The 82,398-nt window shown below is 63.5% G+C and carries 71 protein-coding genes, 1 tRNA gene and 1 pseudogene; 21 read left to right on the top strand and 52 right to left on the bottom strand.

The features are described from left to right. The 10 genes and pseudogenes from Q0319_RS01515 to rpoC all read left to right on the top strand — a co-directional run. Window positions 1-76 (top strand): annotated as a pseudogene (locus Q0319_RS01515) (elongation factor Tu); the annotation flags it as partial. Window positions 77-285: 209 nt separating this feature from the next. Next, window positions 286-361: transfer RNA gene (locus tag Q0319_RS01510), tRNA-Trp, on the top strand. Between the two features lie 124 nt (window positions 362-485). After that, entirely contained in the window at window positions 486-866 is a 381-nt protein-coding gene (secE, locus tag Q0319_RS01505; RefSeq protein ID WP_299450428.1) for a preprotein translocase subunit SecE, read from the top strand. Window positions 867-884: 18 nt separating this feature from the next. Further along, window positions 885-1,418 (top strand): transcription termination/antitermination protein NusG, encoded by a 534-nt coding sequence (gene nusG / locus Q0319_RS01500; protein WP_296464786.1) that lies wholly within the window; start codon window positions 885-887, stop codon window positions 1,416-1,418. A gap of 134 nt (window positions 1,419-1,552) precedes the next feature. After that, window positions 1,553-1,984, top strand: coding sequence for a 50S ribosomal protein L11 (rplK, locus tag Q0319_RS01495; protein ID WP_296464788.1), 432 nt, complete (start codon window positions 1,553-1,555; stop codon window positions 1,982-1,984). A 2-nt stretch (window positions 1,985-1,986) separates the two neighbouring features. After that, window positions 1,987-2,691: a 50S ribosomal protein L1 gene (rplA, locus tag Q0319_RS01490; RefSeq protein WP_296464790.1), complete on the top strand. Its 705-nt coding sequence runs from the start codon at window positions 1,987-1,989 to the stop codon at window positions 2,689-2,691. A gap of 287 nt (window positions 2,692-2,978) precedes the next feature. Then, window positions 2,979-3,500: a 50S ribosomal protein L10 gene (gene rplJ, locus Q0319_RS01485; RefSeq protein ID WP_296464793.1), complete on the top strand. Its 522-nt coding sequence runs from the start codon at window positions 2,979-2,981 to the stop codon at window positions 3,498-3,500. Between the two features lie 177 nt (window positions 3,501-3,677). Beyond that, a complete protein-coding gene (gene rplL / locus Q0319_RS01480; protein ID WP_296464796.1) occupies window positions 3,678-4,061 on the top strand; it encodes a 50S ribosomal protein L7/L12 in 384 nt (127 codons plus the stop codon). Between the two features lie 305 nt (window positions 4,062-4,366). Further along, window positions 4,367-8,479: a DNA-directed RNA polymerase subunit beta gene (gene rpoB, locus Q0319_RS01475; RefSeq protein WP_299450421.1), complete on the top strand. Its 4,113-nt coding sequence runs from the start codon at window positions 4,367-4,369 to the stop codon at window positions 8,477-8,479. Window positions 8,480-8,490: 11 nt separating this feature from the next. Beyond that, the gene (gene rpoC, locus Q0319_RS01470; RefSeq protein WP_299450418.1) at window positions 8,491-12,744 is read left to right on the top strand and encodes a DNA-directed RNA polymerase subunit beta'; all 4,254 of its coding nucleotides are present in this window, start codon (window positions 8,491-8,493) and stop codon (window positions 12,742-12,744) included. 115 nt (window positions 12,745-12,859) lie between these two features. Here rpoC and Q0319_RS01465 read toward each other — a convergent pair whose 3' ends face one another. Both Q0319_RS01465 and Q0319_RS01460 read right to left on the bottom strand, forming a co-directional pair. Next, window positions 12,860-13,369 carry a nucleoside deaminase gene (locus Q0319_RS01465; protein ID WP_299450415.1) on the bottom strand — a complete coding sequence of 170 codons (510 nt, stop codon included), beginning with the start codon at window positions 13,367-13,369 and terminating at the stop codon, window positions 12,860-12,862. Next, complete coding sequence (locus tag Q0319_RS01460; protein WP_296464808.1) at window positions 13,366-14,391, bottom strand: ABC transporter substrate-binding protein; 1,026 nt, start codon at window positions 14,389-14,391, stop codon at window positions 13,366-13,368. The genes Q0319_RS01465 and Q0319_RS01460 overlap by 4 nt, the downstream gene beginning before the upstream one ends. A 554-nt stretch (window positions 14,392-14,945) precedes the next feature. Here Q0319_RS01460 and Q0319_RS01455 point away from each other — a divergent pair. Beyond that, window positions 14,946-15,962, top strand: coding sequence for a 2OG-Fe(II) oxygenase family protein (locus Q0319_RS01455; RefSeq protein WP_296464810.1), 1,017 nt, complete (start codon window positions 14,946-14,948; stop codon window positions 15,960-15,962). A gap of 31 nt (window positions 15,963-15,993) precedes the next feature. Here Q0319_RS01455 and Q0319_RS01450 read toward each other — a convergent pair whose 3' ends face one another. Further along, window positions 15,994-16,968, bottom strand: a complete 975-nt coding sequence (locus Q0319_RS01450; protein ID WP_299450412.1) for a tripartite tricarboxylate transporter substrate binding protein — start codon at window positions 16,966-16,968, stop codon at window positions 15,994-15,996. Window positions 16,969-17,213: 245 nt separating this feature from the next. On the opposite strand from Q0319_RS01450, the gene Q0319_RS01445 reads away from it, so the two are divergent. From Q0319_RS01445 to Q0319_RS01435, 3 genes are all read left to right on the top strand, one after another. Further along, window positions 17,214-17,747 carry a 3-hydroxybutyryl-CoA dehydratase gene (locus Q0319_RS01445; protein WP_296464816.1) on the top strand — a complete coding sequence of 178 codons (534 nt, stop codon included), beginning with the start codon at window positions 17,214-17,216 and terminating at the stop codon, window positions 17,745-17,747. Between the two features lie 15 nt (window positions 17,748-17,762). Then, on the top strand, window positions 17,763-18,407 hold the full coding sequence (locus Q0319_RS01440) for a cysteine hydrolase (protein WP_296464819.1): 645 nt from the start codon (window positions 17,763-17,765) through the stop codon (window positions 18,405-18,407). Window positions 18,408-18,571: 164 nt separating this feature from the next. Continuing rightward, window positions 18,572-19,795 (top strand): LysR family transcriptional regulator, encoded by a 1,224-nt coding sequence (locus Q0319_RS01435; RefSeq protein WP_296464821.1) that lies wholly within the window; start codon window positions 18,572-18,574, stop codon window positions 19,793-19,795. A 106-nt stretch (window positions 19,796-19,901) separates the two neighbouring features. Here the strand turns inward: Q0319_RS01435 and Q0319_RS01430 are convergent, their stop codons facing one another. The 16 genes from Q0319_RS01430 to Q0319_RS01355 all read right to left on the bottom strand — a co-directional run bounded on the left by Q0319_RS01430 (window position 19,902) and on the right by Q0319_RS01355 (window position 38,449). Next, the gene (locus Q0319_RS01430) at window positions 19,902-20,882 is read right to left on the bottom strand and encodes a tripartite tricarboxylate transporter substrate binding protein (protein WP_299450407.1); all 981 of its coding nucleotides are present in this window, start codon (window positions 20,880-20,882) and stop codon (window positions 19,902-19,904) included. Between the two features lie 22 nt (window positions 20,883-20,904). Beyond that, the gene (locus tag Q0319_RS01425) at window positions 20,905-21,894 is read right to left on the bottom strand and encodes a tripartite tricarboxylate transporter substrate binding protein (protein WP_299450404.1); all 990 of its coding nucleotides are present in this window, start codon (window positions 21,892-21,894) and stop codon (window positions 20,905-20,907) included. Next, the gene (locus Q0319_RS01420; protein WP_299450401.1) at window positions 21,891-24,251 is read right to left on the bottom strand and encodes a xanthine dehydrogenase family protein molybdopterin-binding subunit; all 2,361 of its coding nucleotides are present in this window, start codon (window positions 24,249-24,251) and stop codon (window positions 21,891-21,893) included. The genes Q0319_RS01425 and Q0319_RS01420 overlap by 4 nt, the downstream gene beginning before the upstream one ends. Then, window positions 24,251-24,730 (bottom strand): (2Fe-2S)-binding protein, encoded by a 480-nt coding sequence (locus tag Q0319_RS01415; RefSeq protein ID WP_299450398.1) that lies wholly within the window; start codon window positions 24,728-24,730, stop codon window positions 24,251-24,253. The genes Q0319_RS01420 and Q0319_RS01415 overlap by 1 nt, the downstream gene beginning before the upstream one ends. Window positions 24,731-24,746: 16 nt before the next feature. Continuing rightward, on the bottom strand, window positions 24,747-25,610 hold the full coding sequence (locus Q0319_RS01410) for a xanthine dehydrogenase family protein subunit M (protein ID WP_299450395.1): 864 nt from the start codon (window positions 25,608-25,610) through the stop codon (window positions 24,747-24,749). A 19-nt stretch (window positions 25,611-25,629) separates the two neighbouring features. Further along, window positions 25,630-27,093, bottom strand: a complete 1,464-nt coding sequence (locus Q0319_RS01405) for a UbiD family decarboxylase (protein ID WP_299450393.1) — start codon at window positions 27,091-27,093, stop codon at window positions 25,630-25,632. 67 nt (window positions 27,094-27,160) lie between these two features. Continuing rightward, on the bottom strand, window positions 27,161-28,147 hold the full coding sequence (locus Q0319_RS01400; RefSeq protein ID WP_299450390.1) for a tripartite tricarboxylate transporter substrate binding protein: 987 nt from the start codon (window positions 28,145-28,147) through the stop codon (window positions 27,161-27,163). Between the two features lie 368 nt (window positions 28,148-28,515). After that, a complete protein-coding gene (locus Q0319_RS01395; RefSeq protein ID WP_299450388.1) occupies window positions 28,516-29,985 on the bottom strand; it encodes an aldehyde dehydrogenase family protein in 1,470 nt (489 codons plus the stop codon). Between the two features lie 64 nt (window positions 29,986-30,049). Continuing rightward, complete coding sequence (locus Q0319_RS01390) at window positions 30,050-32,416, bottom strand: xanthine dehydrogenase family protein molybdopterin-binding subunit (protein WP_299450385.1); 2,367 nt, start codon at window positions 32,414-32,416, stop codon at window positions 30,050-30,052. Further along, window positions 32,413-32,943: a (2Fe-2S)-binding protein gene (locus Q0319_RS01385; protein WP_299450382.1), complete on the bottom strand. Its 531-nt coding sequence runs from the start codon at window positions 32,941-32,943 to the stop codon at window positions 32,413-32,415. Before Q0319_RS01385 ends, Q0319_RS01390 begins: the two co-directional genes overlap by 4 nt. A gap of 9 nt (window positions 32,944-32,952) precedes the next feature. Then, on the bottom strand, window positions 32,953-33,831 hold the full coding sequence (locus Q0319_RS01380) for a xanthine dehydrogenase family protein subunit M (protein ID WP_299450379.1): 879 nt from the start codon (window positions 33,829-33,831) through the stop codon (window positions 32,953-32,955). Between the two features lie 87 nt (window positions 33,832-33,918). Next, entirely contained in the window at window positions 33,919-34,848 is a 930-nt protein-coding gene (locus tag Q0319_RS01375) for a helix-turn-helix transcriptional regulator (protein WP_299450376.1), read from the bottom strand. 161 nt (window positions 34,849-35,009) lie between these two features. Continuing rightward, window positions 35,010-35,663 (bottom strand): SRPBCC family protein, encoded by a 654-nt coding sequence (locus Q0319_RS01370; RefSeq protein WP_299450373.1) that lies wholly within the window; start codon window positions 35,661-35,663, stop codon window positions 35,010-35,012. A gap of 179 nt (window positions 35,664-35,842) precedes the next feature. Beyond that, window positions 35,843-36,571, bottom strand: a complete 729-nt coding sequence (locus Q0319_RS01365) for a class II aldolase/adducin family protein (RefSeq protein WP_299450370.1) — start codon at window positions 36,569-36,571, stop codon at window positions 35,843-35,845. 10 nt (window positions 36,572-36,581) lie between these two features. Continuing rightward, entirely contained in the window at window positions 36,582-37,082 is a 501-nt protein-coding gene (locus tag Q0319_RS01360; protein ID WP_299450367.1) for an aromatic-ring-hydroxylating dioxygenase subunit beta, read from the bottom strand. Further along, on the bottom strand, window positions 37,079-38,449 hold the full coding sequence (locus Q0319_RS01355) for an SRPBCC family protein (RefSeq protein ID WP_299450364.1): 1,371 nt from the start codon (window positions 38,447-38,449) through the stop codon (window positions 37,079-37,081). Before Q0319_RS01355 ends, Q0319_RS01360 begins: the two co-directional genes overlap by 4 nt. A gap of 256 nt (window positions 38,450-38,705) precedes the next feature. Here Q0319_RS01355 and Q0319_RS01350 point away from each other — a divergent pair, with 256 nt between their 5' ends. Then, window positions 38,706-39,608 (top strand): tripartite tricarboxylate transporter substrate binding protein, encoded by a 903-nt coding sequence (locus Q0319_RS01350; RefSeq protein WP_299450361.1) that lies wholly within the window; start codon window positions 38,706-38,708, stop codon window positions 39,606-39,608. Here Q0319_RS01350 and gcvA read toward each other — a convergent pair. The 9 genes from gcvA to Q0319_RS01305 form a co-directional block, all read right to left on the bottom strand. Then, the gene (gcvA, locus tag Q0319_RS01345; RefSeq protein ID WP_299450359.1) at window positions 39,605-40,609 is read right to left on the bottom strand and encodes a transcriptional regulator GcvA; all 1,005 of its coding nucleotides are present in this window, start codon (window positions 40,607-40,609) and stop codon (window positions 39,605-39,607) included. The genes Q0319_RS01350 and gcvA overlap by 4 nt on opposite strands. Beyond that, on the bottom strand, window positions 40,606-41,586 hold the full coding sequence (locus tag Q0319_RS01340) for a tripartite tricarboxylate transporter substrate binding protein (RefSeq protein ID WP_299450357.1): 981 nt from the start codon (window positions 41,584-41,586) through the stop codon (window positions 40,606-40,608). Before Q0319_RS01340 ends, gcvA begins: the two co-directional genes overlap by 4 nt. Before the next feature lie 169 nt (window positions 41,587-41,755). Then, complete coding sequence (locus Q0319_RS01335) at window positions 41,756-42,463, bottom strand: class II aldolase/adducin family protein (RefSeq protein ID WP_299450355.1); 708 nt, start codon at window positions 42,461-42,463, stop codon at window positions 41,756-41,758. Further along, entirely contained in the window at window positions 42,460-43,458 is a 999-nt protein-coding gene (locus Q0319_RS01330) for an NADPH:quinone oxidoreductase family protein (RefSeq protein ID WP_299450353.1), read from the bottom strand. The genes Q0319_RS01335 and Q0319_RS01330 overlap by 4 nt, the downstream gene beginning before the upstream one ends. Before the next feature lie 3 nt (window positions 43,459-43,461). Continuing rightward, a complete protein-coding gene (locus Q0319_RS01325; RefSeq protein ID WP_299450351.1) occupies window positions 43,462-43,899 on the bottom strand; it encodes a PaaI family thioesterase in 438 nt (145 codons plus the stop codon). Beyond that, entirely contained in the window at window positions 43,896-45,590 is a 1,695-nt protein-coding gene (locus tag Q0319_RS01320) for a class I adenylate-forming enzyme family protein (RefSeq protein WP_299450349.1), read from the bottom strand. Before Q0319_RS01320 ends, Q0319_RS01325 begins: the two co-directional genes overlap by 4 nt. Beyond that, complete coding sequence (locus Q0319_RS01315; RefSeq protein WP_299450347.1) at window positions 45,587-47,938, bottom strand: xanthine dehydrogenase family protein molybdopterin-binding subunit; 2,352 nt, start codon at window positions 47,936-47,938, stop codon at window positions 45,587-45,589. Before Q0319_RS01315 ends, Q0319_RS01320 begins: the two co-directional genes overlap by 4 nt. 12 nt (window positions 47,939-47,950) lie before the next feature. Next, complete coding sequence (locus Q0319_RS01310; protein ID WP_299450344.1) at window positions 47,951-48,421, bottom strand: (2Fe-2S)-binding protein; 471 nt, start codon at window positions 48,419-48,421, stop codon at window positions 47,951-47,953. 17 nt (window positions 48,422-48,438) lie between these two features. After that, window positions 48,439-49,308, bottom strand: coding sequence for an FAD binding domain-containing protein (locus Q0319_RS01305; RefSeq protein ID WP_299450341.1), 870 nt, complete (start codon window positions 49,306-49,308; stop codon window positions 48,439-48,441). A gap of 79 nt (window positions 49,309-49,387) precedes the next feature. Between Q0319_RS01305 and Q0319_RS01300 the strand changes: the two genes are divergently transcribed. Then, window positions 49,388-50,293 carry a polysaccharide deacetylase family protein gene (locus Q0319_RS01300; RefSeq protein WP_296464824.1) on the top strand — a complete coding sequence of 302 codons (906 nt, stop codon included), beginning with the start codon at window positions 49,388-49,390 and terminating at the stop codon, window positions 50,291-50,293. A gap of 40 nt (window positions 50,294-50,333) precedes the next feature. On the opposite strand, the gene Q0319_RS01295 is transcribed toward Q0319_RS01300, so the two are convergent. Together Q0319_RS01295 and Q0319_RS01290 are read right to left on the bottom strand one after the other, a co-directional pair. Next, window positions 50,334-51,602, bottom strand: a complete 1,269-nt coding sequence (locus Q0319_RS01295) for an amidase (protein ID WP_296464827.1) — start codon at window positions 51,600-51,602, stop codon at window positions 50,334-50,336. 224 nt (window positions 51,603-51,826) lie between these two features. Continuing rightward, the gene (locus Q0319_RS01290) at window positions 51,827-52,360 is read right to left on the bottom strand and encodes an Rrf2 family transcriptional regulator (protein ID WP_296464830.1); all 534 of its coding nucleotides are present in this window, start codon (window positions 52,358-52,360) and stop codon (window positions 51,827-51,829) included. 178 nt (window positions 52,361-52,538) lie between these two features. Here Q0319_RS01290 and Q0319_RS01285 point away from each other — a divergent pair, with 178 nt between their 5' ends. Next, the gene (locus Q0319_RS01285) at window positions 52,539-53,615 is read left to right on the top strand and encodes an FAD-dependent oxidoreductase (RefSeq protein WP_299450338.1); all 1,077 of its coding nucleotides are present in this window, start codon (window positions 52,539-52,541) and stop codon (window positions 53,613-53,615) included. Between the two features lie 14 nt (window positions 53,616-53,629). On the opposite strand, the gene Q0319_RS01280 is transcribed toward Q0319_RS01285, so the two are convergent. The 22 genes from Q0319_RS01280 to Q0319_RS01175 form a co-directional block, all read right to left on the bottom strand. Beyond that, the gene (locus Q0319_RS01280) at window positions 53,630-55,090 is read right to left on the bottom strand and encodes a catalase (protein WP_296471236.1); all 1,461 of its coding nucleotides are present in this window, start codon (window positions 55,088-55,090) and stop codon (window positions 53,630-53,632) included. 149 nt (window positions 55,091-55,239) lie between these two features. Further along, entirely contained in the window at window positions 55,240-56,415 is a 1,176-nt protein-coding gene (locus Q0319_RS01275) for an MFS transporter (RefSeq protein ID WP_299450335.1), read from the bottom strand. 57 nt (window positions 56,416-56,472) lie between these two features. Continuing rightward, window positions 56,473-56,988, bottom strand: coding sequence for a MarR family transcriptional regulator (locus Q0319_RS01270; RefSeq protein ID WP_296464225.1), 516 nt, complete (start codon window positions 56,986-56,988; stop codon window positions 56,473-56,475). A gap of 94 nt (window positions 56,989-57,082) precedes the next feature. Continuing rightward, entirely contained in the window at window positions 57,083-57,715 is a 633-nt protein-coding gene (locus tag Q0319_RS01265) for an isochorismatase family protein (protein WP_296464229.1), read from the bottom strand. Beyond that, window positions 57,712-58,755, bottom strand: coding sequence for a 2,5-dihydroxypyridine 5,6-dioxygenase (locus Q0319_RS01260; protein ID WP_296464230.1), 1,044 nt, complete (start codon window positions 58,753-58,755; stop codon window positions 57,712-57,714). The genes Q0319_RS01265 and Q0319_RS01260 overlap by 4 nt, the downstream gene beginning before the upstream one ends. A gap of 43 nt (window positions 58,756-58,798) precedes the next feature. Beyond that, window positions 58,799-59,626, bottom strand: coding sequence for an alpha/beta hydrolase (locus tag Q0319_RS01255; protein WP_296464234.1), 828 nt, complete (start codon window positions 59,624-59,626; stop codon window positions 58,799-58,801). A 25-nt stretch (window positions 59,627-59,651) separates the two neighbouring features. Further along, entirely contained in the window at window positions 59,652-60,404 is a 753-nt protein-coding gene (locus tag Q0319_RS01250) for an Asp/Glu racemase (RefSeq protein ID WP_296464236.1), read from the bottom strand. 82 nt (window positions 60,405-60,486) lie between these two features. After that, window positions 60,487-61,665 carry a 2Fe-2S iron-sulfur cluster-binding protein gene (locus Q0319_RS01245; RefSeq protein WP_296464238.1) on the bottom strand — a complete coding sequence of 393 codons (1,179 nt, stop codon included), beginning with the start codon at window positions 61,663-61,665 and terminating at the stop codon, window positions 60,487-60,489. Next, a complete protein-coding gene (locus tag Q0319_RS01240; RefSeq protein ID WP_296464241.1) occupies window positions 61,662-62,498 on the bottom strand; it encodes an FAD binding domain-containing protein in 837 nt (278 codons plus the stop codon). The genes Q0319_RS01245 and Q0319_RS01240 overlap by 4 nt, the downstream gene beginning before the upstream one ends. Then, window positions 62,495-64,924, bottom strand: a complete 2,430-nt coding sequence (locus tag Q0319_RS01235; protein WP_296464244.1) for a xanthine dehydrogenase family protein molybdopterin-binding subunit — start codon at window positions 64,922-64,924, stop codon at window positions 62,495-62,497. The genes Q0319_RS01240 and Q0319_RS01235 overlap by 4 nt, the downstream gene beginning before the upstream one ends. A gap of 25 nt (window positions 64,925-64,949) precedes the next feature. Next, the gene (locus Q0319_RS01230) at window positions 64,950-66,041 is read right to left on the bottom strand and encodes a TRAP transporter substrate-binding protein (protein WP_299450331.1); all 1,092 of its coding nucleotides are present in this window, start codon (window positions 66,039-66,041) and stop codon (window positions 64,950-64,952) included. A 176-nt stretch (window positions 66,042-66,217) separates the two neighbouring features. Beyond that, the gene (locus Q0319_RS01225; protein WP_296464288.1) at window positions 66,218-67,141 is read right to left on the bottom strand and encodes an amidohydrolase family protein; all 924 of its coding nucleotides are present in this window, start codon (window positions 67,139-67,141) and stop codon (window positions 66,218-66,220) included. A 48-nt stretch (window positions 67,142-67,189) separates the two neighbouring features. Beyond that, entirely contained in the window at window positions 67,190-67,711 is a 522-nt protein-coding gene (locus Q0319_RS01220; RefSeq protein ID WP_296464252.1) for an aromatic-ring-hydroxylating dioxygenase subunit beta, read from the bottom strand. 26 nt (window positions 67,712-67,737) lie between these two features. Next, entirely contained in the window at window positions 67,738-69,027 is a 1,290-nt protein-coding gene (locus tag Q0319_RS01215) for an aromatic ring-hydroxylating dioxygenase subunit alpha (RefSeq protein WP_296464256.1), read from the bottom strand. A 28-nt stretch (window positions 69,028-69,055) separates the two neighbouring features. Continuing rightward, complete coding sequence (locus Q0319_RS01210) at window positions 69,056-70,342, bottom strand: FAD-dependent oxidoreductase (protein WP_299450328.1); 1,287 nt, start codon at window positions 70,340-70,342, stop codon at window positions 69,056-69,058. Further along, the gene (locus Q0319_RS01205; RefSeq protein ID WP_296464261.1) at window positions 70,317-70,625 is read right to left on the bottom strand and encodes a non-heme iron oxygenase ferredoxin subunit; all 309 of its coding nucleotides are present in this window, start codon (window positions 70,623-70,625) and stop codon (window positions 70,317-70,319) included. Before Q0319_RS01205 ends, Q0319_RS01210 begins: the two co-directional genes overlap by 26 nt. A gap of 68 nt (window positions 70,626-70,693) precedes the next feature. Further along, window positions 70,694-71,482: an SRPBCC family protein gene (locus tag Q0319_RS01200; RefSeq protein WP_296464264.1), complete on the bottom strand. Its 789-nt coding sequence runs from the start codon at window positions 71,480-71,482 to the stop codon at window positions 70,694-70,696. 14 nt (window positions 71,483-71,496) lie between these two features. Continuing rightward, window positions 71,497-73,857, bottom strand: coding sequence for a xanthine dehydrogenase family protein molybdopterin-binding subunit (locus tag Q0319_RS01195; protein ID WP_299450326.1), 2,361 nt, complete (start codon window positions 73,855-73,857; stop codon window positions 71,497-71,499). Then, on the bottom strand, window positions 73,847-74,353 hold the full coding sequence (locus Q0319_RS01190) for a (2Fe-2S)-binding protein (RefSeq protein ID WP_296464270.1): 507 nt from the start codon (window positions 74,351-74,353) through the stop codon (window positions 73,847-73,849). The genes Q0319_RS01195 and Q0319_RS01190 overlap by 11 nt, the downstream gene beginning before the upstream one ends. A 12-nt stretch (window positions 74,354-74,365) precedes the next feature. Then, complete coding sequence (locus tag Q0319_RS01185) at window positions 74,366-75,229, bottom strand: xanthine dehydrogenase family protein subunit M (protein ID WP_299450324.1); 864 nt, start codon at window positions 75,227-75,229, stop codon at window positions 74,366-74,368. Window positions 75,230-75,236: 7 nt separating this feature from the next. Further along, the gene (locus tag Q0319_RS01180; protein ID WP_299450322.1) at window positions 75,237-76,229 is read right to left on the bottom strand and encodes an ABC transporter substrate-binding protein; all 993 of its coding nucleotides are present in this window, start codon (window positions 76,227-76,229) and stop codon (window positions 75,237-75,239) included. Between the two features lie 28 nt (window positions 76,230-76,257). Further along, on the bottom strand, window positions 76,258-77,232 hold the full coding sequence (locus Q0319_RS01175; RefSeq protein ID WP_296464275.1) for a tripartite tricarboxylate transporter substrate binding protein: 975 nt from the start codon (window positions 77,230-77,232) through the stop codon (window positions 76,258-76,260). 726 nt (window positions 77,233-77,958) lie between these two features. Here Q0319_RS01175 and rpsL point away from each other — a divergent pair. The 4 genes from rpsL to tuf all read left to right on the top strand — a co-directional run bounded on the left by rpsL (window position 77,959) and on the right by tuf (window position 82,397). Then, on the top strand, window positions 77,959-78,336 hold the full coding sequence (gene rpsL / locus Q0319_RS01170) for a 30S ribosomal protein S12 (RefSeq protein WP_296464278.1): 378 nt from the start codon (window positions 77,959-77,961) through the stop codon (window positions 78,334-78,336). Between the two features lie 160 nt (window positions 78,337-78,496). After that, window positions 78,497-78,967, top strand: coding sequence for a 30S ribosomal protein S7 (gene rpsG / locus Q0319_RS01165; protein ID WP_296464282.1), 471 nt, complete (start codon window positions 78,497-78,499; stop codon window positions 78,965-78,967). A 78-nt stretch (window positions 78,968-79,045) separates the two neighbouring features. Further along, on the top strand, window positions 79,046-81,148 hold the full coding sequence (gene fusA / locus Q0319_RS01160) for an elongation factor G (RefSeq protein WP_296464285.1): 2,103 nt from the start codon (window positions 79,046-79,048) through the stop codon (window positions 81,146-81,148). 58 nt (window positions 81,149-81,206) lie between these two features. Beyond that, complete coding sequence (tuf, locus tag Q0319_RS01155) at window positions 81,207-82,397, top strand: elongation factor Tu (RefSeq protein ID WP_299450321.1); 1,191 nt, start codon at window positions 81,207-81,209, stop codon at window positions 82,395-82,397. The last annotated feature ends 1 nt before the right edge of the window (window position 82,398 follow it).

Genomic DNA, 82,398 nt, shown 5'->3' with positions numbered 1-82,398 from the left:
AGAGGGCCTGCGCTTTGCCATCCGCGAAGGTGGCCGTACCGTCGGCGCTGGCGTGGTCGCCAAGATCATCGCCTAATCGGGTTCCGTCCTGGGTGTCGTCGGTCGGCGCAGCCGGCGCGGCGGCTCCCTGGATGGGTGGCCGTGCCGAGCAGCAGTATAGTGAGGTATTAGAAGTTTCGAGGCCTTCCCTAATGAACCAGGGGTGATCCCGAAAACTGCGTGCTGGTTTTCCGGTTTGCAGGCTTCGCCTCCTGGCGTGCGCAAGCACAGGGGGGCTTCATCCATAGGGGAATAGCTCAATTGGCAGAGCGTCGGTCTCCAAAACCGAAGGTTGTGGGTTCGATTCCCTCTTCCCCTGCCACTTCTCCCGGAGCTCGCGGGTTCTAGTCCGGGCTTCCGTTCGAAGCCTGGTAGTAGCGCCAAGCCGGCCTGGGTGTTTGTTAGCACCGCTGGCGTCATGATTTGGCGCTTGCCCGGACGAAAAGATGTCGAATCCAAACGTCGAAACCGTAACAAGCACTGCCGACCGCATCAAGCTGGGCCTGGCTATCGCGGCGTTCGTCGCGGGGCTGGCGGGTTTCTACGCCTTGTCGAACAGCCCCATGATTGCCCGCGTGGGCGTGATCATCGCTGGCGTAGTCGTGGCGTTGGTGATCGCATGGTTCAGTGAGCCTGGCCGCCGCCTGATCGCATTCGGCCAGGACTCCGTGCAGGAAACGCGCAAGGTAGTCTGGCCTTCCCGCAAGGAAACCGTTCAGACCACGATGGTGGTGTTCGCCTTCGTGCTGGTCATGGCGGTGTTCTTGTGGGTTACCGACAAAACCATCGAGTGGGTCTTGTATGACCTCGTGCTCGGGTGGAAATAACAGGGCGGAAGAAAGGCTATGAGCAAGCGTTGGTACGTTGTCCATGTCTATTCCGGCATGGAGAAAAGCGTTCAGAAGGCGCTTACGGAGCGGATAAACCGCGCCGGTCTGCAGGATTCCTTCGGCCGCATCCTGGTGCCCACCGAAGAGGTCATCGAGGTCAAGGGCGGGCAGAAGTCGATCACCGAGCGTCGTTTCTTCCCGGGCTACGTCTTGGTCGAGATGGAATTGACCGACGAGACTTGGCACTTGGTGAAGAACACCAACAAGGTGACGGGCTTCGTCGGCGGTTCGGGCAACCGCCCCACCCCCATCCCCCAGCGCGAAGTCGACGAGATCCTGTCCCAGATGGAAGAGGGCGTGGAGAAGCCGCGTCCCAAGATCCTCTTCGAAGTGGGCGAGATGGTCCGCATCAAGGAAGGTCCGTTCACCGACTTCAACGGCAACGTCGAGGACGTGAACTACGAAAAGAGCAAGCTGCGCGTGTCGGTCACCATTTTTGGCCGGTCGACCCCGGTGGAGCTCGATTTCAGTCAGGTCGAGAAGTCCTGACGAGGCATACGGCCGGATGGCGCGCTGCGGTCGGCGCCATCCGGCTTGCGGCGTTTTCGCCGCGAGTTGGTTCGACCGTCAACCTCGGGGAGCAAACCGAAAAAGTTTGCGCTTGAACCCGAAAGGAGCAAAGCATGGCGAAGAAAATCGTCGGCTTTATCAAGCTGCAAGTGCCGGCTGGTAAGGCCAATCCCTCTCCCCCCATCGGTCCGGCGCTGGGTCAGCGCGGCCTGAACATCATGGAATTCTGCAAGGCGTTCAACGCCAAGACGCAGGGCATGGAGCCCGGCCTGCCGATTCCCGTGGTGATCACCGCCTATGCCGACAAGAGCTTCACCTTCGTGATGAAGTCGCCCCCGGCGACGATTCTGCTGAAGAAGGCGGCTGGCATCCAGAAAGGTTCGTCCAAGCCCCATACCGACAAGGTGGGCACCCTGACTCGCGCCCAGGTCGAGGAAATCGTCAAGACCAAGCAAGCTGATCTGACGGCCGCCGACATGGACGCTGCAGTTCGCACGATCGCGGGCAGCGCCCGCAGCATGGGCATCACGGTGGAGGGTCTGTAATCATGGCACGCTTGTCGAAACGTGTAGCCGCTCTGCGCGCCAAGATCGATCGCAGCAAGCTGTATCCCGTGACTGAAGCGCTGGCGCTGGTCAAGGAAACCGCCACCGCCAAGTTCGATGAATCCATCGACCTGGCCGTGCAGCTGGGCATCGATGCGAAGAAATCCGACCAGCTGGTCCGCGGCTCGGTCGTGTTGCCCGCCGGTACCGGCAAGAGCGTGCGCGTGGCCGTGTTCGCCCAAGGCGAGAAGGCCGAGGCTGCCAAGGCCGCCGGCGCCGACATCGTCGGCATGGAAGACCTGGCCGAGCGCATCAAGGGCGGCCAGATCGACTTCGACGTGGTCATCGCCTCGCCCGACACCATGCGTGTCGTCGGCGCGCTGGGCCAGATCCTCGGCCCCCGCGGCCTGATGCCGAACCCCAAGGTCGGCACCGTGACGCCCGACGTCGTGACCGCTGTGAAGAACGCCAAGGCCGGCCAGGTCCAATACCGCACCGACAAGGCCGGGATCGTCCACGCCACGATCGGCCGTGCTTCGTTCGAGGTGGAGCAGCTGCAGGCCAACCTGCTGGCGCTGATCGACGCGTTGAACAAGGCCCGCCCGGCATCGGCCAAGGGCATTTACCTGCGTAAGCTGGCGGTTTCCTCCACCATGGGTGGCGGCATCCGCGTCGACCAGGCCTCTTTGACGGCCGGCCAGCAGTAATCGCAGGACAACAGACTTTGGGCTGCACCGAGCGCAAGGCTCTGCCGAGCGCAAGGTGTTGCTGTCAAAGACCGCTGGAGTGAAACCGAATGCCCTGGTACCAGGGAACGAGGTGGATCTTAAAACCGATGCCCGCGGACAGGCACGATGCCTGTCCGCCAAGGCGCGGATCCAGCGCAGACGGCGCTCCCAGGAAGAATTCTTTATCCAAAGAAGTCGACCAGGTTCGCCGCATTCGGTTGGCGCAAGGGTGGTACCCGAGCGCCTTATGATGGAGTGTTCAAACCGTGAGTCTCAATCGTCAAGAGAAAACGGTGGTCGTCGAGGAAGTTGCGGCGCAGGTTGCCAAAGCCCAATCGATCGTTATCGCCGAGTATCGTGGTCTGGACGTCGCTTCCGTCACCGTACTGCGCAAGCAAGCGCGTGAATCGGGCGTTTACCTGCGTGTTCTGAAGAACACGCTGGCTCGCCGCGCTGTGACCGGCACGCCTTTCGAGGCTCTGTCGGCGCAGCTGACCGGTCCGCTGATCTATGCGATCAGCTCCGATCCGGTCGCGGCCGCCAAGGTGCTGTCCGACTTCGCCAAAACCAACGACAAGCTCGTTCTGAAGGGCGGCGCCATGCCGAACAGCCTGATGAACGTCGAAGGCGTCAAGGCTCTTGCCTCGCTGCCCTCGCGCGAAGAGTTGCTGGCGAAGTTGCTGGGCACCATGCAGGCACCCGTTGCACAGTTTGTGCGTACGCTCAACGAAGTTCCGACGAAGTTCGTGCGCGGCCTTGCCGCCGTGCGGGACAAGCAGGCGGCCTAATCGCCTGTGCGCGGCGAAGGCAGGTCCGGCGCCCGCGTCGGGCCGAGGCCCCGAGGGCCGGGCCGGAACCGCGAGGGATGGATGGATCGAGAAATCGACCAAGTTTCCTTTCCCCGGAATTCGTGACACGAAGCGACACCCAATACCTGGTATCACATTCATTGGAGTTTTAGAAAAATGGCACTTAGCAAAGCTGAAATCATCGACGCCATCGCCGGCCTGACCGTGCTGGAACTGTCGGAACTGATCAAGGACCTGGAAGAGAAGTTCGGCGTGTCCGCCGCTGCTGCCGCCGTGGCCGTGGCTGCTCCCGCTGCTGGCGGTGGCGCTGCCGCTGCTGCTGAAGAGCAGACCGAGTTCAACGTGATCCTGGCCGACGTCGGCGCCAACAAGGTCAACGTCATCAAGGCCGTTCGCGAGCTGACCGGCCTGGGCCTGAAGGAAGCCAAGGACCTGGTCGACGGCGCTCCGAAGCCTGTCAAGGAAGGCGTGTCCAAGGCCGATGCCGAAGCTGCCAAGAAGAAGCTCGAAGAAGCCGGTGCCAAGGTCGAAGTCAAGTAATTCGACCCCTGCCGGTACCCGGTGGCCGCTCCAAAACGGCCTCCGGGTTTTTGCGTTTTTGGAAAACGGCTTTTAAGGGACGTTTTTCGATGCAGTACCGCCGCCTTGTGTGCCCGATGCGCGAGGCGGCGCCTACGGATTTCCGGTGCGCAGGTGGGGATGATGCCGCCTGCGGACCCGAAACCCGTGCCGGGGGATCCCGGCAGAGGGGCACCGGCCTTTGCCGGCGGGTGGCCTCGCTGAGATTTCGAAGTCGTATTTTAGGACCATTACCCGTGGTTCACGCAACCTGAGTCGGAGTGCTCATGCCCTACTCGTTCACCGAAAAGAAGCGCATCCGCAAGAGCTTCGCCAAGCGCGAGGACGTGCAAACCGTTCCCTTCCTGTTGGCGACCCAGCTCGAGTCCTATCGTACTTTCCTGCAAGCGGACACGCCTCCCCTGCAGCGCAAAAACGAGGGCCTGCAAGCCGCATTTACCTCGATTTTCCCCATCGTCAGCCATAACCAGATGGCGCGGCTGGAGTTCGTCAGCTATACGCTCGGCGATCCTCCCTTCGACGTGCGCGAGTGCCAGCAACGTGGCCTGACTTTCGCGTCGCCCCTGCGCGCCAAGGTGCGCCTGGTGTTGCTCGACCGCGAAGCAAGCAAGCCGACCGTGAAGGAGATGAAGGAGCAGGAAGTCTACATGGGAGAAATCCCGCTGATGACTCCCACCGGCTCGTTCGTCATCAACGGCACCGAGCGCGTCATCGTCTCGCAGCTGCATCGGTCGCCGGGCGTTTTCTTCGAGCACGACCGTGGCAAGACGCACAGCTCGGGCAAGCTTTTGTTCTCTGCCCGCGTGATTCCCTACCGCGGTTCGTGGCTGGACTTCGAGTTCGATCCCAAAGACATCCTGTTCTTCCGCGTCGACCGCCGCCGCAAGATGCCGGTCACGATCCTGCTCAAGGCCATCGGCATGACGCCGGAAGACATCTTGGCGCACTTCTTCTCGTTCGACACCTTCGAACTGCAGAGCGAAGGCGCCCTGATGGAGTTCGTGCCCGACCGCTGGAAGGGCGAAGTCGCGCGTTTCGACATCAACGATAAGTCTGGCAACGTCATCGTCCAGAAAGACAAGCGGATCAACGCCAAGCACATCCGCGACCTGGTCGCGGCCGATACCAAGCGGATCTCCGTTCCCGAGGACTTCCTGCTCGGCCGCGCGCTGGCCCGCAACGTGGTTGATCCCGAGACGGGCGAAATCGTCGCGTTCGCCAACGACGAGCTGACCGAAGCGCTGCTGACCAAGCTGCGCGAGCACAACGTGCGCGAGATCCAGACGCTCTACACCAACGATCTGGACCAGGGTCCGTACATCTCGCAGACCCTGCGCATGGACGAGACGACCGACCAGACCGCCGCCCGCGTGGCCATCTATCGCATGATGCGCCCGGGCGAGCCCCCCACCGAGGAGGCCGTCGAGGCGCTGTTCCATCGCCTGTTCTTCAGCGAAGAAACCTACGACCTCTCGCGCGTGGGCCGCATGAAGGTCAACAGCCGACTGGGACGTGGTACCGATGCCAGCGGCAGCATGACGCTCACCAACGAGGACATCCTCGACACCATCAAGGTCCTGGTCGAGCTGCGCAACGGCCGTGGCGAGATCGACGACATCGACCACCTGGGCAACCGCCGCGTGCGCTGCGTGGGCGAGTTGGCCGAGAACCAGTTCCGCGCTGGCCTCGTGCGCGTCGAGCGTGCGGTCAAGGAACGCCTGGGCCAAGCCGAGGCGGAAAACCTGATGCCGCACGACCTGATCAACTCCAAGCCGATCTCGGCCGCCATCAAGGAGTTTTTCGGTTCGAGCCAGCTGTCGCAGTTCATGGACCAGACCAACCCGTTGTCCGAGATCACGCACAAGCGCCGCGTCTCGGCCCTCGGCCCTGGTGGCCTGACGCGCGAGCGCGCCGGCTTCGAGGTGCGCGACGTGCACCCGACGCACTACGGCCGCGTGTGCCCGATCGAGACGCCGGAAGGTCCGAACATCGGCCTGATCAACTCCATGGCCCTGTACGCTCGCCTGAACGAGTACGGCTTCCTCGAGACGCCGTACCGCAAGGTCGTGGACGGCAAGGTGAGTGACCAGATCGAGTATTTGTCGGCCATCGAAGAGAGCCGCTACGTGATCGCGCAGGCGAACGCCACGCTCGACAAGGAAGGCCGCTTCGTGGACGACCTCGTGGCCTGCCGCCAGGCTGGCGAAACCATGTTGACGGCCCCCGAGAACGTCCACTACATGGACGTTGCGCCCTCGCAGATCGTGTCGGTGGCTGCCTCGCTCATTCCGTTCCTCGAGCACGACGACGCGAACCGCGCGCTGATGGGTTCGAACATGCAGCGCCAGGCCGTGCCTTGCCTGCGTCCCGAGAAGCCGGTGGTCGGCACGGGCATCGAGCGCACCGTTGCCGTGGACTCGGGCACGACCGTGCAGGCGCTGCGTGGCGGCGTGGTCGATTACGTCGACGCCGAGCGCATCGTGATCCGCGTCAATGACGACGAGAACGTGGCCGGCGAGGTTGGCGTCGACATCTACAACCTGATCAAGTACACCCGTTCCAACCAGAACACGAACATCAACCAGCGCCCCATCGTGCGCCGTGGCGACGTCATCGCCAAGGGCGACGTGCTGGCCGACGGTGCCTCCAGCGACCTCGGCGAGCTCGCCCTCGGCCAGAACATGCTGGTCGCGTTCATGCCCTGGAACGGCTACAACTTCGAGGACTCGATCCTGATGTCGGAGCGGGTGGTGGCCAATGACCGCTACACCTCCATCCACATCGAAGAGCTGACGGTGGTGGCCCGCGACACCAAGCTCGGACCCGAGGAAATCACGCGCGACATTTCGAACCTGGCGGAAAGCCAGCTGAACCGCTTGGACGAATCCGGCATCGTGTACATCGGCGCCGAAGTCCAGGCTGGCGACGTGCTGGTCGGTAAAGTCACGCCCAAGGGCGAGACCCAGCTCACGCCGGAAGAGAAACTGCTGCGCGCGATCTTCGGCGAGAAGGCGTCCGACGTGAAGGACACCTCGCTGCGCGTACCGTCGGGCATGGTCGGCACCGTCATCGACGTGCAGGTGTTCACGCGCGAAGGCATCGTGCGCGACAAGCGCGCCCAGTCGATCATCGACGAGGAGCTCAAGCGCTATCGCCAAGACCTGAACGACCAGCTGCGCATCGTCGAGAACGACACCTTCGATCGTATCGAGAAGATGCTGATCGGCAAGGTCGTCAACGGCGGCCCGCGCAAGCTGGCCAAGGGTGCGGCCATCTCCAAGTCGTACTTGGCCGAGCTCGACCGTTGGCAATGGTTCGACATCCGCCTGGCCGACGAGGCCGCGGCGACCGCGCTCGAGCAGGCCAAGGAGTCGATCGAGCAGAAGCGGCACCAGTTCGACCTTGCCTTCGAAGAGAAGCGCAAGAAGCTGACGCAGGGCGACGAGCTGCCTCCGGGTGTCCTGAAGATGGTCAAGGTCTACCTGGCCGTCAAGCGCCGCCTGCAGCCTGGCGACAAGATGGCAGGCCGCCACGGCAACAAGGGCGTGGTGTCCAAGATCACGCCGGTGGAAGACATGCCCTACATGGCCGACGGCACGCCGGTCGACATCGTGCTGAACCCGCTGGGCGTGCCCTCGCGGATGAACGTCGGGCAGGTGCTGGAGGTGCATTTGGGCTGGGCCGCCAAGGGCCTGGGCCAGCGCATCAACGAAATGCTGGCCGACGCCCGCAAGGTCGAAGTGGCCAAGATCCGCGACTTCCTCGGGAAGATCTACAACCAAACGGGCACGCCTGCCCGCCTGGATGAGCTGACCGACGATGAAATCATCGAGCTGGCACAAAACCTGCGCGAAGGTGTCCCGTTCGCGACGCCGGTGTTCGATGGTGCCTCGGAGGAGGACATCCGGACCATGCTCGACCTGGCCTACCCGGACGAGTTGGCGGAGAAGCTGAAGCTGACTCCCTCCAAGACCCAGGCCTACCTGTTCGACGGCCGTACCGGGGAAATGTTCGAGCGTCCCGTGACCGTGGGTTACATGCACATGCTCAAGCTGCACCATCTGGTCGACGACAAGATGCACGCCCGTTCGACCGGCCCTTACTCGCTCGTCACGCAGCAACCGCTGGGCGGCAAGGCGCAGTTCGGTGGCCAGCGCTTCGGGGAAATGGAAGTGTGGGCACTCGAGGCGTATGGCGCATCGTATGTGCTGCAAGAAATGCTGACCGTGAAGTCCGACGACGTGAACGGCCGTACCAAGGTCTACGAGAACATCGTCAAGGGCGATCACGTGATCGACGCCGGCATGCCCGAGTCGTTCAACGTGCTGGTCAAGGAAATCCGGTCGCTCGGGATCGACATGGATCTCGAGCGTAACTGATAGGAGTCGCCATGAAAGCGCTGCTGGATCTGTTCAAGCAAGTCACGCAAGAAGAACAGTTCGACGCCATTCGCATTGGCATTGCATCCCCGGAGAAGATCCGGTCGTGGTCGTTCGGGGAGGTCAAGAAGCCCGAGACGATCAACTATCGTACGTTCAAGCCCGAACGCGACGGGCTGTTCTGCGCCAAGATCTTCGGCCCCATCAAGGACTACGAGTGCTTGTGCGGCAAATACAAGCGCCTCAAGCACCGCGGCGTGATCTGCGAGAAGTGCGGCGTCGAGGTCACCCTGGCCAAGGTGCGCCGCGAGCGCATGGGCCACATCGAGCTGGCCAGCCCGGTCGCCCACATCTGGTTCTTGAAGTCGCTGCCGTCGCGCCTGGGCATGGTGCTCGACATGACGCTGCGCGACATTGAGCGCGTGCTCTACTTCGAAGCCTATTGCGTCATCGATCCGGGCATGACGCCGCTCAAGCGCGGCCAGATCATGTCGGAAGATGACTTCCTGGCCAAGACGGAAGAGTACGGCGATGATTTCCGCGCCGTGATGGGTGCCGAGGCCGTGCGCGAACTGCTGCGCACGATCGACATCAATCGCGAAATCGAAACGCTGCGCGCCGATCTGCAGGCCACGAGCTCCGATGCCAAGATCAAGAAGATCTCCAAGCGCCTGAAGGTGCTGGAGGGCTTCCAGAAGTCCGGCATCAAGCCCGAGTGGATGATTCTCGAAGTGCTGCCCGTGCTGCCGCCCGAGCTGCGTCCGCTCGTGCCGCTGGACGGCGGCCGCTTCGCAACCTCGGACCTGAACGACCTCTACCGTCGCGTCATCAACCGCAACAACCGCCTGAAGCGCCTGCTCGAGCTGAAGGCTCCCGAAATCATCGTGCGCAACGAGAAGCGCATGCTGCAGGAAGCCGTCGACTCGCTGCTCGACAACGGCCGCCGCGGCAAGGCCATGACCGGCGCCAACAAGCGTCCGCTCAAGTCTCTGGCCGACATGATCAAGGGCAAGAGCGGCCGCTTCCGCCAGAACCTGCTGGGTAAGCGCGTCGACTACTCCGGCCGGTCGGTGATCGTGGTGGGCCCGCAGCTCAAGCTGCATCAGTGCGGCTTGCCCAAGCTGATGGCGCTCGAGCTGTTCAAGCCTTTCATCTTCAACCGCTTGGAGATGATGGGGCTGGCGACTACCATCAAGGCGGCCAAGAAGCTGGTGGAAACGCAAGAGCCGGTGGTGTGGGACATCCTCGAAGAGGTGATCCGCGAGCACCCGGTCCTGCTCAACCGTGCCCCGACGCTGCACCGCCTGGGCATCCAGGCGTTCGAGCCGGTGCTGATCGAAGGCAAGGCGATCCAGCTGCATCCGCTGGTGTGCGCGGCGTTCAACGCCGACTTCGACGGCGACCAGATGGCCGTCCACGTTCCGCTGTCGCTCGAAGCGCAGCTGGAAGCCCGTACGCTCATGCTGGCTTCTAACAACGTGCTGTTCCCGGCCAACGGCGAACCGTCCATCGTGCCGTCGCAGGACATCGTGCTGGGGCTGTACTACGCCACGCGCGAGCGCATCAACGGCAAGGGCGAGGGCCTGCATTTCATGGACGTGGCCGAAGTGGTGCGCGCCTATGAGAACAAGGTGGTGGAACTGCAATCGCGCATCACCGTACGCCTGACCGAGTACGAGCGCGACGAGAACGGTGAATTCCGCGCCGTGCAGCGTCGTTACGAAACGACGGCCGGCCGCGCCATTCTGTCGGAGATCCTGCCCAAGGGGCTGCCCTTCTCGGTGTTGAACAAGCCGCTGAAGAAGAAAGAGATCTCGCGCCTGATCAACCAGTCGTTCCGTCGCTGCGGACTGCGCGCGACGGTCATCTTCGCCGACCAGCTGATGCAGGCCGGCTTCCGCCTGGCCACGCGCGGCGGCATCTCGATCTGCATGGACGACATGCTGATCCCCGCGGCCAAGGAGGCCATCCTGGCCGAGGCCAGCAAAGAGGTCAAGGAGATCGACAAGCAGTACTCGTCGGGTCTGGTGACCGCCCAGGAACGCTACAACAACGTCGTGGACATCTGGGGCAAGGCCGGCGACCGCGTCGGCAAGGCGATGATGGAACAGCTCTCGACCGAGCCCGTCGTCGACCGCCACGGCAAGGAAACCCGGCAGGAGTCGTTCAACTCGATCTACATGATGGCGGACTCCGGCGCCCGCGGTTCTGCGGCCCAGATTCGTCAGCTCGCCGGCATGCGGGGCCTGATGGCCAAGCCGGACGGCTCCATCATCGAGACGCCCATTACCGCGAACTTCCGCGAAGGGTTGAACGTACTGCAGTACTTCATTTCCACCCACGGTGCCCGCAAGGGCCTGGCCGACACGGCGCTCAAGACCGCGAACTCGGGTTACCTGACCCGTCGCCTAGTCGACGTGACGCAAGACCTGGTCATCACCGAGGAAGACTGCGGCACGACCGCCGGCTTCGCGATGAAGGCGCTGGTCGAGGGCGGCGAGGTCATCGAGCCGCTGCGCGACCGTATCCTGGGCCGTACCGCGGCCGCTGACATCGTCGATCCGGATACGCAGGAAACCGTGTTCGAAGCCGGTACGCTGCTGGACGAAGATGCGGTGGAAGTCATCGAGCGCCTGGGCATCGACGAAGTCAAGGTCCGCTCGGCGCTGACCTGCGAAACCCGCTATGGCCTGTGCGCGGCGTGCTACGGCCGCGATCTCGGCCGCGGTACCCTGGTCAACGTGGGCGAGGCGGTCGGCGTGATCGCTGCCCAGTCGATCGGCGAACCGGGTACGCAGCTGACCATGCGGACGTTCCACATCGGTGGCGCGGCCTCGCGCGCGGCGCTTGCCTCGGGCGTGGAAACCAAGTCCAACGGTACTGTTCGCTTCACGAGCGCGATGCGCTACGTGACCAATGCGAAGGGTGAGCAGGTCGCGATCTCGCGGTCGGGCGAAATCCTGATCGTGGACGACAACGGCCGGGAGCGCGAGCGCCACAAGGTGCCGTACGGCGCGATCCTGCTGCATGGCGACGGCACGGTGGTCAAGGCCGGCACGCAGCTGGCGACCTGGGACCCGCTGACCCGCCCGATCATCACCGAGTACGCAGGTACGGTGAAGTTCGAGAACGTGGAAGAAGGCGTCACGGTGGCTCGCCAGCTGGACGAAGTCACTGGCCTGTCCACGCTGGTCGCCATCACGCCCAAGACGCGCAGCAGCAAGCAGACCGTGCGTCCGCAGGTCAAGCTGCTCGACGCCAACGGCGAGGAAGTCAAGATTGCCGGCACCGATCACTCGGTGAGCATCTCCTTCCCGGTGGGCGCGCTGATCACGGTGCGCGACGGCCAGCAGGTCGGCGTGGGCGAGGTGCTGGCGCGTATCCCGCAGGAATCGCAAAAGACCCGCGACATTACCGGCGGTCTGCCCCGAGTGGCCGAGCTTTTCGAAGCCCGCTCTCCCAAGGACGCCGGCATGTTGGCCGAGGTCACCGGTACGGTTTCGTTCGGTAAGGACACCAAGGGCAAACAACGCCTGGTCATCACTGACCTGGACGGCGTCAGCCATGAGTTCCTGATTCCGAAGGAAAAGCAGGTGCTGGTGCACGACGGCCAAGTGGTGAACAAGGGCGAAATGATCGTGGACGGCCCGGCCGATCCCCACGATATCCTGCGCCTGCAAGGCATCGAGAAGCTGGCGACCTATATCGTCGACGAAGTACAGGACGTCTATCGCCTGCAAGGCGTGAAGATCAACGACAAGCACATTGAAGTGATCGTGCGCCAGATGCTGCGTCGCGTGAACGTCGTCGATCCGGGCGACACCTCGTTCATCCCGGGCGAGCAGGTCGAGCGAGCCGAGCTGCTCAACGAGAACGATCGCGTGATCGCCAACGGCGGTCGTCCGGCTACGTACGAAAACGTGCTGCTGGGCATCACCAAGGCTTCGCTGTCGACCGACTCGTTCATCTCGGCCGCTTCGTTCCAGGAAACCACGCGCGTCCTGACCGAAGCTGCGATCATGGGCAAGCGGGACGAGCTGCGCGGCCTCAAGGAAAACGTCATCGTGGGACGCCTGATCCCCGCCGGCACCGGCATGGCCTACCATGCCGCCCGCAAGGAGAAGGAAGCCCAAGAGGCTGCGGAACGCGAAGTGGTCTTCGCCGACGTGAACAACACGTTCGACGAAAGCACCATCTTCAAGTCCCCCGCCGAGGTGACCTCGACGCCTGCTGCGGACGAACCCGAAGGCGGCAGCCAAGAGTAAGCAGCGAGACCGCGGCGCCTTCGGGCTGTCGCGCCAAGACAAAAAGCCTGGGCCGGCGCATGCCGGTCCAGGCTTTTCTTTTGGCGTCAGTGAGGTTCGCCGGGAGGCGGGACGCTCAGGTTTTCCACGCGCCTTCGTGCGGGGCCGTCGCTTCGTCCAGCAGCGCAGGCCCGACGCATTCGATGTGCGTCGGCGAGGCCGCAAACACGTCCCGGCACGAGAGCTCGGCGTCCCGCTGGTCCAGGCGCTCCCCCCGGAAGCCGCGCAGCCGGACGGCGTCGATGCCGAATACGACGCGGTGGATATTGGCCCAGAAGATCGCGCCTGCGCACATCACGCAAGGTTCGCCGGATGCATAAATCGTCGCGCCGGCGAGCTCGTCGCGCGAGTATTTGGGACTGGCGAGGCGGATGGCTTCGGTTTCCGCGTGCGCGGTGCAGTCCCCGCTTTCGCCATTTCGGTTCCAGGCTTCGGCCAACACCTTCCCGTCGGCGCCGACGATCACCGAGCCGAAGGGACGATTGCCGCGCGTCTTGGCGACGTTGGCGAGCTCGATGGCGCGGCGCAGGTACAGGCCGTCGCGCTCATTGAGCGGCTGCTCGGCGGGCAGTTCGATCTGCGTCATGCCGGCACCTTGCGTTGATCGGCGGCAGGCAGCAGCCGGTCGTCGAAGATCTGCTCGAGTGACGGCTTGGCGGGCAGGTCGAAGACCTCGACCACTTCGTCGATCTGGCGCTGCAGGACGCCGGTGCGCACGCCGCCGAGTCCGTTGGCGCGGCTTTCGTCGGTCAGGAGGTAGCGCCGCGTGATGTCCCAACGTTGACGCTCCACGTCAAGGTCGATGATCGGTTCGCGTGCCTTGATGGCGGCCAGGGCGGGGGCTGGGTCGATCAGCGTTTCGACCAGCGCGCGGTTGCTGGCTGCGAGGAAAGCCCGGATGACTTCCGGTTTTTCGGCGATGAGCTTGCGGCTTGCCAGGACGGCATTGCCGTAGAGGCTGAGGCCGGTCTTGGCATACTCCAGCACCGAGAGCCGCTCCAGGGGCATGCGCGCAAACAGTGATACCGCCGAGTCGTGGAAGTAGGTGGCAGCATCGACGTCGCCCCGGACCATGACGTTGTCGCGGGCGCTGAAGTCCGTGGTGGCCCACTGGAACAGGTCCGGGGAAATGCCGAGTTGGCGTGCGACCATCGGCCAGCAGCGGCGGGTCGACTCGACGGCTGCGGCGGCGACGCGTTTGCCTTTCAGGCTGGCGAAGTCGGTCGTGATGCCACGGTCCTTGCGGCCGATGATGACGAAAGGCGCGCGATTGTAATACTGGTAGATGGCTTGCACGGGGGCGCCGACGTTCTGGGCGTGGAACTCGACTAGCGAACTGATGTCGCCCAGGCCCAAATCGTAAGCGCCGCTTGCCACGCGGGTGATCGACGCAACCGACCCTGATCCCACGTCGATGCTCACGTCCAATCCCGCTTCCTTGTAATAGCCCTTGGCGAGCGCCAGGAAGAAGGGCGACGTCTGGCTGGTGACTCGGAAGTCGAGCGTGAACTTGACCGGAGTCAGGCGCGGCTGGGCGAGGAGCGGACGGGAGTATGCGGCAGAGAGGGCGGAACCAGAAAGCGTGGCGAGGAACTGGCGGCGGTTCATAGTGGAGATCCCGTGTCGTGACATGAAGGACTCCGGACGGCCTGCAGCAGGTTGTCCGGCGCGACTCGAGCAATTTCCGGGCGACGGCAGGCGATGGGACGGCCGTCGCTGAACGCTTCTACTCTGCAGGGAAACAAGCAAAGGGTGTGCCATCGACCTCCCTGCCGGGATGCCGGGACGCCGGCCGACTACCGTCCCGCCTGCGAGGGGCCGCCTGGGATGATTCGGGCCAGCGTCTTCTTGTCGTGGCATGGTGCAGCGCGGCTGCTTCCGGTGCGTGGCGCACAAGCTTGGTGAACGGTGGCGCGACCGACGTCGCGGGCTGCCAGGAGAAGGCACTTGGTTCGATTCTTGCATCGGTCGGCTTCGAGAGTAGAAGCGTTCAGCGCAATCGTCCGGCAGCTGCCGGTGCGGTTGGCGGGTCATTGCTCTTGAAGAGGTCGCGCGGCGGGGGTTTTGCCCGCAGCGAGGCCGCCACATCCTTCAAGTCCGACACGACCGCCCCGCGCTGATTGCCGGCAAGTGGTCGGTGTCCCTGTTCGACGAGGACTCTTATGCAAACCACGAATGCCACGCCCGCTTCGAAAACGCCTTCCACCTACGCTTTGGGGGAACTCGAAAAAGAGTCCCGCATGGGAGGCATGGGGCTCGAGGCCCCGCGGGAGATCCGCATCATCGACATCTCGGATTTCGATCGGCGCAAGGCGGAGATCGCCGATGAAATCTGGCAGGCTGCCACGGAGATCGGATTCTTCCAGGTCAAGAACCACGGCATCCCCTTGTCCGACATCGAGGCCGCCTTCGTGCGCGCCGAGCATTTCTTCGCCTTGCCGCGCGAAGTGAAAGCGCAATGGCCGTTGAGCCGCAACGCAGGATGGGAGCACAAGGCCCAGATCAGGCCCTCTACGCAGACGCCGGACCAGAAAGAGTCCTACCAAGTGACGCGGCCGCGCATGGACGGCCTGTGGCCGACCGAGGCCGAACTGCCCGGCTTCAAGGAGGCCACCCTGCGCTTCGAGCGCCAGTGCTGGGAAGTCGGGATGCGCCTGCTGTCTTGCTTTGCGCTAAAGCTCGGCTTCGACCCGGACTTCTTTACGCGCGCGCATGACCCGTCCAGCCCGACGTACCAGAGCACGCTGCGCATGCTGCATTATTTCGCCGTCGACCCCGCGCTGCAGAGTGAACTGGGGCTGTGGCGGGCCGGTGCGCACACTGATTACGATTGCCTGACGCTGCTATTCCAGCGAGCCGGGCAGGGCGGCCTGCAGGTGTTGCCGGGCAAGGAAATGGAGAGCCGGGCATGGACGCCCGTGGAGCCCGTCGAAGGCGTGATCACGTGCAATATCGGGGATATGCTGACGCGGTGGAGCGACGACCTGCTCCCCTCGAACTTTCACCGGGTGCGCAATCCGCGTCCTGACGAGTACCAGGGGCCGCGCTATAGCCTGGCATTTTTCTGCCAGGCAAACGAAGAGGTTGTCGTCCAAGGGCCGGCGGGCAAATATCCGCCGATTACCGCCGCGGAGTACCTCAAGCAGCGGATATCGGCGAACTTTTCGAACCGGTATTGAGGGAAAAGGGGCGCTCAGCGCCCCTTTTCGTTTAATCCAGCGTGATGTTCAGTTTCTTGAGCACTTGCCCGAAGCGATGGGTTTCTTCGGTCAAGGCGTTCACGTACTGAGGCCGGCTCAGCGCGTAAGGTTCATAGAACATGCCCTCGTAACGCTGCAGTACATCGGGATCGCGCAGTACCTCAGCGACGTCTGTCGAAACCTTGTCGGCGATGGCAGCGGGAATGCCCTTGGGCGCGAGCAGTCCGACGGACGCGACGAGCTCGAAGTCGGGTGGGCCGCCGGACTCGCGGACGGTCGGAACGTCGGGAAATCCGGCCAATCGCGAGGGCGCTGAAACCGACATGAAGCGGACCTTGCCTGCCCGCTGGAGCGGCCCGGCGCTGCCGCCGCTGCCGAATGCCCATGCCAGTTCCTTGTTGGCGACCGCCGCGTAGAGCTGCCCCATGTCCTTGTAGGGCACGTGCATCATTTTCACACCTGCGCCATCTTCCAGCATGGCGCCCCCGATGTGTCCCGGGCTGCCTACGAACCAAGAGCCGTAAGTGATCGCACCGGGCTGGGCGCGGGCCGCCGCAAGCAGGTCTCCCGTCGTCTTGTAGGGGCTGTCGCCCGGCACCACCATGAAGAAGTAGTTGCGCAGCATTGGCGTGAGCGGCTCAAAGTCGCGCATCAAGTCGTAGGGGAGATGCTTGAACAGAGAGGGATGGGCGCTGGTTTGCGAGTTGTCCATCTGGATCAGGGTGTAGCCATCCGCAGGACTGCGCTTGACCGCATCCACGGCGATGAAGCCGTTACCGCCAGGCTTGTTTTCTACCATGACAGGCTGCCCCCATTTTTGGGCCAGCTTGTCCGCCACGAGTCGCAGCGCGACGTCCGGTCCTGCGCCTACCGGGAAGGTAGTGACGATTCTGACCGGCCTGGTCGGATAGGTTTGAGCGTGGCCGATCGAGGCGATCGCCATCAATGTTGCCCCGAGCAGCGCGACAAGAATCTGTTTTCTCATGGTCGTGCGTCCCATAGTCCAGTCGATCGAGCCGGCGTGCGGCATCGTGGGCAACTGTGCCACCGACAGGCCAAACTGTGGCCCGGGCATAAGTGCTTTCGGGGTGAGTAAAAGCATTTTGTTGCTTCCGGCCAAGCGGGGGAGCTCACCATAAGCTTTTTCGCCCCACGCAGAAGCCATCGACGCTAGTTCTTCCCAGGTCGCGGAGCCGAGAATAGGAACCGACTTTCTTGAGGGATAGCCAAATGAAGATTTTCCCGAGCTTGCAGTGGCCGATGCCCCAGGTCGACCTGCAGGAAATCATGGATTACCTGAGCAGCACGGATGAGCGCAGGACGTATCCGCTGTGGCAGGACGACGACTGCCTCTGCTTCGTTGCGCGCGGCCGCGAGTATCGCAGTGAGTTCCACCTGAATCCCAGCCACGAAATGCAGTATTCGCTGAAGGGCGACTTGCACCTGCATTACCGTACGCCCGAAGGCGTGGAGAAAGTAGCGGTGGTACCGGAGGGCCACTGCCTTTACCAGCCGCCCATGGTGCCGCATTCGCCGCGTTTCGCACCGGACGCATTTCAACTCGTCATCGAGCGTAAGCGCCGACCGGGAGAAGTCGATCGGTTTCATTGGTTCTGCCCCTCCTGCGATCACCTGCTCCATGAGGAAACCTTCGTCGTTAGCGATTACGGCGCGGACCCGGTGTCCCGGGCGTACGAGAATTTTTGGGGGTCGCTGGCGTTTCGCACCTGTAAGAAGTGCGGGACGGTGATGCCAGAACGTTGACCCGGCGGAGCACTCATGGACCACATTCCTCGCACGTGGCAGGAGAAAGTGCAGCCCGCCCAGACGGCGCTGCTCATCGTCGACATGCAGAACGATTTTTGCGCGCGCGGCGGTTACCTGCAGCGGAAACGTGCGGAGAGCGGCAAACACCCGATCCAGGTCGAGGAGAACGAACGGATCGCGGATCGCATTGACGTCCTGGCGCAGGCCGCGCGCCGGGCTGGCGCGACGGTGGCGTGGCTGCGGTCGCTATACGACTTCAAGTACCTGGCCGAGGCCCACATCGCAATGCGAGAAGACGAGGGTTGCTGCCTGGAGGGAACGTGGGGGGCGGATTTTTTTCGCATTCGCCCCCAGGAAGGGGACCTCGTGGTCGACAAGCATACGTTCAGCGGCTTTCACCAGACCTCCCTGCATGGCCAGCTGCAGGCCCGCGGTATCCGGACGCTCATCATGACCGGCGTAGCAACCAATGTCTGCGTGGATTCCACCCTGCGCCACGGCTTCATTCTTGGCTACCACATCGTCTTGGCCGAAGACTGCGTAGGCAGCGGTAACCGTGCCGGGCACGAAGGCACGCTGTCCAGCGTCCGCGTCAACTTCGGGGCCGTGGTGTCGTCCGCCGAGTTGGTGCAGGAGTGGGAACGTTCGGCTATGTGAGGCGCCCGTCCAGAATCCGATTGTCTCGCGGGGTGAGGCATTCATCGCGGCAGATGACTGATCGCCTGTAATAATTACCTAGTACCGCGTGAGCCGGTGGTTGCCCCAGTCTGGACTGCCGGATAGCTGGATTCTGAGGTATTGAGCTGAGTGAGCCGTCGTCCATGCTGCACGTCAAACATCTCAAGCCGTTCATGGCGGTCGTACGCCACGGCAACCTGTCCCGGGCCAGCGAGGAGCTGCGGCGTGCCCAATCGGCGGTTTCACGGTCCATCCAAGAACTGGAGTCTTGGTTCGGCGTGTCGCTGTTCGAGAGAGGCCCGCGCCAGTGGCTGCTCACGAAATACGGCCAGGTGCTGGCCCGGCGTACCGAGGAGGCCTTTGCCGAGTTGCAACGTGCTTGCGTGGTCTTGACCGAGCGGCATCCGGCATGTGCGGCGCGCCTCAGGGCAGCCCCGTTTTTCTCGCTGTCTGTGCATGAAAGGCGTTTGGAGCTCCTCTTTGCTTTTGCCGAGCGCAAGCACATTAGCACGGCGGCTGCCACGGTCGGCATTTCCCAGCCGGCGGCAAGCATGGCGCTCTACGACATCGAGTCCAGCGTAGGTATCCCGTTGTTCGATCGTGCTCATACGGGCGTTGCGTTGAACGAGTGCGGCGAACTGCTGATGGAGCACGTCAAGCGGGCGCTGGCGCTTTTGCGCCTGGCGGACGGTGAAATTTCCGCCTTGGAAGGCGTGGTCGATGGACTCGTGGTGGTAGGCGCGCTCCCATTCTCGCGGCCCTATGTGCTTCCCGCGGCGATCGGGGAGGTCTTGCGCCAGCATCCCCATCTACAGGTGCGTACCCTGGAAGCCCCCATGGAGGTGATGATCACCGGCCTCAGGCTAGGAGACGTGGATTTCCTGACGGGCGCGCTGCCGCTCGATCCGGTGGAAAACGGCCTCGTCGTCGAGGAGTTGGTGAGCGAGCCCATGGCTGTCATCGCCCGGTCCGACCACCCACTGGCGGCGGCGCCATCCCTGGACTTGTCGGACCTGCTCGATACGCCCTGGATTTTGTCGCGCCCCGGGACGCCGAGCCGGGAGGCGCTGAACTCGTGCCTGGCGCAGCAAGGTGTGGCAGAGCCGCGCGTGGCGGTGGAGTCTTCGGATATTTCCGTCATCCGCGGCCTACTGCTCGAGACCGACATGATCACGGCGGCCTCCCGCCAGCTGTTCTCGTACGAGCTGAAAGCAGGGAGCCTGATCACGCTGCCCGTAAGCTTGCCAGGCACAGAACGGCCGATAGGCATTCTGCGTCGATCCCCCGAGCATTCGTCACCGGGCGCAAAGCTGTTGATGGACGCCGTGCGCCGGATTTGCCAGAACGAAGCCCTTGCCGACGCGTAGCGCGCCTGTGCTGCCGCGCTGGGGGGCTGCGAGCCTGGCGGGGCGATCCCTCGCGTGCACTGGAAGCGGCGTCTCCAATGGGCGACGCCGTAGGTAGGCAATGCGATCAATCCAGCCGGATGTCCGCCCTCTTGACGACGTTCGTGAAGAATGCGAAGTCCGCGTCGGTCTGTTGACGGAACTCCCGGGGCCCGGAGTAGGCGGGTTGCAGCCCTTGTTCTTCGAGCCGCTTGCGCAACCCCGCGTCGGCGAGGGCGTCTTTCATGGCCTGCGCCAAGGTTTCGATGACGTTGGAAGGCGTATTCTTGGGGGCGAAGAAGCCGAATAGGTTGCGCGCGTCAAAACCCGACACGCCGCTTTCTGCAATGGTGGGTACGTCCGGGAACATGGCAAGGCGCTTGTCGGACGCCACGGCGAGGAGCTTGATCTTGTTCGCCTTGAATTGGGGCATCGCGTTGGGGCCGCTCAGGAACATCAGTGAGGAGTTGCCGGCGATCAGCTCCATCAACGCCTGTGCGCCGCCCTTGTACGGTACGTGCACGACTTGCACGCCCGTCGTGAGGGAGAGCAGTTCGGGTTCGAGTTGGGATAGCGTACCGACCCCGATCGATGCATAGTTGTACTTTCCCGGGGCGGCCTTGAGATAGTCGATGAGTTCACGCAAGTTGTTTACCGGCAGCGTGCTGGGGACGACGAGAAGATGCGGCGCGGTGGCTACGCCCGCAATGGCTGCAAAGTCTTTTTGCAAGTCTGCTGCCGGAGGCGTGGTCGAGGCCGCCTGATAGATGGCGGCGTCGGCCACCGCGCCAAAAAGAATGGTGTAGCCGTCAGCAGGGGATCGTGCGACCTGGGATATGCCAATGAAGCCGCTATTGCCGGCGCGGTTTTCCACCACGATGGGCTGCTTGAGCGACTCTCCCATCTTCTGGCCGATTGCACGCGCCAGCGTATCGGTGGCTCCGCCGACTGGATAGGGCACAACGATGGTGACGGGACGGGTGGGGAAGGCGGCAGCGGCCGGGCTCGCAGCAGAAAACGCGAAGAGGGCGGCTAGGGCCGAAAGCAGCTTGGTCGTAAAGCGGGACATCGAGATCCTCGGCAAGATAGGGTCAGTCGGTGGCTTTGGCGCCGGACGCCTTGACGATGGCGCCCCACTTGTGGCTTTCTTCCGCGACAAAGGCCTTGAACGCGTCGGGAGACTTGGGCGAGAAAATAATGCTCGCCGCCTCCAGTCGTTGCTGGTTTTCGGGCCGGGTCATCGCGCGCGTGGCTGCGGCGTTCATTTTGTCGATGATTTCTCTTGGCACGCCCGTTCGTGTTCCCAGGCCCCACCATGGAATGACCTCGTAACCGGGTACCCCGGCTTCGTCGATGGTCGGTACGTCGGGCAGGCTGGCGAGGCGTTTTTTTTCAGATACCGCCAAGGCGCGCAAGGTACCCTTTTGGATGTGGGGCAGCGCGCTGGGGGCGTTGAGCAGTGTCATCTGCACGTTGCCCGCCAGCAGATCGTTGAGCGCGGCGGCAGAGCCCTTGTAGGGAACGTGTAGGATGTCCAGGCCTGCCATTTGCTTGAGCAATTCCATCGCCAGGTGGCCCGTGTTGCCGACGCCTTGCGAGGAATAGGCGAACTTTCCGGGATGCGCCCGTACCCAGGAGAGGAATTCGGCGAACGTCTTGGGCGGCGCAGCGCTGGGTACGACGAGGACCAAGGGAGCACTGCCGAGATATGCGACGGGTTCGATATCCTTCGCCGTATCGAACGGAAGGTTAGAGTACAGATACTGATTGATCGCGAAGACGCCCGGAATGGTGACAAAGAAGTCGTATCCCTCGGGCGCCGCCTTGACCACCCGGTTTGCTCCGACGGTGCCGTTCGCGCCGTTGTGATTTTCCACCACGAAGGGCTGGCCGAAGGTCTTGGAGCACTCTTCGGCCACGAGGCGGGCAAGCATGTCGATGGAGCCGCCCGGAGGGCTGGTCGCGATGATCCGCACGGTTCTCGTCGGCCAGGCGTCAGCGGCTCCCCACGCTGTCAAGCTGGTCGGAGCGGCTAGCATTGCCAGGATGGTGGAAGCGGCGGCACGTCGTGACATCTTCATGATCGGCTCCTTATCAGTTGCCACAGGCGGGGGGGCGATAGTGGAAGATCGCGAGGCTCCACGTTCAGCGACGACAGAGCATTGGCGATGGCGTTGGTGATGACGCCGCCTACCGGGATGATTCCGCCTTCACCGGCGCCCTTTGCCCCGAGCGGGTTGTTCGGCGACGGGAACATTTCGAGTGAAATGCCGCGTACGTTCGGAAAGTCGGTGGCCAGCGGGATCATGTAGTCGGCGAGCGACCCCACCAGAAGCTGGCCGTTCTCGTCGTAAGCCAAGTGTTCGGTGAATACACTGCCCATGCCTTGCACGGCGGCTCCGGTCACCTGTCCATGTAGCGTCAGGGGGTTGATCACGCGTCCCACGTCGTCGACCACGAGGTAGTCGAGCACCTCGACCCGGCCGGTTTGCGGATCTACCTTGACGTGGGCCGCGGCCGTGCCGAAGGTGTAAGTGGCCTTGGAGTTGCTGAACGACGCCTCGCTGTCGAAGCGCTCGGAGCCGGCAAACTCGAACAAGGACACACTCTGCCCGTCGGGGGCGATGGCTTTTCCTGCGGTGACCGTCAGCTCCAGCGGATTGCATCCGAGACGGGCGGCGGCGGCTTCGCGAAAAGCAGCCAGCAGGTGGCGCGCTGCGATCATGACGGCCGAGCCGCCCATGACGGTGGCCCGTGAGCCGTAAGAGCCGAAACCGTCTTTCAAGTATGTCGTCGAGCCGTGATAGACGCGCACGCGTTGGAGCGGGATCTCGAGCGTGTCTGCCGCGATCTGTGCCATGACGGTTTCCACGCCTTGGCCGATAGATGACGACCCGACGTAGACCGCCACCGTGCCGTCCTCCTCAAGGGCGGCGCGGGCATGCTCGCGGGGGCCCGATGCACCGCCTTCGATAAAACAGCCTACGGCCAGGCCGTGGTAATGCCCGTCTACCAGCTGTCCGGCCAACGACGCCTTGTCGTCCCAGCCGAATTCCTGCAGGCAGCGGTCAAAGGCTGTGCGATAGTCGCCGCTGTCGCAGGCGGTTTCGGCGAAGCCGTCGTTGGGCAGCACCGTAGGCAGGGGATGGGGCATGTGCTCCGATGTAAGGAGATTGCGACGGCGCATGGCCACCCGATCCACCCCGAGATCCTTGGCGGCAAGCTCCATCAGCCGCTCGCAGAAGAAGCAGCCTTCATAGCGCCCAGGGCCGCGATAGGTGCCCGCGGGCGTCTTGTTGGTCGTAATGGCTCGGGCCTCGAAATGAATATTCGGAACCAAATATGGACCGGCAAGGAATTGCGATACGTTGCGCACGGGGGTCATGCCATTGGGCCGCACGTAAGCGCCGATATTGACGTCAATCGTGCCCCGTATGCCGATGACGGTGCCGTCCAGTTCACAGGCGATTTCCAGCTCGGCCTCCATCTCGCGTGCGTGGGCGATGGCAAGGAAGTGTTCGCGCCGATCCTCGATCCACTTGACGGGCCTGCCGAATTTCCGGGCGGCGAATGCGACCAAGAAGTCCTCGGGGTAGAACTCGCCTCGGGCCCCGAAGCCGCCACCGACGTCGAGCTCGATATAGTCCACCGCGTGTTCAGGCAGGTTCATCATTTGCGCCATGGCGCGGCGGTTGAAGAAGGGCAGTTTGGCGGCGCCCCAGATAGAAAGGTGTTGGCGCGTGTCATCCCATTCGGCGAGCAGGCCGCGTGTCTCCATGGGCATGGCGGTCTGCCGCTGGGTACTGAAGCGCTCCCGGCGCACGTAGGGCGCCCGAGCGAATGCCGAGTCTGCATCGCCGCATGCTGCCGTGAAGACGGACGCGATGTTGCTACCTGTGTCGGGGAATAAGAGCGTCCCACCGGCGGCGGAGGTTTTCGTGTCTACTACGGGCGGAAGCGGTTCAATGTCCACCAGCACTTCAGCCAGCGCATCCTCAGCGAGCTCGGCCGTGTCGGCGAGCACCATGGCGACCGGCTCGCCGACGTAACGGACGCGCTCGCTGGCGATGACGGGTTGGGCATAGGGCGCGATGGTCGGGTTCGGTCGGCGGAACGGGATGGTAGGAATCTCGGCGGCGAGGTCAGTGGCCGTGATAACGGCCCGTACGCCAGGAATTGCCAACGCGGCCGAGGCATCAATGCCTCGAAGCATGCCGTGCGGATAGGTCGACCGAACGATGGCGGCATGCCATTGGCCTTTCCGGTTGAGGTCGCCGATGTAGCAGCCCTGTCCACGCACGAAACGTTCGTCTTCGACGCGCTCGACCGGGCGGCCGACATAGCCGGCGGCGCTGTTCCCAACAGCGCCGTCTGCAGTGACGGGCGAGCTGACCTCGTCCCGGATCTCCCTGGCGAGAAAATCGTCCGCACGTTCCATCAGCGTTCCCCTGCGGCCTGCTGGTAATAAGTACGAGCGTCCAAGGCTGCCTCGATGATGGGCAGATAGCCTGTACAGCGGCACAGGTTGCCCGATAGGACGTCTCGTATGCGATCTTCGTCCACCCACGGATCCTCCGTGAGCAGTGCGTGCAGCGTCGTTAGCATCCCGGGCGTGCAGAAACCGCATTGCAAGGCATGATGTTTGCGGAAGGCGTGCTGAAGCGGGGAAAGCTCTTCGTCCTTGGCGAGCCCTTCCACCGTAGTGACCGAGCTGCCTTCGGCCTGGACGGCGAGCATCAGGCACGAGCGAACGGCGGTGCCGTCCACGATGACAGTGCACGCGCCGCAAACGCCGTGTTCGCAGCCTGCATGGGTGCCTGTCAGCCCCAATTCATTGCGCAAGCAGTCGCACAGCGTCGTGCGCGGGGTGACGTCGACGTCGACTTTGCAGCCGTTTACTTCGAAAAGCACGTTCATGCGTGATCCTCTAGGGTCAGGACCGGTTAGCGGCAGCGGTGAGTGCCCGCGAGACGAGGGTGGCGACCAGGGCGCGACGGTAGTCGGCGCTGGCGTGGATGTCGTCGGGCGGTGAGACTGAAGCGGCGGCGATTTGAGCAGCCTCTTCGATGAGGCTGCCGTCCACGCGATGGCCGGCGATTGCGGCCTCGACACTGGGCAGCCGGCGCGGTATGTCAGTCGCGCCGATCACCGCGACCCGGACATTGCTCGCGAGGCCGGCGTCGGCTTCGTCATACGAAAGCGCGATGCCGGCATAGGCGAAGTCGCCGCGTCGGAGCGCGAATTCCTCGAACGCCCACCGCCGCCTCCCTGGCCACGACGGAAAGTGCACGGCCCGCAGGATTTCGTCGTAAGCCAAGCAGGTGCTCAGTGTTCCGGTGAAGAAGTCCTGCGCCTCCACGTAGCGGGTTCCCGATGGGCCGACGACCTCGAGCCTGGCGTCGCAGGCTACCGCGACGCCAGGCATTTCGGAAGCTGGGTCGGCATGGGAAAGATTGCCACCTATCGTCCCCCGGTTGCGAATCTGGTAATGCGCGATGTGCCCTACCGCCGCGGTGACCAAGGGGCAGGCCCCGGCTAGGCGTGAGTCGTTCTCAATATCGCGCCAGCGTGTCATGGCGCCGATATGAACCCCGGTGTCATCGATCTCGATGCCGCGCAGGCCTGGGATCCGGCCCAAGTCCACGAGCACCGTGGGGTTGGCAAGTCGAAACGCCATGATAGGAATCAGGCTTTGGCCTCCGGCGAGCAGTTTGGCGCCGCCCCCCTGTTCAGACAGGATGGCTACCGCTTCCTCCAACGAAGTGGGACGTCGATACTCGAATGAAGGTAACTTCATCGTTTCCTCGGCCAGCGCTTTAGTTGGGGAGGTATCGTCCGAATTTGGCGCGTACTTCCTTCTCCAGCTCCTCGCTTGCGCGCACGACGATCGGGAATGTGTCGCGCCGCAGGAAGGGCTTGCATGCATCGATGACTACCCGGGCGTTGCGAGGATCCTTTTCCGAATAAGCCATGGGGTCCAGCGCTGAACTCCAGCAGCCACGAAGGACTTCCATGTCCTCTCTCGGATCGAAGCGCGTGCACATGGCCCAAATCACCTTGTCCATGTCGGCGGGGTTGATGTCGTCATCGACGACGACAACGAAGCGGTTGACGTAGGCGCCCGCGTGACACTGCGATGCGATCAATCCGGCTTGTTTTGCGTGGCCTGCATATTGCTGTTTGATCGCGACCGTCAGCCAGAGCCGGCTGCCGCCAGCCGCATGCGCCCAAACGCCCTTGACCTCGGGCACCCCGGCGGCTTCGAGTTGATTCCACACCGCACCTGACCGGTATGAGCCGCGATAGAAGGAGTCATCGTCGGGAGGAATCCCGGGAATGGCTCCCAATAGAATGGGATCGTCGCGCGTCATGAGCGTTTCGACGTGAATCACAGGCTCCTTCTTGAGGCCCCCGGCGTAATACCCCGTCCACTCGCCCAAAGGCCCTTCGTCAATCTTCTCGTTCGGGTAAATGAAGCCTTCGAACGCAATTTCGGCGTAGGCGGGAATAGGCAAGCCGGTCTTCGGCCCCTTGATGACTTGGACCGGCTCCTCGATCAAGCCTCCGGCCGCGTCGAATTCGTTCTTGCCGTGAGGGATCTCCAGCCCGGCGATCATGAACAGCGCCGGGTGCATGCCAGCGACCACCACGACGGGGCAGGGGAGTCCGCGCTCGTGGTACTTGCGCTGAATCATGTCGCCGTGTTTCCCCTTAGAGCACATGACCGTCGCGATTTTCTTGTCGTGCGCCTGTACGCGGTAGGCGCCGTAGTTGATCCATCCGGTATCGGGATCGCGCATGATGACCATGTCGCCGGTGCCGATGTAGTAGCCCCCGTCGTGCTCATGCCACTTCGGCACGGGGATCTTGAACAAGTCGATCTCGTCGCCGGTGTAGACGTTCTCGAGAATGGGGCCAGCCTGGACCTCGACTGGAGGAATGGTCTTGGACTCCTTCATGTACTTGCGCCAGTACTGCACCAGCTCGATCTCGGAGCCATCGACGGGTAGGCCCAGCGTACGGTTGATCCTGCGTACCGAGGTCAATATGTTGGCCAGCACGCGGTGTCCCTTGGGGTATCCGGGTATTTCGTCGAATAGCACCGCGCGATTGCCGATCTTGCGTTGATAGATGTCGACGATGCCTCCGATTTCCCGCTCACGGTCGGCACCCACAATGTGCTGGATTTCTCCCAGCTCATCCATCTCGCGAAGCCAGGCCCGCAGGTCTTGCCTGGGCGCGGAGGAGGTGGCCGTCTTGCCTTCTTGGTGGTTTGTCATAGCTGATTCTGTGTCAGGAAATGAATGAATGGGGCTTGGACAACGAGGAGCGTCCGATTGATGCAGGTCAGTTGGTCGCGACCGAGCGCAGGTTGGCACGCTCGATGACCGTGCGCCATTTGGCGATTTCTTCCCGCATGCGATCGGCAGACTGTTGGGGGCTGGTGGCGAGCGGAGTAAAGCCGAGCTCTTCGAATTTGGCCTGCACGTCGGGCGTACGCAGTATGTTGGTGAGCAAACGGTTGAGCTTGGTGATGACGTCCGTGGGCGTGCCTGCCGGCGCCAGCACGAAAAGCAGCGTATCGGCCTCCTGGCCCGGGTAACCCTCTTCCGAGAGGGTGGGAACGTCGGGCAAGGCGCTGACGCGCGTCGCGCTGGTCACGGCCAGTGCGCGGAGCTCCTTGTTCTTGATTAGAGGAACGGCCGGAGGCAGGCCGGAGAACGTGACCGGGGTATGGCCGCCTATGGTTGCCTGCAAAGCGGGACCGGCACTGGTGTACGGCACGTGGATGATGTCCACATTGGTGCTTTGCTTGAATAATTCGCCCGAAAGATGGGGAGTGGTACCAATTCCTGCCGATCCGAAGCTGAACTTGCCTGGCGTCTTGCGTATTTCCTCGACGAGTTCTTTCACGCTCTTGGCTGGGTGGTTCGCCTTGACCACCAGCACGTTGGGCGAGGCGGACGCGATGGTGATCGGACTGAAATCCTTGACCGGGTCGTAGGGGACCTTGGCTTGGAGGCTGGGGTTCACCACAAAGCTGGAGCTGGTGACCATGATGGTGTAGCCATCCTTGGGGGCGCCTGCGGCCGTTCGGGCGCCGATGTTGCCGCCTGCGCCGCCAATGTTGTCGACATAAAACGATTGGCCGGTGGCCTCGGTCAGCTTGAGGGCCAGGATGCGGCCCATTACGTCCACGACTCCTCCCGGGGCGAAGGGGACGATGATGCGCACCGAACGGGATGGGTAATTGTCCTCGGCCTGTGCGGTATGCGGCGCCGCGAAAGAGAGAAAGGTGGTCGCGAGGAGTACAGCACAAGCCTTGCCATTCATATCACGATCCCCAGCAGTGTGTTGATAATGGGTTTTGTGCCATTAAAGGAACGAAAAAAGATAATGATCCATTTTTTGAACACTGTAAAGGTTGTGATTTTGTTGTTTCAGATAAGACGATGAGTCTGGACTGAGGAAAGCAAGATGGGGAGAAGGTGCCTGGTTGCGCGGCGCCGTTCCAGGTGAGCGCGGAAGAGGAGAAATAGGGGGAGGCGCCTGGTGGGCGGGGGCGCACCCCGGTGGAGAATTGTTAAGGCGCGTTGATGAATTGGGCAGAGCTGATCGGAAAAAATGATTGGGGTTTCAAGGTGCCCCGATCCCCGCCGGATCCGGCCTATGGTATCTGTTCTGGCGCCCAGGGCGTGGAGCTAAGGTCGGCGAGCGATGTTGATGTTCTTGACCTGGGTGAATTCGAATAGCTCTTCCAGGCATTCTTCGCGTCCGAGGCCGGAACGCTTGTAGCCGCCGAATGGAGCGCCGATGGCGTGACTGCTGGAGCCGTTGATCCATACGTAACCGGCTTCTACGCGGTGTGCGGCGGCAATGGCCGTGTCCAGATCGCGTGTCCAGATCGAGCAGGTCAGGCCGTAATTCAGCGCGTTGACTTCTTCGATGAGTTTGTCCTCGTCGCTCCATTTGATGACGACGACGACAGGGCCGAAGATTTCTTCCTGCGCTACCCGCATGTCGGAGCGAACGTCGGCGAATACGGTCGGCTCGACGAACCAGCCGTTGGCGAGTCTGGGATCGTCCGGTCGCTTGCCGCCTAAGACCAGGCGTGCACCTTCGGCCAAGGCTGTTTCGATGTAGTACATGGTCTTGTCGAAAGCGTTCTTGTGGCCGAGGCAGCCCATTGTGGTGGCCGGGTCTTCCGGCAGGCCAGGCCGGTGCGCTGCCGAGATGCCGGCGACGAAGCGCTCGAGAAACGCGTCGTGGATGCTCTCATGGACATAAACGCGACTCGTCGATCCACACGACTGGCCCGCCCAGAGGAAATTCATGCCCCGCACGGCTCCGCTCACGGCAGCTTCCATGTCCGCGTCGGGGTAGACGACCAGGGCATTTTTTCCGCCGAGCTCGAGCAGCGTCGGCTTGATCTGATCCGCTGCGGCGTGAAGGACGGCTTTGCCCGCTTGCTCTCCTCCCGTCAGTGCAACCTTCGCGACGAGCGGGTGGGAGACCAGCGCCGCGCCGGCGTCGCGGTCGCCGTTGACGCAATTCAGCACCCCCGCGGGAAAGATGTCGGCGAACAGTTCCATCATGCGGATGGAAGATAGCGGTGCCTGCTCGGGCGGCTTGACGACGACCGTATTGCCGGCCGCGAGCGGGGCGGCAATACGGGAGCCGGCGAACAGCAGCGGGTGGTTCGAGGGGTAAATGCGCGCGACCACGCCCAATGGTTCTCGTACGGTGAAGTTGAAAGAACCATTGTTCATGGGGATGGTGTCACCCTTGATCTCCGGAATGAGCCCGGCGAAATACTCCAGCATCGCCGCCGCAGCGTGTACGTCGTGCACCATTTCAGAGACTGGGTTGCCGCAGTTCAGTGCATCTAGTAGCGCGAGTTCCCGGTCATGTTCGCGCAATGCTGCCGCGGCTTTGCGCAACAGGGCGGCCCTTTCGAAGATGGGCAAGCGGCGCCAGGAGGGAAAGGCCTTGCGTGCGGATTCGACGGCGGCATGCACGTCTTCGGCCGAGGCATTGGAGACGGTTCCAAGCAGCGCCTGAGTGGCCGGGTTGACGACCGCGAAGCTGCGGCCGCTCGCCGACGCATGCCAGCGACCATCGTAGAAGTGACCGCTGGCCCGCGGGATGACGGAGCCGGTGTGTGCGTTCATGAGCTGCTCTCCAAGAGCTTAACGTCGGGTTTGGACGGGAATCGGCGGGGCGCCGTGGATTGGATCAGGCCGGAATCCCCTCTTTTTCCGGAAGCGCGTCGCGTAGCTTGGATTTACGGGCCACTTCGATCTTAGAGAGCAGTTCCACCGGAGAGACGGGTACGCGGTCGATGTGAACGCCATAGTCGGAGAGTGCGTCCTCGATGGCCGAAGCGATGGCGGCTGGAATGGGAAGGACACCGGCTTCTCCGCAACCCTTGATGCCGAGCTCGTTGAGCGGCGAGGGGGACTCCAGGTGCAATAGTGTGATGGGCGGCATTTCGGTGGCCGTCACGAGCAGGTACTCGGCCAAATTCGTGGTAAGGGGCTGGCCGTTGTCGTCGTAGGCCATGTGCTCGAATAGGGCGTTGCCGATGCCATGGGCGATGCCGCCCAGTATTTGGCCTTCGACCATCTTGGGATTGATGACTGTGCCGCAGTCGTGCGCGAAGACGATGTGCCGCAACGTGACGGTGCCTGTTTCGTCGTCGACCTCGACCTCCACCGCGGCAGACGCGTTGGCGTAAGCCATCAGGTCGATGGTGACGGCTTCCGTGGCTTCGATGCCCGGCGTGCCGGCCGGAAGGTAAAAGCCCGCCATGCCCGCGGAGGCCCGGGCCAGCCTGCCAAAATCCGTTTTCTCCCCCGAGGGGGCGACCACCGCGTTGCCTTCGATGCGCAGGTCCTGCTGTGGAACCTTCAAAACCGAGGCGGCGACGGCCAGCAGTTGTTCCCGCACTTTAATCGCTGCCTTGTGCGCGGAGCTGCCGGCCATGACGGCTTGCCGGCTGTTGAACCCGCCGAAGCCCAGCGATACCCGGGCCGTGTCGCCCGCGGTGACGACGACGTCGTCGATATTGCCGCCCAGCTGCTCGGCTACGACTTGGGCCAGCATGGTATGCAGGCCCTGGCCCATGGCGGCCGCAGCCGTATAAACGTGAATCTTGCCGTCGGTTCCTACCTGCACGCGTACCTGTTCGTACGGGCCACGGCCAGTTCCCTCGACGGAGTTCGCGAGCCCGAGTCCAAGGCGCTTGCCTTGGGCGCGTGCCGCCGCGCGTCGTTCGGGGAAGCTTTCCCAGCCAATCGCCTCGAGCGCCATGGCCTGGCAGCGCGGATAATCGCCGCTGTCGAGTATGACCTGCATGCCGCCTCGGGTAACCAGGGGAGTGGAATAGGGCATGCGTTCGGGCGGGACGAGATTGCGCCGACGGACCTCGGCGCGGTCGAGGTTGAGTTCGCGTGCCACGCGGTCCATCAGCCGTTCCATTGCGAACACGCCTTGGGGCTGGCCTGCTCCCCGCACGGGCGTGACCGGCACTTTGTTCGTGGCAACGCATTTCACGTCCATGCAGTAAGCCGGAATGACGTATGCGAGCGGCATGGCGGCGACCGATCCATAGGGAACGTTGGTGCCACGGGCCGAATAAGCCCCATGGTCGTGCACGACACGTCCTCGCACGCCGAGGATGCGGCCCTCGTCGTCGACGGCTATCTCGACGTCCCAGATCTGGTCCCGTTCTTGGGTGGTGGCGGTAAAGTGCTCCCGGCGGTCCTCGATCCACTTGACGGGGCGCTTGAGCAGCAGCGCGGCCGTCGAAACCGCGGCTTCTTCCGGGTAGAAAACGAGTTTCGGTCCGAACCCGCCGCCGACGTCTGGCGTGATGACCCGGACCTGGTCCGGGCCGCGGCCTAGCAGGTCGCACAGGAACTGCCGTGCGGCCAGCGGCGTTTGCGTCGAGCTCCACATCGTCAGGACGTCGGAGAGTTCGTCGTAGCAGGCGACGACTCCCCGGCATTCGATCGAATGGCTGCCGCCGCGGTGCTGGGACAGGCGTTCTCGGTAGATATGGGGCGCGGACGAGAACGCAGCATCGACGTCGCCATAGGCGAGGCGCAGCTCGGTGACGAGGTTCTGCTCGGCCCAGCTGTGCGCGACGGGACTGTCCGGCGCGAGCGCCGCCTCGCAGTCCGTCACGACCGGGAGCGGGTCGTAGTCGACGAAGACCAAGGTGGCCGCGTCCTCGGCCTTGTAGCGATCTTGCGCCAGCACCAGCGCGATGGGCTCGCCGACGTGCACGACCTCATCCTGGGCAAGGATGGGGCGGTGCAGGTCGAGCTTGATGTTGGGCGCGGGCAGCGCGGTGATGAGCCGGGTTTCTTTCAATAGCGGCTCGATGTCTTGCAGCGTGAGGACGGCAAATACCCCCGGCGCCGCGGCAGCGGCCGACGTGTCGATGGAACGAATCTTGGCGTGCGCGTGGCTGCTTCGCACGAACGCTGCGTGCAGCATGCCAGGAGCATCGATGTCGTCGACGAACCGAGCGCGCCCAGTCAGGAGCTTGGCGTCTTCGATGCGTCCTACCGGTTGTCCGAAGGTCTTGCCTTTCATGCGGCGCCCTCCTTGCGCATCCGTTCGGCGGCTAGCAGGGTCGCCTTGACGATGCCGTCATAGCCAGTGCATCGGCATAGGTTCCCCGAGATGGCGACTCGAACTTCCTCTTCCGTCGGCGCGGGGTTATTGTCGAGCAGCTCTTTGAGCGTGAGGAGCATGCCCGGCGTGCAGAAACCGCACTGCAGCCCGTGCGTTTCGTGTAGGGCCCGCTGTAGCGGGTGCAGTTCGCCGTCGGCTTCGCCCAGGCCCTCTATCGTGGTGATGTCGTGCCCATGTGCCTGGACCGCCAGCATGAGGCAGGACCTCATGGACATGCCATCCACCAATACTGTACAGGCTCCGCAGACGCCGTGCTCACAGCCGATGTGAGTGCCTGTAAGTTTCAGTTGCTGGCGCAGGAAGTCCGCGAGGGTCTTGCGCACGGGAGCCTCGGCGGTGTGCGTGACGCCATTGACCGTCACGCTGATGATGCGCGTCTGTTCCACGTCTGCATCGAGATCGTCGTCGAGCGAAGAAGGGGGCATCACCGTTCCTTACTGTGCTTCGTGGGCTGCACGGGCGCGTTCGGCGGCCGAGCCGAGGGCCCGCCGCATCATGACAACCGCTACCTGGCGCCGGTAATCGGCGCTGACGAATGCATCGTCCATGGGGTCGACGTCACGGCAGGCTTCGGCCGCTTCGCCGAGCGTGGGGGGCGAAGGTACCTGTCCGATCAACCATTGTTCCGCCTGGCGCATGCGTATGGGCGCCGAGTTCACGCCGCCAAGCGTCAAGCTGGCGCGGCTGATTTTTCCGGAACTGTCGAGCAGCAGCATGGCGGCGGCGGACACGATGGCGAAATCGCCATGGCGCCGCGCAAGCTCGACGAAGGACGCGCCGTGCCCCTCGGGCCAGGGGGTGTAGCGCACGCCGACCACCAGCTCGTCGGGTTCGACGTTGGGCATCATGTAGCCGAGCGGGAAATCGCCGAAATCAATTTCGCGCCGTCCCCGGGTACTCGCAATTTCCACGACCGCATCGTAGGCGGCCGACACGGTGACCAGCTCGGCCGAAGGGTCGAGCTGGCATAGCGACCCTCCGATGGTTCCCCGGTTGCGCGTCTGGCGGTGTCCGACATGGCGTAGCGCTTCTGCCATGAGCGGAAGCTTCTGGGTCACCACGGGCGAGAACTCCAGGTCGCGCTGGCGGGTCATGGCGCCGATGTGCAACGAGCTCGAGCTGTCGACGACGCCGGCTAGCTCGGGGATGCGGTTCAGGTCGACGAGGTGGTCGGGGAAGGCGAACCGCATGTTGATCATTGCCATCAGCGATTGGCCGCCCGCAAGTGGCCGCGCATTCTCCAGTGTGGCCATGAGTCCAAGCGCGTCTTCGAGCGTATGCGGATCGTGATACTTGAAGACTGGCGGTTTCATCGTGATCTCACGGAGATGGCGCGGTCATAATATTTTTGGAATTTTATTCCTATTTTGGTACGGCTTCAATGTATTAAGGGATAGCCCCTAGCCCGCCCGAGCGCGCCGGCGAGGCGCGGGGACCGCGCTCGTTTCCGCCTTATGCTGATCGAGGAGGTTCCTCAGGTATTTGGCGGCAGCCTCTCCCTTGAGTGCGGTGCGCCATGCCTCATTCACGATGTTTTCATGCAGGGCGATGGCTTCGGGCGCGGAGGTGGCCATCGCGACACCCACGCGGATGTTCGGGTCTTCGCCCAGCCGGAACGGGCTGATGGTGATCGTTCGCTTGCCGTTCTCGCGGAAGATCTGAAAACCGTTATGCGGCAGCGTGTCGCAAACCACGCCGATCTGCACGCCCATGGAGTTCTCTTCGATCAGGGTGGCGAAGTGTTCGATTTCCTGCCGCGCGATCTCCAACCGCTTGGCGCGTTTACTCTCTGTCAAGGGGCGTCGGCCGATCAGTCCGTTGGTGAGGAATTTTTCGATCTGGACGCTAGACATCAGGTTGACGATGCTGGGGCGGCGTCGCTTGTAAGTTTGTTTGCGAGCGTGAAGGATTTCCATGATAGCGTCGACGTCCGCAAGGGTGCGATCACGCCGAGGGGCATCGTCGGGCACGCTTTCGCGCAATACTTGTTCGAGCGCGACCTCGAATTGGTCGGAGGCGAGCAGGAAAGAAATAGGCCCGGCCAGCACAATGATCTGGTCGGCTTTTTCCTCCAGCTGGCGGGTTCGCTCGAAGTAGCTCACCGCCGAGGGCATGTACTCCATGCCAACCCCGAGCAGCGTAGGCATGGAAACGTCGAGCAGTTCGGATAGCTTCTCGAGCGTCTCGATTTTGGCGAGCTCTCCCTTTTCGAAGCGATACAGCGCGGTGCGCGAAATGCCGATGCGCTGCGCGATTTCGTCTGCGCTCAATCCGGATGCGAGGCGGAATGCTTTGAGCCGCCTGCCTATATCTTCATATTGCAGACCCATGTAAGCCGTCCCTTTATTTGTCGATGCGTGACTCTTTTTGCACGACGGCATCCGATGGCCGCCGGCGAAGGCGTCATCTTACAATGCATGCGGTTTTCGGCACTCACGCCGCCTTTCGCCGGGATATTCGCGCAGTGGGTTCAAAGCGTTTTTTTGTACGGTCAGCCCTTGCGGAACCAGCCCCGTATCGTCGCCCAGAGCGTCGAAAAGAGCAGGGAAAAGCCACTGATGGGCTTGGCCGGCGCAGGGGCGGGCGGGGGACGGTGAGCCGGCGCGGGCACGGCATCCCCCGCTGGAGCCTGCGGGGGCACGCCGGAAGGAGCGGGTGCCGACGGTGCGGGCGCTGGATCTCCCGCGGCGACGAGGTGCGGGATCTGGCCCTCGAGGTTCTTGGAGAACTGCGAGATGATTTGGTTCGCCAGCGTTTCGATCATGCCGGCGCCCCGGCCGTACTGGGCGACGGCCCCGAAAAGGTTGAGGTCCGTGTCGATGCTTACCAGCGTTCCTTGGCCGGCAGGCTCCAGTTGAAAGGCGATGACCGCATTGGCGTTCCCGCGCCCTTTTGCGTCAGACCCTTGCGCCTTCAGCCGGGCGCGATGTGCGGCATGGTCGATCTCTTCGAACACCGCCGTGCATAGGAAGGTCAGCGCCACGGGACCCAGCTTGACAGAGACCTTGCCTTTGAACGTCTTGTCGTCGACGATTTCAACCAGCTCCGCGCCCGGCATGCAAGGAACGATGCGCTCGATGTCCATCAATAATGGCCAGGCTTGTTCAGGCGGCAGGGAGACGTTGAATCGGTTGTTGAACTTCATCGAAGGTCCTCGGGGAAGTCTGGGAATGGGCGCATACGACCAGGGGAGGCAGCGCTCCACCCAATTGTAAGGGGTGTTCCCAAAAAAAATCAATTTTCCAAAAAAAGCACATTCCCGCAAATTAGGGCAATATGGCAGCCTTCGACGCTCTGGATGTTCCGGCTGGGATAGCCGCCCGCTCAATTTGCGAACCCGGGGTCCAGCCGGTAGGCCAGGCGCAGGCAGGCGGCCCAATCTTTGGCACCGCTTGCAGCAGGGTCCTCGACGTTGATTTGGGATGCCCCGAACTCGGCGACTTCGTCCGGAATGAGATAGACCTGCGCGCCGCCGGCCAAGGCGGCGATTTGCCCCCGGCAGGCCATTTCTAGGTAGTTGTGGTCGACGAGCGCCTCTTGAAGCGTTCGTCCGCATACCAGGGCGCCGTGATTGCGGAGCAGGGCGACGCGATGCGTTCCCAGGCTTGCAAGCAGCGGTGCCCGCTGAGACATATTGAATTCATACCCGCCGAAATCGTGGTAGGCCAGGCGTTTGTAGAACTTCACGGCATGCTGGTTGATCATCAATAGTCCGTGTTTTTGCGAGGCGACTCCCATGTTGGCCGGCGTGTGGGTGTGGAAGACGGCGTTGATGTCGGGCCTGGCTTGGAGAATGCCTGCATGAATGACGAGGCTTCCGCCTACCAATGGCGGGCCTCCGTCCATGGGCGTGCCGTCGAAGCGGTATTTGCGCAGGGACGAGGCGGTGACCTCGCAGAACATTTCCGTTCCTTGCTTGATCAGCATGGTGTCGGGTTCGTCCTTGACGCGCAAGGAAAGATGGTTGTAGGTGAGGTCTTCTACGCCGAGGTGGGCGAGCACCCGGTAGCAGGCCGCCAGGTGGATCCGCTGTTCACGTTCTGTCTGTGTCATGGGAATATCCTCAAACGCAATAGACGTCTAGCATGGTGGGGATGTAGTCGTTCACCAATTTGATGTGCTTGCGGAAGATGCGCCACCCATCATCGACGCGGCGCAGGTGATACTTGCTCGAACCGAAAAAGGCGTGGGGATCCCGGCGGCGCGGAAAGACGACGTGGCAGCTCCAGCTTGTGCGTACTACGCAGTGCTCTGGACTACCTTCCTCCAGTAGCGGCGTGCCGATGATATGCGTCGTGCGAGGCAAGGGGGACGATGCCGGCGATTTCCGCGAGCGGATGCGGGCGATGCGATCTTCAAGCCCGGCTCGACTGCTGTAGTAAATGTGGGAAAGCCCTGTATCGGGGTCTTGGTTCAGTTCTTCTTCGGTACGCCACATAGGCATCCAGAATTCGCAGTTCGGGTCGTACAGTGCGAGCCAATCCGTCCATCGGCGCTCGTCGAGCAGCACGGCTTCCAGGTAGACGAGATCGATGGCCGTCCGTTTCAATTCCTCCGGAATCATTGCTGTTCCTCCTGGGCAAGCCCTTCGCACATCAAGCGTCGCCACTCACGGTATGGGGATAGGAAGCACATTTCCTGCTGGAGTTCGAAGCCGCCCTCGACTGAGCCGGTCGGGTGGATGCCCAGTTGGCGGGCCAGATCGCTTGGCGATGTCTGGAAAATGGTGCGTCCTCGCTCGCACCCTTGCCCGTACTCGAAGCCGGGATGGAACGTTCCCCCGCTCTGATAGCCTGCTTGGCAGTCTTCGTAGACCACGGTGTCGTCGGGCGTCGCGAACCCGGAGGGGTTGAAGAAGTCTTCGAATTGCCGTATCCGCCAAGCGCGGCGCTCAGGTGACTCGCCGATGGGGGCCATGCAGTACACCCGCATTTCGGTCTCGTCCACCGAGAGGGGGCGGAAGGTTCGAATGAGGAGCGAGGTGGCGTCGGCGATCTGCATATTGGGAAAAATGATGCAGTTCTTCAGATGTAGCATCCACTCTGCGCGCAGGTCGCCGAGGCGGGCGCGGATTTCTTCGATTACCGGCCAAATGGGACGCTTTTCTGCTTCGGGCTGGCTGAGCCAGTTCAGCGCATGGCCATATTGGAACAGGAAGGTGCCGCCACGTTGCGTTTCGCGCTTGGCCCAATCGAACTGGCGGGCGGCCTGGTTGCCTTTTCCGTCTCGGCGCTTCGCCTGGATGTCTAGAAAACTCGAATGCGTGGACGTAAGGTGGTAATAGTCCATCCCGTTGTCCATTTGCAGCTTCCAATTCCCCCGGTAGGTGTAGACTGCACGCCCAGGAATGAACTCCATGCCGCTCGGGCTCTGTTCCATGTATAGATCAACGAAAAAGCGCAGGTCCCCGAGGTAATCCTCCAGAGAGGGAACGTCCTGCGTTAGGCAGCCGAAGACAAGGCCTTTGTAGGTTTCCACGCGGGCGATCTGAATCAGATCGTGGTCGGCTGCCTTGAATGCGTCGTGATATTGGCCGGACGCTTCCGCCTTAATGGTGAAGTTGCGGCCCATGGTGTCATACGACCATCCATGGTACGGGCAGGGAAAATACTTGCGTCGCCCTTGTTCCTGTATCACGAGCTTCGCGCCCTTGTGGCGACATGTGTTCAGGAATACCCGGATCTTCATGTCTTCGCCGCGGCTGACGATGACGGGAACCCGGCCTATGTATGTGCTGAAGAAGTCGCACGCGTTGGGAACCTGGGACTCCAGGCACAAAAAACTCCAACTGCGCTCGAAGATCAGCTTCATTTCGAGCTCGAAGATCTCTGGATCGGTATAGATATCGCGGTGTATGCGAAAGATTCCATCATCGGGACGATCGTCGACGCATCTCTCCAGTTTCTGTCGCAAGGCCTGAGAAATCATCATGCGCTCCGTTGGGAAAGATGGGGTCAATGGTATAGGCCGGCCGAAGCGGTGGCGCATGAAATTTTCTTAACTGCTGGGATAGAAAAAATCGCTTTAGAGGGCCCGAGCGTTGGCCCAGAATGGTGGCGCAGGCGGTGATCCAACGGCAGTCGAGTTCAACCGACCACGGAGCGAAGTCATCATGCGATATGAATTTTTTCGTTTCCTGAGCAGATGTGTCCTCGGGCTTCTAGCTACCTGTAGCGCCGTTTCGGCCTTGGCCGAAACCTATCCCGCGAAGCCAGTGCGTTTCGTTGTTCCGTTCGCGACCGGAGGTGGAAATGATTTCCTGGCGCGAGATCTCGCCAGCGAATTGCAGGCGAAACTGGGCCAGAGTTTCGTGGTGGAAAACAAGCCGGGGGCCGGGGGCTTGATCGGCTCGGACATCGTCGCGCGGGCGCCGGCCGACGGATACACGATTCTGATGGCGGCGAATTCGGCGGCCATCGTGGACGCAGCCTCGAAGGCTCCGCCATTTAGGCTGGCGCGGGACCTGGCCGGCGTGGCCATGGTCGCGGAAATCCCGATGATCCTTGTCGTTTCCAACAATGTTCCAGCGAAGTCCGTCAAGGAGTTGGTCGCGCTACTGAAGGAGAAGCCCGGGGCCTATAACTACGCGTCCGCCGGGCCTGGCACCATCATGCACATGACGTCGGAGGTTTTCGCGGCAGAGACCGGCACGTCCATGGTGCATGTGCCCTTCAAAGGTGCGAGCCAAATGGTCCCTGAGGTGATCGCCGGGCGGGTGCAAGTCCTATTCGGCGCTGCGAATTCCTTGATTCCTTTCATCAAGTCGGGGCAGGTTCGCGCCCTTAGCGTGGCAGGTGCACAGCGTTGGCAAGGCATGCCGCATCTCCCTACGCTGATGGAGAGCGGGATACCGATCGACCTGAACATCTGGTATGGCGTGTTGGCGCCAAAAGCGACTCCTCGCCCTATCATCGAGAAGCTGAATAAAGAGATCAACGCATATCTGGCCACCGATGTTGCGAAGAAGAAATTAGCGGCGCAAGGCATGGAACCCTTGATGGGTACACCGGAACAGTTTGATGCATTGGTCAAGAACGACGTCGAGCGGTGGACGCGCGTTGCTTCCCAGGTGCGTTTCTCGATCGACTAAGCGAATTCGCCGCGCCTGTTCGGTGCCGACGGAAGTGCAGCCTCAACCTCGGCCTCCGTTTGCGCGGCCTCGCTTCGCAACCAATTCAGGAAGGCGAATAGGTCTTCCCTCTGCTCGATCTTGTCATTGCCCACGACGTAGTATCCGGTGCGAAGGTTTACAGTGGTCGGGATGGGCGCCATCAGCGTTTGCTTGGACAGTTCGTCCAAGGCAAGGACAGGCGTCGTGGCCACGACGCCAAGCCCGTCGAGTGCGGCGGAAATGGCCATGAACGCATGGGTGAAGCGGGGGCCAGAAGAGGTGTCGATGCCCTCCACTCCTACGCCTTCGAGCCAGCTCTGCCAAAAAGACTTATTGCCATACAGGGACTCTCTGTCGTCGTGCAACAGGCAGTGATGGACAAGATCCCCCGGCGTGTTCAGCGGCTGGCGCTTGAGGAGTTCTGGACTGCATAGGGGCGTCAGGCTGACGTTGAATAGGCATTCGCTGTGCAAGCCAGGGTAATCGCCGGCTCCGTAAAGCAATAACAAGTCGACCTCTGTAGCCCATGCATGGATTGCTCCTATCCCTGCCCGGGCGCCCCGTTGGCGATCAAACGGACCCACCCGCGTGGAGATCTGGATGTCGATGTCGGGACGAGCGAGTGCGAAGCGGTATAGGCGAGGCATGAGCCAGCGCATGGAGAACGAGGGCGACGAGCCGACCTTCAGAACCTGCGCTCGTGCGTGAATGCGGACTTGCTCGACGGCTTCCCGCAGGCAGTCCATGCCTGCTTGCAGCCGGGGCAGGCACATGCGCGCTGCGGGCGTCAGCTCGATGCCTTGGTTGAAACGCCGAAACAACTGCACGCCGAGGAAGGCTTCGAGTTGGCTCAGCTGGTGACTGACCGCGGCGGCCGTTACATGCAACTCCTCGGCCGCCTTCTTGAAGCTCAGGTGGCGTGCTGCCGCCTCGAATACGCGCAGCGCGTTCAGGGGTGGCAGGCGCGGTGCCGTCTTCATTCCGCCTTGATGCCCGCCTCTTTGATCAGCGAGCCCCAGCGGTCCTGCTCTTCGCGGACGAATTGGGCCACCTGTTCGGTCGGCAGGTAGGCGGGCGTATCGCCGCTTTTCTCGATCGCGGCTTTGATTTCAGGGTCTGAGAGCGTCTTGCGGACGGCTTCATTGACCGTCCGGATGATGTCGGGTGGCGTATTGGCCGGTGCGAAGAGACCGGTCCAGAACTGAACGTTGAACCCAGGAATCGTTTCCCCTATGGTCGGCACGTCCGGGAAGTCGCGGCTGCGCTCGGGGCCGGTCGTGGCGATGGCGCGGATTTTCTTGGCCTGGATAAACGATTTCGCGGGAGGGATGGTCGAGAAGGAAAAGTCCAATTGGCCAGCTACGAGATTAGACATGGCCGGCCCGCTTCCTTTGAAGGGAATGTGAGTGAACGGGGCCTTTGTATAGAACTTGAGCATCTCGCCCGCCATGTGCGGCGTGGTGCCAATGCCGGCCGACGAGTAACTGAGCCCTCCCGACTTCTTGAACGCCGTTGCGATGAGTTCGGGCAGAGTCTGGACGGGGACGTCCATGTGCACGCTCAACACGAGTGGCGAACGGGTAATCGTCGAAACAGGCAGGAAGTCCTTGACGTCGTAGCCCGCATTGGCCATCAAGCCGGTGTTGATGACGAAAGCCGGGTCCGCGAAAAGAAACGTATAACCATCAGGCGCGGCTCGCATGACGTGGCCCGCGCCTATGGTTCCGCCGGCGCCGGGCTTGTTCTCCACGATGACGGATTGATTGAGGACTCGTTGCAATCCCCTGGCGAGGAGGCGGGCGGCGGTGTCGGTGCCGCCGCCCGGCGCATAGGCGACGACCAGGGTAATGGGGCGTTCGGGATATGCCGCTTGCGCGGACGCGGAAGCAGCGAGCGCGATAGTTAGGGTGGCAGCCGACAAGCCGGGGCGACGAACCGAGAGAGGATGTATTGCCATGCGCAACTCCTGATTCAGAGGGTGGTAAAGGCGGATCAACAACGGCGTATGCAGCGGACCTCAAAGCAAGAATCGTTCCAAATTTGGAAATCAGAACGTTTTTGATACTTTTCTGGGCGGCAGTGCCCGGCTCCGGTGGTGATCATCCCCGGTCCCTTCTTTGTGACGCTTACTTCAATCTCGATTTCCAGTAATCGCGCGCGCGCACGAGCGCCGATGGCGCAACTTGGGAGGCCTTTTGAATCTCCCCAGGCGTCAAGCGGTCTACATGGCCTTGGAGTTGCGCCTGGAATTGGAACTGTGCGTTGATGCAGATCGTGATGGCGCGGAACACCAGTTCCGTGAGACTGCGCGCGACCACGGTCGCACCATGTCGCCGCATCAGCACGCACCAATGAGGCCCCAGCGCGCGCGCGAGTGAAGCGCCATGCTCGGTGTTGCTCAGAAGCAGATTGGTATCGCCGAACTCGTCTTGGCTATCCCAGAACGGGACGTTCTCGCCCATGAAAGCGCCATGCTGATACACCGGAACGATCGCAGTTCCGCTGATGCAGAACGGCATTACAGCGGCGGCGTGATGGTGGCATATGGCGTGCACATCGGGGCGGGCGCGGTAAATCTCGCCGTGGATGAAGCGTTCGATGTAAAGCGATTCGGTGGGCGCCTTGACCGGCTGCGAGCGTGCGTCGTATTCGAGGATGTCCTCCGCGCGGACCAACTCTGGCGCGCGGGAACAGGACATCAGGAAATGGCCTGGGCGCTCCGGGTGCCTGACGGAGACGTGCCCGAAAGCATCGAGCACCTTCTCGTTTGCGAGAACGTGGTTGGCTGTCACGAGCTCCTGTATCAGCCCGTCGACGCTGGACTCGGCGTTCATGATGCCTCTCCCATGGTCAGCACCAGGCGGCCTGAAGCCCGGCGATCGCGTAACTGCACCAGCGCTTCGGAGACCCGCTCTAGCGGGAACAGGGTCACTTTTCCGGGCGCGAGCCTGCCTTCGGCGTAGAGACGGAAAATCTCATTGATGCAATGCGCCATTTCGTCCGGCGTGCGCTTGCGATAGTCGCTTACCTGCAAGCCGCTGACTTCCATATTCTTGAGCATGACGTAATTGACCTTCAGCGTCGGAATGCGTCCGCTCGCGAAGCCAACGACGACCAGGCGCCCTCGCCACGCCACCGCGCGGATCGCGGCGTCGAAGATGTCGCCGCCCAGCGGGTCGATCACGATGTCGGCGCCTGCCCCGCCGGTCTGTTCGCGCACCTGGTCGCGCAGGCTGTCTCTCAGGTTCGGACGGGATAGGTCTACGATGCCGTCGGCGCCTACGGCGAGTACCTGGTCCTGTTTGGCCGGGCTGGAGACCCCGGCCAGGACACGCAATCCATATGCCTTGGCGAGCTGTATGCTCGCCAAGCCGACGCTTCCGGTCGCTCCTAATACGAGAACGGTTTCCCCCGCCTTCGCACGGCCGCGCTCGCACAGGGCAAACCAAGCGGTATCGAATGCGAGCGACATGGCTGCTGCATCGGTGAACGAAAGTCCGTCCGGCAAGATGAAGCAGTCCTTGGCCTGGACGGCGACCTTCTCCGCGTAACCGCCCTGTTCGGCCAAAGTCAGGACTCGGTCTCCCATCCGCAGGCCTTCGACGCCGGGGCCGATGGCGCTGACTACGCCCGTTGGCAGTTTGCCCGGTGCGAACGGGCGTTCGGGCAGGAACTGGTACTTGCCCGTGATGACCAGCGTGTCGACGAAATTGATGGCGGTGGCCCGGACGTCCACGACTACCTCACCAGGACCGGCTACCGGGTCAGCGGTGTCTTCTACGCGCAGGGATTCGATCGGGCAAAAGTCATGGACAAGCGCGGCACGCATGGTCTATTCCTTCGATGGGGCTTGGGTTCCGAATGTGCCTCGGCCGACGGCGACGACCTTTCCCGTGGCGTCGGCGATCTTGACGTCGATCCGGGCGACGGTCCGTCCGAGCTGCAACGTCCGGGCCCAGGCGATGAGGTCTGCGGCGGGCGCCGGGCGCAGGTAATCGATGCGTAAGTCGATAGTCGGTGCCATGCGTCGGATTTGCACCGCCACGGCGGCATGCGCCGTCAGGTCGATAAGGGCGGCAACCACGCCGCCGTGGACATGAGGGGAGTCCGCCGCGCGGCCGAATTCTGGGCGATAGGGCAGGCGCACGGCGACTCGCCCTTCGGCAGGATCGGCTTCGAGCGCCTCGGGCCTGAGGACCGCATGAAAAGGCGGATGCGCGAGTTCGTGACGGAGCCGGGCCAGGGCTTCCTCCGCGGAAGGCGCTGTCATGCCATTTGCTCCGGCTGGAATCGAACCGGCGTGACCTGCAGCCGGCCGTGCTGGATGTCTTCCACCAGGGCGCGCTTATAGACCTTGCCACTGGCAGTCAGCGGGATGTCCTGCAGCTCGATCATGTATTCCGGCATGTCGTAACGTGACAGGCCGGATGCGTCCAGGTGGCGAAGGATGTCTTCGAACGTCGTCGCGTGCCCTTCACGAAGCGAATAGGCTAGGCACACTTTTTCGCCCAGGCGTGCGTCGGGCACCGGAACGGCGGCCGCGCGCGCGATTGCGGGGTGTTGCAGAGTCAGGTTTTCGATCCGTGCCGGATAGATGTTGTGTCCGCCGCGGATGATGAGCTCCTTCTTGCGACCCGTGACGATCAGGTAGCCGTCGGCATCCTGTTTGCCGAGGTCACCGGTCATGAACCAGCCCGAGCGGTTGAAAGAACTCTCGGTGGCCGCTTGGTCGTCGAAATAGCCCAGCATCAAGCTGGCGCCCCGGCCCCCGATTTGCCCGATTTCCCCTGGTCCGGCTTCGCGCTCCGGGTCGTCTATGGACCAAATCTTCACCTCATAGTTTTCGCAGGCTTTGCCTGAAGTCTGGATGATGCGCTCGGGCGGATCGCTCGGAAGCGTGTAGTGGTGCGAGCAGGCTTCGGTCATGCCGTAACCGCTTTGCGGCTTGACGCCGTAGCGCAGCAGTTCGGCAACGACTTCCTTGGGCGCCGATGCGCCGGAGATGCGGAAGCCGGTAAGCCGCCCCACGTTGGCGGCTTTGCGGGCCCGCAGCTCGGAGAGCAAATCGATCGCGTGCGTCGGGACGCCGAACAAGAAAGTGCTGCCGGTTTCGAGCAAGCGATCAAGAATGCTTGAACCGCGCGGTTGGTCGTGCACGACCAGTTCAGCGCCTGAGGCGAATGCCGCGACCATCGCGCCGAAGCCGAGGTTGTGGCTCAGAGGGCTCATGGTGTAGAGCACAGATTCCGGCCCGAACGACCAGTCCTTGGCCATTGCGCGGGCATTGGACAGCAAGGTGTTGTCGCTGTGCATGACCCCTTTTGGCTGCCCGGTGGTGCCTGAGGTGAACGCGAGGTAGACCACCCGATTGGGGTCGTCCGACGGTTCCGGCTGGGGTGTGGTCGCCGACGGCAGCATGATGCCGCTCGTCTGGTCCGTTACGCGTTCGAGGCGGATTAGTCGACGAAACCGTTCCTGGCCTTCGAGCAGCTCGAAAATGTCGATCTTCTTGCCGTCGGCGCCGTATCCCACCTCGCCAATGAATGCCGTGGCGCGCACGCGCTGCATGAGCTCGGCGACATCCTTTGCCGTGTGGTCGCGGTGCAGCGACGGGCAGCACGTATAGGAGTTGCGCGAGCACGCGAGCAGGGCGATGGCGGTCTCGACGCGGCTCGGCATCCACACGCCTACGCGCTGGCCTGGACGGACGCCTGCCGCGTGCAATTCCGCGGCGAGTCCGTCGGCCGCGGCGATCAGCTCGCCATAGGTCAGCCGGCGACGACGGTCGCGGATTGCATAGGCTTGGGGATTGCGCCTTGCCTGTTCGAGCGCTGCCATATATATGGTCTGGTCGGTCCAGTAGCCTGCGGCGTAGTAGGCTCGGATTTGGGAAGCACTCAGTATGGTGAGGGTCGTATTGATCATTTCGTGATGGCTACCCTTGCGGGGCGGGTTGTTCAAGAGCCGGCCTGGCGAGCTTCTAAATGGGCGAGGATGGAGATCGGGGTGATGGGAAGCTCTTTGACGAACCCCGGCGAATCCAGAGCATCGTCGACGGCCGCGGCGATAGCGGCGCCGACGGCGTTGGTTCCACCTTCGCCGGCGCCCTTGAGTCCGAGCGGGTTTAAGGGGCTCGGGGCGTCTTCCGTAATCATTACGTCGATCCGCTCCGGCATTTCCTTGGCCGTGACCAGTAGGTAGTCGGCGAAGGTGGTGTTGAGCGGCTGTCCGCTCTCGTCGTAGGTGAACGCCTCATAAAGCGCGCCGCCGATGCCTTGGGCCAGGCCGCCGACGATTTGGCCTTCGATCAGCATGGGGTTGACGGCGCGACCGACGTCATAGGCGACGAGGTAGCGTTCTACCTTCACAAGCCCAGTGCCCGGGTCAATGCAGACCTGGGCAATGTGCACCCCATAGGGGTAATTCATGTGATCGCTGTAGAACCAGCCCTCGGCCCGCAGCCCGGGGGTGCGCCGACCGACGGTTCTCGAGGACGCGTGAACGTAGCGCGCGATTTCGTCGAGCCCGATTCGCCGTTCGTTCGGCCGGTCGACTCGAAATACGCAGCCCTGCGCCATGTCTACTTCCCCGACATCGACGCCTAACATTTCAGCGCCGATCTGCCGTGCCTGTTCGCGCAGCTTGCGCGTGGCGATCTGCGTCGCCGAGCCTGACATGACAGTAACGCGCGAGGCATGCGCGCCGTTGCCGAACTCGATGAGATCGGTGCGGCTATGCACGACCCGTACCCGGCGGTAATCGATGCCCAGGCCGTCGGCGCAGATTTGCGCCAAGACCGTCTCCATGCCTTGTCCGACGGACGCTGCCCCCGTGACGAGTTCGACCGCGCCGGTGGTGTCGACGGTAAGGCGCACGCCGTCCGAGGGACCGAGCCCGGATTTTTCGACGAACATGGCGATGCCGAGGCCGACCAACTCCCCGGCGGCCTTTCGACGGGCCGCTTCCGCCCTGGCCTGCTCCCAGCCGATGCGGTTCAGGCTCTTCTCCAGCAGGCCGGCGTAATCGCCTGAGTCCAGGATGACGTCGGTGCCCAGCGCGTCCACGGGCCGCGCGTAGGGCATTTCGTCCTTGTGAATCAGGTTGCGCCTCCGGACTTCGATGGGATCCAGTTCCAGGCGTTGGGCGATGGCATCCATGAGGCGTTCGCGTACGAACGTCGTCTCGTAACGGCCTGGAGACCGGTAGGTCCCGCAGGGAGTCTTGTTAGTGAGGCGGTAATGCGCCGCGACCGAATAGGCCGGGACGCGGTAGGGGCCAAGCAGCAACCCCGCCGCCATGTCGGCCACGCGCGCGCCGTGGGTGCGTACATAGGCGCCGTTGTCGTGGTAGATACGGTTTCGGATGCCGAGCAGTCGGCCATCTGCATCGACTGCGGCCTCGATTTTGTGGCGTTGCTGGCGCGAATGATTGGTGGCCATGAGATGTTCGCGCCGGTCTTCTATCCATTTGACAGGACGCCTGAGCCGATACGCGGCCAGGCACACGAGCACGTCTTCAGGATAGAGCTCGCCCCGCACGCCGAATCCACCGCCGACGTGATCGCCGTATACGTGCAGCCGGGACGGGCTGCGGCCCAGCATTTTGGCCATCTCGTCGCGATTCCAGTGATTTTTCTTCGCGCCCCCATACATCTCGAGCACGTCGTGGGCCGCGTCGTAGCGACCGATGGCACCGCGGCATTCGAGCGGCACGCCGGAGTGGCGGCCAATGGAGAGGTCCAGTTCCACGATCGCATGGGCGGCGGCGAATGCTTGTTCGACGTCGCCGTAGCCTTTGCGGATGACGGCTGGCTCCGTGGAGTGGCCTTCGGAAAACTCACCTGGCTCCGCCGAGGCGTCGAGCAAGGCGGGAAGGGGTTCGATTTCCACGCCCACCATTTCTGCAGCGTCTTCCGCCAGATACGGGTCGGTGGCGAAGACGGCCGCGACCGGCTCGCCGACGTAGCGCACCTTCTCCTGCGCCAGGATTGGCTGGCAATAAGGGTCCAGGCCTTTGAGCGCCGTGGCGCGGTAGGGGATGGGCGGAATGTCTGCGACGTCGGCGCCCGTCCATACTGCGACGACGCCAGGCATTGCCCGTGCCGTGTCCGTGTCGACCGCGACGATTCTGCCGTGCGCGACCTGGGCGCGGACCACGCGCATGTGGAGTTGGTGGGGAAAATTCACGTCGCCGGCGAAACGGCCTTCGCCCCGTACCAAGGGTGGGTCTTCAAGGCGCGGGACGGAACGGCCGATGAACTCCCCTGTCTCCTGACCGGAGCCGAGTTCGTGGTGAGCGGGAGTATCCATGTGGGAAGATCTTCAGCGGATGGCGTCGCGGACGCTTCTTACCGCGGCAACGATGTTCTTGTAGCCCGTGCACCGGCACAGGTTCGATGAAAGTACATCCAGCAAGTCCTCGTCGCTGATGTCCGGCGTTTGTTCGAGCACGTTCGTGGCGAGCATGAGGAATCCCGCAGTACAAAATCCGCATTGGAGGGCATGGTGCTCCATGAATGCCTGCTGCAAGGCCGTCAGCCGGCCATCATGGGCCAGGCCTTCGACGGTACGGATCTGCGCGCCTTGCGCCTGCACCGCGAACATCAGGCACGACCGTACCGGCTGGTCGTCGACCAGGACCGTGCATGCGCCGCATACGCCGTGCTCGCACCCAACGTGCACGCCCGTCAGGCCACAATCGTCGCGCAGCGCGTCGACCAGAGTCTTGCGCGGCTCTACGACGACGGCGTATTGCGTTCCGTTTATCGACAAGGTGATTTCGCGTTTCGACATGAGATCGCCGGCCTCGGTCAAGATGCAATTTGAGCCGCGCGCATCAACGCGCGCTCGACGGTGGTTCGCACCAGGGTTTTTCGATAACGGAGCTCGGCGTCTGAGGTGCCGACGGTCGGGTCGACATTCTGCGCGGCGAGCGCGGCCGCTTCCTTGAAGACTTTGGCGTCGAGAGGCCTGCCTTCGCAGGCGCGTTCGGCTTGCGGGATGCGGAGGGGCTGTCCCGCTATGCCGCCTACGCCCACGCGTACATCCCGCATGATGCCTCCACTTGCCGAAAACGTAACCAGGCACATGGCTTGGGCGAAGTCACCGGCGCGCCTGCTGATTTCGTCGAAGCCGAACCGGACGTCGGGCGCTAGAACTGGCAGCTGGACGCCGGTCAGGATTTCTTCCGGGGCGAGCGCAGTGGTCATGTACCCCTGGAAAAAATCTGCCGCGGGAATGATGCGCTTGCCATGGACGCTTTGCGCGAGCATGCGGGCATCGAGCGTCAGTGCTACCAAGCACCACTCGGATGCCCCGTCTGCGTTGGCGAGGCTGCCGCAGAACGTGCCCCGCGTGCGGATGGGGAAGTGGGCGATGTGACGGACGACGGTTCTTAGCAATTCCTTGAGTGGGCCTTGGACCGGCGCAGACGTGCACTGGACATGGCGCACGCATGCGCCGATGTGAAGAAATCCATCGACTTCGCCGAAGCGGCGCAGCTCATCGACACCATTTATGTCGATGAGGTGGTTGGGGCGAGCGAGCCGCAGCGCCATGGCGGGGATCAGGGTTTGTCCCCCGGCGATCACCCGCCCTTCGTCCTCCGAAACGCTTGCCAGGATGGAGAGCGCTTCTTCAAGGGTTCGAGGCGCGTGGTAGGTGAAGGGGCCAGGCTTCATTCCGCCATCCTGAAAATTTTCTTTTGTTCACATATTGGAATTATAATAATTTTTGGAACGTCTGCAATGAGTGATCGCCATGCACCTTCCTCACCACAATCGTTATCCCTATAGCTCGATAAATTCCCGCAGCGACTACAGTTGGCCCGAAGGCAAGCGTCTGGCGTTTTATATCGGGCTGAACATAGAACGTTTCGCTTTTGGTACGGGTTTGACCCACAACCTGACGGTTCCCATCCCCGCGCCGGACCAGCGGGCGTTTTGCTGGACGGAGTACGGCAACCGAGTCGGCGTATTCCGGCTGTTCGATTTATTCGACGACTTGGGGCTGCCCGCCTCGCATTTGATCAACACATCGTTGTTCGATTACGCGCCGGAGATCGTCGCCGGCATCAATGCGCGCGGCGACGAAATCATCGGCCATGGGCGGACCAATGCAGAGCGGCACGGCCACATGTGGGAAGAGGATGAGGCTCGGTTTCTCGCGCAGGTGAGGGACGAAATCGCGGAAAAGGCCGGGCAGAGGGTGAGGGGGTGGATGGCCCCGTGGATGTCGATCAGCCACGTCACGCTGGATCTATTGGAGGAAGCCGGCTTCAAGTTCGTGATGGATTGGCCGGCGGATGACCAGCCGCTGTGGATGAAGACCCGCAACGGCCGCATCATGTCCGTGCCTTATCCCCTCGAGCTCAATGATTCGCCGCAGATGCTGGTGCGGCATGCCACGCCGACGGAATTCGAGCAAATGGTGATCGATCAGTTCGAAGAGATGCTGGAGCAAAGCAGCAAGCAGCCGCTAGTGTTTGGCTTGGCGCTGCATGCCATGGTCGTTGGCCAGCCTTACCGTCTGCGCGCCTTGCGGCGGGCGTTGCAGTACATCGTGAATCATCCGCGACGTCACGAGGTGTGGTTCACGAGGCCGGGCGCGATTTATGACCATTGCCTGGCCCTGCCGGAAGGTACTCTTCCCGGATACCGCACCTGAGGGCTGGCCGAGGGCTGCGCGGCACGCTCCTCGGCTGGCATCAATCGATGACGTCTTGAAGCCAACGCGCCCAGCCCAGCAACTGGGCATCGTGCCCCCGGCGCCCGACCAGTTGAATGCCTAGCGGCAGGCCGTCCGGTCCGGTGCCGGCGGGCACCGTGATGCACGGTACGTGCAGCGAGGTCCAGATGCGGTTGAAAACCGAGCTGCCGGTGTCGGAGAGGCCACGCGGCGCTTGTCCGGGGGCCGAGGGGGTCAAGAGGAAGTCGAGCTCGCCGAGGCATGCATCGAACATATGCCGGCATTGCGCTTGCCCTGCGTAGGCTGCGTTGAGTTCGGCTTCGCTCGCCGCGAGTCCCTGTTCCAGCAGCTGCCTGAGATCGTCGCTGATGTCTTCGCGCCGGGCGAGCCACTCCCATCCCAGAGACATCGCGCTCTCCCTAAACTGCACGGTGATGTGGTGGGTCCTGTGCAGGGCTTCGAACTCGGCCGGCAATTCGAAGGGAAGCGGCCGTGCGCCGTGTTGCGCGAGCAGCTCCTGCAATTGCGCGAAGAGCTCTACCGTTTCGGGCAGGGCCTCGTTCCATGCCGGCGATCGGCAGATGCCTATGCGCGGCAGTCGTTCCACTTTTTTCTCCGGGTCACCCAGGTCCCGTTGGGCCAGAGCGCCGGCAAAGAGTGCGCAGTCCGCTACGCTGCGTGCCATGACGCCAATGGTGTCGAGGCTTTCCGACATGAGCTTCATCCCGGCGCGCGGAATGAGCCCGAAGGTTGGCTTGTAGCCGACGATGCCACAATACGCCGCGGGGCGAATGGTGCTGCCGGCCGTTTGGGTGCCGATGGCGAGGGGAAAGTAGAAGTCGGCTACCGCGGCGGCTGAGCCGCTGCTTGATCCGCCCGGCGTGTGCGCCGGATTGTGGGGGTTGGTGGTCGGTCCCGGTTTGCGAACCGCGAACTCTGTCGTGACAGTCTTGGCCAATGGGATGCCACCTTCACTGCGCGCCCAGGCGACAGCCGCAGCATCTGCCCGCGGCTGGTGATTTTTCCAGATCGGAGACGCGTATTGCGATGGCAGCTCCGCAGTGTCAAGTACGTCCTTCACCCCGAAGGGGATGCCTCCCAGGCGCCCCAAGCCGGCCTGGGATGCTGCCCGGCGGGCCGATGTGGGGTGGAAGTCTACCAATGCCCGGGTTTGTCCTTCGCGGCTTTCGATTCGTTCCAGGCAGGATTCGATCAAGGTTCTGGCATCGAGCCTTCCGCTCTCGATGAGCCGGCGTGCTTCCGTTGCAGTCAGGCGATAGGCGTCCATGTCGTTTCCCTGCTCCTAACCGGGTGGTCGTTGGGGATGATCGCGGCGTGCCGCATTTCATCACGGATCGCAAAGGGTAAGGCGGAACCTGTCAATCTGCCTAGACTTTGCCGATGCAAGGGGGAGTCAGATTTCGTGAAGGGGCCGCTTTGCCGTGCAAGCCTCTCGGAGGCCGGTGCCCGCCAACGTACTCGTTGCGGTTGGCCCCAGGCCGATCGCTTCCTCTATCGGCCTGGCCGGGAATGCTTGCGGGCAGCGGCGACGCGCTGAGCGTTCGCGTGCGACGCATCAGGCGATGCGTGCCATCGCATGGTTCTTTCCGCGGCGCTGCGGGGGGCCCGCGCCATGATCATGGCAATGGTTTGGCGAGACAGTTCGCGGCGCCATGCTGCCTCGGCCTGGCGCATCGCCGCAGCGATGGCGCACGGCCGGCGGCATTCGGCAGCGCTCGCCGCCGCTTCTCCTCGTTGTCGGATTTCTGTGCACCGGAATGGGGCTTCTGGGCCTTCGATGGCGTCGACTACGTCGAGCAGTGTGATTTCAGCGGGAGGGCGCGCCAGCCGAAATCCCCCTTTAGGTCCCGCCGTGGAGACGAGGATGCCGGCGCGTGCCAGGGCCTGCAGGGACTTGTTCAGATAAGCCGCCGGCAACCCGAATCGCGCCGCCAACCTGGCGGTGGATACGGTCTGGTCCTCTCCGATCCAACCCAGCGCTACGCAGCAATGCAGCCCCCATTCCACGCCTTCGCTCATTCTCATGTCGGCACTCTGCAAGGATCAGGATATTCAATATCCAAATTTTATTTGACGCTCGATGTGCGTCATCCCATAATTTTAATCTAGATAAAAAATATCTAGATTGAGCGTGTGTGGAAATGTGCGTGAAAGGGGATGGCGGCCGAGTGAGGAGCGGGCCGCGCGTTCCAGGAGGGATGTCATGAAACGTATCGTCGTGCTGGGAGGCGGCTTCGCGGGCTTATGGAGTGCGATAGGCGCCGCCAGGAGGCTGGACGAGGAAGGCATCGGGCCGGATCGAGTGCGGGTCACGTTGGTGGAGCGGAATGATTTCCACGCCATACGTGTCCGCAACTACGAGGACGATTTGGATGCGACGACCGTGCCGCTGTCCACGGTGTTGGATCCCGTGGGCGTCGAGCGCATTCGCGGGGAGGCGACGGCCATCGATGCGGATCGTCGCATCGTTCAGGTGCGCAGGGAAGGCGAGGAAGTCGAGCTGCGTTACGACCGCCTGGTTTATGCGCTGGGCAGCCGATTGTGGCGTCCACCCATTCCCGGATTGGGAGAGCATGGGTTCGACATCGACACTTACGAGGGCGCCAAGCGCTTGCAGGCGCATTTGCGCGGGTTGGCAGCCACACCCGTCATCGGATCCGTCATGGGCGAAGAAGCGCGAGCGGTCATTGCGGAAGCCCTGGACGCGTTGGGGGTAAAAGTGCGGACGGGCGTTCGTGTCGCCGCGGTCGATTCCGAGGGCGTCGCGCTTGAGGACGGGAGCCGGATCGATGCGTCCACGGTAGTTTGGTGTGCGGGGATGCGGGCGCATGCATTGGGTGCTTCGCTGCCTGGGGCCAAGGACGAACTCGGTCGGATCGAGGTCGATGCCTTCATGCGCGTTCGAGGCGTGCCGGATTTGTTCGCTGCCGGGGATGCCGCACGCGCCGTTCTGGATGGCGAGCACGCTTCTATGATGTCTTGCCAGCACAGCCGGCCCATGGGCCGGTACGCGGGCCACAACGCAGCGGCCGATTTGCTGGGCCGCCCCCTGCTGCCACTGCGGATCCCGTGGTATGCGACGGTCCTTGACCTGGGAGCCTGGGGCGCAGTCTATACCCGCGGGTGGGAACGGCAGGTGATCGCGACGCGCGAGCTCGCCAAGGAAACGAAGATGACCATCAATCGCCGGCGCGTCTATCCGCCGCTCAACGGCGATCGCAGGTCCCTCCTGGAGGCGGCAGCCCCGCTGGTGCAGGGGCCGCCCCCGGTCGGGGAGTAAGCCCCGGGCCAGGCTCAGTGCGTCCCGTACGCAGCCTCGATGCGTTCGCCGATCTCGGCGTCAATGTTCTTCCAGTACCCGAACACGCGTTCGAGCACCGGGGACCGCACGCCGGATTTCAGGGTGCCCACCACGGTGTCGACCAACCGCTCCCGCTGGGCGTCGTCGAAGACGTCGCGCACGAGCGCGCGCGCCTGCACGAAATCGTCGTCGTCTTGGCGCAAGGTGTAGGCTTCGCGCACGAGGCTGCCGTCGACCTCCCAGCTTTCGTCTACCGCGCCGGTATGGTCGGCCCATGCCCGGCCGGCACTATTGGGGGCATACGTGGGCGCGTTGCCCGCATGTTCGTAGGCCATGTGTCCGTCGAACATATAGGTGTTGACGGGAACCTTGGGACGGTTGACCGGCAACTGGTGGAAATTGGTGCCTATGCGGGCGCGCTGGGCGTCGTTGTAGGCGAAGGCGCGGCCGAGCAACATTTTGTCGGGAGACAGCCCGATGCCAGGCACCGTATTGCCGGGCGAGAAAGCCGCCTGTTCTATCTCGGCGAAGAAATTGCTCGGGTTGCGATCCAGCGTCATGACGCCGACTTTGATCAGCGGATAGTCTTTGTGTGGCCAGACCTTGGTGAGGTCGAAAGGATTGAAGCGGTAGGTCTTCGCCTCCTCATACGGCATGATCTGCACTGACAGCACCCACTTCGGGTGATCGCCCCGCGCGATGGCGTCGAACAGGTCGCGCCGGTGATAGTCGGCATCGGCGCCGGCGATGCGCGCCGCCTCTTCGTTGGTCAGGTTCTTGACGCCCTGCTGGCTGTGGAAATGGTATTTCACCCAGAATTTTTCGCCTGCGGCGTTGATCCACATGTAGGTGTGCGATCCGAATCCATTCATGTGGCGATAGGAAAGGGGAATGCCCCGGTCTCCCATCAAATAGGTAACTTGGTGCGCCGTCTCCGGGTTTTGCGTCCAGAAGTCCCATTGCATGTGGGCGTCGCGCAGGCCCGAATCGGGCAGGCGTTTCTGGCTGCGGATGAAGTGGGGGAACTTCATCGGGTCGCGCACGAAGAAGACAGGCGTGTTGTTGCCGACGAGGTCGTAATTGCCCTCGCTGGTGTAGAACTTCAGGGAGAACCCGCGGACGTCGCGCCAGGTATCCGGGCTGCCGGCTTCACCCGCCACCGTGGAAAAACGGGCCAGCATTTCGGTCTTGCAGCCCTTCTGGAACAGCGCGGCCTTGGTATAGCGGGAGACGTCCTCGGTCGTCTCGAAGACCCCGAAGGCGCCCGAACCCTTGGCGTGGGGCTGGCGTTCCGGCACTTTTTCCCGGTTGAAGTGGGCCATTTGTTCCAAGAAATGCACGTCGTGCAAGACTAGCGGTCCGTCACGGCCGACCGTCAGCGAGTTGCGGTCGCTAGGCGCAGGGGCGCCCGCGCCTGTGGTGCTGTGGCCGGGAAGATTGCGTGCGTCGCTCATGGGGTGACTCCTTTCTGCGAGCGCTCCCGAGATGCGCCGAATGGCGGATTCTGTGGGGGCATCAGCTCATCCTACCCAAGGCGGTCGACCACGCATGTGCGGGTTTACGCCAGCTTGTGTAGCCAAATGTAAGGAGAGGTATGGCGGCGTCAGGCTTGGCGCTGCCGGTTTTCCAGGACCAGCCGTACGACACACCAGCCGAGCGGCAAAGCGAGCATGGCGAATCCGGTCCGGTAGCTGCCGCCGAGTTCCGAGACCAGCCCGAACAGGGGCGGGCCCGCCACGACGCCCAGGAAGGTGATGGCCGATGCGCCTCCGGTAACCGTGCCCGCCATGCCGGCAGGCGATCGCCGGGCCAGCTCGGCGAGGTAGACCCCGTTCCAGCCGATGGCCGCTGCGCCAAACGTGGCAAGCAGTACGAGTAGCGCTTGCGTGGACAGCGTGGCGGGAATCAAGGTCGAGACGATGCAGCAAGCCAGGCTCAGGGTGCCCAGCAAAGCCAAGGTCCGCAGCGCCCCGAGTCCACGGTCGGCTACCCATCCCCATCCGATCCGGCCCGCCACGCCGGCGAATTGGCAAACGGATGAGGCCAGGCCTGCGGCGACGAGCGTCATGCCAAGCTCCGCGGTGAGGAAGGTGACGGTGTAGGTAGTGAGCGAAACCTGGACCGCGGAGTAAAGCAGGGAGCAGATGGCCAGTATGCGCAAGGGAGGGTGGGCCCAGACCTGGCGTATGGGAGCTAGCACACCGGGCCCGGAACCCCGGTGCCCGGGTTGCAGCCCCCCGTCCAGGCGCTGGCGCAGCGGTTGGGCGGCCACGGCGCATAGCGCGCAGGCGATGGCCACCGCGGCGATGGCCCATTGCCATCCGGTGCGCATGGCCAGCGGCGGCACCAGCGCGGCGGCCAGCATTCCGCCCAGTGGGACGCCCGTCTGCTTGAGCGAAAAAATCAGCGAGAGATGGCGCGGCGAGCTGGTTTGGGCCAGCAGGTGCGAACTGGCCGGCGTGATGGGGCCGTAACCCAAGCCCAGAACCAGGGCGCCGACGAGCATGGGCGCAAGGTGCGCGGTGCAGGACAGGCCGAGGCCCGACGCCACCAATATGAGCCCGAGCTGGCTGGACCGGATGGATCCCAGGCGGGGGACGAGGCTGCCAGCCAGGAGGCTGCCCAGGACGGCACCGATGTAGGCCGCGCTAATGTAGTAACCGACGAACGTGCCTGACATTCCCAAGGCTGCGCCTACCGCCGGCGCTACCATGGGCAGCGCGAGCAGCGCCATCGAGGCGGTGGCCTGGACGGCCAGTGTCAGGATGAGTCCTAGCATGGGGAGGGAAGTGGAAAGCCAATCGCCGCGCAACGCCCGCCGCGCGGCGTATTCGGATCAGAGGTCGGCGGCGGCGCGCCCGTAGTGATTATTGGCCTGAACCAGCCGGGAGAGCAGCCGCATGAACGTGTCTTGGTCCTTCTTGCTCAAGGGAGCGAGCAGGCGCTTCTGCGCGCGCGTCATGCCTTCCTGGAGCTGGGCCATGACCCGCAATCCTTCTTCCGTAATGAAGGATTGCCGCGAACGGCGATCCTCGGGATCGACCCGACGGGTCAGATAGCCCTTGCGTTCCAACCGCTTCACCACGTCGGCGGTGGTCGTGCGGTCCAAGCCGAGTTCCCGGCCTATGGTTTTCTGGTCACTGCCGGGTTGGAGGGAAAGCGCCGTGAGAATGCCGTACTGGACGGGGGTGATCTCATTGCTGCATTCCTCGAAGAACATCGCGTAGTGGATCTGGTTCAGGCGCCGGACCAGGTACCCCGGACGAGACCAGAGCACTTGCTCGGCGGGGTCGAACAGCGGCGCGGGAGAATCTTTGTCCGAACTTTTGGTCGCGGGTTGTTCATCGATCATCGTGAGAGTGTCGCCAGGTGCATGGGCGCCGGTCGGCGCGCTTTGTTTTGCTCAGTATACTGTGGACCGGCGCTTTCCCCGGGCAGGGGCGTGGTCACCGGCGCGCCGCCTTGAGCTTCGTCAATATTTCGTCCAGCGGGGCGACCATGGCGTATTTCTGCGCCATGTCGAATAAATTGGCCTCGTGTGGGCCCAGCGCGCGGTCCCCCACGCAGTCTGACGGGACGACCGGCCTGAAGCCGTGACACATGGCATCCACGACGCTGGCGCGCACGCAGCCGCTGGTCACTGCACCGGCCACCACCAGCGTGCGCACGCCGCGGTGTGTCAGCCAGGCGGCCAGGTTGGTGCCGAAAAAGGCCGAGGGCACGGTTTTGCGCACCACGAGCTCATCCGGCCGCGGCGTAAGTTGGGGCACGACCTGGCTGGACGGGGAGTTTTCCTTGAGCGCCAGCAGGCTGGGAACTTTCTCGGTGAATACGTTGCGATCGGCATCGTCGTCGGCGAACACGATCCGGGTATGGGCCACGGGCCAGCCATTCTCGCGCGCATGCGCCAAGAGCACGACGGTGCGCTCGATGGCCGGCCCGATGTTGCCCCCACCGAACTGGTCCGGGTCGGCGAAACCGTTGACGAAGTCGACGATGAGCAATCCCGGCTGGCCTTCCAGGGAAAGCGACGCGCCAAAGCCTTGGCGCTGGTAGGTGCCCAGGTCCCGATCGGTCATTTCTGCTCCTTGTCTAGCACTTTGCCCTGGCGCACGACCGGTTGTTCGTCGAGGAAGACGTCGCAGTTGCGCAAGGGGATGTCGATGTGGCAGGCGGTGGTGCGGTTACCGCCGGCTTCGTTATTGGGGCCTAGCGAAAACAGGAAGTTGCCTTCGAACGCGCGGGCGTCCATGCCTATGGTCGCTTCAGGGTCGTACAGCCCGAGGGTGGACCAGCGCGCGCGGGGCTGCAGCCCCCAGCCGATGTGAGAGATGGCGTAGGCCTCGGGATCGTTGAAGGACTCCATGTAGTCGCGCAGGAGCTCGGCCGATAGCCCACCCTCGATGCGAACGGCATAGCCGTTCTCCACGGTCAGGTGGATGGGGTCCTGCACGTAGCATTTTTGGGGCAGGAGAATGTCCCCGCGGTCAATGACGATATGGCCCTGCGCCTGGCCCTCGTTGGGCCAGGTCAGGGCAAAGCCGCTGGGCCAGTGATCCCAGCGGCCGGGTTCGTCCACGAAGCCGTATTCGCTGATGGCGGGGAACTCGCCCAGGGGGCAACGCAGGTCGGTGCCCGCCGCCGAGCGCACGCGCATTTCACGCGCCGCGGCGATGCGCGCCGCAGCGGCCGTCACGCGCTCCTTGTCTTCCATGCTGGGTACCATGCGCATGAGTACTTCGGGCGGTTCCACGGCGAGGAGGATCTTGGTGCCCGTCTGCAGGATTTGATGTTGTTCCGGCGAGAAAAGCAGCGTCATCAGGTCGAGCACGATGTCGCTCGCCTCGAGCATCGCGATGGCGGCGCGGTTGCCGGTGAGGGGCGTAGTGCCGAGGTAGGCCAGCGCATCCCGGCTCAGGGCTTTCTCGCCATTGACGGGCGGCAAGTCCAAGCGGTTGACGATGGCGCCGAGCGACTGGGCGGCGGTCGTGGCGCAGGCAAGCGTCTGCGGGTGCGTGGTGGCGCTGGTGAGGATGGTGACGGTTTGGCCCGGCTCCAGGCGCGACAGCGTCAAGACCTTGCGCCAGGCTTCGATGAACGGATAGTCGCTGATGGCCATGGGATGTGTCCTGTCTAGAAGGTGATCGGAGGGGACGGCGGGTTCATACGGCGGCGCCCAGGAAAGAGCCAAGCGCCTCGTAAAAACCTTCCTCGTTGTCCCAGGGAATCATGTGGCCCGCATCGCGGACGCGCACTGTCTGCATCGAACCCAGCAGCCGGCCGAATTCCTCGACGTCGGCGTCTTCGACGACGCCCCCCCGCTCTGCGGTCATGAGCAATACGGGCTGGCGGATATGCGGCAGGTCGGCATGAATGTCATCCGTGTGGAACCCCTCAAAGCTGGCCAGCACCGCGGTCTCGTCGCAGGTATGGAGCCACTCCGCCCGCAGGCGCAGGTGTTCTTCCGACCAAGTGGGGCAGTACTGCTTCATTTCGGTCCAGTCCATTCCGGCCCGCGCCGACTTCATGGACTCTGTGTACCATTCGAGCTTGGCGGGATAGGGGCGGCGCCCGGGGCCGGAGACCGGAGGATCGACGGCCACGAGGCGCGCCATGGCCGGCATGCCGAGACGTGCGGCGCGTAGGCCGATGCGCGCGCCCATGGAGTGCCCCAGGACGCTGACGCGTTGGAGGTCCAGTGCTTGCGCGAACGCAATGAGGTCGCGCGCCTGGGCGTCGAGGCTGTAGTCCATGCCCGGTTCGGCCGACGACAGGCCGCGGCCGCGCACGTCGATGATGTAAGTATCGAAATGCCGGCCGAGACGTTCGCCGACAAAGCCCCATGTCACGGCAGGGCTGGTGATGCCCGGGACGATGATGATTGGGTCGCGCGATGCGCGATCGCCCGAGGTGCCGCCATAGCGCAGGTAGTGCTGGCGGATGCCGTTGGCGCGGATATTGGCGCCGTAGAGGAAAGTGGTTTCTCCCATGAGCTCGCTCGTCGCAGTGTTATGTTCAGTAGGCGCCCGACAGCAAGGTGCCGGCGCCTGGAACGATGGGTTCCAGGTTCAGCGCCTTGAGCATGGCGTAGGTGGTGGCGATGGCCGCTGTGACGACCGGCTTGCCGGTCTGTGCCTCGACCTTGGCCACCACGGGCAGCGAGGGCATTTGCACGCAGGCCGACAGCACGATGGCATCGACGTTGCGGGTGTCCATGCTCGCCACGATGGCGGGCAGCTTTTCCGGGTCGTGGCGGCCGACTTCTAGGTTGTCCGGGATTTCCAGCGCGCGATAGTCCGCCACCTCGAATCCTTCATTGCGTATGTAGTCCACGACCAATTCGGTAAGCGGCTTCATGTAGGGCGCGACGACGGCGATTCGCTTGGCGCCTATGACGTCCAACCCGTTGATCAGCGCGCCGGCGCTGGTGATGACCGGTGCGTCCCCGCCGTTGGCCGCGGTGTGGCGCTTGAGCCGTTCTTCGGACTGGCGGTGGTAGCCGTGGCCCATGGCCATGATCGCGACCAGGCAGGCATAGCCCAGCACGTCTACCCTGGCGTCGCTCAGTTCGATCGCGCAGCGATCCGACTCGGCATCCATGGCCGCGAGCTCTTCCTTGACCACGTGCTTCATGCGCATGCGGCTCGAATGGAAGGTGAAGCGTTCAGGGCGGATCTGCTGGCGCGCCGTCAGCATCGCCGGGATCTCGGTTTCCATCGTGGTGTTGGAGCTCGGCACGATTTGGCCGATGCGATAAGTCTTGAACATGACGGATTTCCTTGATGTCGGTAGAGGGTTCGGCGCCAGGGTCGGCGCGGATCCTAGGTTGTGTCCGTGACCTCCCGGCCGCTCAGCCTCCCTTGAACCAGCGCTTGATCCGGCCCCACAGCACGTCGAAGAACATCGCGGCCGGGCTGAGCTTGGCCTGCGGCATGGGGGCGCCGTCCGATGGAGCGGCGAGCCGGGCCGATACATTGCGCCCGAACTCCGCGATCATCCGGCGGACGAAGTCCTGCACCAATCCCGATCGGGAGAACTGGGCGAGCGGGCCCTGCAGGGAGTACTGGAGTTCGACGTGTACGCGCGAGCCCGTGCCAGCGGGCTCCACGCGGTAGGCGATGTCGCCCGTTGCCCTGGACTGGCTGAGGGTGTCCTGGCCGGCTCCGCGGAATACCGCGCGCTTGGCCGCATCGTCGCGCTCGAGGCGGGCGGATCCGTTGAAGGCAGCCGACATGGGGCCGAACTTGATGGCCACCTTGCCTTTGACGCGGTCGCCCTCCTGAGACTCGATCGTGGCGCCGGGCAGGCAGGCCGCGACCGCAGGCAGGTCGACCATGAACTCCCAGACTTTGTCGGCGGGGAAGGGAACCTCGAAGCTTTCCTGGATGGCGTTCGCCTTGCCGGCGGCGCTCCGGGCGGGGGGCTCGGAAGCCGCGGCCTGCGGTGCGGCGGCGGACTGCGCGGGAGCGAAAGCTTGGAATGCTGTGGGCTGCGGGGGCGTCGCGGGCAATGCCGCCCCCCCGGCTGCGCGCAGCGCTTGGACCGCGGGATCGGGCTGCGTGCGCAGATCCTCCAGCACCGACATTACCGCGCCCACGATGCCCATGTAGCCGGTGCAGCGGCACAGGTTGCCGGACAGTTCGAGGCGTACTCTCGATTCGTCGGCGTCGGGCAGGCGCAGCACGATGTCCCGGGCGGTGGCTAGCATGCCCGGCGTGCAATACCCGCATTGCAGCGCATGGTGGCGGGTGAAGGCGGCGCGCAGGCGCTCCATGACGGGATCGCCGTCATAGCCCTCGATGGTGGTGACGTGCCGTCCCGAACATGCCGCCGCAAAAGTAATGCACGAGCGCGCGGGCTGGCCGTCGATCAGGACGGTGCAGGCACCGCATACGCCATGCTCGCATCCGAGGTGGGTACCGGTCAGGCGCACGTGGTCTCGCAGAAAATCGCCCAAGTGCGTTCGTGCAGGCACCTTGTGCGAGACAGGCTTGCCGTTGACTTGCAACGCGACTTCTACCACGGTCATGCTCGATCCCCCAAAACCTGTGCCAGGCAGCGTGTGACCGCCGCCGTGTGAAGCTTGCGATGAGGTCCGTCCTTGTCTGGCATGGCGTCCTCGACCGCGGCGGCGATGGCCGACGCAGTTGCCGCGGCCGCCCCTTTTGCAGCGACCTCGGCGGCCAGGGTGGATAGGAGCCGCGGTGCCCCATCGAGCGCGCCGATGGCGATGCGCGCCGTGCGCGTGGCTGGGTCGAACCAGGCGGCGCAGCTGGCGTCGGCGAACTCGCCGGGCTTGCGGCAGAACTTGTAGTAGCCCCAGCGCGCGGCGTGCCCGCCGCGCGGAACGCGTATGCCTGTGATTAGCTCGGTATCGCCGACGACAGTGGTGTAGGCGCCTTGCATGAAGTCTTCGATCGCGACGCGCCGCTTGCCGGTACTGCCCGCGATTTCGATCTCGGCACCCAGCGCCGTCATGGCAAGCACCCAATCGGCAGCCGGATCGGCATGGGCCAGGCTCCCCCCTACGGTCCCGCGGTTGCGCACGGCGCGGTAAGCGATGCCGCCCGCGACGCGTTGCATGGCCGTGCCCCGGAGCGGGGCGTGGCGGCCGTCCTCGATCTCTGCATGCGTGATGCCGGCCCCGATCGAGAGCGTATCGCCTTCCTCGCGTACTTGGCGCAGGTCCTGGATGGCGGAGATGTCGACGACGACCGGCGGCCGGGCGAGGCGCAGGTTCAGCATCGGCCCCAGTGATTGTCCACCAGCCATGAGTTTGGCCCGGCCCCCATGCTCTTTCAGCAGCGCCAGCGCTTCTTCGACCGTGGCGGCGCGGTGGTAGGCGAATGCTGCGGCCTTCATGTCGTGGCCTCCGCATGCGCAAGGTTGCCCGCAGGCGCAGGTTGGGGGGCCGCTTGCGCCCGATCCGACGCGGCGCCGGCTTCAATGGCCTGCAGCACGCGTATCGGGCTCATCGGCGTGCGCGTCAGCTCGGCCGCACCCACTGCGCGCAACGCATCATTGACGGCGTTGAACAGGACGGCAGGCGGCGCGATGGCCCCTCCTTCTCCCATGCCTTTGGCCCCGAACTCAGTGTGGGGCGACGGCGTCTCGAAATGGTGCACGCGGATCCTGGGCACTTCGGTCGCCCCTGGCAAGATGTAGTCCGCGAGCGTAGAGGCCAGCGGTTGTCCGCTTTCGTCGTAAGGCGTTTCCTCGTACAGCGCAGTGCCTATGCCTTGTGCAATCCCGCCTATGGTCTGGCCTTCCACGACCATGGGATTGATCATGGTGCCGCAGTCTTCCACCACGACGTAGTCCAGGATCTCGACCGCGCCGGTCTGCGGATCGACGGCCACGACGGCTGCGTGGCTGGCATAGGTGAAACAGCCAGTGTCCACGGCGGGTTTGTAGCCGACGGTGACTTCCAGCCCAGCGGGGTCCACGTCGGCGGGCAGCAGCTGCGGCCGCAGGTACCAGGCGTCAGCCACGTCGCGTACCGTGACGATGCGTTCCCCGGCGCGAAAACCGGCGCCTTCGGGCGAGATTTCCTCCGGCGCCCCGCCCAGCATATGGGCCGCGATGTGCCGGATGCGCGGCAACAGGCGCTTGCAGGCCTGCGACACCGCGCCGCCCGACATGACCAACGAGCGCGACGCGTAGGTGCCGGTGGAGAACGGCGTCTGCCCAGTGTCGCCATGCAGTACCTTGATGTGGGCGATATCGATGCCCAGGATTTCGTGCGCGATCTGGGCAAAGGTGGTTTCCATCCCCTGGCCGTGCGAATGCACGCCCACGCGTATTTCCAGGCCCCCGTCTGGCGTGACGCGTACGGTGGCTTGGTCGAAACCCGGAATGATGGGCGTGCCCCAGGCCGCGAATACGGACGTGCCGTGCGCGGCCTGCTCCGTATAGGTGGCGACGCCCACGCCGATGAGCCGGCCATCCGGTTCGCCGGCGGCCTGCCGCGCCCGGACCGCCTCCACGTTGATCATTTCCAGCGCCTTGCGCAGGCTGGCCGGATAGTCGCCGCTGTCGAAGTGCTTGTTCGTGACGTTGACGTAAGGCATCTGATCGGGCGTGACCAGGTTTTCGAGCCGTACTTCCCAGGGTTCACGGCCGACGGCGCGGGCAATGGCATCCATGGTTAGCTCGATGGCAAAGCACACGCCCGTGCGCGCGACGCCCCGGTAGGGCACGAAGCCTGGCTTGTTGGTGGCGACGCACTTGGTTTCGCACCGGTAGCCCCGGAAGTTGTAGGGGCCGGGCAGGTTGCCGATCGCCTGGCCGGGTTCCAGCCCGATGGTGAACGGCCACACCGAATAGGCGCCACCGTCGATGGTGATGCGTGCGTCCAGGGCAAGCAATTTGCCCCGGCGGTCGACGTAGGCCGTCATGTCGTAATGGTGCTCGCGCGAGTTGGCGCCGGCAGTGAGGTGCTCGCGCCTGTCCTCGATATAGCGGAATGGCTGCTTGTAGGCCTTGGCGAGCCACGCGACGCACAGCTCTTCCTGCTGGAGCACGCACTTGTAGCCGAAGGCGCCTCCCACGTCGGGCGAGATGACTCGCACCTGGGCCTGCTCCAGCCCCAGGCACTGGGCGAGGACGCTGCGTATCATGTGTGGCACCTGGGTGGCGCTAACCACGACCAGCTGGTCGGCGCGATGGTCCCAGTAGGCCAGCACCGCCTTGCCTTCCATGGGCACCATGCATTGGCGCGCCAAGTCGATCCGGCGGTGCACGACGAGGTCGGCCCGGGCGGCGTTTTCCTCGAAATCCCGGTCCGCCTTCAATGTGACGAATACGTTGTCGCGCCAGTGCTCATGGACGAAGTTTCCCGTGGCGCGCTGGGCGCTGTCGGTGTCGGCGTAGACTGGCAGTTCGTCATAATCGACCTCGACCAGTTCAGCGATGTCTTCCGCCTCGGCCCGAGTAGGGGCGAACGCCATGGCAACGGGTTCGCCGACGAAGCGGACCTTGCCGCTCGCCAGCGGGGGTTGCGTGGATGGCTGGTACGTGGGCAGCGTGGAGTCCGCCGCGATGTCCGCGGCATCGGCCATCATGTGGCGCAACACCACGCAATCCCGCGCCGATTCGGGCACGCGCACGTCGGCGATGCGCGCGTGCGCGACCGGACTGCGGAGAAATGCGACTTCTCTCAAGCCCGGCATGGCCATGTCGGCGACGAAGTTACCCTTGCCGTGCAGGTGCCGCGCGTCTTCCTTGCGCGGCACCCGCGCCCCCACGCCCTGGCGGGCGGAAGAGGCCGTGCACGCGTGCTCTGTCATCTCCTTGCTCCTACTTTAGGTTCGGTTACCGCGAACTGCGCGTGACCGCAGCGAAGGTGTAGTTGTCGAGCGCACTCTCGGCAACCCGGAACCAGCTGGCCTCTTCTTCCTGGAATTTCTTCCAGGCCGGATAGATAGCCTTGAAATCGGGGTTCTTGTCGGACAGCTCGACCCACAGCTCTTGCGAAGCCTTGTAGACGGCGTCCATGACTTCCCTAGGGAAATAACCCAGTTTCGCGCCGCCGGCAATAAGCTTGCGCAGCGCTTCCGGGTTGCGGGCATCGTAGTGGGCCAGCATTTTCATGGTCTGCTCATTGCATGCGCACTCGAAGGCTGCTTGGTAGGTGGGCGGCAGCGAGCGCCATGCCTTTTCGTTCACCATGGTGGTGATCGAGGCGCTGCCCTCGAACCAACCGGGCGAGTAGTAATAGGGCGCGACCTTGTGGAAGCCCAGTTTTTCGTCGTCATACGGACCGATCCACTCGGCCGCGTCGATGGTGCCTTTCTCCAGCGCGGGATAGATGTCTCCGGGCGGGATCTGCTGCGGCACCACCCCCAACTTGGAGAGCACCATGCCGCCGATGCCGCCGATGCGCATGCTCATCCCTTTGAGGTCGGCGACGGACTTGATCTCCTTGCGGTACCAGCCACCCATTTGCACGCCAACGTTGCCGCAGACGAAGTTGACGATGTTGTACTTGGCGTAGAGCTCGCGCAGCATCTTCAGGCCGCCGCCGTACTGGACCCAGGCGTTGTGCTGGCGGGCGTTCAGGCCGAACGACAGGCCGGTGTCGAACGTCAGCGCAGTATTCTTGCCGATGTACGCGGTGCTGAGCACGTGATTGCACTCGACCGTGCCGTTGCTGACGGCATCCATGTTCTGCGGTACGGGAACGAGCTCGCCGCCGGGGAAGGGGCGGATCTCGAATTTGCCGTCGGTGAGCTGGGCTACGCGCTTGCATAACTCTTCGGCGGATCCGAAGATGGTGTCCAGGCTGCGCGGCCAGCTGGTGGACATGCGCCATTTCACCGTGGGATTGCTTTGCGCGATGGCAGGCGCGGCCACGCTGGCGGCGGCTGCCCCAGCGGCTTGAGCGAGAAAGCGGCGTCGTTGCATGTGAAGCTCCTGGTCTGTCGGGTAGGAACGGTGTTGCTGACTGTGCTTGCTACGTGACGCTACGAAAAACGAAGTGTGCTGAATTTTTTACTCAGCATACTGAGGAAAACTCGAGTGTCAATGGGGATTGGCACGAATCGGGCGAGCCTTGTTTTTGGTGGTGGCCATGCGTCCGCTCATAGCTTGAGCAGCCTTGCCGCATTGCCGCGGCAGATGGCCTCCAGTTGGGCCGGCTCAAGCGGTGCGCTATCGATGAACTGGGCGGCGAGCTCAGTCGATTCGTAGGGATAGTCGACCGAGAACATGACTGCCTCCACGCCCATTTCCCCCACCGCCCCGAGCAGCGCGGGGTGCGAGCAGACGCCCGAGGTCGTGATGACGATGTTGGTGCCGATGTATTCCGAAGGCTTGCGCTGCAGGGTGACGCCGAAGGGATATGCAGCAAAGCGGCTGTCGAAGCGCCAGCGTTGGAAGGGCAGCCCTTCTCCCATGTGGCCCAGGATGATCTTCAGGCGCGGAAAGCGGTCGAACACTCCGCCGAAGAGTAGCCGCAAGGCATGGCTGGCCGTTTCCACGGTCCAGCCCCAACTGGCGCCTTGCAGCACGGGGAAATCGCTCAGCGCATGCAGCGGGCGCCACGCGTCGATGGGATGCAGGTACATCGGTACGTCCAGCTCCTGCATGCACGCCCAGAAGTCGTCGTATTCGCGCCCGTCGTAGTAGCGGCCGAGGGTGTGGCCGTTGACCAGCGAGCCCTTGAAGCCCAGCTCTTTCACGCAGCGCTGGAGCTCGCGCGCTGCCGCCTGGGGGTCCTGCATGGGCAGCATGGCGAAGCCCGCATAGCGATCGGGCCGCCGGGCGATGCGTTCGGCGAGGAAATCATTGTTGTCCTTGGCAAGCCCGATGGCCTTTTCGACGTCGGGCTCGGCCTGGACGGCTGGCCCCGACTGCGACAGCACGACGAGCTCGATGCCTGCGCGGTCCATTTCTTCCAGGCGCAGGGCGTCGAAGTCGGCGAGGCGCTGCGCGAGTTCCCGCTGCGCCGATGGCTCAATGTGGGAGAGGAAGCGTTTCGAATAAGCCTCGAAGCCGGGCATCATGAAATGCTCTTCGAGCGCAATCTTGCTGAAGGTCTTCACTTCACTCTCCTATACGGGGTAGACCAGGTCGTTGGCGATGATCGACGATTCGTAAATCACCTGTCGTTCTTGCAGGAGCAATCCTTCGGCGGTCCGCCGCAGCCGGTCGTAATAGGTGCCGGCCAGGTGCAGGGTGGTCGGCCCTTCCACCAGGGTTTGCAGCAGGATGAAGTTGCATTGGGCCAGGATGTCGGTGCCTTCTTCGGCCAGGACGCGCGCCGGGCCGAGGATGTGCACCATGGTGCGGGGCGCGAACATCTGCGTGCGTGCGATGGCGACGGCCCGGTCTTGCAACATCATGCGCCCCTCGGCGTAGACCAGGCCGACCGGCAGGCCGAGCTGGGCGTTCTCGCGCGCGGTGATGCGGTAGATGCAGTCCTCCGTGAAGAAGCGCGGCCAGTCTTCGACCTGGCCGCTGTCCAGCACGGCGCAGTACTCAATGTTGAAGTGCTCGACCTCGGGGCGAAGCTCGGCGGCACGCCGCGGATCTAGCCGGGAGGGAACGTATCCGTTGATTTGCAGCGTAGTCATTGCGGTGTCCATGGGGGGCTCGTCCATCAGAATCCCATTACGCTCCGGTAGTAGCGGTACATACCCCGGATCGCGGCCTCGGAAATGAGCGAGTTCGACGTCCCGATGTTGTCGGCGTCGAGTTTGACGATGTTCAGGTCGGTGCTACTGCGGCGCACGCCCTCTTGCACGAACTTCATGGCTTCGTTGTCCTCGAGGCCGAGGAAGCCCGCAGGGCCCATCAAATTCCCCTGGCGCAGCCGGTGACGGACCATCTCGGGGGTGTCGTCCTCATACCCGAACATCGTCCAAATCATGAGCAAGCTGTGCGGGCCGTTCGGCACGATGTGGCGCACGCCAAGGGTGTTCATCTCGCGCTGGACGACGAGGTTGGGCCATATGGTCTGCATGGTGACCGACCAGGGCGAGTCGAACTCCTTGACGAAGTCGAGGAAACGATCGTCCAGCAATCGCAGGCCGTCGTGGAACGAACGCATTTCCTTTTTCGTTTCCGGGCTTACCGACGCGTACTTGTCGTCTTTCTTGGCCGAGGCCATCGTCCCGTGCCGGTAATGCACCGGGTCGGCGATCATGGCCGATTCGTTGCCCGCCACGAGCAGGCCGAACACCACGAGGAACGAATGGAGCAGGGTGGCGTGGTATGGGTCCTTCAGGTTCTCGTGGTACATCTTCCAGTTGCAGGGCAGCTCGTTCTTGTAATAGCCGAGGATCTTGAGCGGCTTGCCCGGGAACACCACGTCGAAGTCTTTCAGGATTTCAGGCGTCAAATACTCTTCGATCGGCTCGACTTCGGACGAGTACGAAGCGAACACCACGCCGTGGCGCGTGGTGACACGCAGCTTGAGCAGCCCGTGGTCTTCGTTGCGGAAGTCGCGCGGCATGCCGCCCTGCTTGTTGACGCCCCGCTTGAACGGGATTCCCTGCAGATTGCCCTTGAGGTCGTACGACCACTGGTGATAGGGGCAGACGAATTCGCGTGCGTTGCCCATGGGCGTGCGGCAGAATTCCGCTCCCCGGTGGGCGCACCGGTTCTCGAACACGTGGATGCTGCCATCTTCGGCGCGCGTGACCACGACGGGAATCGGGCCGACGTACGAACGCTTGTAGTCGCCAGGAGACGGAATCTCCGCCTCCAGGGCGACGAAGTTCCACGTCTTGCCCTTGAAGATCCTTTCGACTTCCCGGTCGTAGACGGATTGACTGGTGTAGACCCAGTCGGGAATCACATAGTCGCCCTCTTTCGGCCAGGTGTATTGGTCGGCCGGGGCGTCCTTGCTGCTGACTGTGTAATCGAGGACTTCCTGGTTCTTGTACATGATGCTTCTTCCTGTCGATCGCGTGGATCTAAGTGCGCGCCCGCCCGAGGGCCAGGCGCGCGAGCTGCTTGGCTGGTGCGTCGGGATCGCACAGCGCCTGGGGGGCGCAGGCGAGGGGTTGATCGACGGCGTCGCGGAAAGCCCGCAGGTCGCCGCCGGCATTGATGGCGACGACGTGTTCGAGGCGGCCTTCGCGGACGCCGAACAGCAGCGCCTTGCCGGATTCGCATCCGGAAGGCAGCGTGCCGCGGACGTAATAGTCGAGCGCCGGATCACGGTGCCCGAGCATCTGGACGTTGCAGCCGAACTGGTCCGTCCAGAACCAAGGGGTCGCCGCCGGCGCCGTGTCGATGCCCAGCATCGCCGCGGCCGCGATGCGGGCCTGTTCGTTGGCGTTCTGCCAGGATTCGAGTCGCACTAGCGCGCCGGTGGCGGCGTGCGGTCTGCTGGTGCAGTCGCCCGCCGCAAATACGGACGCGGCGCTGGTCCGGCAATGCGCATCCACGACGATGCCGCCGTTGTGCGCGTCGATGCGAAGGCCTGCCTCGCGCGCGAGCGTGACTTCGGGGGCCAGCCCAACGGCGACCACGGCCAGGTCGGCTCGAAGCGTCGCGCCGTCGCCGAGCACGGCGCGCACGCCGCCCGCATCTTCCGACAACGAGGCGAGCGAGGCATTCAGGTGCAACTGCACGCCGTGCGCCGCGGCCCGCTCGCCCAGCCACCGTGACAACAGGGGGGGAAGCGCCCGCTCGAGCAGCTGCGGTGCCTGTTCTACGAGCATGGCTTCGAGCCCGCGCATGCGCGCGGTGGAGGCGATTTCCAGGCCAAGAAAACCGCCCCCGATGATGAGCACGCTGTTTGCCGTGCGCATGGCCTCGCGCAGGCGCAGCGCATCGTCCAGCGTGCGCAGCGTGTGCACGGCGGCGGCCGCCCCGGCGCAGAGGGGAAGCTGTCGCGCGCGGCCCCCCGTCGCGAGCAGGCACGAGGAAAATGAAAGGATGGCTCCGTCCTCGAGCTCCACCTGGCGACGGTCGGCGTCCAGCCGAATCGCCCGGGTGCCGGTTTTCAGGTCGATGCCGTGTTCGGCGTAGAACGATGCCGGCATCAAGGAGACGTCAGGCACTTGTTCATCGGCGAGCACGGCTTTGGACAGCGGCGGGCGTTCGTAGGGCAGATGTGCTTCGTCACCGACTATGATCACCGCGCCGCGGTAGCCCACCTCGCGCAGGCAACGCGCCGCCATGCCGCCGGCCTGCCCGGCGCCGACGATCACGATGGGCGCCGCATGGTCATCCGAGGGAAACGTAGATGCCATCGTCTTCCACCTTCACCGGATAGACCTTGATCGGCTGCGTGGCCGGCGCGCATTTCGCCTCGCCAGTGCGCAGGTCGAACAGCGCCTGGTGCAGCGGACACTCTACACAGCCGTCCTCGACGTACCCGTCGGTCAACAAGGCGTATTGGTGCGTGCAAATGTTGTCGGTCACGAAAAACTCCCCGTTGCTGCGGAACAGGGCCAGGTCCCGGCCCTCGAGTTTGATGGCCAATCCTTCGTCATCACCGACTTCGCCTACCGTGGCGATACGGGTCCAATTCATCGTGCACTCCATTGTCAGTATGCTGAGCTTGTCTTGCGCCGCGTTCCGCGGCGATCTACTCGAGCGAGCTAGCGGCGGCTGAAGCGTCCTCCTACGGCGTGTTTGAGCTGCGACCAAAATGCTTTGGCACCGATGCCCAGCATGTTCAGTTCCGGTGCCGGGGCGGCGGGCCGTGCCGCGGGATGTCCGTCCCGATGCAGGGACTGCTGGGCGGCGGCGAGCACGGCCTGTGCTTGTGCCAATACGGCCTGGGCCTGCAATAGCAAGGCTTGTGCTTCGGGCGTGGCCGTCGGCGTTGCCGTGGGCGCCGTTGGAGGCGTTTGCTCCGCTTGTGGCGCGGATGGCACGGGCTGCGCAGCGCCCTCCGCGGGGCGGGCTGGCACGGCAGCGGCGTGCGGCTGCTGGCCGTGCAGGGAAGCCGCCAGGTTCTGCTCGAACTGTTTGAGGATGTGCGCCGCGACTTCCGCGATCATGCCGCTGCCCCGACCGTATTGCGCGACTGCACCGGATAGCTGGAGCTGCGTCGTGACGGTGACGTCGGTGCCGCCGGCAGGCGCCGGTGCCAATGCAAAGCTGAACTCCGACTGTGCCGAGCCGCGCCCCTTGGGATCCAATCCCGAGCCGCGCAGCCAGGCGACATGGCGGTCGTCGTCCTTCCGCAGTAGTTCGGCGTGGCCGTCAAAGCTCAGCTTGATCGGGCCGAGCCTGACGGTGATCGATCCCAGGTACTTGTTCTCACCCACCTGTTCCTTCAGCCGGGCGCCGGGCAGGCAAGGCAAGACGCGCGGAATATCCAACATGAGCTTCCAGGCGTCTTCCACGGGGAGCGGCACGTGAAATTGGTTCGTGAATTCCATGGGGCATCCAAGATTTAGGAAGAAAGCGCTTGCGCGGGTGGGTCGATGAGTTCGGCCAGCCGGACGGGCGTCAGCGGAAATTCCGTGAGCCGGACGCCGCGATCGCGCAGCGCATCTTCGACCGCACCGATGACCGCAGCGGCCACCGCAACCGTCGCACATTCGCCTATGCCCTTTGCCCCGAGCGGATTCAACGCGGTCGGAGAGGGCTGGAAAATGACTTCGATGTTCGGGACCTCGGGCGCCGTGGGCAGCAAGTATTCGGCGCAGGTCGTGGTCAGCGGCTGGGCATTGGCGTCGTAGCCCATCCATTCGAACAAGGCGTTGCCGATGCCATGCACCACGCCGCCATGGACTTGTCCGTGCGCCAGCTGCGGATTGATCAAATTCCCGCTGTCTTGCACGGCGACATAGCGAAGAATGCGCACCGCCCCTGTCAACGGATCGACCTCTACCTCGCAGGCGTGCGAGGAGCCTGCGTACGCCTGGGCATCGCAGTGGAAATGCACAGTTTCGTCCAGCCCGGGTTCGCTGGCAATGGGCAGTGCGTAGCCCGGCACGCCCTTGAGCAGCATGGCAAGGCGGCCGAGCGACACCCGTTGGTCAGGTTCTGGCCCGATCACTTCCCCGTCGCGCAGCGTCAGGTGTTCGGCGTCCGTCTTGAGGATGGCTGCGGCCACGGTTAGCGCCTTTTCTCGCACGCGGGCAGCGGCCATCGACACCGCCGAGCCGGCCATCATGGCCTGGCGGCTGGCAAAGCCGCCCATGCCGTAGCCGACGTGGGCCGTGTCGCCGGCCACCACTTCGACGGCGCGTGGGTCTACGCCAAGCTGGGCTGCGCACAACTGCGCGAGGGTGGTCTTGATGCCTTGCCCCATGGCCAGTGCGCCGGTGTGGACCATGATGCGGCCGGACGGATGAATCTTGACCCGGGCCGTCTCGTAGGGGCCGCGCCCGGTCGGCTTGACGCTGTTGGCGATGGCGATGCCGCGCAATAATCCCGCTTGCGCCGATTGCTGCCGGCGCGCTTCGAAGCCGTCATAGTCGATGGCCTCGGCCGCACGTCGCTGCAGGGCTGGAAAGTCGCCGCTGTCTATCACCAGGGGCACGCCGGCGCGGGACTTGAGAGGCTTGGTGTAAGGGATCTTCTCCGGCGTGATGAAATTGCGGCGGCGGCATTCCAGCCGGTCTATTCCCAGGGTAGCCGCCAGCTTGTCCATCATGCGCTCCATGGCGAAGGCGGCCTGGGGATAGCCCGCGCCACGGATGGTCGCGACCGGCACCTTGTTCGTATGGGCGACCTGGACCCGCAGCGAGAAGGCCGGGACCGTATAAGGACCGGTCATGGACGATGCTGCGTTATAGGGAACGTTGGTGCCTTGCGGCGTGTATGCGCCATGGTCGTGGATGAAATTCCCACGGATGGCGAGCAGCCTGCCTTCGCGGTCGGCGGCCACCGAGACGCGCCAGTACTGGTCTCGCTCCTGGATCGTGGTGAGGAAATTCTCCCGGCGGTCTTCCACCCATTTGACGGGGCGCCCGAGTGCCCGGGCCACGGCGGGGATGACGATTTCCTCCGGATAAATCATGAACTTGGCGCCGAAGCCGCCTCCCACGTCCGGCGTGATGACGCGCAGCTTGTCCTCCGGCTGGTCTAGCATGTGGGCGATGGTGTAGTGCAGCTCGTGCGCCATCTGGGTGGACGACCACACCGTCAGCGTTCCCGTCGCCGGATCGAGCATCGCCGCCACGCCGCGTCCTTCCATGGGGTGTCCGCAGCCGCGGTGCATCCAGAACTCGTCTTCGATCACGATGTCGGCCGAGGCGAAGGCGGCGTCGCAATCGCCGTAGGCGAGCGTGTAGTCCTGCAGCACATTGCTGGCCAGCTCGGTGCGTACCGGCGGCGCGCCCTCGCGCACGGCGTCGCGGCAGTCCGCGACCGCTTCCAATACTTCGAATTCCGCCTGCACGGCCGCAGCCGCGTCTTCGGCCTCATGCCGGCTCCGCGCCACCACGACGGCATAGGCTTCGCCCACGAAGGCGACTTCGTCCCCGGCGAGCGCGAACGGCGTCGTGTTGTCGGGCAAGGCGGCCAGCGGAAAGCCGAGCGGCATGCGCCAGGAAGTGATGTGGCCGAACAGGTCGCGGCGGGTATAGACCGCCACCACGCCCGGCATGCGGCGGGCCTCCTGCGCGTCGATGGCGAGCAGCCGGGCATGGGCATGGGGGCTGCGGACGAAGCAGGCGTGCAGCGCATCGGGTATCCGGACGTCGTCGAGAAAGCAGGCCTGTCCGCGCAGCAGGGCATCGTCTTCGAGCCGGGGCGAGCTCTCTCCCATGCCGGGCTTGGCGTTGATTTGGAGGTCAGCGTGCATGATGGCTTCGCTCCCGCATGATCCGGGCGGCATGCAGCGCTGCCGCCACGATGTTCTGGTACCCCGTGCAGCGGCACAGGTGGCCGGACAGCACGTCCCGCACCGCGGCTTCGTCCGGGTCGGGATTGCTGTGTAACAGCTCGGTCAACGACATCAGTATGCCAGGGGTGCAATAGCCGCATTGCAAGGCATGATGTTCGTGGAAGGCCTGCTGTAGCGGATGCAGCATGTCTTCGTCGGGGGCGAGTCCCTCGACGGTGGTAATGTCGCAGCCTTCCCCCTGCACGGCCAGCATCAGGCAGCTGCGGGCCGAAATGCCGTCCACCAGCACGGTGCACGCGCCGCAGACGCCGTGTTCGCATCCCACGTGCGTGCCGGTCAGCTTGAGTTCGTTGCGCAGGAAGTCGGCCAGGTGCACCCGCGGCGATGCCTTGCCTTCGCATGGCTTGCCGTTGACCGTCATGCGGATCGTCCTGGCTTTCGGGTCGTGCGTCATAGCAAGGTTTTCCTATCTGATTGCACGCGAACGCGCCTGCCGTACGGCCCGGCCCACCAATCCCCGTGCCAGGCGCTGCCGGTACCAGCCCGGCACGTAGGCATCGGAGGCTGCTTCGACTTCCGCGCATAGGGCGGCGGCCGCATCGATGTCCGCATCCTCGGCGCGGGTCCCGAGCAGCGCGGCTTCGGCACGGGCTACGCGAACCGGGGCGGATGCCACCCCGCCGAGCGTGATCGCGCATCTCCCGACCCGTCCGTCGCCCTCGAACTGCATGAGCACGGCCGCGGAGGCGATGGCGAAGTCGCCATGCCGCCTGGAGAACTCCAGGAAGGACCAGCCGTGGCCGGCGTCCCAGGGCTGCAGCGACACGCCAGTCACCATTTCGTCCGGCTCTAATGCCGGCGTCATGTAATCGGCCGGGAACTCCGCCATCGACAGCGTCCGGCGCCCGCGCACGCTGTCGATATGGATTTGCGCGTCGAGCGCCATCGCAATGGTCGGGATCTCGGCCGATGGGTCGAGCTGGCACAGGCTGCCACCCACCGTCCCGCGGTTACGCGTCTGGCGATGCCCCACGTTCAGTACCGCCTCGTGCAGAATGGGCAAGCGGGAGCGAATGAGGTCCGAGAATTCGACCTCCCGCTGTCGCGTCATGGCGCCTATGCGAACGGTTTGCCCGTCGTCTTCGATGTAGGCCAGGCCCGGAATGCGATTGATGTCTACCAGGCAATCCGGGAAGGCGAAGCGCATGTTGAGCATCGCCATGAGAGACTGCCCCCCGGCGAGTACGCGCGCATTCTCGGTATGCGCGAGGCATCGCAGCGCCTCTTCGAGGCTGCGGGGAGCGACGTAATCGACGTCCGGCGCTTTCATGGCGACGTCAGATCTTGGACAAGTCCAGGGAGGACGGCGCGAACAGCTCTTCCGGCTTCACCAGCCGCACCGAGAGGCCCTGGGAATGGTGGTAGCGGGCGAAGGTCTCGATGACGTGCCGGTTTGCCTCCAGCCCGTAAGGCCAATAGTCGTCTCCCATGAGGGCCTTGGCTTCGTTGTGATGGTGGACCATCCACGGCAGCGTGACCGCAAGGTGGCAGATTTCGTTCAGCTCCTTGACCGCCAGCCGCTTGGCCTCGAGGAAAGCCTTGTACACGCTCACCGGTAGCCACGGGTTCTCCTCGACCAGTGATTTGCGTATGCCCACCATGTGCATGATGGGGAAGATGCGGGTGCGGCGGAAGTAGTCTTTTTCGACCTCAAGGTAGTTGTCGAACAGCCGGCCCACGTTGGGTGCGCCCCGCAGGAAGCAGGACGGCGCCCTCGCGCCGATGTATGCGTCGATCTCGCCGGATTCGAGCATGTCGGACAAGGTCTTGTCGTCCGGGATCTGTTGCAGGTCGATGGCGGGATCGAGCGATATGGGAGCACGTTCGCCGCGGCCGGGCTCTTCGATGCCGCCACGCCGCCAATGGATCTCAGTCGGCTTGACGCCGTATTCGTCCTCCAGGATGCCGCGTATCCAGACGTTGGCGGTGATCTGGTACTCGGGCACGCCTATGGTCTTGCCGCGCAGGTCTTCGGGACTCTTGATGCCGCGATCGGTCCGGATGTAGATGCCGGAGTGCCGGAACACCCGCGACAGAAACGCCGGGATCCCGATGTATTTGTTGTCGCCACGCGCGGTAGTCATCATGTGGCTGCTCATGGATATTTCCGTCACGTCGAATTCTTCGTAACGGAAGGCGCGATGGAAGGCTTCCTCGGGCTCCAGGGGCACAGCGCGCACGTTACAGCCTTCGATGCTCACCCGGCCATCGAACAGTGCCTGGGTGCGGTCGTAGTTGCCGACGGAAAGGCTGAGATTCAATTTGCTCATCGGGATTTCCTCTTGGTGGGATGCGTCGTCAATCTGCAGTCAGGCCAATCTTCTTGGCCAGCGCCGCGAAGCGGTCGATATCGTCGTTGACGATTTTCTGGAACGCCGCGGGCCCTTCGTTCGCCGTGGTGTACCCGAGGTCCTCCAGGCGCTTGGTCATGGCCGGGGTCTGCATGATCGCGGAGATCGTTTTGTAGACGTCCTGCTTGACGTTCTCGGGCGTGCCTGCCGGGACGGCCATGCCTTGCCATTGGCTGAGGTGAAAGCCGGGGGCGCCGCTCTCCGCGATGGTCGGCACATCGGGGACGGCTTTCGAGCGCTCGGCCGAGGTGATGGCCAGCGCGCGGAGCTTGCCCGCCGCGATGTGCGACAAGGCGCCGGAGATGGTGACGACCCCAAGGTCGACCTGGCCGCCGATCACGTCGACGATCGCCGGGCCGCAGCCCTTGTAGGGCACGTGCACGTTCTGCATCTTGAATTCCATGTTCATCATTTCGCCGGCCAGGTGCGGGTCGGTGCCGGCGCCGCAGGAGCCGTAAGAGAGCTTGGCGCCGCTCTTGCGCCCTTCGTTCACGATGTCGGCGAAGGTCTTGAACCGGGAATTGGCCGGCACGACCACGAGCATGGGGGCGTAGGCCACGTTGATGACGGCCTCCAAGTCCTTCTTGGGGTCGTAGCCGAGGTTCTTGTAGATGGCCGGCGCCAGGGAGTAGGCGTCGTTCATCATCAACAGCGAATGTCCGTCCTTGGGTTTGCCCGCGACGATGCGGGTGCCTACCGTGCTGCCTGCCCCGGGCTTGTTGTCGACGATGACGGGTTGGCCCAGCTTGCCGAGCTGGTCGGCGATGAGCCGGGCCAGCATATCGACGCCGCCGCCCACGGCGTAAGGCACGATGATTTCGACGGGCTTGATGGGGAAGGTGGGTGCCGGCTTGATTTCGGCAGCCCGGCCCATGAGCGGGGTGGCGACCAGGACCAGCACGTACAGCAGACGGACGAACATTTTGCTCACCATAATTGGACTCGCTTGGGTCAAGGTTGATGAAATCGGCGCACTCAATGTGTGCCGCAACGCACCAAAATGCTCAGTAGGCTGATTAATATATGCACTATACTGATCATTTTTCCGGTCGCTCATTGGGGGAATCACCTAAAATCCGGTCCGAGGATTTCCCTTCCGGTGCGACCGTGGGCGTGCAGTCTTCAGCAGTGCAATTTCCGGGCCAATGTCGCCCGGAGCGGCCTTGGTGTTTAGTCGTCCGTTCCGGCCGCGTGTCCGTCTTGCCCCTGCGCCTGGGCGACCTTGGGCGACGGCGCCGTCGGGGACGCTTCCTATATATAAGAAGAGGGAAGGAAGGGAGCGGTCCCGCTGGAATCTGGCGCAAAGGATGCGTTGACATCCTGGCTCGATGCGAGCTATTATGGCAAGCTCTCTGGAGTCGGCTCGCCCGGGCCGCGCGTTCTTTGATGCGCAGAACTGCAGCATTCGGCAAAGTGCACGGATGTCTCTTTCAAGCTTCTGCCTTTCTCAAGAGCCGCGTCGCGGCGTTCCTCCCCAGCAGGTTTTCATGCCGCACGATCGTGCGGCCCGTGCATGTTCCTCTTCCGGGTTTCCCGGCGGCGGCTTCCTGCGCGAGGTCGTGTCGGGCGGCTGTTGTAGGTGTCTGGGCCTTGTGACGTAGGCCGCAGACCAAACCCAAAGACCCTAGAAGGTTACGGAAGAGGGCTTATGCCAACTATTAGCCAACTCGTGCGCAAGCCGCGCGAATCCACTCGCGCCAAGAGCAAGTCGCCTGCTCTTGAAAGCAGCCCGCAGCGTCGCGGCGTTTGCACCCGCGTGTACACCACCACCCCCAAGAAGCCGAACTCGGCTCTGCGGAAAGTCGCCAAGGTGCGCCTGACCAACGGTTACGAAGTGATTTCGTACATCGGCGGTGAGGGCCACAACCTGCAAGAGCACTCGGTCGTGCTCGTGCGCGGCGGCCGGGTCAAGGACCTCCCGGGTGTGCGTTACCACATCGTTCGCGGCGCGCTCGACCTGCAAGGCGTGAAGGATCGCAAGCAGGCGCGTTCGAAGTACGGCGCCAAGCGCCCCAAGAAGGCTTGATGCGTCAGGTTTTCGAGCAATAACAGCAATACCGTCCCGTCGCCGCGTCCTGGTGTGCAGGACAGGCACGAGTAAGGGGCCCGTCAGGGCGCAAGCTCTCTAGACTGGCCACGGCCGCCGGGCAAAGCTCGCGGTTCAACTGAAGAGATAGGAAGTAGAAATGCCTCGTCGTCGCGAAGTACCCAAGCGTGAAATCCTGCCCGATCCGAAGTTCGGCAGCGTGGAACTCGCCAAATTCATGAACGTCGTCATGCTCTCCGGCAAGAAGGCCGTTGCAGAGCGCATCGTTTATGGCGCCCTCGAACAAATCCAGGCCAAGACCGGCAAAGACCCCCTCGAGGTGTTCGGTCAGGCGATCGGCAACGTCAAGCCCATCGTCGAGGTCAAGAGCCGCCGCGTGGGCGGCGCCAACTACCAAGTGCCGGTTGAAGTGCGCCCCGTGCGCCGCCTGGCCCTGGCTATGCGTTGGATCCGCGAGGCAGCCAAGAAGCGTGGCGAGAAGTCCATGGACCTGCGCCTGGCGGGCGAATTGATGGATGCCGCGGAAGGTCGCGGCGGCGCGGTCAAGAAGCGCGACGACACCCACAAGATGGCCGAGGCCAACAAGGCGTTCAGCCACTTCCGCTGGTAAGCACAGCACCTTTTGTTTTTCAGTGGCCCGCGGCCGATCGTCGCGGGCCGACAGCCCAGTCACCAAGGAAATCCGATCATGGCCCGCAAGACCCCGATCGAGCGCTACCGCAACATCGGCATCTCTGCGCACATCGACGCAGGGAAGACCACCACTACCGAACGTATCCTGTTCTATACGGGCGTCAACCACAAGCTCGGCGAAGTGCACGATGGCGCTGCCACGATGGACTGGATGGAGCAGGAACAGGAACGCGGCATCACGATCACCTCGGCTGCCACCACCTGCTTCTGGCGGGGCATGGCGGGTAACTATCCCGAGCATCGCTTCAACATCATCGACACCCCGGGGCACGTGGACTTCACCATCGAAGTCGAGCGTTCCATGCGCGTGCTCGACGGCGCGTGCATGGTGTACTGCGCCGTGGGTGGCGTGCAGCCCCAGTCGGAAACCGTCTGGCGCCAGGCCAACAAGTACAAGGTTCCGCGCCTCGCCTTCGTCAACAAGATGGACCGCACCGGCGCGAACTTCTTCAAGGTGTACGAGCAGATGCGCCTGCGCCTGAAGGCCAACCCCGTGCCGCTGCAAGTGCCCATCGGCGCCGAGGACTCCTTCAAGGGCGTGGTCGACCTCGTCAAGATGAAGGCCATCCTGTGGGATGAGGCCAGCCAAGGCACGAAGTTCGAATACGCCGACATTCCGGCCGAGCTGGTCGACACCTGCAACGAGTGGCGCGAGAAGCTCGTCGAGGCGGCTGCCGAGTCGTCCGAAGAGCTGATGGACAAATACCTGGAAACGGGCGAGCTGACCGAGGCCGAGATCAAGGCGGCGCTGCGCCAGCGCACCATCGCCGGCGAGATCCAGCCGATGCTGTGCGGTTCCGCGTTCAAGAACAAGGGCGTGCAGGCCATGCTCGACGCCGTCATCGACTACCTGCCCTCGCCGGTCGACATTCCGCCGGTCGAAGGCACCGACGCCAATGACCAGCCGGTGTCCCGCAAGGCCGATGACGCCGAGAAGTTCTCCGCGCTGGCGTTCAAGCTGATGACCGACCCGTTCGTCGGCCAGTTGACCTTCATCCGCGTGTATTCGGGCGTGCTGAGCTCGGGCGACACCGTCTACAACTCGATCAAGGGCAAGAAAGAGCGCATTGGCCGCCTGCTGCAGATGCACGCCAACCAGCGCGAGGAGATCAAGGAAGTCCGCGCGGGCGACATCGCTGCCGCCGTGGGCCTGAAGGAAGTGACCACGGGCGAAACCCTGTGCGATCCCGAAGCCGTCGTGACCTTGGAGAAGATGGAGTTCCCCGAGCCCGTGATCGCGCAGGCCGTCGAACCCAAGACCAAGGCCGACCAGGAAAAGATGGCCATCGCGCTGAACCGCCTGGCCGCCGAAGATCCGTCGTTCCGCGTCCATACCGACGAAGAGTCCGGCCAGACCATCATCTCCGGCATGGGCGAGCTGCACCTCGAGATCATCGTCGACCGCATGAAGCGCGAGTTCGGCGTCGAGGCCAACGTGGGCAAGCCCCAGGTCGCCTACCGCGAAACCATCCGCAAGGTTTGCGAAGAGTCCGAAGGCAAGTTCGTCAAGCAGTCGGGCGGCCGCGGCCAATACGGTCACGTCGTGCTCAAGATCGAGCCGCTGGAACCCGGTGGCGGCTTCCAGTTCGTCGACGCCATCAAGGGCGGCGTGGTGCCTCGCGAGTTCATCCCCGCGGTGGAGAAGGGTTGTATCGAGACCCTGCAGTCTGGCGTGATGGCCGGCTACCCCGTGGTGGACGTCAAGGTCACGCTGTTCTTCGGTTCGTACCACGACGTGGACTCGAACGAAAACGCGTTCAAGATGGCTGCCTCGATGGCCTTCAAGGAAGGCATGCGCAAGGCCAACCCCGTGCTGCTCGAGCCCATGATGGCCGTGGAAGTCGAGACGCCGGAAGAATATGCCGGTACCGTGATGGGCGACTTGTCCTCGCGGCGTGGCATGGTCCAGGGCATGGAGGACATGATTGGCGGCGGCAAGATCATCAAGGCCGAAGTTCCGCTGGCCGAGATGTTCGGTTACTCCACCGCGCTGCGTTCCGCGACCCAGGGCCGCGCCACGTACACGATGGAGTTCAAGCACTACGCGGAAGCGCCGAAGAACGTCGCCGACGCAATCATCAGCGCCCGCGCCAAGTAATTAGGGCGCTAGGGCAGAGTATTCGTTAAACCTCCAGGTAACTGCAGGAAGAGAGAACATGGCAAAAGGCAAGTTTGAGCGTACCAAGCCGCACGTGAACGTGGGCACGATCGGTCACGTTGACCACGGCAAGACGACGTTGACGGCGGCGATCACGACGGTTCTGTCGACGAAGTTCGGCGGCGAAGCCAAGGCGTACGACCAGATTGATGCGGCGCCGGAAGAGAAGGCGCGGGGCATTACGATCAACACGGCGCACGTGGAGTACGAGACGGAGAGCCGTCACTATGCGCACGTGGACTGCCCGGGCCACGCTGACTACGTGAAGAACATGATCACGGGTGCGGCGCAGATGGACGGCGCGATCCTGGTGGTGTCGGCGGCTGACGGCCCGATGCCGCAGACGCGCGAGCACATTCTGCTGTCGCGCCAGGTGGGTGTTCCGTACATCATCGTGTTCCTGAACAAGGCGGACCTGGTGGACGACGCCGAGCTGCTGGAGCTGGTGGAAATGGAAGTCCGGGAGTTGCTGAGCAAGTACGACTTCCCGGGGGACGACACGCCGATCATCAAGGGTTCGGCCCGCCTGGCGCTGGAAGGCGACAAGGGCGAGCTGGGCGAGCAGGCGATCCTGAAGCTGGCCGAGGCGCTGGATACGTACATTCCGACGCCTGAGCGGGCGGTCGATGGTGCGTTCCTGATGCCGGTGGAAGACGTGTTCTCGATCTCGGGTCGCGGCACGGTGGTGACGGGCCGGGTCGAGCGCGGCGTGATCAAGGTTGGCGACGAAATCGAGATCGTGGGTATCCGCGAGACGGCCAAGACGACGTGCACGGGCGTGGAGATGTTCCGCAAGCTGCTGGACCAAGGGCAGGCGGGCGACAACGTGGGTGTGCTGCTGCGCGGCACCAAGCGTGAGGAAGTCGAGCGTGGCCAGGTTCTGGCCAAGCCGGGTTCGATCACGCCGCACACGGAGTTCACGGCCGAGGTGTACGTGCTGTCGAAGGAAGAGGGCGGCCGGCATACGCCGTTCTTCAACGGGTATCGTCCGCAGTTCTACTTCCGTACGACGGACGTGACGGGTACGATCGAGCTGCCCAAGGACAAGGAGATGGTGCTGCCTGGCGACAACGTGTCGATCACGGTCAAGCTGCTGGCGCCGATCGCCATGGAAGAGGGCCTGCGCTTTGCCATCCGCGAAGGTGGCCGTACCGTCGGCGCTGGCGTGGTCGCCAAGATCATCGCCTAAT

Origin of the sequence: uncultured Pigmentiphaga sp., from assembly GCF_937950555.1 — a bacterium.
In the GTDB taxonomy this organism is placed as follows: Bacteria; Pseudomonadota; Gammaproteobacteria; order Burkholderiales; family Burkholderiaceae_B; genus Pigmentiphaga.
Note: the sequence above shows the minus strand (reverse complement) of the source record. Positions and strands in the feature narration are given on the sequence as shown.

Coding starts and splice junctions, on each gene's coding strand:
- secE (WP_299450428.1), top strand. CDS start 486: ATGTCGAATCCAAACGTCGAAACCGTAACAAGCACTGCCGACCGCATC.
- nusG (WP_296464786.1), top strand. CDS start 885: ATGAGCAAGCGTTGGTACGTTGTCCATGTCTATTCCGGCATGGAGAAA.
- rplK (WP_296464788.1), top strand. CDS start 1,553: ATGGCGAAGAAAATCGTCGGCTTTATCAAGCTGCAAGTGCCGGCTGGT.
- rplA (WP_296464790.1), top strand. CDS start 1,987: ATGGCACGCTTGTCGAAACGTGTAGCCGCTCTGCGCGCCAAGATCGAT.
- rplL (WP_296464796.1), top strand. CDS start 3,678: ATGGCACTTAGCAAAGCTGAAATCATCGACGCCATCGCCGGCCTGACC.
- rpoB (WP_299450421.1), top strand. CDS start 4,367: ATGCCCTACTCGTTCACCGAAAAGAAGCGCATCCGCAAGAGCTTCGCC.
- rpoC (WP_299450418.1), top strand. CDS start 8,491: ATGAAAGCGCTGCTGGATCTGTTCAAGCAAGTCACGCAAGAAGAACAG.
- Q0319_RS01465 (WP_299450415.1), bottom strand. CDS start 13,369: ATGACGCAGATCGAACTGCCCGCCGAGCAGCCGCTCAATGAGCGCGAC.
- Q0319_RS01460 (WP_296464808.1), bottom strand. CDS start 14,391: ATGAACCGCCGCCAGTTCCTCGCCACGCTTTCTGGTTCCGCCCTCTCT.
- Q0319_RS01455 (WP_296464810.1), top strand. CDS start 14,946: ATGCAAACCACGAATGCCACGCCCGCTTCGAAAACGCCTTCCACCTAC.
- Q0319_RS01450 (WP_299450412.1), bottom strand. CDS start 16,968: ATGAGAAAACAGATTCTTGTCGCGCTGCTCGGGGCAACATTGATGGCG.
- Q0319_RS01445 (WP_296464816.1), top strand. CDS start 17,214: ATGAAGATTTTCCCGAGCTTGCAGTGGCCGATGCCCCAGGTCGACCTG.
- Q0319_RS01440 (WP_296464819.1), top strand. CDS start 17,763: ATGGACCACATTCCTCGCACGTGGCAGGAGAAAGTGCAGCCCGCCCAG.
- Q0319_RS01435 (WP_296464821.1), top strand. CDS start 18,572: ATGCTGCACGTCAAACATCTCAAGCCGTTCATGGCGGTCGTACGCCAC.
- Q0319_RS01430 (WP_299450407.1), bottom strand. CDS start 20,882: ATGTCCCGCTTTACGACCAAGCTGCTTTCGGCCCTAGCCGCCCTCTTC.
- Q0319_RS01425 (WP_299450404.1), bottom strand. CDS start 21,894: ATGAAGATGTCACGACGTGCCGCCGCTTCCACCATCCTGGCAATGCTA.
- Q0319_RS01420 (WP_299450401.1), bottom strand. CDS start 24,251: ATGGAACGTGCGGACGATTTTCTCGCCAGGGAGATCCGGGACGAGGTC.
- Q0319_RS01415 (WP_299450398.1), bottom strand. CDS start 24,730: ATGAACGTGCTTTTCGAAGTAAACGGCTGCAAAGTCGACGTCGACGTC.
- Q0319_RS01410 (WP_299450395.1), bottom strand. CDS start 25,610: ATGAAGTTACCTTCATTCGAGTATCGACGTCCCACTTCGTTGGAGGAA.
- Q0319_RS01405 (WP_299450393.1), bottom strand. CDS start 27,093: ATGACAAACCACCAAGAAGGCAAGACGGCCACCTCCTCCGCGCCCAGG.
- Q0319_RS01400 (WP_299450390.1), bottom strand. CDS start 28,147: ATGAATGGCAAGGCTTGTGCTGTACTCCTCGCGACCACCTTTCTCTCT.
- Q0319_RS01395 (WP_299450388.1), bottom strand. CDS start 29,985: ATGAACGCACACACCGGCTCCGTCATCCCGCGGGCCAGCGGTCACTTC.
- Q0319_RS01390 (WP_299450385.1), bottom strand. CDS start 32,416: ATGAAAGGCAAGACCTTCGGACAACCGGTAGGACGCATCGAAGACGCC.
- Q0319_RS01385 (WP_299450382.1), bottom strand. CDS start 32,943: ATGCCCCCTTCTTCGCTCGACGACGATCTCGATGCAGACGTGGAACAG.
- Q0319_RS01380 (WP_299450379.1), bottom strand. CDS start 33,831: ATGAAACCGCCAGTCTTCAAGTATCACGATCCGCATACGCTCGAAGAC.
- Q0319_RS01375 (WP_299450376.1), bottom strand. CDS start 34,848: ATGGGTCTGCAATATGAAGATATAGGCAGGCGGCTCAAAGCATTCCGC.
- Q0319_RS01370 (WP_299450373.1), bottom strand. CDS start 35,663: ATGAAGTTCAACAACCGATTCAACGTCTCCCTGCCGCCTGAACAAGCC.
- Q0319_RS01365 (WP_299450370.1), bottom strand. CDS start 36,571: ATGACACAGACAGAACGTGAACAGCGGATCCACCTGGCGGCCTGCTAC.
- Q0319_RS01360 (WP_299450367.1), bottom strand. CDS start 37,082: ATGATTCCGGAGGAATTGAAACGGACGGCCATCGATCTCGTCTACCTG.
- Q0319_RS01355 (WP_299450364.1), bottom strand. CDS start 38,449: ATGATGATTTCTCAGGCCTTGCGACAGAAACTGGAGAGATGCGTCGAC.
- gcvA (WP_299450359.1), bottom strand. CDS start 40,609: ATGAAGACGGCACCGCGCCTGCCACCCCTGAACGCGCTGCGCGTATTC.
- Q0319_RS01340 (WP_299450357.1), bottom strand. CDS start 41,586: ATGGCAATACATCCTCTCTCGGTTCGTCGCCCCGGCTTGTCGGCTGCC.
- Q0319_RS01335 (WP_299450355.1), bottom strand. CDS start 42,463: ATGAACGCCGAGTCCAGCGTCGACGGGCTGATACAGGAGCTCGTGACA.
- Q0319_RS01330 (WP_299450353.1), bottom strand. CDS start 43,458: ATGCGTGCCGCGCTTGTCCATGACTTTTGCCCGATCGAATCCCTGCGC.
- Q0319_RS01325 (WP_299450351.1), bottom strand. CDS start 43,899: ATGACAGCGCCTTCCGCGGAGGAAGCCCTGGCCCGGCTCCGTCACGAA.
- Q0319_RS01315 (WP_299450347.1), bottom strand. CDS start 47,938: ATGGATACTCCCGCTCACCACGAACTCGGCTCCGGTCAGGAGACAGGG.
- Q0319_RS01310 (WP_299450344.1), bottom strand. CDS start 48,421: ATGTCGAAACGCGAAATCACCTTGTCGATAAACGGAACGCAATACGCC.
- Q0319_RS01305 (WP_299450341.1), bottom strand. CDS start 49,308: ATGAAGCCTGGCCCCTTCACCTACCACGCGCCTCGAACCCTTGAAGAA.
- Q0319_RS01300 (WP_296464824.1), top strand. CDS start 49,388: ATGCACCTTCCTCACCACAATCGTTATCCCTATAGCTCGATAAATTCC.
- Q0319_RS01295 (WP_296464827.1), bottom strand. CDS start 51,602: ATGGACGCCTATCGCCTGACTGCAACGGAAGCACGCCGGCTCATCGAG.
- Q0319_RS01290 (WP_296464830.1), bottom strand. CDS start 52,360: ATGAGAATGAGCGAAGGCGTGGAATGGGGGCTGCATTGCTGCGTAGCG.
- Q0319_RS01285 (WP_299450338.1), top strand. CDS start 52,539: ATGAAACGTATCGTCGTGCTGGGAGGCGGCTTCGCGGGCTTATGGAGT.
- Q0319_RS01280 (WP_296471236.1), bottom strand. CDS start 55,090: ATGAGCGACGCACGCAATCTTCCCGGCCACAGCACCACAGGCGCGGGC.
- Q0319_RS01275 (WP_299450335.1), bottom strand. CDS start 56,415: ATGCTAGGACTCATCCTGACACTGGCCGTCCAGGCCACCGCCTCGATG.
- Q0319_RS01270 (WP_296464225.1), bottom strand. CDS start 56,988: ATGATCGATGAACAACCCGCGACCAAAAGTTCGGACAAAGATTCTCCC.
- Q0319_RS01265 (WP_296464229.1), bottom strand. CDS start 57,715: ATGACCGATCGGGACCTGGGCACCTACCAGCGCCAAGGCTTTGGCGCG.
- Q0319_RS01260 (WP_296464230.1), bottom strand. CDS start 58,755: ATGGCCATCAGCGACTATCCGTTCATCGAAGCCTGGCGCAAGGTCTTG.
- Q0319_RS01255 (WP_296464234.1), bottom strand. CDS start 59,626: ATGGGAGAAACCACTTTCCTCTACGGCGCCAATATCCGCGCCAACGGC.
- Q0319_RS01250 (WP_296464236.1), bottom strand. CDS start 60,404: ATGTTCAAGACTTATCGCATCGGCCAAATCGTGCCGAGCTCCAACACC.
- Q0319_RS01245 (WP_296464238.1), bottom strand. CDS start 61,665: ATGACCGTGGTAGAAGTCGCGTTGCAAGTCAACGGCAAGCCTGTCTCG.
- Q0319_RS01240 (WP_296464241.1), bottom strand. CDS start 62,498: ATGAAGGCCGCAGCATTCGCCTACCACCGCGCCGCCACGGTCGAAGAA.
- Q0319_RS01235 (WP_296464244.1), bottom strand. CDS start 64,924: ATGACAGAGCACGCGTGCACGGCCTCTTCCGCCCGCCAGGGCGTGGGG.
- Q0319_RS01230 (WP_299450331.1), bottom strand. CDS start 66,041: ATGCAACGACGCCGCTTTCTCGCTCAAGCCGCTGGGGCAGCCGCCGCC.
- Q0319_RS01225 (WP_296464288.1), bottom strand. CDS start 67,141: ATGATGCCCGGCTTCGAGGCTTATTCGAAACGCTTCCTCTCCCACATT.
- Q0319_RS01220 (WP_296464252.1), bottom strand. CDS start 67,711: ATGACTACGCTGCAAATCAACGGATACGTTCCCTCCCGGCTAGATCCG.
- Q0319_RS01215 (WP_296464256.1), bottom strand. CDS start 69,027: ATGTACAAGAACCAGGAAGTCCTCGATTACACAGTCAGCAGCAAGGAC.
- Q0319_RS01210 (WP_299450328.1), bottom strand. CDS start 70,342: ATGGCATCTACGTTTCCCTCGGATGACCATGCGGCGCCCATCGTGATC.
- Q0319_RS01205 (WP_296464261.1), bottom strand. CDS start 70,625: ATGAATTGGACCCGTATCGCCACGGTAGGCGAAGTCGGTGATGACGAA.
- Q0319_RS01200 (WP_296464264.1), bottom strand. CDS start 71,482: ATGGAATTCACGAACCAATTTCACGTGCCGCTCCCCGTGGAAGACGCC.
- Q0319_RS01195 (WP_299450326.1), bottom strand. CDS start 73,857: ATGCACGCTGACCTCCAAATCAACGCCAAGCCCGGCATGGGAGAGAGC.
- Q0319_RS01190 (WP_296464270.1), bottom strand. CDS start 74,353: ATGACGCACGACCCGAAAGCCAGGACGATCCGCATGACGGTCAACGGC.
- Q0319_RS01185 (WP_299450324.1), bottom strand. CDS start 75,229: ATGAAAGCGCCGGACGTCGATTACGTCGCTCCCCGCAGCCTCGAAGAG.
- Q0319_RS01180 (WP_299450322.1), bottom strand. CDS start 76,229: ATGAGCAAATTGAATCTCAGCCTTTCCGTCGGCAACTACGACCGCACC.
- Q0319_RS01175 (WP_296464275.1), bottom strand. CDS start 77,232: ATGTTCGTCCGTCTGCTGTACGTGCTGGTCCTGGTCGCCACCCCGCTC.
- rpsL (WP_296464278.1), top strand. CDS start 77,959: ATGCCAACTATTAGCCAACTCGTGCGCAAGCCGCGCGAATCCACTCGC.
- rpsG (WP_296464282.1), top strand. CDS start 78,497: ATGCCTCGTCGTCGCGAAGTACCCAAGCGTGAAATCCTGCCCGATCCG.
- fusA (WP_296464285.1), top strand. CDS start 79,046: ATGGCCCGCAAGACCCCGATCGAGCGCTACCGCAACATCGGCATCTCT.
- tuf (WP_299450321.1), top strand. CDS start 81,207: ATGGCAAAAGGCAAGTTTGAGCGTACCAAGCCGCACGTGAACGTGGGC.